Origin of the sequence: Pseudomonas sp. R84, from assembly GCF_009834515.1 — a bacterium.
Classification (GTDB): domain Bacteria; phylum Pseudomonadota; class Gammaproteobacteria; order Pseudomonadales; family Pseudomonadaceae; genus Aquipseudomonas.
This window is the reverse complement of sequence record NZ_CP019426.1, coordinates 2,285,681-2,398,974: the sequence shown is the minus strand read 5'-3', so window position 1 is coordinate 2,398,974 and position 113,294 is coordinate 2,285,681. Positions and strand designations below refer to the sequence as shown.

Annotated in this window: 105 protein-coding genes and 5 tRNA genes (2 of these 110 running past the window's edge); 29 read left to right on the top strand and 81 right to left on the bottom strand. The window is 59.7% G+C overall.

Going from position 1 to position 113,294, the window contains the following annotated elements; translation table 11 throughout:
* The 9 genes from PspR84_RS10720 to PspR84_RS10680 all read right to left on the bottom strand — a co-directional run.
* A protein-coding gene (locus PspR84_RS10720) for a GspE/PulE family protein (RefSeq protein WP_160057223.1) crosses the window boundary here: on the bottom strand, positions 1-1,457 show its 5' portion. The gene continues 250 nt to the left of window position 1, outside the view; only the first 1,457 of its 1,707 coding nucleotides appear in the window; the start codon lies at positions 1,455-1,457; its stop codon lies beyond the left edge, outside the window.
* 81 nt (positions 1,458-1,538) lie between these two features.
* Positions 1,539-2,069 (bottom strand): response regulator, encoded by a 531-nt coding sequence (locus tag PspR84_RS10715; protein WP_160057222.1) that lies wholly within the window; start codon positions 2,067-2,069, stop codon positions 1,539-1,541.
* 219 nt (positions 2,070-2,288) lie between these two features.
* Entirely contained in the window at positions 2,289-3,050 is a 762-nt protein-coding gene (locus tag PspR84_RS10710) for a SurA N-terminal domain-containing protein (protein ID WP_160057221.1), read from the bottom strand.
* 15 nt (positions 3,051-3,065) lie between these two features.
* The gene (locus PspR84_RS10705) at positions 3,066-4,616 is read right to left on the bottom strand and encodes an ABC transporter substrate-binding protein (protein ID WP_160057220.1); all 1,551 of its coding nucleotides are present in this window, start codon (positions 4,614-4,616) and stop codon (positions 3,066-3,068) included.
* Positions 4,617-4,625: 9 nt separating this feature from the next.
* Entirely contained in the window at positions 4,626-5,246 is a 621-nt protein-coding gene (locus PspR84_RS10700; protein WP_122597808.1) for an SCO family protein, read from the bottom strand.
* Complete coding sequence (locus tag PspR84_RS10695; protein WP_160057219.1) at positions 5,243-5,893, bottom strand: SCO family protein; 651 nt, start codon at positions 5,891-5,893, stop codon at positions 5,243-5,245. Before PspR84_RS10695 ends, PspR84_RS10700 begins: the two co-directional genes overlap by 4 nt.
* A gap of 14 nt (positions 5,894-5,907) precedes the next feature.
* Entirely contained in the window at positions 5,908-7,830 is a 1,923-nt protein-coding gene (locus PspR84_RS10690) for a cytochrome D1 domain-containing protein (protein WP_160057218.1), read from the bottom strand.
* 281 nt (positions 7,831-8,111) lie between these two features.
* A complete protein-coding gene (gene mnxG, locus PspR84_RS10685; protein ID WP_160057217.1) occupies positions 8,112-13,946 on the bottom strand; it encodes a manganese-oxidizing multicopper oxidase MnxG in 5,835 nt (1,944 codons plus the stop codon).
* 201 nt (positions 13,947-14,147) lie between these two features.
* Positions 14,148-14,756 (bottom strand): lytic transglycosylase domain-containing protein, encoded by a 609-nt coding sequence (locus PspR84_RS10680; protein ID WP_160057216.1) that lies wholly within the window; start codon positions 14,754-14,756, stop codon positions 14,148-14,150.
* A 205-nt stretch (positions 14,757-14,961) separates the two neighbouring features.
* On the opposite strand from PspR84_RS10680, the gene gspG (PspR84_RS10675) reads away from it, so the two are divergent.
* The 3 genes from gspG (PspR84_RS10675) to PspR84_RS10665 all read left to right on the top strand — a co-directional run bounded on the left by gspG (PspR84_RS10675) (position 14,962) and on the right by PspR84_RS10665 (position 17,104).
* Positions 14,962-15,390, top strand: coding sequence for a type II secretion system major pseudopilin GspG (gene gspG / locus PspR84_RS10675; protein WP_160057215.1), 429 nt, complete (start codon positions 14,962-14,964; stop codon positions 15,388-15,390).
* Between the two features lie 14 nt (positions 15,391-15,404).
* On the top strand, positions 15,405-16,592 hold the full coding sequence (locus PspR84_RS10670) for a type II secretion system F family protein (protein WP_160057214.1): 1,188 nt from the start codon (positions 15,405-15,407) through the stop codon (positions 16,590-16,592).
* Between the two features lie 74 nt (positions 16,593-16,666).
* Positions 16,667-17,104 (top strand): hypothetical protein, encoded by a 438-nt coding sequence (locus tag PspR84_RS10665; RefSeq protein ID WP_160057213.1) that lies wholly within the window; start codon positions 16,667-16,669, stop codon positions 17,102-17,104.
* Between the two features lie 170 nt (positions 17,105-17,274).
* On the opposite strand, the gene PspR84_RS10660 is transcribed toward PspR84_RS10665, so the two are convergent.
* Positions 17,275-18,174, bottom strand: a complete 900-nt coding sequence (locus PspR84_RS10660) for a LysR family transcriptional regulator (protein WP_160057212.1) — start codon at positions 18,172-18,174, stop codon at positions 17,275-17,277.
* 138 nt (positions 18,175-18,312) lie between these two features.
* On the opposite strand from PspR84_RS10660, the gene PspR84_RS10655 reads away from it, so the two are divergent.
* Together PspR84_RS10655 and PspR84_RS10650 are read left to right on the top strand one after the other, a co-directional pair.
* Complete coding sequence (locus PspR84_RS10655; RefSeq protein ID WP_160057211.1) at positions 18,313-19,332, top strand: alpha/beta hydrolase; 1,020 nt, start codon at positions 18,313-18,315, stop codon at positions 19,330-19,332.
* Between the two features lie 108 nt (positions 19,333-19,440).
* The gene (locus PspR84_RS10650; protein WP_160057210.1) at positions 19,441-20,868 is read left to right on the top strand and encodes a mechanosensitive ion channel family protein; all 1,428 of its coding nucleotides are present in this window, start codon (positions 19,441-19,443) and stop codon (positions 20,866-20,868) included.
* Positions 20,869-21,181: 313 nt separating this feature from the next.
* Here PspR84_RS10650 and ycaC read toward each other — a convergent pair whose 3' ends face one another.
* From ycaC to PspR84_RS10620, 6 genes are all read right to left on the bottom strand, one after another.
* On the bottom strand, positions 21,182-21,805 hold the full coding sequence (gene ycaC / locus PspR84_RS10645) for an isochorismate family cysteine hydrolase YcaC (protein ID WP_007913541.1): 624 nt from the start codon (positions 21,803-21,805) through the stop codon (positions 21,182-21,184).
* A gap of 70 nt (positions 21,806-21,875) precedes the next feature.
* Positions 21,876-23,714 (bottom strand): amidohydrolase, encoded by a 1,839-nt coding sequence (locus PspR84_RS10640; protein WP_160057209.1) that lies wholly within the window; start codon positions 23,712-23,714, stop codon positions 21,876-21,878.
* A 43-nt stretch (positions 23,715-23,757) separates the two neighbouring features.
* Entirely contained in the window at positions 23,758-24,384 is a 627-nt protein-coding gene (locus PspR84_RS10635) for an antibiotic biosynthesis monooxygenase (RefSeq protein ID WP_160057208.1), read from the bottom strand.
* Entirely contained in the window at positions 24,377-24,793 is a 417-nt protein-coding gene (locus PspR84_RS10630; RefSeq protein ID WP_160057207.1) for a DoxX family protein, read from the bottom strand. Before PspR84_RS10630 ends, PspR84_RS10635 begins: the two co-directional genes overlap by 8 nt.
* Before the next feature lie 97 nt (positions 24,794-24,890).
* Positions 24,891-26,639, bottom strand: a complete 1,749-nt coding sequence (locus PspR84_RS10625) for a hypothetical protein (RefSeq protein ID WP_160057206.1) — start codon at positions 26,637-26,639, stop codon at positions 24,891-24,893.
* Between the two features lie 111 nt (positions 26,640-26,750).
* Positions 26,751-27,674, bottom strand: coding sequence for a LysR family transcriptional regulator (locus PspR84_RS10620; protein ID WP_160057205.1), 924 nt, complete (start codon positions 27,672-27,674; stop codon positions 26,751-26,753).
* Positions 27,675-27,885: 211 nt separating this feature from the next.
* Between PspR84_RS10620 and PspR84_RS10615 the strand changes: the two genes are divergently transcribed.
* Positions 27,886-28,317 carry an AraC family transcriptional regulator gene (locus PspR84_RS10615; RefSeq protein ID WP_160057204.1) on the top strand — a complete coding sequence of 144 codons (432 nt, stop codon included), beginning with the start codon at positions 27,886-27,888 and terminating at the stop codon, positions 28,315-28,317.
* 125 nt (positions 28,318-28,442) lie between these two features.
* On the top strand, positions 28,443-31,331 hold the full coding sequence (locus PspR84_RS10610) for a winged helix-turn-helix domain-containing protein (protein ID WP_160057203.1): 2,889 nt from the start codon (positions 28,443-28,445) through the stop codon (positions 31,329-31,331).
* On the opposite strand, the gene PspR84_RS10605 is transcribed toward PspR84_RS10610, so the two are convergent.
* Together PspR84_RS10605 and PspR84_RS10600 are read right to left on the bottom strand one after the other, a co-directional pair.
* Entirely contained in the window at positions 31,308-32,765 is a 1,458-nt protein-coding gene (locus PspR84_RS10605; protein WP_160057202.1) for a winged helix-turn-helix domain-containing protein, read from the bottom strand. The two genes, PspR84_RS10610 and PspR84_RS10605, sit on opposite strands and share 24 nt — an antisense overlap.
* 90 nt (positions 32,766-32,855) lie before the next feature.
* The gene (locus PspR84_RS10600; protein ID WP_160057201.1) at positions 32,856-33,806 is read right to left on the bottom strand and encodes a GlxA family transcriptional regulator; all 951 of its coding nucleotides are present in this window, start codon (positions 33,804-33,806) and stop codon (positions 32,856-32,858) included.
* Between the two features lie 214 nt (positions 33,807-34,020).
* Between PspR84_RS10600 and PspR84_RS10595 the strand changes: the two genes are divergently transcribed.
* Positions 34,021-34,743 (top strand): pirin family protein, encoded by a 723-nt coding sequence (locus PspR84_RS10595; protein ID WP_160057200.1) that lies wholly within the window; start codon positions 34,021-34,023, stop codon positions 34,741-34,743.
* A gap of 49 nt (positions 34,744-34,792) precedes the next feature.
* On the opposite strand, the gene PspR84_RS10590 is transcribed toward PspR84_RS10595, so the two are convergent.
* Both PspR84_RS10590 and PspR84_RS10585 read right to left on the bottom strand, forming a co-directional pair.
* Positions 34,793-35,188, bottom strand: coding sequence for a hypothetical protein (locus PspR84_RS10590; RefSeq protein WP_160057199.1), 396 nt, complete (start codon positions 35,186-35,188; stop codon positions 34,793-34,795).
* Between the two features lie 249 nt (positions 35,189-35,437).
* Entirely contained in the window at positions 35,438-36,313 is an 876-nt protein-coding gene (locus PspR84_RS10585) for a LysR family transcriptional regulator (protein ID WP_160057198.1), read from the bottom strand.
* 111 nt (positions 36,314-36,424) lie between these two features.
* Between PspR84_RS10585 and PspR84_RS10580 the strand changes: the two genes are divergently transcribed.
* From PspR84_RS10580 to PspR84_RS10570, 3 genes are all read left to right on the top strand, one after another.
* Positions 36,425-37,624, top strand: a complete 1,200-nt coding sequence (locus PspR84_RS10580) for a YbfB/YjiJ family MFS transporter (protein WP_160057197.1) — start codon at positions 36,425-36,427, stop codon at positions 37,622-37,624.
* Positions 37,625-37,684: 60 nt separating this feature from the next.
* The gene (locus PspR84_RS10575; protein ID WP_160057196.1) at positions 37,685-38,683 is read left to right on the top strand and encodes an NAD(P)H-quinone oxidoreductase; all 999 of its coding nucleotides are present in this window, start codon (positions 37,685-37,687) and stop codon (positions 38,681-38,683) included.
* Between the two features lie 112 nt (positions 38,684-38,795).
* Complete coding sequence (locus tag PspR84_RS10570) at positions 38,796-39,740, top strand: alpha/beta fold hydrolase (RefSeq protein WP_160057195.1); 945 nt, start codon at positions 38,796-38,798, stop codon at positions 39,738-39,740.
* Here the strand turns inward: PspR84_RS10570 and PspR84_RS10565 are convergent.
* Positions 39,737-41,548, bottom strand: coding sequence for an ABC transporter ATP-binding protein (locus PspR84_RS10565; RefSeq protein ID WP_160057194.1), 1,812 nt, complete (start codon positions 41,546-41,548; stop codon positions 39,737-39,739). The two genes, PspR84_RS10570 and PspR84_RS10565, sit on opposite strands and share 4 nt — an antisense overlap.
* Positions 41,549-41,771: 223 nt before the next feature.
* Between PspR84_RS10565 and PspR84_RS10560 the strand changes: the two genes are divergently transcribed.
* Positions 41,772-42,185: a VOC family protein gene (locus PspR84_RS10560; RefSeq protein ID WP_160057193.1), complete on the top strand. Its 414-nt coding sequence runs from the start codon at positions 41,772-41,774 to the stop codon at positions 42,183-42,185.
* Positions 42,186-42,242: 57 nt separating this feature from the next.
* Here PspR84_RS10560 and PspR84_RS10555 read toward each other — a convergent pair whose 3' ends face one another.
* On the bottom strand, positions 42,243-42,572 hold the full coding sequence (locus tag PspR84_RS10555) for a hypothetical protein (RefSeq protein ID WP_160057192.1): 330 nt from the start codon (positions 42,570-42,572) through the stop codon (positions 42,243-42,245).
* Between the two features lie 378 nt (positions 42,573-42,950).
* Here PspR84_RS10555 and PspR84_RS10550 point away from each other — a divergent pair, with 378 nt between their 5' ends.
* Positions 42,951-43,229, top strand: coding sequence for a hypothetical protein (locus PspR84_RS10550; protein ID WP_160060068.1), 279 nt, complete (start codon positions 42,951-42,953; stop codon positions 43,227-43,229).
* Positions 43,230-43,237: 8 nt separating this feature from the next.
* Here PspR84_RS10550 and PspR84_RS10545 read toward each other — a convergent pair whose 3' ends face one another.
* The 9 genes from PspR84_RS10545 to PspR84_RS10505 form a co-directional block, all read right to left on the bottom strand.
* On the bottom strand, positions 43,238-45,055 hold the full coding sequence (locus PspR84_RS10545; RefSeq protein WP_160057191.1) for a glycoside hydrolase family 28 protein: 1,818 nt from the start codon (positions 45,053-45,055) through the stop codon (positions 43,238-43,240).
* Between the two features lie 13 nt (positions 45,056-45,068).
* Complete coding sequence (locus tag PspR84_RS10540; RefSeq protein WP_160057190.1) at positions 45,069-45,437, bottom strand: 5-carboxymethyl-2-hydroxymuconate Delta-isomerase; 369 nt, start codon at positions 45,435-45,437, stop codon at positions 45,069-45,071.
* Positions 45,438-45,460: 23 nt separating this feature from the next.
* Positions 45,461-46,237 carry an ABC transporter ATP-binding protein gene (locus PspR84_RS10535; RefSeq protein WP_160057189.1) on the bottom strand — a complete coding sequence of 259 codons (777 nt, stop codon included), beginning with the start codon at positions 46,235-46,237 and terminating at the stop codon, positions 45,461-45,463.
* Positions 46,238-46,247: 10 nt separating this feature from the next.
* Positions 46,248-47,087, bottom strand: coding sequence for an ABC transporter ATP-binding protein (locus tag PspR84_RS10530; RefSeq protein WP_026000816.1), 840 nt, complete (start codon positions 47,085-47,087; stop codon positions 46,248-46,250).
* A gap of 11 nt (positions 47,088-47,098) precedes the next feature.
* On the bottom strand, positions 47,099-48,016 hold the full coding sequence (locus PspR84_RS10525; RefSeq protein WP_034152645.1) for an ABC transporter permease: 918 nt from the start codon (positions 48,014-48,016) through the stop codon (positions 47,099-47,101).
* A 69-nt stretch (positions 48,017-48,085) separates the two neighbouring features.
* Positions 48,086-49,696, bottom strand: a complete 1,611-nt coding sequence (locus tag PspR84_RS10520) for an ABC transporter substrate-binding protein (protein ID WP_160057188.1) — start codon at positions 49,694-49,696, stop codon at positions 48,086-48,088.
* Between the two features lie 45 nt (positions 49,697-49,741).
* Complete coding sequence (locus PspR84_RS10515) at positions 49,742-50,779, bottom strand: ABC transporter permease (RefSeq protein ID WP_026000815.1); 1,038 nt, start codon at positions 50,777-50,779, stop codon at positions 49,742-49,744.
* 60 nt (positions 50,780-50,839) lie between these two features.
* Positions 50,840-52,450, bottom strand: coding sequence for an ABC transporter substrate-binding protein (locus PspR84_RS10510; RefSeq protein ID WP_158833048.1), 1,611 nt, complete (start codon positions 52,448-52,450; stop codon positions 50,840-50,842).
* A gap of 72 nt (positions 52,451-52,522) precedes the next feature.
* Positions 52,523-53,677, bottom strand: a complete 1,155-nt coding sequence (locus tag PspR84_RS10505; RefSeq protein WP_008079679.1) for a mandelate racemase family protein — start codon at positions 53,675-53,677, stop codon at positions 52,523-52,525.
* A gap of 360 nt (positions 53,678-54,037) precedes the next feature.
* Here PspR84_RS10505 and PspR84_RS10500 point away from each other — a divergent pair, with 360 nt between their 5' ends.
* The 3 genes from PspR84_RS10500 (at position 54,038) to PspR84_RS10490 (ending at position 56,590) form a co-directional block, all read left to right on the top strand.
* Positions 54,038-54,763 carry an oligogalacturonate-specific porin KdgM family protein gene (locus tag PspR84_RS10500; RefSeq protein WP_064120156.1) on the top strand — a complete coding sequence of 242 codons (726 nt, stop codon included), beginning with the start codon at positions 54,038-54,040 and terminating at the stop codon, positions 54,761-54,763.
* Positions 54,764-54,857: 94 nt separating this feature from the next.
* Positions 54,858-55,700 (top strand): NAD(P)-dependent oxidoreductase, encoded by an 843-nt coding sequence (locus PspR84_RS10495; RefSeq protein WP_160057187.1) that lies wholly within the window; start codon positions 54,858-54,860, stop codon positions 55,698-55,700.
* Positions 55,697-56,590, top strand: a complete 894-nt coding sequence (locus tag PspR84_RS10490) for an SMP-30/gluconolactonase/LRE family protein (RefSeq protein WP_160057186.1) — start codon at positions 55,697-55,699, stop codon at positions 56,588-56,590. The genes PspR84_RS10495 and PspR84_RS10490 overlap by 4 nt, the downstream gene beginning before the upstream one ends.
* Before the next feature lie 4 nt (positions 56,591-56,594).
* Here PspR84_RS10490 and PspR84_RS10485 read toward each other — a convergent pair whose 3' ends face one another.
* On the bottom strand, positions 56,595-57,350 hold the full coding sequence (locus PspR84_RS10485) for a FadR/GntR family transcriptional regulator (RefSeq protein WP_038364752.1): 756 nt from the start codon (positions 57,348-57,350) through the stop codon (positions 56,595-56,597).
* A gap of 198 nt (positions 57,351-57,548) precedes the next feature.
* Here PspR84_RS10485 and PspR84_RS10480 point away from each other — a divergent pair, with 198 nt between their 5' ends.
* On the top strand, positions 57,549-58,691 hold the full coding sequence (locus PspR84_RS10480; RefSeq protein ID WP_160057185.1) for a pectate lyase: 1,143 nt from the start codon (positions 57,549-57,551) through the stop codon (positions 58,689-58,691).
* 220 nt (positions 58,692-58,911) lie between these two features.
* On the opposite strand, the gene gspF is transcribed toward PspR84_RS10480, so the two are convergent.
* The 7 genes from gspF to gspG (PspR84_RS10445) are packed head-to-tail and all read right to left on the bottom strand — an operon-like array spanning position 58,912 to position 67,046.
* Complete coding sequence (gene gspF, locus PspR84_RS10475; RefSeq protein ID WP_160057184.1) at positions 58,912-60,123, bottom strand: type II secretion system inner membrane protein GspF; 1,212 nt, start codon at positions 60,121-60,123, stop codon at positions 58,912-58,914.
* Entirely contained in the window at positions 60,123-61,529 is a 1,407-nt protein-coding gene (gene gspE, locus PspR84_RS10470; protein ID WP_160057183.1) for a type II secretion system ATPase GspE, read from the bottom strand. The genes gspF and gspE overlap by 1 nt, the downstream gene beginning before the upstream one ends.
* Positions 61,526-63,895, bottom strand: coding sequence for a type II secretion system secretin GspD (gspD, locus tag PspR84_RS10465; RefSeq protein ID WP_160057182.1), 2,370 nt, complete (start codon positions 63,893-63,895; stop codon positions 61,526-61,528). Before gspD ends, gspE begins: the two co-directional genes overlap by 4 nt.
* Positions 63,892-64,434: a type II secretion system protein GspM gene (gene gspM, locus PspR84_RS10460; RefSeq protein ID WP_160057181.1), complete on the bottom strand. Its 543-nt coding sequence runs from the start codon at positions 64,432-64,434 to the stop codon at positions 63,892-63,894. The genes gspD and gspM overlap by 4 nt, the downstream gene beginning before the upstream one ends.
* On the bottom strand, positions 64,427-65,605 hold the full coding sequence (gene gspL, locus PspR84_RS10455; protein WP_160057180.1) for a type II secretion system protein GspL: 1,179 nt from the start codon (positions 65,603-65,605) through the stop codon (positions 64,427-64,429). The genes gspM and gspL overlap by 8 nt, the downstream gene beginning before the upstream one ends.
* Complete coding sequence (gene gspK / locus PspR84_RS10450) at positions 65,602-66,588, bottom strand: type II secretion system minor pseudopilin GspK (RefSeq protein WP_160057179.1); 987 nt, start codon at positions 66,586-66,588, stop codon at positions 65,602-65,604. Before gspK ends, gspL begins: the two co-directional genes overlap by 4 nt.
* 8 nt (positions 66,589-66,596) lie before the next feature.
* The gene (gene gspG, locus PspR84_RS10445; protein WP_160057178.1) at positions 66,597-67,046 is read right to left on the bottom strand and encodes a type II secretion system major pseudopilin GspG; all 450 of its coding nucleotides are present in this window, start codon (positions 67,044-67,046) and stop codon (positions 66,597-66,599) included.
* A gap of 146 nt (positions 67,047-67,192) precedes the next feature.
* On the opposite strand from gspG (PspR84_RS10445), the gene gspI reads away from it, so the two are divergent.
* Positions 67,193-67,579 (top strand): type II secretion system minor pseudopilin GspI, encoded by a 387-nt coding sequence (gene gspI / locus PspR84_RS10440; RefSeq protein ID WP_160057177.1) that lies wholly within the window; start codon positions 67,193-67,195, stop codon positions 67,577-67,579.
* 6 nt (positions 67,580-67,585) lie between these two features.
* Here the strand turns inward: gspI and PspR84_RS10435 are convergent, their stop codons facing one another.
* Positions 67,586-68,017: a general secretion pathway protein GspC gene (locus tag PspR84_RS10435; protein ID WP_160057176.1), complete on the bottom strand. Its 432-nt coding sequence runs from the start codon at positions 68,015-68,017 to the stop codon at positions 67,586-67,588.
* Positions 68,018-68,131: 114 nt separating this feature from the next.
* Here PspR84_RS10435 and PspR84_RS10430 point away from each other — a divergent pair, with 114 nt between their 5' ends.
* The 3 genes from PspR84_RS10430 (at position 68,132) to PspR84_RS10420 (ending at position 69,836) form a co-directional block, all read left to right on the top strand.
* Positions 68,132-68,593 (top strand): GspH/FimT family pseudopilin, encoded by a 462-nt coding sequence (locus PspR84_RS10430; protein ID WP_160057175.1) that lies wholly within the window; start codon positions 68,132-68,134, stop codon positions 68,591-68,593.
* Entirely contained in the window at positions 68,590-69,201 is a 612-nt protein-coding gene (locus PspR84_RS10425; protein ID WP_160057174.1) for a type II secretion system protein GspJ, read from the top strand. The genes PspR84_RS10430 and PspR84_RS10425 overlap by 4 nt, the downstream gene beginning before the upstream one ends.
* A gap of 77 nt (positions 69,202-69,278) precedes the next feature.
* Complete coding sequence (locus tag PspR84_RS10420) at positions 69,279-69,836, top strand: NADAR family protein (protein WP_160057173.1); 558 nt, start codon at positions 69,279-69,281, stop codon at positions 69,834-69,836.
* Between the two features lie 98 nt (positions 69,837-69,934).
* On the opposite strand, the gene PspR84_RS10415 is transcribed toward PspR84_RS10420, so the two are convergent.
* The 10 genes from PspR84_RS10415 to thrS form a co-directional block, all read right to left on the bottom strand.
* Entirely contained in the window at positions 69,935-70,174 is a 240-nt protein-coding gene (locus PspR84_RS10415) for a YceK/YidQ family lipoprotein (protein WP_160057172.1), read from the bottom strand.
* A gap of 568 nt (positions 70,175-70,742) precedes the next feature.
* A tRNA-Pro gene (locus PspR84_RS10410) sits at positions 70,743-70,819 on the bottom strand.
* Between the two features lie 88 nt (positions 70,820-70,907).
* Positions 70,908-71,264: a MerR family transcriptional regulator gene (locus PspR84_RS10405; RefSeq protein ID WP_003179985.1), complete on the bottom strand. Its 357-nt coding sequence runs from the start codon at positions 71,262-71,264 to the stop codon at positions 70,908-70,910.
* Positions 71,245-71,547: an integration host factor subunit alpha gene (ihfA, locus tag PspR84_RS10400; protein ID WP_002553164.1), complete on the bottom strand. Its 303-nt coding sequence runs from the start codon at positions 71,545-71,547 to the stop codon at positions 71,245-71,247. Before ihfA ends, PspR84_RS10405 begins: the two co-directional genes overlap by 20 nt.
* Positions 71,548-71,550: 3 nt before the next feature.
* On the bottom strand, positions 71,551-73,929 hold the full coding sequence (pheT, locus tag PspR84_RS10395; protein WP_160057171.1) for a phenylalanine--tRNA ligase subunit beta: 2,379 nt from the start codon (positions 73,927-73,929) through the stop codon (positions 71,551-71,553).
* A 26-nt stretch (positions 73,930-73,955) separates the two neighbouring features.
* Positions 73,956-74,972 carry a phenylalanine--tRNA ligase subunit alpha gene (gene pheS / locus PspR84_RS10390; protein WP_003226365.1) on the bottom strand — a complete coding sequence of 339 codons (1,017 nt, stop codon included), beginning with the start codon at positions 74,970-74,972 and terminating at the stop codon, positions 73,956-73,958.
* Between the two features lie 109 nt (positions 74,973-75,081).
* The gene (gene rplT / locus PspR84_RS10385) at positions 75,082-75,438 is read right to left on the bottom strand and encodes a 50S ribosomal protein L20 (RefSeq protein WP_007913489.1); all 357 of its coding nucleotides are present in this window, start codon (positions 75,436-75,438) and stop codon (positions 75,082-75,084) included.
* Positions 75,439-75,466: 28 nt separating this feature from the next.
* The gene (rpmI, locus tag PspR84_RS10380; protein WP_002553160.1) at positions 75,467-75,661 is read right to left on the bottom strand and encodes a 50S ribosomal protein L35; all 195 of its coding nucleotides are present in this window, start codon (positions 75,659-75,661) and stop codon (positions 75,467-75,469) included.
* 60 nt (positions 75,662-75,721) lie between these two features.
* Entirely contained in the window at positions 75,722-76,273 is a 552-nt protein-coding gene (gene infC / locus PspR84_RS10375) for a translation initiation factor IF-3 (RefSeq protein WP_170947229.1), read from the bottom strand.
* Positions 76,273-78,195, bottom strand: coding sequence for a threonine--tRNA ligase (gene thrS / locus PspR84_RS10370; RefSeq protein WP_160057170.1), 1,923 nt, complete (start codon positions 78,193-78,195; stop codon positions 76,273-76,275). Before thrS ends, infC begins: the two co-directional genes overlap by 1 nt.
* A 371-nt stretch (positions 78,196-78,566) precedes the next feature.
* Between thrS and PspR84_RS10365 the strand changes: the two genes are divergently transcribed.
* Positions 78,567-78,869 carry a hypothetical protein gene (locus tag PspR84_RS10365; protein WP_095047633.1) on the top strand — a complete coding sequence of 101 codons (303 nt, stop codon included), beginning with the start codon at positions 78,567-78,569 and terminating at the stop codon, positions 78,867-78,869.
* 288 nt (positions 78,870-79,157) lie between these two features.
* A complete protein-coding gene (locus tag PspR84_RS10360) occupies positions 79,158-79,370 on the top strand; it encodes a cold-shock protein (protein WP_003179963.1) in 213 nt (70 codons plus the stop codon).
* Between the two features lie 72 nt (positions 79,371-79,442).
* On the opposite strand, the gene PspR84_RS10355 is transcribed toward PspR84_RS10360, so the two are convergent.
* Positions 79,443-79,760, bottom strand: coding sequence for an I78 family peptidase inhibitor (locus PspR84_RS10355; protein ID WP_077571951.1), 318 nt, complete (start codon positions 79,758-79,760; stop codon positions 79,443-79,445).
* A gap of 169 nt (positions 79,761-79,929) precedes the next feature.
* Positions 79,930-80,235: a hypothetical protein gene (locus PspR84_RS10350; protein ID WP_007913485.1), complete on the bottom strand. Its 306-nt coding sequence runs from the start codon at positions 80,233-80,235 to the stop codon at positions 79,930-79,932.
* 131 nt (positions 80,236-80,366) lie between these two features.
* Between PspR84_RS10350 and PspR84_RS10345 the strand changes: the two genes are divergently transcribed.
* A complete protein-coding gene (locus PspR84_RS10345; RefSeq protein ID WP_160057169.1) occupies positions 80,367-80,573 on the top strand; it encodes a hypothetical protein in 207 nt (68 codons plus the stop codon).
* Between the two features lie 32 nt (positions 80,574-80,605).
* Here the strand turns inward: PspR84_RS10345 and PspR84_RS10340 are convergent, their stop codons facing one another.
* From PspR84_RS10340 to PspR84_RS10305, 8 genes are all read right to left on the bottom strand, one after another.
* Positions 80,606-81,634, bottom strand: coding sequence for a nucleoside hydrolase (locus PspR84_RS10340; RefSeq protein ID WP_160057168.1), 1,029 nt, complete (start codon positions 81,632-81,634; stop codon positions 80,606-80,608).
* A 31-nt stretch (positions 81,635-81,665) separates the two neighbouring features.
* Entirely contained in the window at positions 81,666-82,070 is a 405-nt protein-coding gene (gene rbsD / locus PspR84_RS10335; RefSeq protein ID WP_160057167.1) for a D-ribose pyranase, read from the bottom strand.
* Positions 82,067-82,984, bottom strand: coding sequence for a ribokinase (rbsK, locus tag PspR84_RS10330; RefSeq protein WP_160057166.1), 918 nt, complete (start codon positions 82,982-82,984; stop codon positions 82,067-82,069). Before rbsK ends, rbsD begins: the two co-directional genes overlap by 4 nt.
* Positions 82,985-83,008: 24 nt before the next feature.
* Positions 83,009-84,028 (bottom strand): LacI family DNA-binding transcriptional regulator, encoded by a 1,020-nt coding sequence (locus PspR84_RS10325; protein ID WP_160057165.1) that lies wholly within the window; start codon positions 84,026-84,028, stop codon positions 83,009-83,011.
* Positions 84,029-84,031: 3 nt separating this feature from the next.
* A complete protein-coding gene (locus tag PspR84_RS10320; protein ID WP_095123149.1) occupies positions 84,032-85,009 on the bottom strand; it encodes an ABC transporter permease in 978 nt (325 codons plus the stop codon).
* Entirely contained in the window at positions 85,006-86,559 is a 1,554-nt protein-coding gene (locus PspR84_RS10315) for a sugar ABC transporter ATP-binding protein (protein ID WP_160057164.1), read from the bottom strand. Before PspR84_RS10315 ends, PspR84_RS10320 begins: the two co-directional genes overlap by 4 nt.
* Positions 86,560-86,615: 56 nt before the next feature.
* A complete protein-coding gene (locus PspR84_RS10310) occupies positions 86,616-87,572 on the bottom strand; it encodes a sugar ABC transporter substrate-binding protein (protein WP_034152750.1) in 957 nt (318 codons plus the stop codon).
* 199 nt (positions 87,573-87,771) lie between these two features.
* Entirely contained in the window at positions 87,772-88,221 is a 450-nt protein-coding gene (locus tag PspR84_RS10305; RefSeq protein ID WP_160057163.1) for a hypothetical protein, read from the bottom strand.
* Positions 88,222-88,569: 348 nt separating this feature from the next.
* Between PspR84_RS10305 and PspR84_RS10300 the strand changes: the two genes are divergently transcribed.
* The 3 genes from PspR84_RS10300 to PspR84_RS10290 all read left to right on the top strand — a co-directional run bounded on the left by PspR84_RS10300 (position 88,570) and on the right by PspR84_RS10290 (position 90,818).
* Positions 88,570-89,658, top strand: coding sequence for an asparaginase (locus PspR84_RS10300; protein ID WP_160057162.1), 1,089 nt, complete (start codon positions 88,570-88,572; stop codon positions 89,656-89,658).
* A gap of 175 nt (positions 89,659-89,833) precedes the next feature.
* Entirely contained in the window at positions 89,834-90,124 is a 291-nt protein-coding gene (locus tag PspR84_RS10295; protein ID WP_034152753.1) for a DUF1654 domain-containing protein, read from the top strand.
* A 4-nt stretch (positions 90,125-90,128) separates the two neighbouring features.
* The gene (locus PspR84_RS10290; protein ID WP_160057161.1) at positions 90,129-90,818 is read left to right on the top strand and encodes an endonuclease I family protein; all 690 of its coding nucleotides are present in this window, start codon (positions 90,129-90,131) and stop codon (positions 90,816-90,818) included.
* A gap of 54 nt (positions 90,819-90,872) precedes the next feature.
* Here PspR84_RS10290 and PspR84_RS10285 read toward each other — a convergent pair whose 3' ends face one another.
* Together PspR84_RS10285 and PspR84_RS10280 are read right to left on the bottom strand one after the other, a co-directional pair.
* The gene (locus PspR84_RS10285) at positions 90,873-91,775 is read right to left on the bottom strand and encodes a siderophore-interacting protein (protein WP_160057160.1); all 903 of its coding nucleotides are present in this window, start codon (positions 91,773-91,775) and stop codon (positions 90,873-90,875) included.
* A gap of 87 nt (positions 91,776-91,862) precedes the next feature.
* Positions 91,863-92,231, bottom strand: coding sequence for an SPOR domain-containing protein (locus tag PspR84_RS10280; RefSeq protein ID WP_160057159.1), 369 nt, complete (start codon positions 92,229-92,231; stop codon positions 91,863-91,865).
* Positions 92,232-92,481: 250 nt separating this feature from the next.
* Here PspR84_RS10280 and csrA point away from each other — a divergent pair, with 250 nt between their 5' ends.
* Positions 92,482-92,676, top strand: a complete 195-nt coding sequence (gene csrA / locus PspR84_RS10275) for a carbon storage regulator CsrA (protein WP_003179932.1) — start codon at positions 92,482-92,484, stop codon at positions 92,674-92,676.
* Between the two features lie 218 nt (positions 92,677-92,894).
* Here csrA and PspR84_RS10270 read toward each other — a convergent pair whose 3' ends face one another.
* Both PspR84_RS10270 and PspR84_RS10265 read right to left on the bottom strand, forming a co-directional pair.
* Complete coding sequence (locus PspR84_RS10270) at positions 92,895-93,350, bottom strand: DUF2214 family protein (protein ID WP_160060067.1); 456 nt, start codon at positions 93,348-93,350, stop codon at positions 92,895-92,897.
* 673 nt (positions 93,351-94,023) lie between these two features.
* Positions 94,024-94,100 (bottom strand) — tRNA-Val (locus PspR84_RS10265).
* 183 nt (positions 94,101-94,283) lie between these two features.
* Between PspR84_RS10265 and PspR84_RS10260 the strand changes: the two genes are divergently transcribed.
* Positions 94,284-95,567, top strand: coding sequence for an FAD-binding oxidoreductase (locus tag PspR84_RS10260; protein ID WP_160057158.1), 1,284 nt, complete (start codon positions 94,284-94,286; stop codon positions 95,565-95,567).
* A 43-nt stretch (positions 95,568-95,610) separates the two neighbouring features.
* On the opposite strand, the gene PspR84_RS10255 is transcribed toward PspR84_RS10260, so the two are convergent.
* From PspR84_RS10255 to PspR84_RS10175, 17 genes are all read right to left on the bottom strand, one after another.
* Positions 95,611-96,582 (bottom strand): XdhC family protein, encoded by a 972-nt coding sequence (locus tag PspR84_RS10255; RefSeq protein ID WP_160057157.1) that lies wholly within the window; start codon positions 96,580-96,582, stop codon positions 95,611-95,613.
* A gap of 1 nt (position 96,583) precedes the next feature.
* Positions 96,584-97,819: a cytochrome c gene (locus PspR84_RS10250; protein ID WP_160057156.1), complete on the bottom strand. Its 1,236-nt coding sequence runs from the start codon at positions 97,817-97,819 to the stop codon at positions 96,584-96,586.
* Positions 97,820-97,821: 2 nt separating this feature from the next.
* Complete coding sequence (locus PspR84_RS10245; RefSeq protein ID WP_160057155.1) at positions 97,822-98,361, bottom strand: (2Fe-2S)-binding protein; 540 nt, start codon at positions 98,359-98,361, stop codon at positions 97,822-97,824.
* Positions 98,354-101,185, bottom strand: a complete 2,832-nt coding sequence (locus PspR84_RS10240) for a xanthine dehydrogenase family protein molybdopterin-binding subunit (RefSeq protein ID WP_160057154.1) — start codon at positions 101,183-101,185, stop codon at positions 98,354-98,356. The genes PspR84_RS10245 and PspR84_RS10240 overlap by 8 nt, the downstream gene beginning before the upstream one ends.
* Before the next feature lie 503 nt (positions 101,186-101,688).
* Positions 101,689-101,765: transfer RNA gene (locus PspR84_RS10235), tRNA-Asp, on the bottom strand.
* A gap of 93 nt (positions 101,766-101,858) precedes the next feature.
* A tRNA-Asp gene (locus PspR84_RS10230) sits at positions 101,859-101,935 on the bottom strand.
* 56 nt (positions 101,936-101,991) lie between these two features.
* A tRNA-Val gene (locus tag PspR84_RS10225) sits at positions 101,992-102,067 on the bottom strand.
* A gap of 216 nt (positions 102,068-102,283) precedes the next feature.
* The gene (locus PspR84_RS10220) at positions 102,284-103,060 is read right to left on the bottom strand and encodes an SDR family oxidoreductase (RefSeq protein ID WP_008083223.1); all 777 of its coding nucleotides are present in this window, start codon (positions 103,058-103,060) and stop codon (positions 102,284-102,286) included.
* Complete coding sequence (locus PspR84_RS10215) at positions 103,057-104,268, bottom strand: O-succinylhomoserine sulfhydrylase (RefSeq protein WP_160057153.1); 1,212 nt, start codon at positions 104,266-104,268, stop codon at positions 103,057-103,059. The genes PspR84_RS10220 and PspR84_RS10215 overlap by 4 nt, the downstream gene beginning before the upstream one ends.
* 73 nt (positions 104,269-104,341) lie before the next feature.
* Positions 104,342-105,847: an amidophosphoribosyltransferase gene (gene purF, locus PspR84_RS10210; protein ID WP_007913462.1), complete on the bottom strand. Its 1,506-nt coding sequence runs from the start codon at positions 105,845-105,847 to the stop codon at positions 104,342-104,344.
* Positions 105,848-105,888: 41 nt separating this feature from the next.
* Positions 105,889-106,449 carry a CvpA family protein gene (locus tag PspR84_RS10205; RefSeq protein ID WP_007913461.1) on the bottom strand — a complete coding sequence of 187 codons (561 nt, stop codon included), beginning with the start codon at positions 106,447-106,449 and terminating at the stop codon, positions 105,889-105,891.
* A gap of 98 nt (positions 106,450-106,547) precedes the next feature.
* A complete protein-coding gene (locus tag PspR84_RS10200) occupies positions 106,548-107,189 on the bottom strand; it encodes an SPOR domain-containing protein (RefSeq protein ID WP_160057152.1) in 642 nt (213 codons plus the stop codon).
* Positions 107,173-108,480: a bifunctional tetrahydrofolate synthase/dihydrofolate synthase gene (folC, locus tag PspR84_RS10195; RefSeq protein ID WP_160057151.1), complete on the bottom strand. Its 1,308-nt coding sequence runs from the start codon at positions 108,478-108,480 to the stop codon at positions 107,173-107,175. The genes PspR84_RS10200 and folC overlap by 17 nt, the downstream gene beginning before the upstream one ends.
* Positions 108,477-109,397: an acetyl-CoA carboxylase, carboxyltransferase subunit beta gene (gene accD / locus PspR84_RS10190; RefSeq protein WP_007913458.1), complete on the bottom strand. Its 921-nt coding sequence runs from the start codon at positions 109,395-109,397 to the stop codon at positions 108,477-108,479. The genes folC and accD overlap by 4 nt, the downstream gene beginning before the upstream one ends.
* A gap of 204 nt (positions 109,398-109,601) precedes the next feature.
* A complete protein-coding gene (locus tag PspR84_RS10185) occupies positions 109,602-110,228 on the bottom strand; it encodes a phosphoribosylanthranilate isomerase (protein WP_160057150.1) in 627 nt (208 codons plus the stop codon).
* A gap of 65 nt (positions 110,229-110,293) precedes the next feature.
* The gene (truA, locus tag PspR84_RS10180; RefSeq protein WP_174244500.1) at positions 110,294-111,118 is read right to left on the bottom strand and encodes a tRNA pseudouridine(38-40) synthase TruA; all 825 of its coding nucleotides are present in this window, start codon (positions 111,116-111,118) and stop codon (positions 110,294-110,296) included.
* 269 nt (positions 111,119-111,387) lie between these two features.
* On the bottom strand, positions 111,388-113,294 hold the 3' portion of the coding sequence (locus PspR84_RS10175) for a FimV/HubP family polar landmark protein (protein WP_160057148.1). The gene runs 736 nt beyond the window's last position; 1,907 of the gene's 2,643 nt are visible here — the last part of the coding sequence; its start codon lies off the right edge, out of view — the gene reads right to left on this strand; the stop codon is at positions 111,388-111,390.

Genomic DNA, 113,294 nt, shown 5'->3' with positions numbered 1-113,294 from the left:
TAATGGTCGACTTTCTGTGGATCGAGGCCTGAGGCGCGCAGCTCTTCATCGCTTGGATTGACCGGCGCGCTGCAACTGGCGCAGACCAGACGGATCAGGCGCTGGGCAAGAATCGCGTTGAGCGCCGAGACCAGGCTATAGGGGTCGATTTCCATTTGGGTGAAGCGGCCAATCACGTCAAAGACGTTGTTGGCGTGGATGGTGGTGAACACCAAGTGACCGGTGAGCGCCGATTGCACAGCGATCTGCGCGGTGTCCGGGTCACGGATCTCGCCGACCATGATCTTGTCCGGGTCGTGGCGCAGGATCGAGCGCAGGCCTCGGGCGAAGGTCAGGCCTTTTTTCTCGTTGACCGGGATTTGCAGTACCCCCGGCAATTGATATTCGACCGGGTCTTCGATGGTGATGATCTTGTCCACGCCGTGGTTGATCTCGGTGATCATCGCGTACAGCGTGGTGGTCTTGCCGCTGCCGGTCGGGCCGGTGACCAGGACCATGCCGTAGGGTTCAGCGGCGAGGCGGCGCAACTGGCGCAGGGTTTCGTCTTCAAAGCCCAGCGCCTGCAATTGCACGCCGCAGACCTTGTCGGCGAGATCCTGTTTGTCGAGTACACGCAGCACCGCGTCTTCGCCAAAAATGCTCGGCATGATCGACACGCGAAAGTCGATCTGACGGCCACTGATGCCGATCTTGAAGCGTCCGTCCTGCGGCACACGCTTCTCGCCGATGTCCAGTTCAGCCATGACCTTGACCCGCGAGATCACCTGTTCGGCGAACTCGTTGCCCTGGACTTTGCTGATGTTGTTGAGCACGCCGTCGATACGGTACTTGATTACCAGACCGTGGCCGGTGGTGCCGAGGTGAATGTCGCTGGCGTGCATTTTCAGCGCGTCGTAGAGGGTCGAGTTGACCAGTTTCACCACGCTGCTGGCGTCTTCGCTGATGCTGGTCAGCGACAGGCTTTGCAGGGTGTCGATTTCGCTGTGAGTGTCGCCCTGGGCGTTCAGCGATTCGACGGCGTGGAAGCTTTCTTCGTGGCGGGCCAGATAGGCCTTGAGGTCATCGGCGTGCACCAGATGCAGCGGCGCGCCATGCAGGCAATCGTCGATCCAGGCCAGCCGCGCCGGGTCGAAAGGGTCGGCGAACACGCCAATGACTTCGTCGTTGTGGCGCAGCAGGATGAATTCACGTTTAAGGCATTGTGCGAGGGTGACGCGGTCGAACACCGGCGTCGCTTGAAACAGGCTGTCGGTGTCGAGCACCGGGTAATGCAGGGTAGCGCCGAGGGTGTGAATGAACGGCATCGGCGCCAATTCACAGAGTACGCCAAGGGCTTCAAGCACGCGTTCGCCGGAGGTGGCGGCCCGCGCCCGGGCCTGAGCAAGCTGTTCACTGGAAAAGCGCGCGGGGGCGCTTTCGGCCAACAGCGGTTCGACGACAACGGACAGACGTTCCATAGCTTGCTCTCCAACCGGGGCTTAGAGCCCTGTCGGCGCGGCAAACCTTGGCGGCAAGTGCCGGAACGTCTGTTCGCGCCATTACTCCCCGGTGAGCATTTGATCGTCGTCCGGTGCCTTGGCGTGCAACTGTCGTCGCCGATCCGCCAACACCCAACTGCCATCGTACAACTGCAACGGGAAGCTCTCGGTCCTGCTCTGGCGTCGTTCGACGAAACCCTCGGAAGGGTTTGCACCGGGTTTCGCTTCGCGCTTGAACCCCAGAAGGTCGCAGACAGCTCGGGCCAGTTCCGCCAAAGGAAACGGTTTGAACAGGATGTGGCTGACCCCCAGTTGCCGCGCCCGCTCACAGACTTCAGCGGTCGGGTGACCCGTTATCAGCACAAAATGGCACGTCCTGTTCTGGCGGACCGCGTCGAGCACCTCAAAGCCTTCCATATCGGGCAAGCGGTAATCGAACACCAGCACGTCGGGGGCAAAGGTTTCGGCCAGGCCGATCGCCGTCGCTCCGTCATGTGCAATCCGGACGTCCAGCCCCTGCGCCGACAGATAATCCTGAAGGTTCTGTGCAAGCAGCTGTTCGTCTTCGACAACCAGTACTTTGTTAACCAAGGTCGACTCCTTGAAACAGCAGGTCCGATGACCCCGCCCTGAGAGTGCGCCTTACCATCGGTAACGCACACTTCATGCCAGGCTGAGTGCCGGTAATTTTACGTCTTCATGTCCTTGAATTTAATGACAATGCCCGCTCGTCCCGGTACCCCGTTCCCCAGAAACGGGGAAGCACCTGAACGGGCATCGAAGCCATTCCCCACTATTGGGGGGGAACCTTCAGTCGTCGTCAATTCGTTCGATCCTGTTCTGCACCCGTAATTGCGCGAGCACCTGACGACGAGCCTGGGTCTGTTGCTGTCGGGCGAGCTGTGCCCTGACTGTGTCCAGCCCCTGTAAATCTGGGACATCGGCGGCCTCCAGGTGGTTCGGCAAATAAATCACATGCCAGCCAAACGGTGAACGCACCGGATCGCTGGCGAACGTGGCCCCGCTTACAATCGAGGCGCGCATTTGCAACAAGCGTAGACGCGCTGCGGCGACTGTGGCTGTATCCGCTTGCGCGGGCACACGGATCAGCAGGTGGCGTGGTTGCAAGGTATTGGCGCGAATCAGTTCGGCGAACATCTGCTGCGCCGCCAGTTCGCGGCGGGTGTACTCGGTGAAGGATGCCTCATCGAAACCGGCGTCCTGCAAGCGCCGGACGAATTTATCCGCGCCGCCGATGGCCATGCGGGTTTGCTCGATTTGCTCGCGCACCACTTGATCGTCAATCTGCACACCGCGTTTTTGCGACTCCTGCCATAGCAGTTCTTTGTCGATCAACGTTTGCAGCGCTGCCTGACGCAGCTCTTTATAGGCCCTGGGGCTACGAATGCTCGCCACGGCGCGACCCTGATCTTCCAGGTATTCGGCGAAGAAGCGCTCAAAGCGAAACCCGGAAATCTCCTCGCCGTTGACTCGCGCCACGGCCGGTTCGTTATTGGCCCACGCCAGCGGCAGCCAACAGGTCAGCAGCATTATCAGCGTTGTGAGCTTCATGATCGGGCCCTCCATTCAGGGGCTGGCAACAATCGGTTTATAAGGCGCGACCAGATAGAAACGCTGATCGGGCAAATCCACGGTGACCACGTGGGCGCCGCTCAAGCCCAAGCGTCGGCCGGGGCCGAAACTCAGGCGCGGGGTCAGGCCGGTGTCGAAGTCGTGCAGGCCTTCCAGCGCCGTCACCAGTTTTTCGCGGCTGGCGTCGCGGCCAGCCTGTTTCATGCCTTCGCTGAGCAGCAACATCGAGGCGTAAGCGCCGACTTGCAGCACGGCGTGCTGGGCGCCAAGGCCCTGGCCTTCGCGCAGCAGTGTCAGGGCCATGCGTCCGGTCTGGGTCCAGTCGCTGGGCACGAACGGATAGGCGAGAAACACCCGCCGGGTGAAGCCGTCGGGCACTTGCAGCAGATCGCCGGCCACTTGGCTTGAAGCGGCGAACAGATACGGCACTTGCCCGGCGCTTTGCAGGCGCGTCGCCAGACGACTGAAACCGCCGCCATTGCCCAGATAAAACACTGATCGCGAGCCCAGCGGCAGTGCATCCGCTGCTGGGTCGTAGGCTTGCAGATGGACTTTTTGCCAGCCGTGATCCTGCAAGTACTGGCCGAGGTTTTGCGCGGCCAGCGTTTGTGCAGGGTCATCGGGATAGGCAATCAGCGTCGGCCCTTGCAGCACGCGCAAACTCACCGTGGCATAGTCGGCCAGGGCGATCAGTTGCTCGCGCAGGCCGGGCAACGGTTCGAAAATCTGTGGACTGGTCTGCAGGGTGCCGAGGATCGACATCGGCCCGATCAGCGGCATGCCGGCCTGTTCCAGACGCGGCCCGAGTTCGCCGTCGAGGGCCGGCGCCAGCGGCGCGATCAGGGCAAACACTTGTTCCTGCTCGATCAAACGCTGCAATGCCTGCTCGGCACTGGCGCGATCCGGACCGGGATCGATCACCGTCAACCGCAACTGGCGGCCGTGAATGCCACCGGCCTGATTGATCCGCGCGACACTGCCGTTGAGTACGGCTGCTACTGTCGCGCCCTCCTCGGCCAAAGGGCCTTGGCTGGGCAGCAAGGTGCCCAGGTGCAGGGTCTCGGCATCGAGGCCCGGGTCGCGCTCATCGGCCAGACGCTTGAGGTACGCGGTGAGATTGCGCTGATCCTTCATCGACAGCAGAAAGCGCGGCATGCTCGGGTCGAGGCGATTGTGGCCGGGGTCGCGGCCCTGCTCGATGACAGTCGCCAGACTGCTTTCGGTGTACGCCGGATAGCTGCGCCCGTTGACCTGTTGCTGACCGTAGGTGCTGGTCAGTCGCGCCCAGTTCAGGGGCGGCGGACGCACCCCGCCTTCCGGTCGCCCGAGGCCATCGGCGCCGTGGCAATTGGCGCACGGCAGGCTGGTTGCCGGCAGCAACATATCCGCCGCGCCAACCCGCGCCATGATCGCTTCGCCGCTAGCTGACAGGCCTTGGCGGTACAGGCGCTTGCCTGCCGCTTCCTCCGAAGTCAGCGGCGCAGCACTCGCGCCAAGGCTGACGCCAGCGAGCAGGATCAGGGCGAGTACATCGCTCAGGTTCATGGCGCGGACTCAGCGGCCAGCCACGGGCATTGTCAGCAACTGCAAGCGCTGGGCAATGGCGGCGGCCGGGGCGTCGGGGCGGATTTTGCTCCAGCGTTTATTGGCGACATCGCCGACGATCAACTGTGTGGAATGCTGTTCGGGAGTCGGCACGATCTGGCCGATGCGGCTCAATACCAGGTCCATCTGCGCCTTGTCGCCGGTAAGAAAAAGCCAATGAGGGTCATCGGAACCCTGCTTCAAGGTGTAAGCCTTGAGCACCGCCGGCGTATCGCGCAACGGGTCACTGGTAAGGGAAATAAAGGTGATGTCCTGCGCCTTGTCACCGAGCAACTCGCGCACTTCCTTGAGCTTTTGGGTGATCAGCGGACAGGCGTCGTTGCAACTGGTGAAGATCACGTTGAGCAGGACTATGCGGTTTTGCAGCGCATCGCTGTAGAAGCGCAGGGTCTCGCCATTCTGATCCTGCAACGGCGTGTCGGTGAACCAGGTTTTCGCATCGTGAGTGCCTTTGGCCGGGGCGGCAGCCACAGCGGCTGGCGGCTCAGAGACGTGGCCTTCGTGGGCGAGCGCGACGTTACCAAGAATCCAGAAGCACACGGTCAGGGAGATCCAGTCGAGCAGTCTCATGGCTGTTGCTCCATGGCGATGGCGGTGTGTTTGGCGTGGGTGCGCAGGCCGCTGAGTTTTTCCACTTCCTTGGCCAGCAGCGCCGGATCAGTGAAGCCGTAGTAGCGCATCCAGTGGCGGCTGTCGCCGTCGCCGACGAGGATCAGCGGTTGATGACTTTTCAGGTCGCCACTGAAACTGCCAAGGCCCTTGAGGGTTTCATTGATCGACTGTGGTGAACCGGTCAGCCAGCTCCAGCCCGGCCCGCGCTGGAAGGTACGGGCATAATCCTGCAGGCGTTTCGGGTCGTCGCGCTGCGGGTCGATGCTGATTGAGACCAACTGCACTTCTTCGCCGACCCGCGCGCCGAGCTGCTTCTGCACCTTGCCCATGATCGACGAAACCACCGGGCACACCGTGGTGCAACTGGTGTAGATAAAGCTCATGACGACGATTTTTCCCTTCACCAGGTCTTGTTCGAGGCGTACGGTTTTACCGTTCTGGTCGAGCAACGGCACATTGGCGAATTTCACCTGGGCATGTTCCTGGGTGTTGCTGGCCGGGGCTTTGTGACCGGCGTGTTCGTCGGCCGAATGAGCGTGGACTTGTTGAATGCCAAGGCTCAACAGGCACAGGGTCAGCAGGCCAGTGGATGCAAATCGGTTCATGTCGAAACTCCTCTTCAACGGGCCTGGCCGGGGGCGACCCGAACACTGGCAAAGGACTTGTCATCGAAACCGGCACCCAGCGATGCCGCACGCACATGCAGATACCAGGCGCCGCTGCGGTCGAGGGTGATTGGCGCTTCGTATACGCCATCGGCGACTTCCAGCGCCGCCACTTCGCGGGGGTGCGAGGTGGGCGCGAGGTAGTAGCGCAGTTGCACGTCTTTGACGCCGCTGCGCTGGGTTTTGTCTTTGCCTTGGACGATGCGGAAACGCACGACGTAAGGGTCGTTGAGTGCCACGGCAGTCTTGTCGAGGAGGAACTCGACTTTCGGCTGGCCGAGGTGTTTTTGCGGTTTGCCGTCAGGATCAATCTGCGCGGTAAAGCAGTGAATGATGTTCGGCTGGTTGAGCAGGAACGCCACGTCGAAGCGCCCTGCTGCCGGCAGTTTTACCCGGGCGCTGTAGAGCCCCGGCGAGACTTCGCGCAGGCTGCGATCGATAACCATGACGGCGCGGGCGATCTGGCCACGGTTGGGGTAACCGGACATCGGCGCGTTCATGCCTTCGGCGTAGAAATAGGTGGTGTTGTCGACCGGATTGACCACGAACACCGCGTTGTCGTCACGCGACACCGCGAGGCTTGAGGCCAGCGGCAAATCCCCGGCCAGGCGCGGCGCTTGCGGGCCGGCCTCGAAGCCTTGACTGATCGGTTGGCGGCCCTCTCCGAGGGAGGACAGGTTGATCATGGTGACTTTTGGTGAAGCGAGTCCGCGGATATAGGCGTAGGCCTGGGTAAACACCACTTGGTAGGGTTCGGCGCTGACGTCGAGGTCGTGGATCGCGCTGTTGGTGGAGGCGTCGATAACCGTGGCGCGGTTTTCCACGGTGTTGAGCACTACACCGAAGCGGCCGTCGGCGCTGAAGCCCATCGGGCCGAGGCCTTGTTGCAGTTTGATCACCCGGCGGATGGCGTGGGTGCTGGCGTCGATCACGCTCACGGTGCCGTCCTTGCCATCGGCCACGTAGACCGCGCCGGACAGCGGCGAATAGGCGACTGACAACGGATGGGAGCCGGTCTTGATCTGCTGGACGATGGTCAGGCTGGCGATGTCGATCACGCTGACGGTGCCGTCGTCGCGATTGCTGACGAAGGCGTAGCGGCTGTCTTTGCTGAAGCTGATTTCGTGGTGGCCGCGTCCGGTATTCAGATGTTTGAGGGCTTTTAGGCTTTGCGTGTCGATCACCGTCACGCCGGAGTCCTCGGCTTTGCTCGCGTTGTTGCCGACCCACAGTAGACGTTCATCGGGTTGCAGCGCCACGCGCACCGGTTGGCTGCCGGCCTTGATCGAATCGAGAACCTTGAATTGCTCGCTGTCGATAACGGCCACTTCGCCGGCGGTCGGCATCGAGACGAACACGCGTTTGTTGTCTTTGGGCGTGACCCAATCCATCGGCGGTTGTTTGAGTTCGATCCGTGCGAGGGTGCTGGTGATGCCGCCGACCGAGACCGACGGATCGACCACGGCGATGCTGGCGTCACGGTTCATCACCAGCAGGAAATAGCTGTTGAGGTCGAGTAACGGCCGCGCGCCGATGTTGGATTTGAGGAACACGCCGACCCGGGCTTTGCAGCTCTGGTCGCGGCCCTGGGCCTGATCGGCGGCGAGGGTCTGCGGATCGACCCAGGCGCCCGGCGCCACGCCGGACAGAGGCTGGCCGGAGGCGCTGTCAGTGACGCGGAACTGCACATCGGCGAATTCGCCTTCGCGCAGCTTGCCGTCGACGGCCAGTGGCTTGAGGTTGAAGTCCACCGCCACTCCGTCACGATTGAGCGTCTGATCGCCAGCGGTTTGCGCCAGCGCAATCTCACTCAGCGTCAGCACCGCCCCGGCCATGGCCAGCGAGCAAATACCAATGATGTTGATGATCCTGTTCATCTAACTCTCCCCTACCTCTTCACCTGGCAAAACACCGTCCCTCATGTGGGAGCGAGCCTGCTCGCGAAAGCGTCTTCAGCCTCACCCTCACAAACCGAGTTGCCCCCATTCGCGAGCAAGCTCGCTCCCACAAGGGATTTGCATTCCTACCGCATCCTCACTGCCCACCACCGGCCCCTGTAGGCCTTCGCCTGCCTGCGATGGCGTCATCCGCCTCACCATCCGAAACCGAGTTGCCCCAATCGCGAGCAGGCTCACTCCTACAAGGCTCTTCGTTGTGCCTACTGGCTTGGCGGCGCCGGCTCCGGTTCGTTGGTCACGCGCAGCAGTCCCCATAAACCGGAGGTGTTGCCGTAGGCGGCGTAGTCGCGGAACAGGTAATCCCCCGGGATCGCATTGCTGCCGCCAGCGCTCGGAATCATGAAGCTGAAGTGCGCAGCCGGCAGGATGCTTTCGTGGGCGCCGATGTACATCGACATCGGGTTGTAGCCGAAGCGCACCGAGCCTACGCCCGGCGACCCCATCGGATAACCACCGACATCGCTCTTCTCGGCCTGGAACGGGTTCACCGACCAGACATGCCCGTCGAGCTGGAACGTGGTGCCACGACTGCCACCGCTCGGCATCAGAATATGCGTGCGGAACGGTTGCCCCGGTTTGGCATACAGCACAGGCGTCTGCGGATCACCGCCGACCAGCGCATTGCTGTAAGCCATGTGCGCGTTGACCATGTCGCCGTAACCCGCGCCGTCGGCATGACCAAACGGTGCGTCCGGGGCGAGGCCGAAGCGATACCACAGCGGTTCGGTCTTGTAGTTGATCGCCATGCTCGAGTTGTCCTGCGGATCAGTCGGCACGCCGAAGCCTTCGGCGGCAATTCCTTCCACTGGCCGGCCATTGGCCCAACGGGTGTTCAACGCCTTGTGCCAGACCATCGCAAAATCGCGGTAGCTGGTTTGCCCAGGCGCCGTAACCGTGGCGTTGACCTTGCGTGCATCATCAACCCAGGTCGCGCCGATCGGCAGAATGCTCATCGCCCCACCGAGGCCTTTTTGCGGCTGCTTGATCACGTCCGCCGGGGTGATGTTCAAGCCGCCGAACTCCACCGCCGTGGCGTTGATGTTGTCGACGCTGCGGCCCAGTTGAGTCACCGGTTTGCCTTCACGCTCCAGATGCCCGGCGTAGTACTGATAGGTACGGGTCGGGTACGCGCCGCTGTTGCCAACACGCGGTGGCACGGTCTGGATCGGGTTGGCGCCGACGTTGGCACCGTCGGATTTGGTGATGTCGTAGGCCAGCAATTGCGCGTGCAGGCCGACGTGGCTGGACGGCCGCATCAGGTTGTTACTGAAGGTGGTCGAACCCAGACCGCTGTTGCGATCACGCTTGACCATGCCTTGCATCACCGCCGTCTGGGTCAGGTCAGGCATCACGCTCGGCAGACGGTTTTCCAGAGTGATATTGATGCAATCCCCTGCGGCTGCACGCAACACCAGCGGTTCGACCGGGATTCCGGGTTTGAGCTTGCCACTGACCGGATCGAGATCGGATTTACGCACATACAGAATCGCGGTCGGGTCATGCAACGGCCCGCTCTGCCCGCCGATGGTGATGGTTTCGCCATCCTCCGGGTCGGTCACTGTGACTTGTGGAATGCTCACCGTGCGCGAGTTCAGCACCAAGGTGCCACCCGCCGGATTCAGCGGCCCGCCGACATGCTGGCCGAGCCCTTCGGGATCGCCGATGGTCAGGCCCAGCGTATTGCCGAGGATGTCATTGGCCAGCGCCGCGACCACTTCATAGTTGCGCTGCACAGTGGGCCGGGTGCCAATGCCGTTAGGGTTGGCGCCATAGCGCGGGCAACTGCCCTCGAACGCTACGGTGTTGCGCATGCCCGCCGGGCTCGGGTTGTTCGGGATGGCGAACAGGTCGGCGCGTTTGGCGGTGTAGTTGCGCATCACGCCCCAGATACCGCTCCAGTAGCCTTCGATCGAAGCGTCCATCGAGTACAGATAATCGCCCGTGGTCGCCGCCGAACTGGAGAGCATCGACACCGGCGCAATGAAGCCCATCTGCTCGGAGATGCCGATCATCTGCGACGCGCGCCAGCCGGAGTTGGAGCTGTTACCGAAGCCGGAACCGCTCTGCAGCCACTTCACACCGTGCAGGGTGACGTTGTGCTCTTCTTCATGGCCGCCGGCATGCACCCGCAGCCGCACATTGTCGCCAGTATAGGTGCGCAGCATCGGCGTGAACGGGTCACCCGGTTCGGCGCCGCCCTTGTTGATGTGCGGCGGAAACAGCGTAGTGCCGCCGGTTGGGCCGGTCGCTGAGGTGAGCAGATTCGGCGCCAGGTTCATCGCCGGGATCGCCCGGTCGGTGCGGCTTTGCATGGCGAACGACAGATCGCCACCGAGGCCATCAGCCTGCATGCCGCGCTTGCCATCCGGACCGACCTTGTTCGGGTCGTACACGCGCAGCGCCAGTGGCTCGTTGCGATAGTTGACGACGAACATCCCAGGATCATCCACCGAAATCGCCTGCGGACATGGCCGGCTCGGGCAGCCAGGGACCTGACCGCCCTGCACTTCCAGTACGCCTTCAAGCAAGTTGCTGGCGTTGTTGCGCACCGGCGGGTTGATCGCGTAGCGGAAGCTGTCGGCGGTGGCCGGGAACGCCTGCGCATTCGGCACACCGTTAGGACCCGCTCCCACATAGACGCCAGCTTCATAGGCGTGCTGGAAGTCGCTGTATTCGAGGAAGAACTCGCGGAAGCTGTCGTTCTTGCCGTCGCCATCGAGGTCGCCGGTGTTGATCACTGCTTGCCACGAGGTCGGCCCACCGTCCTGACGCGCGCCGCTATAGAGAGGCTCGCCGGTTTCGGCGTGGAACCAGGTCGAACCGGCCGGCTCAGCAAGCACAGTCGCGTACAGACCAATCTGTTGGTGCGTCGATGGGCCTAAGTGGTCGTGGGTGAAGATCGTGCCGAGGCCGCGATCGACGCCTTTGGCATTGACCACCGGATCGACGAACCAGCGCTGCATCGCCGTGCGCGCACCGAGCCAATCGGCGCGGCCGTACTGGCCGAAGAACGGATGGTTCTTGGCTTTCGGGCAGGCCTGGGTGCCGTCGCGCGGGTCAGTACCGGCGCATTGATTGAACTCGCGGATCGCGTGAATGCGTTCCTGCACCGCGCCGGGCGAGAGCACACCGTCTTCATAATTCCAGCCGTTGGACGAGCCGTCCGCCGAGGTCAGATCCCATTTCGGCAAGTGGATGTGCTGGCCGATCACGTCGGTTGGCGTACGCACCTGATAGTCGTCCATCTCATAGGTGGCCGGCACCAGGTTGGTTTGCTGGTATTGCACGCAATCGAAGGTGTTCATGCGCATCACCAGCGGCTCTGGCGGACGTTGCTTGGTGATCACCGGCCAGGCGTCTTCCCACAGCGCCAGAATGCGCGCCTGCGGGAAGTGGTAACCGACCTTGTTGTACACCGCGTCGAACTGAATGTTGGCGGCTTTGTAGATGCGTGGGCGGTCGGCGGTGAAGCTCGAGGCGCCGACGAAGGACATGCCGTCGATGCGTTCACCGCTGGCGAATTCACCGCTACCGGCGCTGGCGGTCAGGCGTTTTTGCCGGTCATCCATGCACGGTTCGTAATACGGTGCGCCGGCCATCGGCAAGGCACCGTTGGTGCGAAACGCCTTGGCCACCACTTGATTGCCGGGCAGCAAGGCATAACTTGGATGGTCTTTTTTCGCGTGGAAGGCCATCGCCGCTTGTTCGACTTCGGTGCCTTCTTCCGGCAGGTAAATCGGTTTGGCGCGGGTGACTTCCTTGGAGAAATCCAGTGAAGTGGTGACGGTGTGCGCCTCGCCACCGGCCGCGACGCCGTCGAGTGCGTGCCGTTGCAAGCCGCCATCCCAACCGCCGGACTGCGCCGGGTCAAGGTTGGCCCACAGCGCTTTGCCGCTGGCCTTGAGCGCTTGCGCGGTGGCGGCGTCGAGCATGTCCAGTGGCGGAGTTGGCGGGCGCTGGCCGACCGAACTTTCCATGCCGCCGATCCAGAATGGGTAGCCAGGGTTTTTCAGACTGCCGTCGGCATTGCGGTTGGCTTCGCTGCGATCGACCAGCGCCAGCGAGCCGATGGCTTGACCGCCGGCGTTGCCGCCATGGTGCTCGCCGTCATCATCGCCCTCTTCTTCGTCATCGTCGTCATCATTGCCGGCGATCAGGGTTTCACCGATTTTCGGCACCACCACGACTTTGCCCGGCATTGGCGCCATGGCTTTGCCCGGCAGCGGCACGATGGCCGGAATTGGCGTACCGGCGACGATTTCGCCATCGGGCAAGGCCCGTGCGCCCGCCGCCGGTTTGCCACTGCGCAAGGCAAACGGTTCGCTGTGATAGCCATCGGCGCCCTGCTGCGAAACATCAAGTCGAGTGCCTTCTTCGAAGACATCGTGCACCCGCCACATGGCCCACATGCCCTGGGCGAAGTGCGGATAGAAATGGCAGTGATAGATCGCATCACCGGCAACGCGGTTGCGGTTGCCCGAACCACCGTTGGCGATTTCATAGGTATAACCGGCGCCCGGCCCGATGCCCTGGGCGTCGACGTAATCGGAGTTGTCGTCGTTGGGGTTGAACAACCACTGATGGCCGTGCAGGTGAAAGATGTGCTGCTCGTGGCCATTGTGGGTATTGCGGAATTTGACGAAGTCACCGATGTAGCTGTGGTTGACGTTCGACGGCTCCGACGGATACAGCGCCATGGTGGCTTTCACGCCGATCTGATCGGCGCGCGGTATCTGGCCGGGGGCGATGTTCTCAAGCCCGGTGTTGGCCGGCACATCCACCAGCATTGCCACATCACCAACCGTGTGCGAGCTGAGGAAGAATTCTTCATAGGCGCACGACAGGCAGTCGTGCATCGGCCCCACGCCCAAGCGGTTGGCGACCACTTCGGCCCCCATGCCGCCGGAGCCATAGTTAATCATGAACGAGTCGCGGGTCGGCTCCAGCACATGGGCCATCACCGGGTCGGCCCAATACGCCGGGAACGCTTGAGTGGCAGCGGTTTCATCCTGGAATTGCGAGGCGAAATCGCGGAACGCTTCGAGGCGGTTGGGGATTGCCGGGTTGCGTTTGCCCACCGACTCCAGCGGATAAGTGCTGGATGGGAAACTGCCGTCGGCGTTGCTGCCCATGACAATCGCATCGCTCTCGCTGGAAATGATTTCATTGCCGTCGACCATGCCGATGATCGGCGTACCAGCCTTGCCTTCGCGCAACCACGGTTCGCGTTGTGGGTAACGCGCCTGGTAATCAACGATCGGTTGGCCGGTGGGTGCGCGGCCAGTCGTGGCCAGACGCATTTCTTCTTCGGTGAGGGTATTGCGATAGGTGCGACCGCCCTTGGGCAGCACGACGACCTGGCCGAACAGACCGTTGGCAACGTTGCCGGCCGCGCCCTCGCCGCCAAACGTTGCGCCACGGCTGCTCACGGCAAACGCGCCTTCACGTTCGGCGTACAAGGTGTAAGAACGACTGGCGCCCGGTGGCACCAGCGTATTGGCGTTCCGCCCCGTGAACGAGGAAATGTCATCGATGCTGTTCACCGCTTGCAGGCCGTTGACCTGGAAACCGACGTGACGGTCGGCGACCTGCTCGTCGACTTTGAAGTCTTCGGCGCCGTTGGTGTTCTCGGCCCCCTCCTCTTCGCCCTCGTTTTCAAAGTGCTTGTTCGGGTTGGCCTGATAGTCGAGCAGGTTCTGCAGATTGATCGTCAGGCAATCGCCGGCAGCCACACGCAGCACCAGCGGCCGTGGACGCTTGTCCGGGCGCAGCGAAACTTTGCCTGGCACTGCGGCGCCGCCGTAAGCCAGTGACTGCTCATGTTCATCGACCACATCGCGGCGCAGGGCGAACATCATGCCGTTGATGTTCTGCGCGCCGAGGCGGTTGAACATCAGTGGCTGATCGAAGGCGACGACGTTGGCCACCAGGTTGCGCTCGCAACGTACGGCCGCGCCGGCCAGCTCGACGCTGAGCATCGAGGCCAGAATCAGCAGCCAGTTAATCAGGGACGGAGCGTGAGGAAAGCCAGCCATGATCAGTAACCTCGTAGTGGGTGCTCTTGGGAACACTTCTCGACAAATGCCTCGGAGCAATCCGCGTGCCACAAAAAATTGCATTAGCGTTCAATCAGTTACTGCGGCCACTTGAGAATCCGGGGGATATTCCCCACCCGTTTTCCCCACTTTTCGGGCCTCCACGGTTTACCCCGAAAGTGGGGAAAACCGGGTTGGGGGTCACAACGGCGCGTCCATCGCCAGGCCCTGCAAACGCCGGTACTGACGCAACACATTCGGTACATAACGCTGGGTTTCGGCGAACGGCGGAATCACCCGGCCACGGCTGAGCACCGCGTCTGGCCCGGCGTTGTAGGCCGCCACGGCGAGAGCAATGTCGTTGTCGAACAGGGTCATCAGGCGCTTGAGGTATCTGGCCCCACCCTGGATGTTGGCCTTGGGGTCGTAGACGTCAGTGACGCCCAGCTCCCGTGCGGTGTCGGGCATCAACTGCATCAGCCCGCCGGCGCCTTTGGCCGATGTCGCGCCGGGGTTGTAATGCGACTCGGCGTTAATCACTGCATGCAGCAACGCCTCGGGTAATTGATTGACCTTGGCTGCCGCTGAGACAAGTTCCGCGTAGGGCTGGTTGGCGATCATTTGTGGCTGTTGATCGAGGCTGGCCACAGGCATTTCAGCCTCGTGGATCACCCGTTCGTAAGTGCGTCCGGGCCGGTGAACGTTGGACAGTACATAGCTGCCCTTGGCGTCCACCGAGATGAACACATCGGCCTGCGCGGCGCCGCTGAGCAGCACACAACCGAGCAATCCGCTGGCGATAATTTTCATGTCGGGCCTCCCCGGATCGACCCCGATAAATTGGGGGAAATGCCCCAATGGCCGATCACGTTTGAGCCATACGCAAGCACTGTGCCGACTCTGGAGATGCCCGGATTACAAGGGTTTCAGCAAATCCAGTGATTTTCAGTTGGGCTGAGCATGGCAATTGCATAAGCCCTTCTGGCGACACGGCTGCCACTCACGGGAGGTCATCATGAAGCTGCAATTTCGTCCGCGTGACCAACGCGGTTTTACCCTGCTCGAATTGCTCGTGGTGCTGGTGGTGCTCGGCCTGTTGGCCGGGATCGTCGCGCCGAAATACTTCGCCCAACTCGGTCGCTCCGAAGTGAAAGTGGCCAAGGCGCAGATCGAAGGGCTGAGCAAGGCGCTGGATATCTATCGACTGGAGGTCGGCCATTACCCATCCACCGAACAGGGCTTGCAGGCCTTGGTCACCGCACCGAGCGACGAGGCGAAATGGACCGGCCCGTACTTGCAGAAAAAACTGCCGCAGGATCCGTGGGGACGTAATTACGCCTACCGCTATCCCGGCGAAAACAGCGAGTACGACTTGTTGTCGATGGGCAAGGACGGCCAGCCCGGCGGCGAAGGTGAAAACGCCGAAGTGACCAATTGGCAGTGAGCGGAGCGCGGCCCATGCGATTTCATGTGAAAGCGGTCGGCAAGGCTGGGGTGGTGTCCTTGAGCGTGGAGGCACCGGGCGACAGCGAGGCGCGGCGGATTGCCGAGGATCAGGGCTTGCGTGTGCTCAGCTCGCACGCCGACAAGCATTGGCGCTCGCTGAAACTGCGCCAGCGCGAGACCTTCAATCTGGTGTTGTTCAGCCAAGAACTGACCACGTTGCTCAACGCCGGTCTGCCGCTGATCGATGCGCTGGAAAGCCTCGCCGAAAAAGAAACTGCTCCCGCTGCCAGGAAAACCTTGAGTGAGCTGGTGCGCCTGCTGTACGAGGGCAAATCCTTTTCGCAGGCGTTGGGCCAGTTGTCGGCGGTGTTCCCGCCGTTGTACGTGGCGCTGGTGCAGTCCAGCGAGAAGACCGGCGCGGTCGGCGATGCACTGGGCCGTTACGTCAGTTATCGCCAGCGCATGGACGAGGTGCGGCAGAAGATCATCAGCGCGTCGATCTACCCGATGCTGTTGCTGATAGTCGGCGGTGGTGTGGTGCTGTTCTTGATGGGGTATGTGGTACCGCGCTTCAGTCTGGTCTTTGAAGGGTTGGGCAATAACCTGCCGTGGCTGTCGCAAGTCTTGATGAGCAGCGGCATGTTTCTACATGCGCATCAGGCCGAGTTTTTCGGTGGGCTGGCGGCGCTGGTCATCGCTCTCGCCGTACTGCAAAAACAACCGGCGTTTCGCCGTGGACTGGATCGGCTGGTGGAGAAACTGCCGGCCGTGCATCAACGGATTTTCATGTATGAACTAGCGCGGTTTTATCGCTCGCTGGGGATTCTGCTGCAAGGCGGGATTCCGCTGGTGACGGCCATGGCCATGGTGCGCGGTTTGCTCACCGTGGCTTCACGGGTGCGGCTGGATCAGGCCTGCGAGCGGGTGCGCGAGGGGCAGTCGTTGTCCACCGCGCTGGAACTCAATCACCTGGTGACCCCGGTGTCCCTGCGCCTGCTGCGCGCCGGCGAACAGTCCGGCAACCTCGGGCAGATGATGGAGCGCAGCGCCGATTTCTACGACGAGGAAATCAGCCGCTGGCTCGAATGGTTTGTGAAGCTGTTCGAGCCGCTGCTGATGACGTTTATCGGCCTGCTGATCGGGGTCATCGTGATCCTGATGTACATCCCGATTTTCGAACTGGCTTCGAGTATTCACTGACTCCGGGAACGGGTCCGATCCCTGCAACAACACACTTTTACGTTCCCAACAAAACCACAAAGACGGAGAACGATATGCACATTAAAAAGCTCGTGCTCGCAATGGCCATCGGCGCAGTTCTGTCGGCGTCTGCGGTACTCGTTCCAGATAGCTTGTCCGGGGTGTCCAGTGCTTATGCCAAGGATGGGGGGAGCGGTGGTGGAGGTGGCGGCGGTAGTGGTGGTGGAAGCGGAAGCGGCGGCGGCAGTCACGGCGGCGGAGGCAACAGCGGCAGTGGCGGAGGCGGTGGCAGCAACAGTGGCCACAGCGGCAGCGACCACGGCTCGGGACACTCGGGTGACAGCGCCTCATCCGGTCGCAACGGCACCCATGCTGAAGCGGGAGATGACCATGGCGTCCACCGCGCTGGTGAAGTCGGTGATGACCACGGGGTCCACCGCGCGGGCGAAGTCGGCGATGATCGTGGCGTACATGTCGGCGGAGAGCCGGGCGATGACAAGCGCGCCAACTGATTTTTAGAAGCACCACAAGAGTTTTGTGGCGTACGCAGATTACGCAGACGACCACCATCAATTGTAGGAGTGAGCCTGCTCGCGATAGCGGTCATTCAGACACTGAAGCTGTGACAGACAGAACGCTTTCGCGAGCAGGCTCACTCCTACAGTTTTGATCTGCGTAAGGCTCAGAGAGCGACGTGGCTCTGGTTCAGGCGCTCTCGCAAAAACTCAACCAGCGCCTGCACCGGTCTCGAGGCCTGGCGATGTTGCGGGTAAACGGCTGAAAGCGTCAACGGCTCCGGCCGCAGATCATCTAGCACCGGCACCAACCGGCCATCCTTCAATGCCGCGCCAACGATGAACGTCGGCAAATAGGTAATGCCCATCCCCTGCACTGCCGCGTCCCTGAGCAACTCGCCGTTGTTCACGCGCATGCGCCCGGTGACATTGACCAACACAGGCTTGCCCTGCTCCGCGTTGAAGCGCCACTGCACCGAACGACTATGCCCGTACGGCAAACAGTCATGGCTATGCAGATCTTCAGGCTTGAGTGGCGTGCCGCGCTCGGCGAGGTACGCCGGGCTGGCGCAATACACCCGTTCGATGGATGCAATGCGCCGGGCAATCAGCGTCGAGTCTTCCAGCACGCCAATGCGCAGTGCCAGATCGTAGCCCTCACCGAGCAAATCCACCGGCCGATCACTCAGATCAACCTCAACCGTGACTTCTCGATAGCGCTGCAAGAACAGCGGCAGCAGACACCCCAGATGCGCCACGGCAAACGACAGCGGCGCACTCACGCGAATCGTCCCTCGTGGCTCGGCAGTCTGCCCGGCGATGCCCTGCTCCACTTGCTCGACTTCACCCAACAGGCGCAACGCCGATTCGTAATAACTCTGCCCCAGCGGCGTGACGTCCAGGCGCCGCGTCGAGCGGTTCAACAACCGCACGCCGAGACGCTCCTCCAACTGCATCAACCGACGGCTGACGAACTGCTTGGACAACCCCAATTGATCAGCCGCGGCGGTGAAGCTGCCGGAGTCCATGACCTGGCAAAAAATACGCATGTCTTCGAACGGGTTCATTGTCACTCTCTGGTGGACAGTTAAACGCTTTATAGCCGCTTTTTCACTTCTCGGCACCCTATTAATCTGTGTCCACGGTGTTGAAACCACCCCCCCACAAACTCAACAAACTCAACAAACTCAAAAATGGAATTGAACATGAACATCAAGAAAACCCTGACCGCTTCCCTCCTCGCCCTGTCCATCGGCAACGCTTTCGCCGCTGAAAGCAGCGGTGTCGAACACAACACCCAAGCCTTCCTCAACGCCCTCGCCACCGGCGGTGGCAAACCGCTGGAGCAACTGAGCCCGAAAGACGCCCGTGCAGTGCTGACCGGTGCACAGGCTTCGGTGAAAGTGGATCTGTCGGGAGTTGAAGTCAGCGACAAGGCGATCAAAGCTGATGGCCAGACGATCAACCTGAAAGTCGTGCGTCCGGCCAAGGTCAAAGGCGAGTTGCCGGTGTTCATGTTCTTCCACGGTGGCGGCTGGGTGCTCGGTGATTACCCAACGCACCAGCGCTTGATTCGTGACTTGGTGGTGGGCTCTGGCGCCGTAGCGGTGTACGTCGATTACACGCCGTCCCCGGAAGCGCAGTACCCGACCGCGATCAATCAGGCTTACGCCGCGACCAAATGGGTAGCCGAGCACGGCAAAGATATCGGTGTCGACGGCAAGCGTCTGGCGGTGGCCGGCAACAGCGTCGGCGGCAACATGGCGGCGGTCGTGGCGTTGATGGCCAAGGAACAGAAAGCCCCGGCGCTGCGCTTCCAGTTGCTGATGTGGCCGGTGACCAACGCGCAGTTCGACGACGGTTCGTATCAGCAATTTGCCGAGGGCCACTTCCTCACCAAAGGCATGATGCAGTGGTTCTGGGACAACTACACCACCAACCCGGCCGAACGTGCGCAGATCCACGCCTCGCCGCTCAACGCCAGCGCCGAACAGCTCAAGGGCTTGCCTGCCGCATTGGTGCAGACCGCCGAATTCGACGTGCTGCGTGACGAAGGCGAAGGCTATGCACGGCACCTCGATGCAGCCGGCGTGGCGGTGACCTCGGTGCGTTACAACGGGATGATTCATGACTTTGGCCTGCTCAATCCGTTGAGCCAGATTCCTGAGGTGAAAGCGGCGGTGCGTCAGGCGGCGGCTGAGTTGAAAACCCATCTGAATCCATAACGGCAAAAGATCGCAGCCTTCGGCAGCTCCTACTTGGGAATGCAATTTTCTGTAGGAGCTGCCGCAGGCTGCGATCTTTTTATTGGCAGACATTGCGGAGCTTCGGTCATGACCCTTTTCTACACTCACCTGCTGTCCTGGAGCGCTGCCCTGCTGCTGCTCGACGCTGTGCTCTGGCACTTCTCGCCCTTCACCCATCGCGCCCCGAGAGTCGGTGTGCGGCTGGTGCTGTTTCTCGCGTTCACGGCGCTGGTGATCAACGCCGGCGTCAGTCCGTTGCAGGCACCACAGTTTGTCGATGACCGGGTGGCGCAATTGGGTGCGACGGCGCTGGGCATTCTCTGGTGGCTGTACGCCGCGCGGGTGCTGACCGAAGTTATCGGCCTGGCGCTGATGCGTCGCATCGGCCACAGCGGTCGTTTGCTGCAGGACGTGATCGGCGCCCTGGTGTTTCTGGTCGCAACGGTCGCCGCTGCCGGTTACGTGCTGGAGCTGCCGGTGAAAGGTTTGCTGGCGACCTCCGGCGTGGTCGCCATCGTTGTCGGTCTGGCGCTGCAAAGCACCCTGGCTGACGTGTTTTCCGGGATCGTGCTCAACACCACCAAGCCGTATCAGGTGGATGATTTCGTGGTGATCGACGGCGTCGAAGGCAAGGTCTTCGACATCGACTGGCGCGCTACGCACCTGCTGACCAGCGCCGGGACCATGGCGGTAGTGCCGAACTCGGTCGCGGCCAAGGCGAAGATCGTCAACCTCAGCCGTCCGAACAACATGCATGGCGTGTCGATCAGCATCAAAGTGCCGAATCACATCCGCCCACGTCGGGTACTCGATGCGCTTGATCGCACCTTGCAGGGCAGCAGTTCGCTGTTGCTGACGCCAGCGCCAAAAGCCGTACTGAAAGAGGCCGGCGAAACCATGTCGGAGTACGTCGCCAGCGGTTTCATCGCCGAGCTCGGCAAAAAAAGCGAAGTGCGCAATCAACTGTTCGACCTCGCCCACCGGCATCTTGAAGCAGCAGGCATTTCGCGCCATCCCGACGGCGTGATCGAGCCGTCGACCCGCGCCCGCGCATTGCTCGATGAAGTGAAAGTCTTCCGCTCGCTGAGCAGTGAGGAGCGTGATCGCCTCGCCGAATCGATGGTTGCGCAGCAGTACGCGGCGGGCCAGGTGGTGCTGGATCTGGACGAAGTGCCGGACAGTCTGTTTGTGATTGCTACCGGCGTCGTCAGTGCGACTGTGCCTGACGGTGACAGCAAGGTCGAGGCCGGGCGAATGGGACCGAGTGAGGTCATGGGTGAACAGAGCATTCTGGCCGATACACCGTCGCAGGCGACGTTCACGGCACTGACGTCGAGCATCATTTATCGACTCGACAAGAATCTGACCCGCGAGTGCATGGCGCAGCGCACGGAGGTCGGTCGGGCGTTGAACAAGTTGCAGGCGGTGCGTCAGCAGAACAGTCGCCTCGCGTTGATGGCCAAGCCGGTGGTGGTGAGGAAAGGTGGGTTTTTGGGTTGGTTGCAGAAGCGTTGAAGCGGCAGGATCAAGATCAAAAGCCTCCCCCTCACCCCAGCCCTCTCCCCCAGGGGGGCGAGGGGGAAGGGAGCCGATCTTCATGCGGTTCAAAACTGAAGTTCGGCTCGAAGTTTCAGGTCGGCGTATCTAGAAAACACCTCGGTCAGTGCCCTCTCCCCAAGACATCAAAGGGAAAGGGAGCAGACTGCATGCAATTCAGACCTGAGTTCGGCTCGGTATTGCAGGTCGGCGTACCTCGAAAGAGCCCCTCGGTCAGTCCCCTCTCCCTCCGGGAGAGGGTTAGGGTGAGGGGCTTTTCAGGATCAGCCGATTACTTGGCAGTGAACTTGGTATAGCTGTTGATCAAATTGCGGTAGTTAGGCAGACGCTCCGACAGCAGATGCGCCAGGCCTTCCATGTCGTTGCGCCAGTCACCCTGCAGCTCGCACGCCACCGAGAACCAGTTCAACAGATGAGCACCCGCTGCCGACATCCGCGCCCACGCCGCTTGTTGCACAGTGGTGTTGAAGGTGCCGGACGAGTCGGTCACGACAAACACTTCGTAGCCTTCAGCAATCGCCGACAGCGTCGGGAACGCTACGCAAACGTCCGTCACCACACCGGCGATGATCAGTTGCTTGCGACCGGTGGCCTTGATTGCCTTGACGAAGTCTTCGTTGTCCCAGGCATTGATCTGGCCCGGGCGCTGAATGAACGGCGCGTCCGGGAACTGCTCACGCAACTCAGGCACGATCGGGCCGTTGGGGCCTGCGTCAAAACTGGTGGTCAGGATGGTTGGCAGCTTGAAGAATTTGGCGATGTCGCCCAGCGCCAGCACGTTGTTCTTGAATTCGTTCGGGGTGAAATCCTGTACCAGCGAGATCAGGCCGGTCTGGTGATCGACCAGCAGTACAACCGCATCATCTTTGTTCAGACGTGTGTAAGGAACGCTCATGGGAAAACTCCTGATGGACGGATGGATGAAGCGTTGAGCGCCGACCGGATGGCCGGCGCTTCAGGGGAAATCAGAAAGCGAAGCAGGAACAGCCGAACGCACCCCAGAAACCGGCGAAGTCGCTGACCGGCGCGTTCGACATCCGCGCCTTTTCATGGCTGTGGGTATGCACCGCGCACGGGCCGCTGCACTGGTGGACCTGCGCCTGCAATGTCGAATTCGGCCGCCAGTGGCCTGGGACTTTCACCACCGGTGACCAGTCCGGCAGCACCGGAATCGAGCGTGGGCCGAGGTCTTCAAAGTCGCCGGCGGCGTAGACAATTTTGCCGCCAACCACGGTCATTACCGACTCGATCCACTTGATCGCCTCTTCCTCGACATGGAAGAAGTCCGCGCTCAGCGCCGCCAGATCCGCCAGTTGCCCGACCTTGATCTGGCCTTTCTTGCCCTGCTCCGAGGAGAACCAGGCGCTGCCGTGGGTGAACAGTTCCAGCGCCGTGGTGCGCGGCAGACCTTCTTCGTACAAGGCCAGACCGCCGACGGTGCGGCCGCTGACCATCCAGTACAGCGAGGTCCACGGGTTGTAGCTCGACACCCGCGTTGCATCGGTGCCCGCACCGACCGGCACACCTTCGGCGAGCATGCGCTTGATCGGCGGAGTCGCTTCGGCGGCTTGCTTGCCGTAGCGGTCGACAAAGTACTCGCCCTGGAACGCCATGCGATCCTGGATCGCAATGCCGCCGCCCAACGCTTTCACCCGCTCGATGTTCTGCGGGGTGATGGTTTCGGCGTGGTCGAAGAACCACGGCAGACCGTTGAACGGAATGTCACGGTTAACCTTCTCGAACACGTCGAGCATACGGCTGATCGATTCGTTGTAGGTCGCGTGCAAACGGAACGGCCAGCGCTGCTCGACCAGGTGGCGCACCACCGGCTCCAGCTCTTCTTCCATGGTTTGCGGCAGATCGGGGCGCGGTTCGAGGAAGTCTTCGAAGTCCGCTGCGGAGAACACCAGCATCTCGCCGGCGCCGTTGTGGCGCAGGAAGTCGTCGCCCTGGTGCAACTTGACGCTGCCGGTCCAGTTCTGGAAATCGCTCAGCTCTTCTTTTGGCTTCTGGGTGAACAGGTTGTAAGCGATGCGCACGGTCAACTGGTCGTCTTTGGCCAGTTGCTCGATCACCTGATAATCGTCGGGGTAGTTCTGGAAACCACCGCCGGCATCGATCGCGCTGGTCAGGCCGAGACGATTGAGTTCGCGCATGAACTGGCGAGTCGAGTTGACCTGATATTCCAGCGGCAGCTTCGGCCCCTTGGCCAGCGTCGAGTAGAGGATCATCGCGTTCGGCCGCGCGACCAGCATGCCAGTCGGGTTGCCATTGCTGTCACGGACGATCTCGCCACCCGGCGGGTTCGGCGTGTCACGGGTGTAACCGGCCACGCGCAGCGCGGCGCGGTTGAGCAGCGCGCGGTCATACAGGTGCAGGATAAACACCGGGGTGTCCGGCGCGGCCTGGTTGATCTCTTCGAGGGTCGGCATGCGTTTTTCGGCGAACTGGAATTCGTTCCAGCCACCGACCACGCGCACCCATTGCGGAGTCGGTGTGCGATCGGCCTGATCCTTGAGCATGCGCAGCGCATCGGCCAGCGACGGTACGCCTTCCCAGCGCAGTTCGAGGTTGTAGTTCAAACCGCCACGGATCAGGTGCAAGTGCGAGTCGTTGAGACCCGGAATAACGCAGCGACCATGCATATCGACCACTTGCGTGTTCGGCCCGCGCAGGGCCATCGCTTGATTGTCGTTGCCAACAACCACGAAGCGGCCATCGGTGATTGCCACGGCACTGGCCAGCGGTTTGGTGCGGTCAACGGTGTGAAATTGACCATTGAACAGAATCAGATCGGCGCTCATCGCAGTTCCTCAAGCAAAGTGAAAAGGAGCGAACCTCGCGCGCTCAGCGTGGCGAGGTTTCTTGGGAATCGAGGTGTTCATGGGCCTGGCTGGCTTCGAGCCACGGCGTAAACAAACGGGTGACCGGCGGCATCACCACGTACACCACCGACAGGACGATGGTCAGGGTGATCAGGAACGTGGCGACCACGTAATTGGAAAGCAGCGGATGCAACGCCAACAGCGGCCCCCAGATCAGCGGCACCAGCAAGGTGTGCGGCAGAATCACCAGCAGCGTGATGACGGCTTGTTTCCAGCGCGGCGGTGGCGTAGCGGCGTCGGCCAGCGGCGTAAACCAGAATTCCTTGATCGGCGCGACTTCGGTCTGATCGCCATCAGCCAGCATTGGCGCGGCTTCGGCGACCAGTGCCTGACGCTGCGGCGACTCCAGCCAGCCTTGCATCGCTTCGGTGGTGCTGAAGCGCAGCACGCAAGTGTAGAAATCGAGACGGCCGCGCTTGCCGCGCACCACGTCCACACCCAAATGCCCCTCACGCTGCCCCGCCACGCGGACGATATTGCGCAGCCAGGCCTCGTACGCCGACTCGAAACCGGCCTTGACCCGGTGCTTGATGATCAGCGTGACCGTCTCATCGGCCCCCGGTGTTTGTGGATTGAGGACTTCAGGCATAACGCAGCACTCCGGGCAAACGAACAGGAATCACCAGCCGTCCCGGCCCGGCGATCAACACAGTGGTAAACACGATCAACAGCAACCAGCCGAACTGCCCCTCGGCCACACTCCATTGCGGATGCACGACCAGCAACGCCACCAGCAGCACAAAGAGAATAGGCACGCACGCCAATCGTGCCAGTAACCCGGCGACGATCAGTAGTGGGCAGAGGACTTCGGCGAAGATCGCCAGGATCAAAGTGAGGTGAGATCCGAGATGGAACGGGTCTTCGATCAGTTGCAGTTGCGCGGTGAAATCCAGCAGCTTGGGCAAGCCGTGGACCCAGAGCAAAAACAACCCGCCGCTGACCCGCAGGAACAGCAAACCGATGTCGCGCGACCGTTCTTCTCGTTGCGAAGCGTTCATGACCCCACCCTTGTAATGTCATTGGCCTGAATCATGCCAATGATGGGTGGGGGGAAATTGCACGGATGTGCTCAGTTGCGATGGCGGTTACACGAGTTCAAGGCACCGCGCGAATAGTGTATTCACGTGTCTGAAAAACCGTCGCGGTATCCGGGTTCGCCACCTTGTCCAGATTGACACTGAAATAAATGAACAGCCTGCTGCCATCAATCAGCAACCTCAGGTAATTGGCAGAAACACTGGGGCTGTAAGCACTGTTCGTAATCCAACTTCGATGCACCGCGTGACTGGTGCCGATCCACATCTGGAGATCGTGCTGTCCCAAATCGCTTTGCCCTTCAAATCTGAGCCAGACCGGTTGATTCACAGAAATATGCGGCCAAAGACCAAACAACATCCTCCCGCCGGACTGGACATCTTTCAGATCGAGAATATCCGTGCCGTTGGCCTGAGTGATCACGGGGGCCAGGAGTCGATCCCTCGAAATCGGCAACACGTTGAGGCGCAAAGGTTCTGAGGTCACCTGAGCAGAAGCACCTCGGGTATAGGTAAAACTCACCTGCATTATTTTTCCAATGCTGAATGCCACCAGCCGTGGGGGCAAAGGAATCCTTATCGGCCTTGTGGTACCGGCCTCAACCGGCGTAGTTGTATGTGAACCTGCAGGAAGAGTGCCGTCAGCGGCTGTCACCGTCACTGAAACCATATCGGTGGGTTGCAGGTCGAGATACAACAACGCAGTCAGGGTCGTTATTGCTCTCAGCGGATCAAGGTTGATGTTACCGGGGGCCTCGACAATGGTCAGCACCGAGCTTTGCATCAAGACGTTGATTCGCCATGGATTTGAGACGCTCCCGCTACCATCGGCCAACCTCACCGTAAATTCATGCGATCCTGGTGTCAGGTCAGTCGCAACGTACTGCCAGTTACCATCAACAACATCGGCCGTGTCGAGCCTGGTCGCGCCATCGAACACAGCCACTGTGTCGCTAGCGCTGCCGCTCAGCGTGACAGTGGAGTATCGGGTGTCCGCGCCATTGAGTATCTCGCCTCCATCAGGATCGGTGACTGACGATATCCTCGGCCCGCTGGGGGCTCCTGTCAGTACGATGTAGTTTCGATGTGCAAATGGCTGTGAGAGGAGCGGATCCTGACTGCCTTGCAGCCCGGCCATGAAGCTCAGCGACAGCACGCTGCGATTCTGCAGACGTTGCAGTGGTGCAGCGGGGAAGTTCTGCTCGAAGAAACCGAAGCGGTTGAATTCGTCATCGACCACATTGTCCGGCGCTTGCCAGTACGTCGCCTCGAAATCACTGCCATCGGCATTTGTGCCTTTGAGCTTTAGCCAGAAGGGATTGCCGCGCCTGCCCAGTAGCCACGCATTTATACGCAAGGTGAACTCAGACAGGCTGCTGACATTCAGCTCACTTCCCTGACCGTCGTTGTCGGCCTGTCGGATAAATGGCCGAGGCAGATTCAACTGATTGATGCGTGTTATGTAAAGCGGCAAAGGCTGTGAAGTAACAGGCGGTTCTGAGCCACGATAAACCGTGTAAGTGACGATGACGGTTCGCTCGAAGTTGAAAACCACCAAGAGGTTATCAATATGGGTCTGGAAAGGTCGGGAAAATCCGCCGATCGGAATACGCGGTGAAGTGTAGGACCCAGGTCCTGGCGTACCCGCCCACGTGATCGTGAGACTGTCTCCTGCCTGCCAATCGAAGTCGATTTTTACCGTCAGGTTGTACCGAGCGGCTTCCGGGTCCAACAAACCGTCAGGGCGACTTTCTATGATTGAGAGCGGCGGAAGACTGCTGCTGTCCAGCGCGGGTGTCAGCGTGTCCATGTTCACGTCCTTTTTGGCTACCTTTCGACATCGGCCAATCAGACATCGGAACACGGTGATGCGCCACTGTCAGAACTAACAGGTCAAGCCCTGTTTCAGACGAATGGACACTCACGTCAGGGGAATATCCAGCGGCGCCGCCATGAACTGGCTGATTCGTGAGCGCAACCATTTCTCCGCCGGATCGTTGTCATGCACCCCGCTCCAGGCCATCGACAATTGCGCCGCATCAATCGGCAACGGTGGATCTTCGGCGCGCAACGCACACCCTTCCACCAGCGCGCAGGCGGCGTAATCGGGCACGGTGGCGATCATTTCGGTGCCGGCCAGCAAGGCGCGCAAGCCGCTGAATTGCGGCACGCCGAGGACGACCCGGCGGCTGCGTCCGACCTTGGCCAGGTCCATGTCGATGTTGCCGCTCAAGTCGCCGGAGAACGACACCATCGCATGCGGGCGCTCGCAGTATTCGTCGAGGGTCAGCGGCCCCGGACGGTCGTCGCCGCGCAGGACCTTGCAGGGAATGTCGCGCAGTTTTTTGCGCTTGGCGTTGGCCGGCAACTCAGTGGTGTAACTGACGCCGACGGAGATTTCTCCAGAGGCCAACAGTGCCGGCATCAGCAGGTAATTGGCGCGGCGCACCACCACGACAATCCCCGGCGCCTCTTGCTGAAGCTGGCGCAGCAACGGCGGAAACAGGCCAAACTCGGCATCGTCCGACAAACCGATGCGGAACACGTCGCAACTGCTCGCCGGTTCGAACTCCTTGGCCCGGCTGACCGCGCCGGAGATGACGTCCATCGCCGGTTGCAGCTCCTTGAGAATTGCCAGCGCTCGCGCGGTCGGCTCCATGCCGCGACCGTTGCGCAGCAGTAATGGATCGTCGAACAGATCGCGCAAACGCCCCAGCGCAGCGCTGACGGCCGGCTGGCCCATGAACAGTTTTTCGGCGACGCGGGTCAGGTTCTTTTCGAACATCAGCGCTTCGAAAATCACCAGCAGGTTCATGTCAACGCGACGCAGGTCGTTACGGTTCATGGGCACGGGTTCCTTATAGCCAGCCAGACGCAAGTGCTACGCACTTTACGCGATCAACGAGACTTTTAGCGCCGTTTCGCAGCGAAATTAACAACGATTAACTCGTCAGTCCCCCGCCCTCGCCCAACAATGAATCCCTCTGCGCAGCGTTGCTTTTTTGACCTGAGGGGATGCGCCGACCGTGCATTCCCCATCGACACGGACTTTGGCCATGGCTCATTTACAGCACAGCGTCGCCCTCGCCCCTGCCAACGAACCACGCAAGACCGGGATCGGCGGGCTCAGTCCGCAGCGCGAACGACAGGTCAAACAACTGATCCTCGAACGTCTGGGCGAAAGCCTTGAGGTCACCGAACTGGCCCGCGCCTGTTCGCTGTCGCGCAGCCATTTTTCCCGTGCCTTCAAATGCAGCACAGGGCTGTCGCCGCAGGACTGGATTCGCACCCAGCGCCTCGCGCGGGCCAAGCTGCTGATCCGCCACACCGACCTGAGCCTGACGCAAATCAGCCTGGAGTGCGGGTTCTGCGATCAGGCGCACTTCTGCCATATGTTTACCCGCAGCGAAGGCATCAATCCGTTTGCCTGGCGCTGCCAGATCACGAGAGAACCCAAAGCCCACCCTTCACAGCCCGCCGCGTTTTGATCGCGACGCCCGTTGCACTGAAGCTAAAACCTGAGGATTATGCCGGGACACCCCGGAATAGAAGGCCTGCGCACGCGCCCGGCACTACTCCGCCCTGTCCGCCGCAGCACCGCAGGAGTGAGCTGTTGAGTCTTTCCCCGAATCAGGCCCTCGGTTTTGGCCCCTATCGGATACATCCCGGACAACGGCGGGTGCTCGAAGGCGAGCAGCCGTTGCGCCTCGGTCGACGGGCGATGGACATCCTCCTGATTCTGCTGGCCCATGCCGGCGAAGTGGTGAGCAAGCAGCAATTGATGGCCGGGGTCTGGCCGGACAGCGTGGTCGAAGACATTAACCTGCGGGTGCACATGGCGGCGCTGCGCAAGGCGCTCGGTGACGGTCAGGCCGGCCAGCGCTACATCATCACCGTGGCGCAACGCGGTTACAGTTTTGTCGCACCGGTTTTACTGCAATCCATGGAGGAGCGTCCTGTGGGCGATGCTGGCGGTCGGCACAATCTGCCCTTGCGGCGCACGCGGATGATCGGCCGCCAACCGCTGGTCGACAGCTTGATGAGGCAGTTGCCGCGCCGACGCTGCATCACCCTGGTCGGCCCTGGCGGGATCGGCAAGACCACCGTGGCCCTGCGCGTGGCCGAGCAGTTGATCGGGCACTATCGCGATGGCATTCGTCTCGTGGATCTGGCACCTCTGAGCGATCCCCAACTGATCTGTTCACACCTGGCCGCCCTGCTTGATCTGGCGCTTCTCGAAGGCGACCCGCAGACAGCACTGGTCAAAGGCCTGCAACAGCGGCGGATGCTGTTGCTGCTCGACAACTGCGAGCATTTGATTGATGCCGTTGCGGCGCTCAGTGAACGCATTCTGCGCGGGGCGCCGCACGTGCATATCCTCGCCACCAGCCGCGAAAGTCTGCGGGCCGAAGGCGAATACGTGCAGCGTCTGGACTCCCTCGAATACCCGCCGATGACAGCGACGCTGGATCGTGAGCAAACGCTGAATTTCTCGGCGCTGCAGTTGTTCGTCGAACGAGCGACGGCCGCGCAGGAAAGCTTCGAACTGAGCGATGCACAGTTGCCGCAAGCGATCGAGATCTGCCACCGACTCGACGGTATTCCACTGGCGCTGGAACTGGCCGCAGCGCAGGTCGCCGAACTGGGTCTGGACGGTCTGTTGAGTCAGTTACAGGGCCGCTTGCCGCCGCTGGCAGCGGGCAATCAACACAGTCTTGAGCGCCATCTCACCCTGCGCGCCACGCTGGACTGGAGTTTCAATCTGCTCGACCGTTGCGAACAAACCTGCCTGCGCCGTTTGGGCGTGTTTCGAGGGGGTTTCACCTTGGAGTCCGCGGCGGCCGTTATCGTCGGCCAACATATCGACCCCAGCATGGTATTTGTATCGATCAGCCAACTGGTGGCGAAATCCCTGCTCAGCGTCGAGGTCGGTGACGAACAGGTGTTCTATCGCCTGCTCGACACGACGCGCCGCTACGCCCTGGAAAAACTCGATCACGCCACCGAATGCGAAGAAACCCGCGAACGCCATGCCGAACGCTGTCTGGCGTTGATGCAGCAGGCGCAGAACGATTGGGAAAATACCCCAACGCTGTTGTGGATCGATCGCTACGCCCGAGGACTGGAAGATCTGCGCGCGGCACTGGACTGGAGCCTGAACGGCGTCGGCCCCGCAGGTTTGGGGATTCGCCTGACGGCAGCCTCGGCGCCCCTGTGGCAAGAGTTGTCGCTACTCAAGGAATACGGCAGCTATGTACGCCGGGCGCTGGGCCTGCTTGATGAACTCGGCGAACCCTGTCTGCGCCTGAAAGTTGCGCTGAAACTGGCTCTTGGCAGCGCCTGCTACCACACATGGGGCGGCACTGCAGAAACCATCGAAGCCTTCGTCGATGCCCGCCGGTTGGCGCACGAAAACGATGATGTCGCCGGGCAGTTGCGCGCGGTGTCCGGGCACATGGCGGTCAACCTCAGTTGCGGACACTACCGCATGGCGCTGGCACAGAGCGAGCACTTCGACCGCCTCGGCCTGCACGGCGACCCGCTGTTGTCACTGAGTACCCACCGCTTGCGCGTATTGGCCCTGCATTATGCCGGCGATCAATTGCAGGCGCGCATTCACGCCGAACAGGTACTCCAGCGCATGGCGCACAGCGGCCATGTCAACCGCTTCACTCATGGCTTTGGCGTGCAATACGACCAGAGCGTCGCGTCGCTGACGGTGCTGGCGCGGGTCTTATGGATGCAAGGTCTGCCGGAACAAGCCTGGCGCACGGCGCGGCAGGCCCTGAACATTGCCGTACAGATCGACCATGGCACCTCGATTTGCTACACCCTCGCGCTGGCGAGTTGCCTGATCGCCCATTACAACGGCGATGAGCAAAACGCCCGGGCGCTGTTGCAGTTACTGCTCGAGCAGTCGCAGAAACATTCGGTGCTGCTGTTCAACACGTGGGCGCGGCACTACGCGCAGGTGCTCAATGCGCCCAACATCACGCCAGTGCCGAAGGACAGTAGCGGGCTGATTCGGGAAATCATGGTCACGCTGGATGGCCGTTTTGTGGATGACGCGCTGGTTGAGCGGGCGTTGAGTGGTGATGCGGGGTGGAGCACGGCGGAGATTCTACGGGTGCGGGCGGATGCCTTATTGAATGGAGAGATGGTTTGTCTGGGTGGCCCTCTTCGCGAGCAGGCTCGCTCCCACAGGGATTTTGGGTGTAGTCAGACCCCATGTGGGAGCAAGCCTGCTCGCGAAGGGGCCATTCAGGAAGCCGAAGCACTCCTGCAACAGTCCCTGACCATCGCTCGCACCCAAGGCGCGCTCGCCTGGGAACTGCGCAGCGCTACTTCATTGGCGCAACTCTGGCAGCGCCAAATGCGCTATCGCGAGGCGCTGGATTTGCTCAGTCCGATCTATCAACGCTTCACTGAGGGCTACGCGACCCCGGATCTGCGCAAGGTGCACTTGCTGATCGACGAATTACGCGAGTGCGTGCACTCCTGAGGCCAGACGAATCCGCTTGATGTAACGTGCATGCCGGCGTTCAAGATCAATTCCTTCACCGCTGCGCTCAAGTTGCTCGCGGGCATAGCATCGGATGGTATTGAACATCCGGTACCGGCCTGAAGTGCCGCCCCGCTCCACCGTCAACAATGACTTTTGCGCCAGGCCGTCGATGATCGCGGAAAGCCTCTGCGGAGCCAGTTGCGGGCAACTGATCACCGCCAGCGCCGCCTCCAGCGTAAACGCCAGTTTGAACACCGATACGCGTTGTAGCACACGTTGTTCCTGCTCACTCAAGCGCTGATAGCTCCAGTCGAGCGCCGCCTGCATGGATTGGTGCCGTGGCACAGCCGTGCGCCGCCCATGGCTGAGCACTTGCAGACCGATGGCCATTTGCGCCTGCAAGCCGACCAACGCCAGTGCATCGATCTGCGCCGCAGCCAATTCGATTGCCAGCGGCAAACCGTCGAGTTGCCGACAGATCTCGACCACGACTTTGACGTCCTGCTCGCGCAGGCTGAAATCATGCTGTCGCGCCCGAGCCCGGCTGACAAACAACTGCACCGCAGAATGGCCCATGGCTTCAGTGATGCAATCAGCCGCCGAGCGTTTCGGGATGGCCAGCGGTGGCACACACTGCTGGGTTTCCAGACTGACCTGCAAGGCTTCACGGCTGGAGGCGAGAATCGACAGCCGAGGCGCCACTTCAAGCAACGTTTCAACCGCTGCTCTGCAAGCGTCGCGGCGCTGGTCACAGTTATCCAGCAGCAACAAGGCATGGCGAGTCGAGAGCCCGGTCAAATCGCTGTCCAGGGTGCGCAGCACATGATCGAGCAGCGACGTCTCGCCATCGATCAAGCTCAGATCGATCTGCCACACGCCGTCCCTGTAGTACTGCAACAGCAGTTCCGCAACCCGCAGCGCCACCGTTGACTTACCGACGCCAGGCGCTCCCGTCACGGTCATCAGCCGATACAGCGGCATTTTCCGCACCAGCCCACCGACCAATGAGTCGCGTCCGGCAACCGGGGTCAGTCGCGCAGGCAAATTATGCTGGGGCGTTTGCAGACCCTCGAAGACCACTTGCGCGGCGCTGTCGCAACGCACCGGGGCAATAAAGCTGTATCCACATTGCGGCACGTTGACGATGTAGCGCTGACCGTTTTCGCCGTCACCCAAGGCCCGCCGGAGCGCAGCGATGTGCACGCGCAGGTTGATCTCCTCGACCACCGACGTCGGCCATACCAGAGCAATCAATTGCTCCTTCCTGACCACTCGACCGGCACGCTCGACCAGCACTTGCAGAATGTCCAGAGCGCGCCCGCCCATACGCAAGGGCCGATCTCCATCGAGTATCAGCCGTTGCCGCAGGTGGAACGCGTAAGGGCCGAAACGCAGCACCGACGCCGTGTTCAAATCATTGAGGCTATCCATGCCAACTATCTTGGCAGCCTCAGATGACGCGACAACCGCTAGACGAGGCGCAGCACGGACATCCGGGTGCGCCAGACGGACACAAGCGCTCTAGCTGAACTGTTCGCGGTACTGCGCAGGGGTCAGGCCGAGCTTTTCAGCGAACAATGAACGCATGTGCCGCACACTGCCGAAACCACTTTTGTAAGCCACGGTTTTAAGCGGCAGATCGCTGGTTTCGAGCAGATTTCGCGCGCAGTCGATGCGCGCACTTTGCAGAAACTCCATCGGCGTCATATTGATTTCGCGGGTGAACACGCGTGCAAAGTGCCGCGCACTCATGTTGGCAATGGCGGCCATGCGTTCGACCGTGAACGCTTCGTCGAGGTGCTCCAGCACGTAGCTTTGCGCGCGGGTGATCGGCGTTTCCTGCGGTGCCACAGCGGCCATCAGCGGACTGAACTGGGCCTGCCCGCCCTGCCGTTTCATCACCACCAGCAGGACTTTGGCGACATCCTGGGCGAGTTTCTTCCCGTGATCGCGGGCGATGACAGCGAGCGCCATATCGATTCCGGCCGTGACACCGCCCGAGGTGATCAGATTGCGATCTTCGACATAGATCTGATCCGTGGTGACATGGGCCTTCGGGAACCCCTTGATCAGACGTTCGGTGTAGTTCCAGTGGGTGGTCACCCGGTAGCCATCCAGCAACCCGGCATGCCCGAGCACGAAGGCGCCGGTGCAGATCGAACCGTAATGTTCGACGCGCTGAACAGCACCTTTGAGCCAGGCGAACAACGACGGAAATTGTTGGTTGTAGGCACCCGGACCGCCCGGCACCAACAGCAGATCATAATGTTCGGTGTTGTCGTCAATGGTCGCATCGGCATGCACCAACACGCCATTGGATGCCCGAAGTGGGCCACGCTCGGTGCCAAGCGTGACCAATTGATAATGCGCTTCGGCTTTCAGGTAGCGGTTGGCAACCGAAAAAACCTCCAATGGCCCGGCCATATCGAGCAGGAGAAAGTCGGGGAACAGCACCATTGCCACGGTTTTCATGGGCAGACATCACTTAAATCAGGGAGACATGAGACAGGCCAGACATTATGGCCAAGTGCGGCACTCCGGGCATAAAAGTTTGTGTGAACAGCATCGCACAACTGTCAACCTGATCAGGACAGTCTTTCAATTTTCATCTACTTATTGCGCCGAACAGTAACCAGTAACCTTCTCCTCACTCGGACGAATTCACGTCCTGCAAGGAGATTTCATCATGCTGACCCTTCGCAAAGCCTCCGATCGTGGCCTCGCCAATCATGGCTGGTTGAAGTCCTTTCACACATTTTCCTTCGCCAGCTATCGTGACCCACGTGAACAGGGTTTTTCCGACCTTCTGGTGATTAACGACGACCGCGTTGCCGCCGGTAAAGGCTTCGGCCAGCACCCGCATCGCGACATGGAGATCTTTTCCTACGTGCTGGAAGGTGCGCTGGAACACAAGGACACGCTGGGTACCGGCTCGGTCATCCGCCCGGGTGACGTGCAATTGATGAGCGCTGGCAGCGGCGTGGCGCACAGTGAGTTCAACCATTCGGCGAGCAAACCGGTGCACTTCCTGCAGATCTGGATTGTGCCGGAGGTTGCCGGCGCCAAACCGCGCTACCAACAGGAGCATTTCAGCGCCGAGAAAAAACGCGGTCGCCTCCAGTTGATCATTTCGCCGGACGGCAAGCACGGTTCGCTCAAGGTGCGTCAGGATGCACGGGTCTTCGCCGGGCTGTTCGACGGCAAGGAAAGCGCCACGCTGGAACTGGCGGCCAACCGCTATGCCTATGTGCATGTCGCACGTGGCAGCGTTGAACTCAACGGCCAGTCACTGCGCGAAGGTGACGGCGTGCGGATTCGCGAGGAACAGTTGCTGACTTTGAGCAACGGTGTCGATGCCGAAGTGCTGGTATTCGACCTGCGGCCGCAGGAATTGCCAGAGATGCCATAACGCGGTGTTTCAATGCTCACGAAAAACGGCCTTCTTTGAAGGCCGTTTTCTATTGTGCTGATTCGGGTGCTTGTTGCGAAGCAGGTCTTGGTGCGCCTATATCTTTACCTGCCTGGATCGCAGCGAGTGTCGTCTGCAAGGTGGTTAACACCGCTGCCTGATTGGCGAAGTGCGCCCCCACGACGACGGTGATCATTCCAAGGAAATGGACGGCTGTCGTCGCCCAGTAATGCGCCTTCACTGTCGAGGCTTGTTTGATGGCTTCTTTTGAGTCTTCGGCGATTTTTTGTACACCGTCCCACATCAGATCGTATCGTTTGTCCCTCTCCGCCTGAGTCAAAAGATAAGCATCGATTTTTGCCGACACACCCTCGAACCGAGCATCCATCCTCGTCTCAATGGTCTCGATCCTGGCATTGAACTCTTCACGGCTTATAGCGTTCATGGTTTGAGTATTCCGACCTTTACTCGATAGGTCACTGACTGGATTTTGACTGAATTCCGTGGTTCTCAATTCGGCACCTTCCTGGGTTTACCAATACCTTCCCTGGTATCAACATCAGTGCGAGTCCTGCGCCCCTCACCGACATGCCGAAACAATAGGCCCCATCCAACAGGCTCACAAGCCGGGAGATTCTGCCTCTGGTGTAGGCCGTTTCGTCAGAGGTTGTAGCCCTGCCAAAACAGCATCTACCTACTCATTCTCCGACGCGAACACGTCGACAATCTGCTCAATCACCGCCCTCACCCGCGCGGTATGGCGCAGGTCCGCGTGGGTTACCAGCCATACCTCATAGGGCAATGGCGTGGTGCGCTCCGGCCAAAGCCTGATCAGGCCATCGCGCTCGCCCATGTACACCGGGATTTCTCCTACACCCAACCCTACTGCAATCGAACGACGGACGAGCAAACTGGAACTGAGGCTGGCGACTATCCGGCCGCGGCTCAGCGGTTCCGATACCAGGGTCAGGTCCTTTTTGCTTTGCAGATACGGTTGATAGACCACCAGATCATGCCCTTCGAACGCCGTGCCCGGCGGCGGCACGCCATTGGCGTCTATATACGCTTGGGAAGCAAACAGCCCCACCGGCCATCGAGCAATTCGCCGAGCGATCAGATCCGGATTGTCCGGTCGGGTGTTGCGCACGGCGATATCCGCCTCGCGCTTGGCCAGGCTGAGGATTTGCGTGGACGCATCCAGTTGCACCCGCACTTCCGGGTGCTGCTCGTGCAAACGGGCGATCGCCGGAATCAGGAAATCGATGGCCAGCGAATCCGTGGTGCTGACGCGCACCGTGCCGGTCAGGCGATCGTCCAGGCCTTGAATCTGCCGCTCCAGCTCCAGTGCCGAATGCTCCATCTTCTCCACGCTTTTGAGCGCCGCTTCGCCGACGGCCGTCAACGCGTAGCCGTCGGAGGTGCGCAAAAACAACGTCGCACCCAGGGACTTTTCCAGCGCCGTGATCCGCCGCCCGACGGTTGCCTGATCTACCCCCAGAATCCGTGCGGCCCCGCGCAGCGTCGACTCGCGGCAAACGGCGAGAAATACCCGTGCGTCATCCCAATTCATGCTGCCTCCGTATGATGCAAATACGCATCAGCGTGCCGCTTAATCGCTGCATTAACGCAGCAAAGATAGCCGATATGCTGAACGCCATAAACCTTCCGCGAGATCGCTATCATGCGCACTTCAACCTCCACCGGTATCTGGCTGCCGATCTTCGCCGGCCTCTGCGCCAGCCTGGTCAGCATCGGACTGGCACGTTTCGCTTACACGCCGTTGATTCCTGCGCTGATTGAAGCGCAGTGGTTCAGCGCCGATGATGTGGTCTACCTCGGTGCGGCCAATCTGGTCGGCTATCTGATCGGCGCCCTGCTCGGCCGGCCGACAGCGCGCCAGTTCGGCAATAAAAATGCCTTGCGCTTGATGATGCTGATCGTCACCGCCGCATTTTTTGCCTGTGCATTTCCCTTGTCGGTGAGCTGGTTCTTCGGCTGGCGGCTGCTGTCGGGGATTGCCGGTGGCGCGATCATGGTGTTGGTTGCGGCGACGGTATTGCCGCATGTTCCAGCCGCACGCAAAGGGTTGGCCAGTGGTGCGATTTTTCTCGGCATCGGTCTCGGCATTGCCGGCTCCGGGACGCTGGTGCCGCCGCTGTTGAGCCTGGGTTTGCAGGCGACTTGGCTGGGCCTGGGCGCATTGGCCCTGTTGCTGACTGCGCTGAGCTGGTTCGGCTGGCCGTCCAATTTTGCGCACCCGGTGGCTGCGCACGAAACGGCGTCCGTTGAACCGACGCCGCGCGCGGTCTACGTGCTGTTCGCCCAATATGCCTTTATGGCCGCCGGTCTGGTGCCGGCGATGGTGTTTCTGGTGGATTACGTGGCGCGTGGACTCGGCGCCGGCGCGCATATCGGTGCGCTGGTATGGGTGATGTATGGCTTGGGTGCGATTGTCGGGCCAGTGACTTATGGCTTTCTCGCCGATCAGTTGGGTGCACGGTCGAGCATTCGTCTGGTGCTGGTAGTGCAGGCGATTACCCTCGGACTGCTGGCGATCTCCCACTCGTTTCTGGCGTTGGCGTTGCTGGCGGTGATTCTCGGTTCATTTCCGCCCGGCATCGTGCCGCTGGCGCTGGCCCGGGTGCATGAACTGGTGCCGGAGCACCATCGCCAGCAAATCGCCTGGAGCCGCGCCACGGTGTCGTTCGCCACGTTTCAGGCGTTGGCCGGATTTGCCTATTCGGCGCTGTTCAATGCCAGCGGCGGCCACCACGCGTTGTTGTTCGTTATTGCCGCTGGTGCGATCGTCGTGGCGTTGCTGCTGGAGCAGGCCATGAAATGGCTGCCCGCCCCGGTTGAGCCGCGCTGCTGCGCAAATTGAAGGGAATCATTGCCTGCCCGGCAGGCTCCCACCTACACAACTCAAGCCAAGAGAAACGATATGTCCCTGCCCAATGAAATGACCCGAATCGAAATTACCGAACCCGGAGGCCCCGAAGTCTTGCAACCGCGACGCGTGCCGCTGCCGGTCGCGGCACAAGGCGAAGTGCTGATCCGCGTACACGCCGCCGGGATCAACCGGCCGGACGCCTTGCAGCGTGCCGGTAAATACCCGATGAAACCCGGCATGAACCCGATCCCCGGGCTGGAGGTTGCCGGCGAAGTCGTTGCACTCGGGGCGGGTGTCAGTCAATTCGCCGTGGGCGACAAAGTCTGCGCGTTGACCAATGGCGGCGGTTATGCCGAATACTGCGCCGTACCGGCCGGCCAAACCCTGCCGATTCCTGATGGCGTGGACTGGGTCCAGGCGGCCGCGATCCCGGAAACGTTCTTCACCGTGTGGGCCAACCTGTTCGGCCTTGGCGGCGCCAGCCGTGGTCAACGCGCGCTGATTCACGGTGGCACCAGCGGTATAGGCACTACTGCGCTGATGCTTTGCCGCGAGTTCGGTATAGAAGCGTTTGCCACCGCCGGCAGCCCGGACAAATGCGCGGCAATTCGCGATCTGGGTGGCGAAGCGATCAATTACCGCGATGAGAAATTCGCACAGGTCATCGCCGATAAAACTGCTGGCCAAGGTGTGAATGTGATCCTCGACATCATGGGAGGCTCGTATCTCAACGATAACGTCAGCGCCCTGGCGATGGATGGCCGTCTGGTCATGCTCGGTTTCCTTGGCGGCGCACGGGCCAATGACTTTGATCTGCTGGCGATGATGGCCAAACGCGCGGTCATTACCGGATCTCTCCTTCGCGCCCGCACCGCTGCCGAAAAAGCCGCGATTGCCGATCAACTGCGTGAGCACGTATGGCCGGCACTGTCTGCCGGGCGCTGCCTGCCGATGATCGACAAGGTTTATTCACTCAACGACGCGGCTCAGGCCCACGCGCACATGGAGGCTGGCGACCATATCGGCAAGATCGTTCTGCAGGTCGTGTGAGTCCTTGCAGCATTTGGTAATCGTTGCGCCGGGGCGGTGGTCGAAAAATTCACGCGCAGGCCGAGCCATCTGGTAAAAAGCGTTCTTTGGCTGCGCCTTGGTGAAACGTTTAATGTTCCAGTCCTTCATGACGCGTCTACGACGCCGCCGTTTGGCGTTCGCCTGCATGGCCGCGCTGATTATCGGCGTGCCGGCGAGTTGTGGTGTGCTGCAACACACCGAGCGCAAATTGCTGTTTCGCATTGAGCCGGGCACCGCCGGCTGGTATCACGGCTTGCCCGGCAGCGTGCAGGAACTCGACCTGCAACCGAAGAGTTTCAAGGCCGGGCAGAACATTCATGCCTGGTGGTGGCCGGCGGAAAAGGCCAGTGCGCCGGCCATTCTTTATTTGCACGGCGTACGCTGGAACCTCACCGGGCAACTGTTCCGCATCGAACAATTGCGCGCGGCGGGTTATTCGGTGCTGGCCATCGACTACCGTGGTTTTGGCAAGAGCCACGGTGATCTGCCGTCGGAAAGCAGTGTTTACGAAGATGCGCGAGTAGCGTGGGAGCGCTTCAAGCTGCTGCAACCGGATCCGGCCAAACGCCTGATCTACGGGCACTCCCTGGGCGGCGCCGTGGCGATCGATCTGGCGGCGGAACTCGGGCAAACAGCCGCCCGCGATCATTCCGCACTGCCAGTGCGCGGACTGGTGATCGAGTCCACCTTCACCACGCTGGCGGATGTCGCCGCGTCCGTGGCCAACACTTCACTGCCGGTACGATGGCTGCTGTCGCAGAAATTCGATTCGATCGACAAGATCGCCGACATTCACATGCCGCTGCTGGTGGTGCACGGTCTGGCTGACGCTTTCGTGCCACCACGTTTCAGTGAGCAATTGTTCAACGCCGCGCAACAACCCAAACGCCTGTTGCTGGTGCCTGGCGCGACGCACAACAACAGCATGGCGCTCGGCGGGCAGAATTACCGCAAGGCGCTCGACAGCCTGATGCAGAGCAAGCCCGTCCCTAGGGTGGCCGGGCCGACAACCGTGCGCAGCGGACGGGACACTTAACGGTAGCCGCGCGCCTGCAAATCAAACAGTTGCGCGTAATGCCCGGCAGCGGCTATCAGTTGATCGTGGCCGCCCTGCTCGAGGATTTGGCCTTGTTGCAGCACGATGATGTGGTCGGCATTGCGCACGCTGGAAAAGCGATGGGAAATCAGCAAGGTCATGCGCCCTTCGCTGTGCTGGCTGAAATGCTCGAACACCGCGGCTTCAGCTGCCGGGTCGAGCGCCGAAGTCGGCTCATCAAGGATCAGAATGTCGGCCTCACGGCGCATGTACGCGCGGGACAAGGCAATCTTCTGCCACTGCCCGCCAGACAATTCCTGGCCACCGGCAAACCAGCGTCCCAACTGCGTGGCATAGCCCTTGTCCAGTCCTTCGATAAAGGGCGCCGCCATGCCTTGGGCAGCCGCCTCTTTCCATCGTTGCGAATCGTTGAACGCCAAGGTGTCGCCGACGCCGATGTTTTCGCCGACGCTGAACTGGTAGCGAATATAGTCCTGGAAAATTACGCCAATACGCCGACGCAATGCGGTCTCCTGCCAATCCTGCAAATCGCTGCCGTCGAGCAGAATGCGCCCTTGATCAGGGCGGTAGAGCCGGGTCAGTAACTTGATCAGCGTGGTCTTGCCAGAACCGTTCTCGCCGACCAGCGCCATGCTCTGGCCTGGCATCAGTTGCAGGTCAATGTTTTCCAGTGCTGGCCGACTGGCACCGGGATAACGGAAACCGACGTTTTCGAAACGCAAACCATCGCCCGGGCACGCTCCAACCGTCAGGTGGCCGGTATCCGCCTGCACCGGTTCGGCCAGGTATTCATAAAGACTGGTCAGATAGAGGCCGTCTTCGTACAGGCCACTGATCGCACTCAAACTGCTGCTCACCGCACTTTGGCCTTGCTTGAACAGCACCAGATACATGGTCATCTGGCCGAGGCTGATCTGGCCATGCACGGCATCGATCACCACCCAGGCATAGGCCACGTAAAATGCCGCAGTACCGAGCAGGCCGAGGCCGAAACCCCAGCCATCGCGCCGCAGTGTCAAACGCCGGTCTTCGGCATACAGCCTGGCGAACGTGTCGCGGTAGCGTTGCAGCAACAACGGTGCAAAGCCGAACAGCTTGACCTCTTTGATATAGGTTTCGTGGGACAGCAAGGTTTCGATGTAATTCTGCTGCCGACTCTCCGGCGCGCGGCGGGTGAACAACCGAAAGGCGTCACCGGAAAAATGCGCCTCGGCAAAGAACACCGGCAACGCACCGACCACCAGCAGCACCAGCGCCCAAGGGGAAAAGTGCACCAGCAGCACACCGAAGCTGATCAGCATGATCAGGTTCTGAATCAAGCCCAACGACTTCATGACCAGCGCCAGTGGCCGGGTCGACGCTTCGCGACGCACGCGCACGAGTTTGTCGTAGAACTCGGAGTTCTCGAACTGCACCAGTGACAGGGTCTGCGCTTTTTCCAGGATCAGCGTATTGACCTTCTGCCCCAGTTGCACCCGCAACAACGACTGCTGCACCGACAGTGCCCGTTGTGTACCGGACAACAGCGCCAACACCCCGGCCTCCAACAACACATAACGCAACACCGGCCACAGCGGCGCACTGCCGTGTTGCGCGTGCAACTGCATCGCCGCCACCACGGCATCGACAATCTGCTGCCCCAACCATGCCGCCAGTGCCGGCAGCAACCCGGCCACCAACGTTGCCAGCACCAGCCCCAGAAACAAGCCTCGCGAGGTCCCCCAAACCAGCCGCAAGGCTCGCAGCGCCTGATCGAAAAAAGAGGTGAAACGCGATAGATCAGGCATGGGGCATTGGACTCGGCAGGCGATGGCGGTGCGTTATGGTACTCCAGCGCTACGACTGAACTTCAAACGACGAGCGCGTTATTGTCGACGCGCTTTTCAGAACAAAAACATCTGGAAGACTCAGGCCTTTCCGGCGTCCAACGCTCTGCTATGTTTTAACCGCCCTACGCGGAACCCGGCGCCCCCCCGCCACGCTCCGCGCCTGACTGCCGGGAGCAGAGACATGAGAATCGACCCGTACCTGATCTTCAATGGTGACTGCCGTGAGGCCTTCACCTTTTACGAGCAAGCTTTGCAAGGGAAGCTTGAGGCGATGATGACGTTCGGCGAAACACCTGCCGCCGAACATGTGCCCAGAGAGCATCACTCTCTGATCATCCACACCTGTTTGAAAGTGGGTGATCAGATGATCATGGCCTCGGACACCACGCCCGACCGCCCGACTCAGGGCATGAGCGGCTGCTCGATTTCACTGAATGTCGACAGCATTGCTGAAGCCGAGCAGGTGTTTAACGCTCTGGCCAAGGACGGTCGCGTCGATATGCCGCTGGAAGCGACCTTCTGGGCGGTGCGCTTCGGCATGCTGGTGGATCGTTTTGGCGTATCGTGGATGGTCAATTGCGAGAGCGAAAAGTAACCCTGACATTTCCTCAGGCATGAAAAAGCCCAACCTGAAAAGATTGGGCTTTCTACGTTATCGCTGGGCCAGTTCGTGGCGTACGCATTGTTCGTAATACGTCTGTTTGACCGCCGCAGGCTTGAGCTTCGACGTGCTGTTGTAGGTTTGCTCGGTAATCCCCATCGCGGTCATGCGCATCCACGGTTGCTGGAACCGGCGCACCTGCAATTGTTTGCGTGCGCCGTACAGCGAGACGCCCGCCAACTTCGATTGCTGGGCACCGGCAGCAATGTCCGAGCCCCAGGTGCAGGCAAAGCGATGGCTTTTACTCAGCTCTTTCGCCTGCACTCCCACCGCGAAAACAGCCAGGGAAAGCGTTGCAACGGTGATGACAATCGTCCGCATAAGCCAACCTAACCTTCTGAAAAAAGGCGATTTTGCCGGGGAAGCAAAAATCCGGGGGCCAGCAATTTGCCGCCTTTCGCGATTTTTTACGGACGTAAAAAAGGCAGTGGGGTTTCCTGATGAAATCCCACCGCCCCTAGGCTGACTATCAATTGGCGCTGACCTCAACACGCAATCGACCCGCGCCCTCCACCCGACAATCGATGCGATCCGGCAAAAACACCTCGCTCACTCGGCCGGTTCGGGCTTGAGTGGAGCCAGATCGTCGACCTCGCGTGATGCGAACAGCAGCGACTGACCGCCCGTCCAGCAGCGGGCACCTTCGCTTGCCGGGCGCCTCCAATGATCACCATCCGCCTCGACCGGAAGACGACCATCATGAACAGCAAAATTGCAGCGATCACCTTGGCCAGCCTGCTCGCGGCCTGCCCGCTTTTCGCCTCGGCAGCCGCTAAGACGGCTGACGAGTCTGCCGCGCCGCCCACCGCGCTTCCCGGCGTGAATCAAGCCGGCAAAGCTCAATCCAACGCAGACAAGGCCGACAAGAAAGGTGAAGAGGCGTCGGGCTCGAACTCCGGCGCCGAGTCGCATGAAACGGCAAAAGATGCAGCCACTTCAAGCGACTCGGAAGACCTCGGTAAATCGCCGAAACCTTGATCAGGGTTCTACGGTGGTGGTGGCTGCACATCCTTGAACGTCAGCCCGACACTCCCGGTGACTTGCCACGGGTTGGCAGCACCGTACTCGCTGAACGACACATGGTCGAACAGCGAATCCTTCAACCCGTCGATCTGCGCCTGTGCCGGACCACTGAAGCGCACGCGCTCGAACACCAATCCCTGATGCCAGGCATTGTGCTGACTGTCGCCCTTGACCTCGATCGCTTTGCCCTGGGCATTTTCGATGCTCACGTCGGCGATGCGGATATCACGGAATTGCCCGGGAATGGTTGAGCGCTGGTAATCCAGCTTGGCATTCGGATCGTTGTAGTCGAGGGTAAAAATGAACGCCTGCTTGAGCGTATTGCGGATCGCCGAGTCGCGGAAGATCACGTTACGCGCGCCGCCGCCCATGAAGTTGGTGCTCTTCATGCGCAGGCCGGCATCGGTGCCATCGGAAACGTTGTCTTCGGCGAGGATGTTTTGAATCCACGCGCCGGTATGGCTGCCGGCAACCACCATGCCGTGACCCTTGCGAAAGTAGTTATTGAAGATCCAGGCATCTTCCTGCGGCTTTTGCTGCACGGCATCCGCCCCGGTACCCGCAGCAAAATTGACGCAGTCATCGCCGGTATCAAAGAAGTTGTTGAAGACCATTGCGCCCTTGCTGTTGGCGAATTCGATGCCGTCGCCGTTATTGGCGTCGTAGGTTTTATGCGTGGTGTTGGCCAGCACTACGTTTTCGGTTTCCAGGTTCATGATTCCGTGGAAGGCCGGGTTCACCACGGTGAAACCGCCGTAGAACACGTTTTTGACGTTGCGCAGGGTGATCAGCGACGAGCGCATCTGCCCGTAGGCGTCCTTGACGTTCATGCCGCGCGCCACCGCTTGCTCGACTTGCGCCTTGGCCAGAATGCCGTCCTGCTGGTAGCGGGTGTTGTCGCTGGGCAGGTAGAACGGCAATGGCTGACCGCGTTCGTCGACGACATCAGCGCGGCGTTTCCAGCCGTTGCCGTCAATCGTGCCTTTGCCGACGATACGGATGTTTTCGAACGACTGGTGCTGCCGCGGATCGCGCGGCAAGGCGTTGATCAGCGACGCCGGGCGCACGGTGCTCGAATACGGATACTGGATGTAGCCAGCCAACGGATAGTCTTCGGCACGCTCGGAACCCAACAGCGTTGCACCCTCGGCGATTTCCACGGTGATGTTGCTCTTCAGGTAAAGCGCCCCGCTTTTATAGGTGCCCTTGGGCAACCATACTTTGCAGCCGGGGGTGCAGGCGTCGATGGCGTTCTGTATCGCCAAAGTATCGAGGCTTTTGCCGTCACCCTTGGCCCCATATTTCCTCACATCGAACACGGCGGCGACCTTGCTCGTCCGTTGTACAACGGCCGGACTGTCGGCCGACTCTGTGCCATCGGTGCCCACCGAACGCACGGTGAATCGATAGGCCGTATCCGCTTTCAAGCCTTGCGCGGTGTAACTGTGAATGCCAATGCGATGATGAAAACCGGCAACATCCTGTTCGTAGAATCGATCAATGTAAGGTTTGGCCGGCGAGACGCGGTAATTGTTGGCGTTGCTGCCGCCCAGCAACACACCGTTGGCGTAGACCCGGTAGTCGCTGATATCGGCGTGATCGGCGGGCTTCTCCCAGACCAGGATGATCTGCTGATCATCGTAGGCCAGCGTCGGCACCTGCAGTTTTACCGGCGCCTCCAGCGCCCACGACGGCACACTGCAAACCAGCGTCAACGTGGCTGCCAGCGACAAGGCCAAAGGCTTTTTGCGCTGCGTCGGAACAACATATCGATAAGGCATGAGCACTCCTTGTTCAGGCCGACAATCCGGCTTCTTGCAAATATTGGCTGCGGTTGACGAACGTCTCGCGGGGCATTTCCACAACCTCCATCGACAGCGATTCGACGTCCGGCAGCAAAGCGACCAGCGCCGCCACGGTCGCCGAGGCCAGACGCCGGCGCTGTTCAGCACTGCGCCCGGACAACACCGACAGGACGACATGGACAAAATCGTCCGCGCCCGCACCGCAGCGGTAATGCTCGAACGTGTTGAGGCGCACCTTGATGTCCCCGGCCTTGAACAGGCCGAAGGCATCGAGGGCGTCATGCACGGCAGCGAGCAGGGTTTGCTCGCCGACACGCTGGGCCAGGCTTTGCGGGCAATCGATAAGACAATGCGGCATGTCGCGCTCCTTGATGGATCGGCTCAACCAGCGAGCTGGCGCGCCGATTCCTGGCTGAAATCACGACTGGCTTGTACCAGCATCCGCGTGTAGGCGTGGCTTGCCAGATCCTGGCTGAGCGCCTGACTGTCGAGCAGCTCCACGATCTTGCCCAGCTGCATCACCGCCACCCGATCACACAGATGCGTGACCACGCCCAGATCGTGAGTGACCATCAGGTAGGTGAGTTTCTCGCGCCGGCGCAAATCCGCCAGCAGATTGAGAATCTCCGCCTGCACCGAGACATCCAGCGCCGAAGTCGGCTCATCGAGCAGCAACACGCGCGGCTCGAGAATCAGCGCACGGGCAATCGCCACGCGCTGGCGCTGGCCACCGGACAACTGATGCGGATAGCGAAAACGGTAACTGTCGTTCAGACCGACCTTGAGCAGGATCTCGTTGATCCGGTCGTCCTTGTCGCGCACGCCGTGAATAATCAGCGGCTCACGCAGGGCCGTGTCGACGGTGTGGCGCGGATGCAGCGAGCCGTAAGGGTCCTGGAACACCATCTGCACCTGACGGAAATGTTCCTTGGGAATCTTGTGCTGCAGCGGCGCGCCGGCAATGCTCAACTCGCCGGTCCAGTGCCGGTACTGCCCGGCCAGGCAGCGCAATACCGTGGTCTTGCCGGAGCCGGACTCCCCTACCAGGCCGAAGGATTCGCCGTCGGCGACACTGAGGCTGACGTCGTGCAGCACCTGATTGAGGGCCGGGCCGGCGCCGAAACTCAGGTTCAGCGCGTGTGCTTGGATCATGGACATGGTCGATTCCTCAGCAAGTCAGCCACAGTGGATCGCGTTGCAACACCGGCAACCGTTCGCGACGGTTGTCCATGCTCGGCAACGCCGCCATCAGGCCGCGGGTATAGGGATGTTGCGCATGTTGCAGGTCACCGGCGGCGAGCGATTCGACCACCCTGCCGGCGTACATCACCAACACGCGGTCGCAGTAATTGCGCACAAGGTTGAGGTCGTGACTGACGAAAATCAGACCCATTTCCTGCTGTTCGACCAGTTCTTCCAGCACGTTGAGCACTTGCTGACGCACCGACACATCAAGGGCCGAGGTCGGCTCGTCGGCGATGATCACCTGTGGCCGGGTGATGACCATCATCGCGATCATGATGCGCTGACCCATACCACCGGAAACCTCATGCGGGTAAAGGTTGTAGACCCGTTGCGGATCACGGATATGCACCTTTTCGAGCATTTCCAGCACCCGCTCGCGGGCCTCGCTGCGGCTGGCCTTGTGGTGCGCCAGATACGCCTCGGCAATCTGATCGCCGACCTTGACCACCGGGTTCAGCGAGTATTTCGGGTCCTGCATGATCATCGAAATGCGCTGACCACGAATCTTCTGCATGACCTTTTCGCCGGCTGACAGCAGATCGACTTCACCGAACTGCATTGCCTTGGCGGTGATCCGCGCGCTGGCCGGGTGCAGCTTCAGCAAGCTGCGACCGACCGTCGATTTGCCCGAGCCCGACTCACCGACAATGGCGAGTTTTTCCCGCCCGAGGGTGAAGGACACGTCGCGCACGGCATGGGTTTCTTTCTGAGCATTGACGAAGCGCACATTGAGCCCTTCGACGTTCAATTTGATTGCAGACATACAGCCTCCGATTACTCGCTGCGCGGATCAAGAATGTCCCGCAGGCCGTCGCCCAACAGGTTGAAAGCCAGGCTGACCAACATGATTGCGGCCCCCGGAACAGCCACCAGCCACCAGCACTCGAGCATGTAGCGGCGCCCGGTGGAAATCATCGCGCCCCACTCCGGCGACGGCGCTTGCGCACCGAGGCCGAGAAAGCCCAAAGCCGCTGCGGTGAGGATGATCCCGGCCATGTTCATGGTCAGGCGGATGATCACCGACGACATGCACATCGGCACAATGTGCCGCAGGATGATTCGCGTGGACGAAGCCCCTTGCAGCTCGACCGCCACGACGAAGTCAGCCTTGCGCAACGACAGGGTTTCAGCCCGCGCCAGTCGCGCAATCGGCGGCCACGACGTCAGCGCAATCGCTACCACTGCGTGTTCCAGGCCCGGACCGAGCGCCGCGATAAATGCCAGCGCCAGCACCAGGCTGGGAAAGGAGATGAAGATGTCGGTCAGGCGCATGAACACCGTGTCGACAACACCACCGTAGTAGCCGGAGACGGTGCCGATAAACAGCCCGATCGGGCCGACGATCACGGTCACCAGGGTGATGATGTACAGCGTGATGCGCGAGCCGTAGACCAGCCGACTGAAGATATCCCGGCCGTATTCATCGGTGCCGAACCAGTGCGCGGCGCCCGGTGCCTGCAGGGCATTGGCGAGGTTTTGCGCCACCGGATCATGGGTAGCGATCCACGGCGCAAACAACGCCACCACCACCAGCACCAGCGCGACCAGCAATCCGGCCAGGGTCATCGGGTTGCGCAGCAGGTGCCGCAAGACTTTCAGGGCACTTTTGCAGAAGGCGTCGAAGCTGGATCCGGGGGTACGATCCGACCGCCGCTTGGCGCTCGAATCAGTAGAAGACATGTTGGCAATCATGGGCATGTTCTCGGATTGAATTGAGGATCACCCGGCGCGTACGCCGACGCACCGGGCAGCGTTCAGCGTTCAGCGTTGTTTGTAGACACCCAGATAACGCGTCGCCTCGGCATCATCACCGGCGAAACCCTTGACGTCGGCGGCGCTGACCACGGTGTCGGTCATCTGCGAAATCATCATGATCGGGCCGACCTGCTCGTCGTAGATTTTCTGTGCCTGGTGATACAGGTTCAGGCGCTGGCCGGCATCGCGTTCGACCCCGGCCTGATCTATCAGGCTATTAAGCTGCGGGCTGAAAAACGACGCACGCCAGCCCTGGAAATTCGGCAGGCCGGCGTCATCGCTGTTGTTGGGGTTGTAGGCAAACGTACGCAGGCTGAAATACGGATGCGGATAGCGCTCGGCCCCGCGCGCAACGATGATGTCGAAGCTGCGCGCGCGCATGGCGCCATACACCTGGTTGCCAGTGCCGTTGACGATGCTGGCCTTGATCCCGCCCTCGGCCAGCGTCGCTTGCAGACGCGCGGCGATGTCGATGAAGGGCGGCTCTGACAATGTGCGAATGGTCGTGCTGAAGCCGTCCGGATAACCCGCTTCGGCGAGGAGTTTTTTCGCCTTGGCGACGTCCATGTGATAACCCGGATCCGGCAGGCGCGCCGCCAGACCGAGTTGCATCGGCTGCTGATTCAGCTGGCCGTAATACGGCATCACCTGTTCGTCGAGGCCCTTGTAGTCGATCAGGTTGCGCACCGCTTCGCGCACTTTGGGGTTGGCAAATTCGGGCTGCTTCATGCTCAGCGCGACGTAGTACATGGTGCCGCGCGGCAGTGACTGCACGTGGATTTTTTCCGAACCGTCGATGGCGCGGATGTCCGGTGCGGCCATGCCATACGCCAGATCGAGGTCTCCGCGCTCCAGCATCAGGCGCAGCGACTGCGATTCGGTCATGTGCCGCACCACCACGCGCTTGAGCTTGGCAGCACCGCCCCAATAACCGTCGAAGCGGGTCAGCAACAGCGAGTCGTTCGCTGTCCATTTGCTCAGCACAAACGGTCCGCTGCCGGCCTCGTTGGTCACCAGCCAGTTAGCACCGAGGTCAGCGTTTTTCTCATGCGCCAAAGCCGTTTTGCGATCGATCACCACCGCGCTCGGCGAGATCGCCAGCGAGTCAATCAATAACAGTGGGTCCATGGTTTGCGGCAAGTCGATAACCAGCGTGTGGGCATCGCTGGCACGGATCAGTGACTGGATGTTGTCGACGTTATAACCGTAGGCTTTCCAGGTCGTGGCCAGGCCGAAATTCAGTTTCATCACCCGGTACAACGACCAGGCCACGTCTTCAGCGGTCAGCGGATTGCCGGAGTGAAACTTCACGTTCTGACGCAAATGAAAGGTTATCTGCTTGCCGTCGTCGCTGATCGTCCAGCGCTCGGCCAGTTGCGGCAGATGCTGTTCCGGATTGCCCTGATCACGCTTGACCAGGGTGTCGTAAAGATTGGCATTGACGCCGGAAGCGTCGAGGCCCGGCGCGTTGGCCGGATCGATGGAAAACAGGTTGACCATGCTCATGCCGACGATCAGTTGATCGGCCGGCGTCTTGGCGCTGGCCTGGGTCATCGGCACCAGCGCCAGGACCGCCGCCAACAGGCCAGCGTGCAGTTTGGTAAATGCAGTCGTCATTGAAAAATCCTTGTTTTTATAGTTTTGGTGCCGCAGCCAGGCGTGTTAACGGGTGCGCGGATCGAAGACCTTGTACAAGGCATCGCTGATCAGGTTGAGCGCGACAAAAATCAAACCGATTACCAGCACACAGCCCATCACCGCGTTCATGTCGCCGAGCATCAGGCTGCTGGTCAGGTACTGGCCGAAACCCGGCCAGGCAAAGACCGTTTCGATCAGCACCGCGCCTTCGAGCAGCGAGCCGTAAGCCAGCGCCACCACTGTGAGCAGTTGCACGAGGATGTTGCGAAAGGCGTGACCCCAGACCACCTGGCGACGCGACAAACCCTTGACCCGAGCGGTGATGATGTATTCCTGAGACAGTTGCTCGAGCATGAAGCTGCGGGTCATCCGACTGATGTAAGCCACCGAGTTCAGCCCAAGGATCAGCGCCGGCAAGACGATGTGGCGCAAGGCGCTGGCGAAGGCTTCCCAATCACCGGCCAGGCTCGAATCGATCAGCAATAGCCCGGTGACCTCGGGCACCATGCCGTCGTACGCCAGGTCGATGCGACCGGCGCCACCGGCCCAGCCGAGCCAGGCGTAAAACACCAGCAAGCCCATCATGCCCAGCCAGAAAATCGGCGTGGAATAGCCGAACAGGGTTATCACTCGCGCGACATGATCGCCCAGTCGCCCTTGATTACTCGCCGCGCAGACGCCCAGCGGCAAACCGATCAGCACACCGAAGAGGATGGCCAGAGTCGCCAGTTCGATGGTGGCAGGGAACACTCGGCGGATATCATCGAGCACCGGGTGCCCGGTCAACAGCGCGTTGCCGAAATTGCCGTGCAGCAAGTCATTGAGGTACAGGCCGAACTGGGTCCAGATCGGCTTGTCCAGCCCCATCGCCCGGTACACCTGATCGTAGGTCGAGCTGTCGGCGTCCGGCCCGACCACCGCCAGCACCGGATCGAGCGGCATCACCCGACCGATGATAAACGTCAGCGCCAACAGGCCCAGCAACGTCACCAGTACCGTGCTGGCACGCCGCGCGGTATTGGAGGCGCGGGCTCCCATGGCAGAGGCAGTCATAACAAACATAGTCAGCTCCTGATAAAACGGTCACCGGTGCACCCGGCACGCGAAGTTCATCCGTGCATTTCAGCGTTTTTTGTAGACGTCTTTGTAGCGCGTGGTCGCGGCCGTGTGCCCTTGAAAATCGGCAACATCGGCGTAGACCAGCACCGTATCGGTCATCTGCGAGACCGGCAGAATCGCGCCCACTTGCTGATCGAGTTGCTGCTGGATGTCCTGATACTGCGCCTGCTGTTTCTGCGCATCGGGCTCGACTTCGGCACTCTCGATCAACTGATTCAACTCGGGACTGTAGAACGAAGTGCGCCAGCCCTGAAAGTTGCTCAGCTTGGCCTCGTCACGGTTATCCGGGTTGTACACCAGCGTGCGCAGGCTCGAATGGGGATGACGTTCGGCGCCGCCACCGCCACGGCCGACGATGATGTCGAAACTGCGCTCACGCATGGCGCCGTAGATCTGGTTACCGGTGCCAGTGATGATGCTGGCTTCGATCCCGGCCTGCGCCAGCGTCGATTGCAGGTTGGAGGCAATGTTGATGAAGGGCGGCTCGGCCAGCACGCGGATGCTGGTCTTGAACCCGTTGGGGTAACCGGCGTCAGCGAGAAGTTTTTTTGCCTCATCGACATTCAGTCGATAACCGGGATCCGGCAGGCGCGCGGCCAGTCCCAACGGCATCGGCCGCTGATTGATCACGCCGTAGTGCGGCATGACGGTCTGGTTGATGCCTTGATAGTCGATCAACGAGCGCACGGCTTTGCGCACGCGCGCGTCGGCAAACATTGGCTGCTTCACGCTCAGCGCGACGTAATACAGCGTGCCGCGTTGCAGGGTTTGCGTGCGGACCTTGTCGCTGTTCTGCAAGGCCTGAATGTCCGGCGCCGACATGCCTTTGGCGATGTCGAGGTCACCGCGCTCGATCATCAGCCGCAACGACTGCGACTCGGTCATGTTGCGCATGACAATGCGCTTGAGCTTGGCCGGGCCGCCCCAGTAACCGTCGAAACGGCTCATCAGAATCACATCGTTGGCCCGCCAGTCATTGAGCACGAAGGCACCACTGCCGGCGGCGTGCGTCACCAGCCAGGCGGCGCCCAGGTCATTGTTCTTCTGGTGTTCGAGGACTTTTTTGCGGTCGAGAATGAAGGCACTTGGCGAGGTCGCCAGCGTGTTGAGCACCAACTGTGGATCGGTGGGGCGCGGCAATTCAATGACGAAGGTATTGGCATCAGTCGCGCGCATCGAACGCTCGACATTCTCGGCGGTAAAACCGTAAGCCTTCCAGGTCGACGCCAATGCGAGATTGAGTTTGAGCACGCGCTGCAACGACCAGGCGACGTCTTCGGCGCTCAACGGGTTGCCCGATTGAAATTGCACGCCCTGGCGCAGATTGAAGGTCAGGGTCTTGCGGTCGTCGCTGACTTGCCAGCGCTCGGCGAGTGCCGGCAACAGCTGATCCGGCGCAGCGACGTCCTGCACCAGCAACATGTCATAGAGATTGGCATTGATCTCCGACACGTCCAGGCCGGTGGCGGCCGCCGGGTCGAGGGACAGCAGATTGATCATGCTCATGCCGACGATCAATTGATCGGCCGGGGTTTTGGCATGCACGACAGGTAGCGCGGTCACCGTCAGGGTAGCCGCCAGAACCCGCGCCCACAGCGAAGGAAGAATGTTCATAGCGAGAGTGCCTTTCTTATATTTATAGGGCTCTCGGACAACCCGGCATGCACCGGGCAGCCCGCGTACACGTCAGAAGCTTTTAAGCGTGTTCATCTCGATGAAGTTGAAGTCGATGTCTTCGCCCAGACCCGGCAGGTCGGACAAATGCACAAAACCGTCGCTGTCCATCGGGTCGACCAGGCGCTTGAGGTACGCCGGCACCTCGTCGTAATCCAGGTACGGGTGCAGCAAACCGCGCTCGTACCAGGTGCAGTTCTTGATCGCGCCAACCACTGTCAGGTTGGCTGCGCCGTTGCCGTGAATTTCGCAATCCATGCCAAACGACTCGGCCATGTGCGCGACTTTCAGGCAAGGCCCGATCCCGCCGACCCCGGCGACGCCGGCACGCAGGATGTCGCAAACGTCGTGCTTGACCCAACTGGCCCGGCTCAGGTGTTTGCCGGACAGGGTCTCCGGGCCGAGCACCGGAATGTCCAGTTGCCCCGCCAGCCAGGCATAGGATTCGGCGGACTCTTCCATCATCGGTTCTTCGAACCAGGCGAAGTCGAGTTTTTCCAGTTCACGTCCGATGTACAGCGCTTCGGTGCGGCTGTACCAGTGATAACCGTCGAGCATCAAGGCGATGTCCGGGCCCACCGCTTCGCGCACCGCCGCGCAGGCTTTGACGTCAATGCGCGGGCTCGGTGCGAACGAGACCGGCGGCATCCAGGTGTGCAACTTGATCGCCTTGTAGCCGCGCTTGACCAGCGTTTCGGCAAAGCGTCCGTAATCTTCCGGCGTCGCCAGGCCCTCAGGCAATTCATCGCCGCACATGGTTGAGCCGTACGCCGGCACCTTGTCGCGAAAACCGCCGATCAACTTGTGCACCGGCACGCCGAGCTTGCGCCCCGCCCAATCCCACAACGCCTGCTCGACCAAAGCCAGCGCGCGATCAGTCAACTGGCTGGCGCTGCCACGCTGCCAGTGCGCCAGGTCATGCCAGATCTTTTCGCGATCAAAGGCGTTCTGCCCGACCAGCACCTTGCGCACAAAACCATCCAGCACATAAGGACGAATCAGTTCCGGCGCACCGAGGGCGTAACCCTCCTTGCCGTCTTCGGTCTGGATGCGCAGCAACGCCATTTGCGCCTGACTGACATCACCAGGATGAGCATGACCGGCGCTGTCGACTGCGCGGCGGGTGGGATAGGAAAAAACCTGGACGTTGACTGCTGTGATTCTCATGGACGTCTTGAGCCTTCTTATTGGATTTGTGACAGGAGTGTCGTCGGTTGCGACCGATCATAGGTCATCGTACAACACTTGAAAAGACCCAATAACACCTCTTCCAATCGAAGCCTTTGCGGCTAAACGTCCAGCAAAGCGCCATATTTAAAGATGACTACGGAATAACAGGACTTGCTTTAGAACCCTATTCATAGGGCATATATGTATCAATATGTTTCTAAACCAGCAAAATCACGTAGACGAGTCATCTTGTCGTACGATAACTTATATCTGCGCCTCAAATGAGAGCTATACGCAATATCGCGGTGCCTGTAGTACTCGTCAAACGACCCTAACAAAAACAAAAAAGAAGACCGTATGAACACCACCCTACGCACGCTCGTCACTGTCGCGGCCCTCGGCCTGCCCTTCTCTGCCCACGCTGACTCTGCCAGCCTCAACTACCGCCATCAGTACACCGAGGAGGACAGCGCCCACGCCGACCGAATCAAGCTCAATTACCGCCTGGACAGTGGACTGGGGTTTGAGGCGGAGATGAAATACCGCACGGCCGGTGACCGCAAAGATGTCGCCTACGACAACATGGTCAACAACGGCCATGAGTTCACGGTGAGCTACAACTACAAGCTCAGCGCACAGTCGACGCTGACCCCGGCGTTTCAGATGGACAGTTCCAAGGATGCGACCGCCTACAAGTTCGGCCTCAAGTACAACTACAAAATCGACGACGCCTTTTACGTTGCGACGCGCTATCGCCTGGACCTGCGCAAACTCGATCGCGATCAGGTCAACAAAGACATGCCCGATCACTACAAGGATGACCAGACCACCCACCGCTTCGAAGGCTGGCTCGGCTACACGCCGGCCAACAAGTGGGCCTACGAATATCAGTTCATCTATTTCAAGACCGACTACATCCGCTACGACAACAAGAAGAGCGACTACGAACAGAACCTGATCGTCAAATACAAGCTCACCAAACAATGGGCGCCCTTCATGGAAATCGGCGACATCAAAGTCGACTCCACCTCACCCGACCGCCAGGCTCGCTGGCGTCTGGGCGTGCAGTACAACTTCATGTAAGCCGCGCACTGGTTTTGCCTGGCGAGCGCGCATCGCTTGTCGGGCAGCCCCCCCGCCGCTCCCCTTTCTCCCCCGCGTAATGGAAGACCCGACCATGACCACACACGCTACGCAAGCCAAACCCTTCAACCGTATTCTGCTGACCGGCGCCGCCGGTGGGCTCGGCCAGATTCTGCGCGAAACCCTGCAGGTTCACGCCGACATCGTCCGCGCCTCGGACATCAGTGCGATGGCGCCGAGCCGCGGCACGCATGACGAAGTGATCAACTGCAATCTAAGCGACAAGGCCGCTGTCGCCGCGCTGGTCGAGGGCGTCGATGCCATCGTGCATTTGGGCGGGATCTCGGTGGAGCGATCCTTCGAAGAAATCCTCGAGGCGAATATTCGCGGCACCTTTCATGTTTATGAGGCCGCGCGTCTGCACGGAGTCAAGCGCATCGTCTTCGCCAGCTCCAACCACGTCACCGGTTTCTACTCGCAGGACGAACAGATCGACGCCCATTCGCCGCGTCGCCCGGACGGTTATTACGGCTTGTCGAAGGCTTACGGCGAGGACTTGGCAACGTTCTATTTCCACCGCTATGGCATTGAAACAGTGAGCCTGCGCATCGGCTCCTCATTTCCCGAACCGCGCAACCTGCGCATGCTGGCGACCTGGCTGAGCTATACCGATCTGGAGCATCTGATCGCCCGCGCACTATTGGCCAGCGATGTCGGGCACAGCGTGGTGTACGGGGTGTCCGCCAACCGTGATCAGTGGTGGAGCAACCGTTACGCCGCGCACCTGGGCTTTGCGCCGCAGGACAGTTCCGAAGCCTTTCGCGCAAAGGTCGAACAACAACCGGCACTCGCTGCCGACCACCCCGACCGCTTGTATCAGGGTGGCGCCTTTACCGCTGCAGGTCCGTTTGAAACGCCGGCGCAGACGCACTCATGAGTGCCGAACTGATTGTCGATGCGCGCAACGCCACCGGTGAAAGCCCGGTCTGGCAAGCCGACGAAAATGCCTTGTATTGGGTGGATATTCCGGCCGGCCGCTTGCATCGCTGGCAGCTCGACGGCCAGACCGACTGCTGGCAGGCGGACGAAATGCTCGCCTGTATCGCCCGCAGCGAAGCGGGACATTGGCTGGGCGCGCAGGAAAGTGGCCTGTTCAAACTGTGCCCGCAGGCTGACGGACGTCTGGCTGCCGAAAAGCTCATCGGCGTCGAGCACGCCCGCCCGCGCATGCGTTTCAATGATGGTCGCTGCGATCGTCAGGGACGCTTCTGGGTCAGCTCGATGCCAACCGCCATGGGTGCCGAGGCGGTCGGCGCGCTGTATCGCTACGACGCGCAAAACCCGAATGATGCATCGATGCTCGCGCCGCAACTGGAGGACCTCGTAGTGCCCAACGGCCTGGCGTTCAGTCCCGACGGGAGCATCCTGTATCTGTCCGATTCGCACCCGAGTCGTCAACTGATCTGGGCCTTCGATTACGACATCGACAGCGGCACGCCGCACAACCGCCGGTTGTTCGTCGACATGAACGACCACCCCGGTCGACCGGACGGTGCCGCCGTCGACTCACACGGCTGTTACTGGATCTGCGCGATTGATGCCGGCCTGGTGCTGCGCTTTACCCCGCAGGGGAAACTGGATCGCGCGCTGCCGGTACCGGTGAAGAAACCGACGATGTGTGCCTTTGGTGGCCCTCGGCTCGACACCCTGTTTGTCACCTCGATTCGCCCGCAAGGCATCGACCTCGCCGACCAGCCGTTGGCGGGCGGAGTGTTCGCCCTCAATCCGGGCGTTCAAGGCCTGCCTGAACCCAAGGCCCGCGCCTGAGGCTTCAGACGTTCAACGCCGCCGCGTCTGCGGCCTCGTAGGCACGGCGCAGACGCTCGCGGCTGTTGGACAGATGCAAGCGCATGGCTGCGCGTGCGGCGTCGGAATCACGCCGGACAATCGCAATGTAAATGTCTTCATGCTCACGACTGAGGCGCTCCAGATAGGGCTCCTTGCGGTCATTTTCCAGGCGTTTGGAATGCAGGCGTGTGCGCGGCAGAATGTTCGCGCCCAGGTGCAGCATGATGTCGGTGAAATAGCGGTTGCCGGTGGCCAGCGCAATTTGCTGGTGGAACTGGAAATCCGCCGACACGGCATAGTCGACGCTGACGGCGCGGGAGTTGATCGCGTCCAGCGAATCACGCATCAGTTGCAGCTGCTCATCGGTACGCCGCGCACACGCCAGGCCGGCGGCCTCGACCTCCAACGTGATGCGCAACTCAAGCACCGCCAAGACATCCTGAAGCGTGACGATGCTGTCCGGATCAATGCGAAAACCGCTTGGGCTGGGAATGTCCTGAACGAAGGTGCCGATACCGTGACGGGTTTCCACCAGGCCTGCTGCCTGCAGACGCGATATCGCCTCGCGCACGACCGTGCGACTGACGCCGTGCTCGGCCATGACCTGAGATTCAGTCGGCAGCTTCGTCGCGCGCGCGAGTTCACCACTGCAAATGCGTCGGGACAGCTCGGTGACCAGGTCCTCCGCCAGGCTGCGATGCCGGCGACGAACATTGGGTGTGGCGTTGGATCTGTCCATCAGCAACAAAAATCTCGAGTTTTCGAATAATTACGCATCATAGCCCATTCAGTTGTACGACAACGCACCAGTTCAATGATAGGATTTCTCATGCAGCGGACGTTCGATTCGCTGCAATGGCGATAAGGACGTCCGCTCGAGAAACACGTCGAGACATCGCGTGTAAAACACTCAAGTTAATCAAGGATCTGATTACTCATGACAAAACCAACAACCTTCACGGCCTGCAAACTGGCCAGCGCCATCGTCGGCAGCCTGCTGTTTTCCAGCCTGCCTGCACAAGCAGCCGATATCTGGCTGGATGTTGCAACGACTGGCTGGGCCACGCAAAACGGTGGCACCAAGGGTGGCTCCAGAGCGGCAGCCAACAACATCTACACCGTGAAGAACGCCGCCGAACTGAAGACCGCACTCAGCGCTTCGGTCGGCACCAACGGTCGCATCATCAAGATTACCGGGCCGATCGACATCAGCGAAGGCAAAGCTTATACGACGACCGCCGATATGAAAAAGCGCGGTCGTCTGGATATCCCGGGCAAGACGACCATCGTCGGTACGAGCAGCACGGCGGAGATCCGCGAGGGTTTCTTCTATGCCAAGGAAAACGATGTGATCATCCGCAACATCACCATCGAAAACCCGTGGGATCCCGAGCCGATCTGGGACGCCAATGACGGCAGCGCCGGCAACTGGAACTCCGAGTACGACGGGCTGACCATCGAAGGCGCCAACAATGTGTGGGTCGACCATGTCACCTTCACCGATGGCCGCCGCACCGATGACCAGAACGGCACTGCCAACGGTCGTCCAAAGCAACATCACGACGGCGCACTGGACGTGAAAAACGGTGCCAACTACGTGACCATTTCCTACTCGGCGTTCAAATCGCACGAGAAGAACAACCTGATCGGTTCCAGCGACAGCCGTACCACCGATGATGGCAAGCTCAAGGTCACGATCCACAACACCCTGTTCGAAAACATCTCCGCCCGCGCGCCACGCGTTCGCTTCGGCCAGGTGCATCTGTACAACAACTATCACGTGGGCAGCACCAGCCATAAGGTCTACCCGTTCAGCTACGCGCACGGTGTGGGCAAGAGCTCGAAGATTTTCTCCGAGAAAAACGCCTTCGAAATCTCCGGCATCAGCGGCTGCGACAAAATCGCCGGCGACTACGGTGGCAGCACCTACCTTGATCAGGGTTCTACGCTCAATGGCTCCTTGCTGACCTGCAAGTGGGGCACCAACATCGGCTGGACCCCGCCTTACAGCTACACCCCGCTGAACGCAGACAAAGTCGCGGCCGACGTTAAGGCCAAGGCTGGCGCTGGCAAGATCTGATTGGTCGATGTAACCGTGTTAATGAAAAGCCCTCGGTGACGAGGGCTTTTTCATGTCTGTTTGCAGACCGTGCGGGGGTAAAGTCCTGACAAAAATCTGGATTTTTTGTTGCCCGGACTGGCCCCTTCGCGAGCAGGCTCGCTCCCACATTTTGAAATGCATTCCCCTGTGGGAGCGAGCCTGCTCGCGAAGGGGCCCGATCAGACACCATCAAAACCGGCTACTGGACCAGTTGATTGATCTCAATGATCGGCAACAACACCGCCATCACAATCACCAGCACCACCCCGCCCATCACCACAATCATCAGCGGCTCCAGCAACGCGGTCATGCCCATCGCTCGCCGCTCGATATCGCGCGACAGGGTTTGTGCCGCACGCTCAAGCATCGGCGGCAGCGAGCCGGTTTTCTCGCCACTGGCGATCAGATGAATCAGCACTGGCGGGAATACGTTCTCCACGCGCAATGCAGCGGCGAGGTTGACCCCTTCGCGCACTTTGGCCGTTGCTTCAGTGACGCTCAAACTCAAGCGGTCGTTGGACAGGGTCTGCCGCGCCGCCTCCAATGCGCGCAGCAACGGCACCCCGGCGCCGCCGAGAATCGCCAACGTCGAGGCGAACCGTGCGGTGTTCAGGCCCAGAATGAAACGCCCGAACAGCGGCAACTTCAGCACGCGATGATGCCAACTCAAACGTGCCGCTGGATTGCGCAGGTACAAACGCCAGCTCCAGAAACTTGCGGCCATGATCCCAGCGCACAGCCAGCCCCAACTGCGGATGAAATCACTCGCGTTGAGCATCGCCAAGGTCAGCCCGGGCAAATCCTGCCGCGCCTGGGAAAACGCGCTGACCACCTGCGGCACCACGTAACTGAGCAGGAAAATCACGATGCCGATCGACACCAGACCGACCACGCCCGGATAGATAAACGCCGTGAGAATCTTGCCGCGCAGGTTGTTGCGTTCCTCGATATAATCCGCGAGGCGTTCCATGACCTGCGCCAAATCACCGGACTCCTCACCCGCCGCAATCAGCGCACGGTAGATCTCAGGAAAGTCTCGCGGTCGCGCGGCGAGGGATTCCGCCAGTCGCATGCCGCTGCGCACATCCGCACGAACAGCGCTGAGGGTGTGGGCGATGTGCTTTTTCTCGGCCTGCTCCACCGTGGCGCTCAACGCGGCCTCCAGCGGCAGACTGGCGCCGAGCAGACTCGCCAGCTGCCGCGTGGCCCAGGCCAGATCGTTATCGGAAAGTTTGGCGCGGAACAATCCACCGCCGCCGTGACTGGCGACGTTGCTTTCTTTGTGCACCGACAACGCGGTCAACCCGCGCGCGCGTAACGTTGTGAACGCGGCAGCCTGGCTGTCCGCCTCAAGGTGCCCGGATTCGATCTTGCCGGTCGCATCGGCAGCTTCAAAACGATAGCGATTCATCAGGCGTCCCGTGTCACACGGAGGATTTCTTCAGGGGCGGTGGCGCCGCTGCGGATCCATCGCTCACCGTCCTCGCGCAGGCTGAACATCCCGGCTTTCGCGGCTGATGCGCGCAAGGCCTGCTCCCCTGCCCCTTGGTGAATCAGGGTGCGAATGTCGTCGTCGATGCAGAACAACTCGTGGATGCCGGTGCGGCCGCTGTAGCCGGTCTGATTGCACGCCGGGCAGCCGACCGGTCGCCAAGTGCCCGGTGTCGCCGGGTCTTCCTGCTTGCACTGATTGCACAGCCGTCGCACCAGTCGTTGTGCGAGCACGCCGAGCATCGACGAGGCCAGCAGAAACGGTTCGACGCCCATGTCGATCAAGCGGTTGACCGCCGACACCGCGTCGTTGGTGTGCAATGTCGCCAGCACCAAGTGCCCGGTCAACGAAGCCTGCACGGCGATTTGTGCAGTTTCGAGATCGCGGATCTCGCCGATCATGATGATGTCCGGGTCTTGCCGCAGGATTGCTCGCAGCGCCAGGGCAAAAGTCATGTCGATCTTGGCATTGACCTGGATCTGGCTGATGCCCGGCAGGTCGTATTCCACCGGATCCTCGACGGTGAGAATGTTGCTGGTACTCGCATCCAGCCGTGCCAATGCGGCGTAGAGGCTGGTGGTTTTGCCGCTGCCGGTCGGCCCGGTGACCAAAACGATGCCGTGGGGCTGGCGGATCAGGTGATCGAGTTTGGCCAGCACCTGCGCGTCCATGCCCAGTGTTTCCAGATGCAGACGCCCGGCCTGTTTGTCGAGCAGACGCATCACCACCCTTTCGCCATGACCGGTGGGCACGGTTGAAACACGAATATCAATCGGCCGCCCGGCCACGCGCAAAGCGATGCGTCCATCTTGCGGCAGGCGTTTTTCGGCGATGTCGAGCTGGGCCATGATCTTGATCCGCGACACCAGCGCACCATGCAACGCCTTGCGCGGTGAGACCACATCGCGCAAGGTTCCGTCGACGCGATAGCGCACCACCGAATGGGTTTCGAACGGTTCGATGTGAATGTCGCTGGCCTCATCGCGCGCGGCCTGGGTGAGCAAGGCGTTGATCATGCGGATCACCGGCGCGCCGTCCTGGGTGTCGAGCAGGTCGGTGATTTCCGGCATGTCCTGCATCAGCCGATCCAGATCAACTTCGTTTTCCGCAGCCCCAACCACCGCCGCCGCACTGCCGGTGTCGGCATAGGCTGCGGCGAGCAAGCCGTCGAGTTCGTCATCGCGCACGCGTTGTATGGTGGTCGCACCGAACTGCCGCCGCGCCTCGCTGATCGACCAGCCCGGCGTTGACGGGCACACCGTCAACACGCCATCGCACAACAGAATGCGCTGCGCCTTGGCCCAGGCGTAAGGCAGCGAACTCATTGGATGGGCACCGCTTTGATCGTCGCGCGTGGGCCGGAACTCGGTAACACCGCCGGCACCCCTTGCGCCGCTGTCGGCAATTGCGGCGCCTGCATGTCCGGCATCGCCCAGCTGCGTTCCGGCTGCAAACCACCTTGCGCCCGGCGCATGAAGTCGTAGCGGTTGAGGGTAATGCTGCGCCCCGCTTCGCTGTCGCGGATGATGTACGGACGCAGGAACACCATCAGGTTGGTCTTGGTAATCGCCCGGCGTTCATTGCGAAACAGCGCGCCGATTCCCGGCAGACTGCCCAGCCAAGGCACCGCGTCATTGCTCTGGCTGTAACCGTCCTGCAGCAACCCGCCAAGGACCATGATCTGCCCGTCGTCGAGCAAAATACTGGTGTCGATTGCACGTTTGTTGGTGACGATGCCCGTCGATGTCGCGCTGTTGGAAGCGCGTTCGTCGATGCTGCTGACCTCCTGATAGATATCGAGCTTGACCGTACCGCCCTCGGAAATCTGCGGACGCACGTTGAGCTTCAAACCGACCTCTTCCCGGGTCACGGTTTGGAACGGGTTGTTGCTGGTGCCCCCGCCGCCCGTCACATAACTGCCGCTGACAAACGGGATGGTCTGGCCGACAAAAATGCTCGCCGCCTCGTTGTCGAGGGTCAGCAGATTCGGCGTCGACAGCACGTTGGTGCCACCCTTGCTTTTCAAGGCCCGGGCCAGCACTTTCAGGTCAAGAATCTTGCCGATCCCGGGGATATCGACGGTGCCGTTGACGTAGCCCAGATTCAACCCCTGAGGCAGCACATCGATGCTGGTTTTGCCGTTGGTGTTGAGCCCCGAACCACCGAGATTCGCGCCACCGATCACGCCATTGCCACCGAGATTGCCGGTCTGCCACTGCACACCGAACTCACTGGCATCGTCCTCGCCGACTTCGACGATCAGGCTCTCGATCACCACTTGCGCGCGGCGCTGGTCAAGCAGATCGATCACCTCGCGCAAGTTGCGATACAAAGGCTCCGGCGCGGAAATCAGCAAGGTGTTGGTGGTGGCGTCCGCCTGAATGGTCACGCCGCCGGCACTGAAAGCGACGTTCTGCTCGCTGCTTTGCGCGCCGCCGCTACCAGTTGTGCCGCCACTGCTGCCCTGGGCGTAACTGCCGCCCGTGCTGACGCTGCTATTAGTCGATGTAGTGCCGCTGCTTTGCGTACTACTTTGGCCATTTTGCCCAGCGCTACCGCCAGTACTTGCGCCCATGGCACTGAGCACCGAACGCGCACTGTCGCTGCTGCCGCTGTCACTTTCACCCGTGAGCAACCCGCGCAAGGCCTGCGCCAGTTTCGCCGCCTGCGCGTTACGCAGATAAACCACATGCAGATTGCTCGGATTGCTCTGCGCGTTATCCAGTTTGTAAATCAGATTACGCGCCAGCTCCGTACGCTCCGGGCTGCCGGCGCGAATGATGATGGTGTTGGAACGCGGATCACCAATCACCGCGATTTTCTGCGTCGGATCATTGCCCGGCGCATCCAGCAGATCCGCGACCATCGGCGCAATGTCGGCAGCGATGCCGTTCTGGATCTGCACCACATCGGTGTCGATCGCACTCGGCGAATCAATGCTCGCAATCAACTGCGCAACGCGGGTCAGGTTCTCAGAGTAATCAGTGATGACGATGGTGTTATTGCCCGGATAGGCGTTGATCGGATTGTTCGGCGAAACAATCGGCCGCAGCACCGGAATCAGGTTCACCGCGTTCTCGTATTGCAAACGAAACGTGCGCGTGAGCATGCCGTTGCCGGCCGGTTTGTCGGCACTGTAAATCGGCCCGCCGAGCAACTTCGCATCCGCCTCCGGCACCACCTGCGCCACACCGCCCACGTCAACCACACTGAAACCCTGCATACGCAACACCGCCAGCAACATGTCGTAAGCCTGCCGCGCTGGCACCTGACCTTCTGAAACCAGCGTCAACGTCCCCTTCACCCGAGGATCGACCAGAAACTGCTGCCCGGTCGAACGCGCCAACGCGCGCACCACCGCTTGAATATCCGCGTCGACAAAATTCAGCGTCACCGGTTGATCGCCCAAAGGATTACTCGGCAAGGCAATGCCCGACGCCGCCGCCCCACTGCGCGCACTCTTGCTGATGTTGTGCAATTGCTTCGGCACAGGTCGCGCTTGGGCCTGCGCACGTTCGCGGTCGAGCACCGCGTCGCCGCTGCGCTGGGTGTTGGCCAGCGGCCGCCCGAGTTCACTGTCGACCAGCAATGGCGGCTGGTTCTGTGGCGGAGTGGTGTTGCTGCATGCGCTCAGTGCCAACAACAGGAACGGCGCGGCCGTACGTACACAATTGGAACCTGACCACTTCATGAAGCTTCCTTAGCGCCCAGCGCCTGATCCATGCGAACGGTTCCCGACAGAGTGCCTGCCGTATCATCGACCTTGACCTCACTTGCACGCTGCAAACGAGCCTCGACCACTTCAAGTGAAAACCGCACGGGGTGGATTAACAGCCAACTGATGACGGCATCAGCGGGTGCATCCTCGAACGTCAACTGCCAAGCGGTGCCAACTGTCTGCAACTGGTAGTGACCAAGCAGCCCGCTGCCATCGAGAGATTGCTGCAATGACCGCTCGAAGTTTTGCCCAATGGGCGCTGTCGCCACCTCGCGCAACAACAGATCCAGCGCTTCGGCCTGGCCACGCAACTTCGGCGTTTCGGTCTGCCAATGCTCAATCTTTTTCAGCGGTGGCTGGACGAGCAGCAGCCAGATCAGCACAACCCCTAACATCAATGCGGTGCCCGCAACCAGGCGTTTTTCGCGTAAGGTCAGCGGCGCCCAATGCCGATGAATCTGTGCACGCAGCAGCAGCCAGCGAGCCCGATAGATCGCCAGTAGATTATTCATCGTCGCTGTCCATGTCGGCATCGTCCTCAACCGCTGCCGGCTCAATCTGCGGGCTGAAAATCCACACGTTGTCTTCGCGTCTGGCGACCAATCCTGCCTGCGTCAGCGCCCCCGGCAATGCGCCGTCGGCGGGTGCCTGCGCAGTGTCGGCGGCCAACTCCAACTGCAAACGTCCCTGCTCATAGGTCATACGCTGGACGCTGCCCGCCATAAACGGCAGCGCGCTCGCGGCGTTTTGCACCAGGTAGGCAAACCCGTGATTCGCCTCGGCCGCCACCCCATTGTGTCGAGCCGCCAGTTGCTGGCGAGCCTGCTGCAACGGATTGAGAATCACCGGTAACTCTGGAAAAGCCTGCTTCACCCGTTGGCTCATTTGCGCCTTGAGCTGCTCGCCCTGGGTCACTTCACGGGCCGCGTAAAGGTTCAGCCCTGACACCCAGATCGCAATCGCCAAGGCACAACAGAAGACGGCCTTGCCCCAACCGCGAGCGGGGCCGGCAGCCTTGCCGATGCCTGCATGCAACCCCCATCCCGGCGCAACGCCACACCAGCGCTGCTCCGCAGGTTGTGGTTCGAAGACTGTTGCAGGAGCATCCGCGCCGATCCACTGCAAGCCGCGACCACTGGTGACGAGTTCATCCAGACGCTCCTGCGCCAAGGGTTCTACCGAAGCCTGCGCACCGCTGAAGCGCAGCAGCAATTGCCCGTCCAGCACGCAGGCGCTGACCTGCCCCTGCGTGGGCACCGGCAGAGCATAAGGCGCCGGGTAAAGGCCTCGCAGCTTCAATCGGTGCTGAGCCAATAACAGCCCGAAACGATCCAGAGATGCCTGCGCGAGCCAGGCCAGCGACACTTGCCCCGAGACCTCACGAGCACTGTGTGCAACGTACATTTGTTCAGTGCCACCCAGAATCAGCGCCTGCGCGGCACACTTCACCGCCGCCTCGATCTTCACCGGAGCCAGCGGTGGCAACTGCAAACTGGTCAGTACACTGTCCGCCGGATGCAGAAAAAACTCGACGGGCTGTAACGGCCACTCCTGTTCAATCAGCAACAGCGTGCTGACACCGGTCTGACTGACCTGGTCATGCCGATCCAGGCGCGCAAATTCAACCTCAGAGTCTGAGGTCAAACCCGCCAGCGGCGGCAAGGCGACTCGCAGGCGAGTCATACGCCGAGCCTCGACCAGACCACTTTCGGCAGGTCGTCGGCGGGTCGATGCAGCAGCGCATCCAGGCTGACGCGGCGCTGGTCACGACGCGCGTGTCCGCGCAGCAGAAACCAATCGCTGCTGATGCCGACGTTCAGTCCGTCGACGGTCAGATGCGGCAAGTGCAGACGGTTGACGAAGTCCCCGCGATTGATGAACCACTGACCACGATCGCGCTCTCCCACCACAGCCCTGGCCTGCGCCAGCGATAAACCCGGTACCACCGCCACCAATACCTCGGCGCTGGCAGTATTACCGTTGACCCAGGTCTTGGCCGGAATCAGGCTGACATACTGATTCAAGCGCCCAAGCAGCTCCTCGTTCATGCCTTCGAGGCCACGTAAATCATCAAGGCTGCGCAACATCGGCTGAGTGGCCGGCAAGGGGCTTCGACGCGCACTCGGCGACGTCGCGCGGACGCCGTCGAAACCGGTCTGCGCCATACTCTGCCCGGCGGCTTGCAGGTCGGGCATTCTCGGGTAGGAGGCAATGACTCGCTGGCTGATGCGCTGGCTGAGGGCAGCATCGATTCCGATCATTTCGCAGAGGCGTTCGAAGCTGCGCAACTGTCCGCCATCGACGCGGTCATTGCTGAGTAAATTGCGCAAATTGAACTTGCCCTGCTGATCCTCGATGCGCCCCTCGAAACCGCCCCCCGGCGAACTCAACAAATGGCTTTTGACAGGCTGCGCCCAAGGTTGATCGAGCCGGGTCAGCGCGTCCTGTTGACGCGTGTCTCTGAGCAGTTGCCGACTGAGCTCCAGCCCCGCCAACAGCGCAGCAGCGCCCTGCACTCGCGACTGTTCCGCTTCAAGAGAACGGGTAAAGACGCTCTGACGGGTGAGCATGCCAGCGGCGATCACCGCAACCACGGCGGCAATCAGCAAGGCGCTGATAATGGCCATGCCGCGCTGTTTCTGCGCCTGTGGCGACGATGATTTCATGGCCGCTCTCAGAGCTGCCAGGAACCAATATCGGCATTGACGCCGTCGCCGTCGGGTTGGCCGTCTGCGCCGAGGGAGAAGATGTCGATCTCACCGTTCGCGCCAGGATTCAGATAGTTGTAAGGACGCCCCCACGGGTCGTTGGGCAAGCGTTCCAGATAAGAGCGCCAGTTGCTGTTTTTCGCATCCGCCGGACGCTCCACCAACACCTTCAGCCCCTGATTCAGCGTCGGGTAATTGCCGTGGTCGAGGCGGTAGAGTTTGAGCGCCTGCATCAGGCCGGCGATGTCTTGTTTCGCCGCAGTGGCTCGGGCCTGATCAGGTCGGTCGAGCACCTTGGGCACGACCATCGCCGCCAGAATGCCGAGGATGACTACCACCACCATGATCTCGATCAGGGTAAAACCCTGCTGACCTCGACGACCTGCGGACTGAGATTTGACGCGCGCGAAATCCATTTCAACCTTCCTTGGCATGATTACATTCGGCGCGCAGTGTAACAAAAGCCAGTCATCGTACAACAATCATTAACGCACTGTTTTTCTGCACATTAGCCAAAGGACGGGTGTTATTCTGCGGGCCGGTTTCAACCGCAGAGACAAGCATGGAAGCGTTGCGCAAGGAGCGAGGTTTCACCCTCATTGAGGTTCTGGTGGCCCTGGCAATCATCGCCGTGGCCATGTCTGCCGCCGTTCGCGTTGCGGGCCTGATGACCCAGAGCAATGGCCTGTTGCGCGATCGCTCGATCGCTTTGCTGGCGGCGCAGACCCGACTCGCCGAGTTGCGTCTGGAAGAAGACTTTGCCCCGGGACTGAAAACCTTCGAGTGTGATCAAGGTCGCCTGCAACTGCGCTGTGATCAACACGTGACGCCGAGCATCGATGGACGACTGATGCGCGTGACGCTGCTGGTTTCGGATCGCGAACGTCAGGCACCGCCCTTGGCGCGACTCGAAACCTTACTCGGCCGGCCGCAGGAAAAGCGCCAATGATCCCGCTCAGGGTCGAGTCAACCGAGGCAGCGACGGGGAGTCTGGCAGCGTGCTGACTTTTAATCGGCTCTTTTCTGCGCCACGCTCAATGACCACCGCATCCTGTTCAATAGCTATCACGTGCACACCCAGAGCCAAGCGATCACCCACCAGAAAACTGCGCGGCGGACCGTCGTTGAGACTTAGGATTGCTACTGCAGCGTGCGCCCCTGCCAGCACTCCGGAAACCTTGATATCCAACGGTGCCGGCTGGTTGGAAAACCACTGCAAAGCCGCTGTGTCGGCGCGCGCCGGCAGCACTTGGGGGTCCACCGCCGGAACGTGGGACTGTGCCGGCGTCAGCAACAGCGCAGACCAGAATAGTCCGCCTGCCAGCGCCGTGATCAGCGCCGCCGACTGCACAAGCTGCGTTGCGGATAAGCGAAAAGTAAATGCCAAGACCCAACCTCCCTGTTGTCTTGCGTCGCAGTCTACAGGACAACATTCGCTTTTCTATCGGGATTGATGGTTCGAATCCGCCAGGATGGATTCACAACGAAGGAACGTTGCGGTATGAACAAGGACAGACAAACAGGCTTCACCCTCATCGAATTGATGGTGGTGTTGATCATCATCGGTATTGCCAGCGCCGCCGTCAGCCTGAGTATCAAGCCTGACCCAGCGCAACTGCTGCGCAAGGACGCCAATCGCTTGATCCAGTTGCTGCAAATCGCCCATGCCGAAGCCCTGGCCGATGGACGCCCGATCACTTGGCTGGCGGACAAAAACGGCTTTCATTTCATTCGTCGCAATGAACAAGGCCCCGGCTTCGATCACTTTCTCGCCGATCCGCAACTGCGCCCTCGTCACTGGGAAACGCCATCGCTGAAGGTCCGAATGACACCCAGGCAGCCGCTGATACTGAATGCCGAGTGGTTCGATTCACCTGTGCAACTGCAACTCTCGGACGGCCAGAACACGCTCACCGTGCAGCGCACAGCCACGGGCAAATTGACCTTGGCCAACCAGCCATGAATAACCGGCAAGAGGGTTTTACCCTGATCGAAGTGATGGTCGCGATCATGCTCATGGCGATCGTCAGCCTGATTGCCTGGCGCGGTCTGGACAGCGTGAGCCGCGCCGACACGCACCTACAGGCGAGCACCGAACACACCGAAGCACTGCTGCGCACGCTGCATCAACTGGAACGAGATATCGCCTTGCGCGCCAGCATCGAACTGCGCGAACCACTGTTGAACGACAACGATGACGAACGATCCGGGCAGCCAGCGGCAATCAGCGTGCGCAGCGCCGACGACCAGCGCTTTCGTCTTGACGTGATCCGCAGTGCTGCCACCTCGCACAACGGCTTGCAGCGCGTGCGCTGGTGGTTGAAAGATCAAACCCTGTACCGCGCCGCCGCCACGCCACGTGATCACTACCCGCTGCCCGCGCCGAAACAGGCAGTGGCGGTGCTCGACAGCATCAGCGACCTGCAAGTACGCGTCTGGGAACCCGAGATGGGCTGGCGCCAGCTCAGCGGCAACCGCAAAGAAAACCCCCAAGGCCTGGAAATCCGCCTGACCCGGCAGACGCTTCAAGGCGAAGAACACTACCGCCAGGTCTTGGGCCCACTGGATTAGTCTCTGGGCAATATTGCGTATTGCCCTGACACGCACAGCGACTGTAACGTCGAACGTCAGTTACCGAGGAAATCTCATTGCACGACTCTAAACTTCTCGAAGATCTACGCGCTCGCTTCAACGCTGGAGAGCCTCTGGATTTCACTTTTTTCTGGGGACACCAGCGAAGCAAAGACGCCGTCACGGCTTCGTGCTTCAGCCAGTGGTATGAAGCCGAATTCGTTGTCGAGGGGCAACGCTACCCGACAGCCGAACACTTCATGATGGCCGAGAAGGCAGCCTTGTTCGACGATCAGGAAATTCGTGCACAAGTACTCCAGGCCCCGACCCCGAACGCCGCCAAAGCCCTCGGCCGCAAGGTGCACGGGTTCAACGACCAGCTCTGGCTGCAACACCGATACGACATCGTCGTCCGGGCAAACCAAGCCAAGTTCTCCCAAAACCCGGAGCTGGACGAATACCTGATGCGCACTGGATCTCGGGTCATCGTCGAAGCGAGCCCGGTTGATGACATTTGGGGAATTGGGCTCGCGCAGGATCACGCAGATGTGAACGATCCGAATCTGTGGAAAGGCCTGAATCTTCTGGGGTTTGCACTGATGCAGGTGCGGGACTGCAGGGTTGGATCGTCCTGAGTTTTATCCGCGGAGGCGTCAGCAACGAAAAAGCCTTGGCACATGCCAAGAGTTTTCTAAGGGAGTTTTACATTGCTTTGGGTTGCACTACCCGCCAGTCAGAAATTGCAGGTGTATTGATATTCGAAGGGGAAGAATACGGTATCGACCACCAATGAAAATGGCGCGTCGATCAGTAAAAAGGGAATCAACTTGCCTTTGGATGTACGGACCAACCACCAGTCGAGCCAAACACCGATGTAGGGACATCGGTGCTTGTCATAATCCATCCGCATGGCCGTTGCTGCACAGCCGCTTGAACTGGCGATCAACGCCAGTAATATCAGTTTGTGAAGCACTTAATATCCTTATTAGTTGTTGATACTGAGCTGTGTAAACGGGGGTTGCTGATGACTTTCCCTCTACGACGGGCCACCCCCGTGGGTGGAGTAGAGCCCTACGCCGACTACCGAGGCCGACCGTAAGGACAATGAGAAACTTCAACCAGACTGGAATTGGCAAGATGCGTGAAGCGTGCAGGCGAGGATGCAGATCTGATGGACTTTATTGATTTTCTGGGAAATCTTTGCAGCGCATTCAGTAACTATCAAGGCTATGAAAAGCCTCGCCGGGTGTTTACCTGAAGATTCGTTGCGTTCTGCGTATTTGTGGCTGTGTTTGAGCTGATTGCGCTGAACCTCTACTACGCATAGACGAGATGGAATCAGATGCTGAGGAAGGCATCAATTCTCGTGCGGAGGGGATGTCTGGTTTTTAATGGTGTTTTACGCTTGCTGAATGCCAGCAAAGATCGTCGGGACGGAGTGAATCCAGGCCTTCTCAACGAAATTACCGGGTAGTTTTGCGCAGGCACAAAAAAGCCGATCCATCTGATCGGCTTAACTGTCTGATTTTACTCAGGAATAATGGTCGGGACGGAGTGATTCGAACACTCGACCCCTAGCACCCCATGCTAGTGCGCTACCGGACTGCGCTACGCCCCGACTGGTTTTGCAACTGTTCTTCACCTCGAAGAACGCTCAAGAATATAGCGCAAGCGTTTGAAAACTGGAAGTATTCAAACGCTGCTTTTTATTTCTTGAGAACCACCAGTACGTCTTCCAGTTCGGCAATCATCTGCCGAATCATCTGCTTGTATTGGGTCGTGTCGTCTTTGGCTTCATCGCCGGACAAACGCAAGCGTGCGCCGCCGATGGTGAAACCCTGATCGTAAAGGAGCGCGCGGATCTGCCGGATCATCAGCACGTCTTGGCGCTGATAATACCGGCGGTTTCCGCGGCGTTTGACGGGGTTGAGCTGAGGAAACTCCTGCTCCCAGTAGCGCAGCACGTGTGGCTTTACGGCACACAGCTCGCTGACTTCACCGATGGTGAAGTAGCGTTTGCCCGGGATGACGGGTAGTTCGTCGTTATGACTTGGTTCCAGCATAAGCCTCAACTCGGGCCTTCAACTTCTGCCCTGGACGAAAGGTGACCACACGGCGAGCCGTGATCGGGATTTCTTCCCCCGTTTTCGGGTTGCGGCCAGGCCGCTGGCGTTTGTCCCGAAGGTCGAAATTGCCGAAACCGGACAATTTGACCTGCTCGTTGTCTTCAAGAGCGTGCCTGATTTCCTCGAAAAACAGTTCGACCAATTCCTTGGCTTCCCGCTTGTTCAGGCCCAGCTCTTCATACAGACGTTCCGCCATCTCAGCTTTCGTCAAAGCCCCCATACGTCACTTCCTTAACGTGGCGTTCAACCTTTGTTCGAGCGAGGTGAGGATATTTTGCGTCGTCGAATTCACCTCATCGTCATTAAGAGTGCGCGATGGATGCTGCCAGGTCAAGCCAACTGCAAGGCTTTTTCTATCAGGATCAATACCTTTACCCTGATACACGTCAAACAGCCTGAGATCTGTGAGCCATTCGCCTGCATTTTCACGGATTACGTCCAGTACGGCTGCGGACGCGACGTCTTTGTGCGCAATCAGTGCAAGGTCACGACGCACTTCAGGAAAGCGCGACAACTCGTGGAATTTCGGCATTTTACCGAGTGCCACTTCAGCCAGAACCAGCTCGAAAACGAAGACTGGACGATCCAGACCCAATGCTTTCGACAATTCCGGGTGAATAGCACCGATGAAGCCGACTTCACGCCCTTCCCGCTCGATGCGCGCGGTTTGACCCGGGTGCAGCGCCGGGTGTTTGCCCGGAGCGAAAGTGAACGAATCCAGTGCGCCGGCGAAGCCCAGCACCGCTTCCACGTCAGCTTTGACGTCGAAGAAGTCGACGGTGTCGCGACCTTGTGCCCAGCCTTCCGGCAGACGGCTACCGCAAACCACACCGGACAGCATCGGCTCTTGCTTCAGGCCTTCGAGCTGACCGACGAAACGCAGACCGCTTTCGAACAGACGCACGCGATCCTGCTGACGGTTGAGGTTGTGCTGCAGCGCTTTGACCAGACCCGGCCACAGCGACGAACGCATGGCAGCCATGTCATTGGAGATCGGATTGGCCAGCAACAACGGCTCGACGCCCGGGCTGAACAGTTCGAACTGACGCGGATCGATGAAGCTGTAAGTGATCGCTTCCTGATAACCACGCGCCACCAGCAGACGACGCAGCTCCGGCAGATCGCTACGCGCTTCAGCTTTGGCTTGCGGCGCCAGACGCGCTTGCGGATAACGAACCGGCAGACGGTTGTAGCCGTACAGACGAGCCAGCTCTTCGATCAGATCGACTTCCAGGCTGATGTCGAAGCGATGGCTTGGCACTTCTACGCGCCACTGGCCTTCACCGTCGGCAGTAATGCCAAGACCCAGACCGCCGAGCAAACGCTCGACCTGTGCCGAATCCATTTCCATACCGAGCATCTGGGTGATGCGCTGGGAACGCAGGGTGATCGGTGCGATCGACGGCAGATGCTGCTCGCTGACGGTCTCGATGATCGGGCCTGCTTCGCCGCCAGTGATATCCAGCAGCAGGCCGGTGGCGCGCTCCATGGCTTCACGGGCCAGTTGCCAGTCGACGCCACGCTCGTAGCGGTGCGATGCGTCGGTGTGCAGGCCGTAGGAACGAGCCTTGCCCGCCACAGCGATCTGGTCGAAGAACGCACTTTCCAGGAATACATCGCGAGTGGTCGCGGAGACACCACTGTGCTCACCACCCATGACACCGGCAATCGCCAGCGCGCGGGTGTGGTCGGCAATCACCAGCGTATCGCTACGCAGGCTGACTTCCTGACCGTCGAGCAGTACCAGCTTCTCGCCCTCTTCCGCCATGCGCACACGGATGCCGCCATTGATTTCGGCGAGATCGAAGGCATGCAGCGGCTGACCCAGTTCGAGCATCACATAGTTGGTGATGTCGACGGCAGCGTCGATGCTGCGCACGTCGGCGCGGCGCAGACGTTCAACCATCCACAGCGGCGTTGGCTTGGACAGATCGACGTTACGGATAACGCGACCCAGGTAACGCGGGCATGCTGCTGGCGCCAGCACTTCTACCGAACGCACTTCATCGTGCACGGCAGGAATGCTCATGACCACTGGACGGGTCACCGGCGCGTCGTACAGCGCGCCGACTTCACGGGCCAGACCGGCCAGGGACAAGCAGTCACCACGGTTCGGGGTCAGGTCGACCTCGATGCTCGCGTCTTCCAGATCCAGATACACACGGAAATCTTCGCCCACCGGCGCATCGGCCGGCAGTTCCATCAGACCGTCATTGCCTTCACCGACCTGCAGTTCGGCTTGCGAGCAGAGCATGCCGTTGGACTCAACGCCGCGCAGCTTGGCTTTCTTGATCTTGAAGTCGCCCGGCAGCTCAGCACCGATCATGGCGAACGGAATCTTCAGGCCCGGACGCACGTTTGGCGCACCGCACACGACCTGGAAGGTTTCCGCACCATTGCTGACTTGGCACACGCGCAACTTGTCGGCATCAGGGTGTTGCTCGGTGCTCAGCATCTCGCCCACCACAACACCACTGAAAACACCGGCGGCCGGGGTCACGCTATCGACCTCAAGGCCAGCCATCGACAGACGAGCAACCAGCTCGTCGCGATTTACCTGCGGGCTAACCCAGCCACGCAGCCATTGTTCACTGAATTTCATCCTGCTCTCCTAAGAATTCGTTACGACTAGCGAAATTGCGCGAGGAACCGCAAGTCGTTGTCGAAGAACAGACGCAAGTCGTTCACGCCGTAACGGAGCATGGCCAGACGCTCGACGCCCATGCCGAAGGCAAAACCGGAGAACTCTTCCGGATCGATGCCGGACATACGCAGCACGTTCGGGTGAACCATGCCGCAGCCCATCACTTCCAGCCAGCCAGTCTGCTTGCAGACGCGGCAGCCTTTACCGCTGCACATCACGCATTCCATGTCGACTTCAGCGGATGGCTCGGTGAACGGGAAGTACGAAGGACGGAACCGTACGGCCAGTTCTTTCTCGAAGAACACCCGCAGGAATTCTTCGATGGTGCCTTTGAGATCGGCAAAATTGATGTCGCGATCAACCAGCAGGCCTTCGACCTGGTGGAACATCGGCGAGTGGGTGATATCGGAGTCACTGCGATACACGCGGCCTGGGCAGACGATGCGGATCGGCGGCTGCTTCGATTCCATGGTGCGGACCTGTACCGGCGAGGTATGGGTGCGCAACAGCATGTTGGCGTTGAAATAGAAGGTGTCATGCATCGACCGGGCCGGGTGATGGCCTGGGATGTTGAGCGCTTCGAAGTTGTGATAGTCGTCTTCGACCTCAGGGCCTTCGGCAATGCCGTAGCCGATGCGGGTGAAGAACTGCTCGACACGTTCCAGAGTCCGGGTCACCGGATGCAGACCACCGGAGGTCTGGCCACGGCCCGGCAATGTCACGTCAATGGATTCGGCAGACAGTTTGGCAGCCAGTTCGGCTTCTTCAAACAGAGCCATGCGCGCATTGAGAACGCCTGTAACACGCTCCTTGGCAACGTTGATCAGCGCACCGACTTGCGGACGCTCTTCTGCCGGCAAATTCCCCAGGGTCTTCATCACCTGAGTCAATTCACCCTTTTTGCCAAGGTATTGAACCCGGATTTGCTCCAGGGCATTGATATCTTCAGCGCTTTGCACAGCCTCTAGTGCTTGAGAGACCAGCGCATCCAGGTTTTCCATGTACAGACTCCAGATACAAAATAGGGGAAGAGCTTGAAGGCTCTTCCCCTATTTAAGACGTTTACCACCTGGCCCCACGGAAGTGAGGCCGGGTGATTGTCGGGGGTACTTAAGCCAAGGTGGCTTTAGCTTTCTCGACAATCGCAGCAAACACCGCTTTTTCGTTCACTGCCAGATCAGCCAGAACCTTACGGTCGATCTCGATGGACGCTTTTTTCAGGCCAGCGATGAAACGGCTGTAGGACAGACCGTTAACACGAGCACCAGCGTTGATACGAGCGATCCACAGAGCGCGGAACTGACGTTTTTTCTGACGACGGTCACGGTAGGCGTATTGGCCTGCCTTGATTACCGCTTGCTTGGCAACACGGAATACGCGGGAGCGTGCGCCGTAGTAGCCTTTAGCAAGTTTCAGAATTTTTTTGTGACGCTTACGGGCAATGACGCCACGCTTTACACGAGCCATGAGTTACTTCCTCTATTCTTGACTAAAATTAACGAAGGCGCAGCATGCGCTCGACTTTTGCCACGTCAGACGGATGCAGCAAGCTGCTACCGCGCAGTTGACGCTTACGCTTGGTCGACATTTTAGTCAGGATGTGGCTCTTGAAAGCGTGCTTGTGCTTGATACCGTTAGCAGTTTTCAGAAACCGCTTAGCAGCACCACTTTTGGTTTTCATTTTTGGCATGTTCGGATACTCCGCATTCAGTTGATAAACATAATCAGAAGGCCTGCCGTGCCCTGTTGATTACTTCTTCTTTTTCGGGGCGATGACCATGATCAGCTGGCGTCCTTCCATCTTAGGATGCTGTTCGACCGAACCGTACTCGAGCAGGTCAGCTTCAACCCGCTTGAGGAGTTCCATCCCCAGCTCCTGGTGGGCCATCTCACGGCCGCGGAATCGCAAGGATACCTTGGCCCTGTCCCCATCACTCAGGAAACGTACCAGGTTGCGCAGTTTTACCTGGTAATCCCCTTCCTCCGTCCCTGGACGAAACTTGATTTCTTTAACCTGAATCTGCTTCTGGTTTTTCTTGGCTGCGGCAACCTGTTTCTTCTTCTCGAAGATCGATTTGCCGTAGTCCATCAGTTTGCAAACAGGGGGTACTGCATCGGCGGAAATTTCCACCAAATCCAGTTTGGCCTCTTCAGCCTTAAGAAGCGCGTCTTCAATTGACACAATCCCAAGCTGTTCACCTTCAGCCCCAATTAACCGAACCTCGCGTGCCGAGATATTCTCGTTGATCGGGGCTTTCGGTGCAGCTCGTTTATCTTGTCTCATTTCACGCTTAATAATAATTACTCCGAATCTGGGCGACCACGCCGGGAAACCGCTTGCGCGAGAAACTCAGCGAACTGGGCGACGGGCATCGAGCCCAGGTCAGCACCTTCACGAGTACGCACAGCGACAGTCTGCATCTCGACTTCCTTATCTCCGATTACCAAGAGATAGGGAACCTTGAGCAAAGTATGCTCGCGGATTTTAAAGCCGATCTTTTCATTTCTCAAGTCGGACTTGGCACGAAATCCGCTTTCGTTGAGAGTTTTTTCTACTTCTGCAACAAAATCTGCCTGTTTATCAGTGATATTCATGATCACCGCCTGCGTTGGCGCGAGCCAGGCAGGGAACGCACCTTCATAGTGCTCGATCAGAATCCCGACGAAACGCTCGAAGGAACCGAGGATCGCGCGGTGCAACATCACTGGGTGTTTGCGGCTGTTGTCTTCGGAGACGTATTCAGCACCCAAACGGACAGGCAGGTTAAAATCGAGCTGCAGAGTACCACATTGCCAGACCCGACCAAGGCAGTCTTTCAGCGAGAACTCGATCTTCGGACCGTAGAACGCACCCTCACCCGGCTGCAGATCGTACGGCAGGCCCGCAGAATCAAGGGCTGCAGCCAATGCAGCTTCAGCGCGATCCCACAGTTCGTCGGAACCGACGCGTTTTTCCGGACGAGTGGACAGTTTCATCTCGACATCGGTAAAGCCGAAGTCGCGGTAAACGTCCATGGTCAACTTGATGAACGCAGCGGACTCAGCCTGCATCTGCTCTTCGGTGCAGAAGATGTGGGCGTCGTCCTGAGTGAACGCACGTACGCGCATGATGCCGTGCAGCGCACCCGACGGCTCGTTACGGTGGCAAGCACCGAACTCGGCCAGACGCATCGGCAGTTCGCGGTAGCTCTTCAGGCCCTGATTGAACACCTGCACGTGGCATGGGCAGTTCATCGGCTTAATGGCGTAGTCGCGGTTTTCCGACTGCGTGGTGAACATGTTGTCGGCGTAGTTGGCCCAGTGCCCGGATTTCTCCCACAGGCTGCGGTCAACGACTTGAGGGGTTTTGATCTCAAGGTAGCCGTTGTCGCGCTGGATCTTGCGCATGTACTGCTCGAGCACCTGGTACAGAGTCCAGCCGTTCGGGTGCCAGAACACCATACCCGGGGATTCTTCCTGGGTATGGAACAGGCCCAGACGCTTGCCGATCTTGCGGTGATCGCGCTTTTCAGCTTCTTCGATGCGCTGGATGTAAGCGGCCAGCTGCTTTTTGTCTGCCCAAGCGGTGCCGTAAACGCGCTGCAGTTGCTCGTTCTTGGCGTCGCCGCGCCAGTAGGCACCGGACAGCTTGGTCAGCTTGAAGGATTTCAGGAAGCGTGTGTTCGGCACGTGCGGACCGCGGCACATGTCGACGTATTCTTCGTGATAGTACAGCCCCATGGCCTGCTCGTTCGGCATGTCCTCGACCAGGCGCAACTTGTAGTCTTCGCCACGGGCCTTGAACACTTCGATCACTTCGGCGCGCGGAGTGACTTTCTTGATCACGTCGTAATCTTTTTCGATCAGCTGCTGCATGCGCTGTTCGATAGCGGCCATGTCGTCCGGAGTAAAAGGACGTTCGAAGGCGATGTCGTAATAGAAGCCTTCGTCGATGACCGGCCCGATCACCATTTTCGCGGTCGGATACAGCTGCTTGACCGCATGACCCACCAAGTGAGCGCAAGAGTGGCGAATGATCTCCAACCCCTCTTCATCCTTTGGCGTGATGATTTGCAGGGTCGAGTCGCTGCTGATGATGTCGCTGGCGTCGACCAGTTGGCCATTGACCTTGCCGGCCAGAGTGGCTTTGGCCAGACCGGCACCAATGGATGCGGCGACCTCGGCTACGGAAACCGGGTGATCGAATGAACGTTGACTGCCGTCGGGAAGAGTAATAGTTGGCATGGCGCCTCCTCTCCTAGTGGTGACCCCTACCAAAGGTCACGTGGGTTGGGATGAGCCAGTACAAGATCCGATCCAGGCCATTCAATGACGAACGCCTGCCTTACAGCGGCAGGAGCCTTGCGGCCAACCGGAAAACCGAACCAGAGTGACTGGGATTCAAATCGAATTATTCGCACGTCGACCGCTGCCGGGACTGTGGGTCATCCGGAGCCTGAGAACGCTTGAGCCCGGCATGCTAGCACAGATGAGCGGTCACTTATGCCTCTGTTTGATCACAAGGCAAATCGTCTGTTTTTATGCCAGAGTGCTGAACTTGATGGCCCCTTCAGCCCTCAGATAACAAGACATTGACCCACAAGGAGCATCCTCGCATGCGTCTGAATACCCTGTTCGCCGTCGTCGCCCCTATTGTTATGTTGCTGCCGCTGAGTGCCCACGCCGACTGGCCGAAGGGCGAGCGCGAGAAGTACATGGCCCAGTGCACCCAGGCGGCGACCCAACAAATCGGTGCTGCAGCTGCCAAATCCCATTGTGCTTGCGGCGCTGACGCCATCAAGTCTTATCCAGCGAGCGACATTCAGGCGCTGATGGACAACAAAGCCACTCCTGAATTGCAGCAGAAAGCACTGGGCCAAATCGCCAAATGCAAGGCAAATACCCCGGCGAAAAAGTGATCAAAAAAGTCTTCTGAGTCGGCTCAGCGCCGCTAAAAAGGGCTGAATTTGAGCCTTTTCGGACGATTTATGCAGGTTTTACAGGTTTTTTTATTGTCTTTACGTTCCGCGCAAAGCCTTGTAAACCGGGGCTTTCAGCCGAAACAGACAGTAAAGAAAACACGACTGATTGGCAAACAGCACGTCCGGGGGGCTACCAAAGCGAACATTTCGACTATGATATCCCGGTGTGCCCAGTTGGCCTGAGCAGCACAGTACTGAAAAATATATGTTTCTTGGAGATACACCATGTCTAATCGCCAAACCGGCACCGTTAAGTGGTTCAACGATGAAAAAGGCTTCGGCTTCATCACTCCTCAAGGTGGCGGTGACGACCTGTTCGTACACTTCAAAGCTATCGAATCCGACGGTTTCAAAAGCCTGAAAGAAGGCCAGACCGTCTCCTTCGTGGCTGAGAAAGGCCAAAAGGGTATGCAAGCTGCACAGGTTCGCCCAGAGTAATTTCTGCGCGCACTAAAAAAACCCCGTCCATGTGACGGGGTTTTTTATGTCTGCAACAAAAGCCTTCGCTGATCAGCCGCAGTTGACGCGTGTGATCACCAGGTTGTTGTCGGTGTTCAGATTCAAGCGATCGGAGCGGTACTCAAGCGTGATCATGTCGTTCGGCTTGAGAAAGCGGGCATTTTGCGCCCCGGCTTTATTGCGTGCTTGCTCCAGCAACTCTGGCGAAGCTTTCTTGCCGATGGCGAATTCCGCCGCCGTTGCTTCACAGCGGCTGTGACCGGCTTCGGTCGCCGCAGTTTCCTTTGCCGACTCGCTGGAGGTCGTGCTGCAACCGGCCAACATGGCAGCGGCCATAAGTGCACCCAGTGTCGCGAACTTCAAAGGCATGAAGCCTCCTTGTTTTCAAAATGGTTAAGCTGAGATCGTGCGACCGCCATTCCGGCGTTTGGTTTCACAGCCAAGGCCATCACCCTGCCCCACGACCGGAAAAACGCCGAGTGTGCCTGAGCGGCACGTACCACTTCATCAATCAATCGTGACTGAATATTAATGGCGCTCAGTAGACGTCGATGTAGTCATACGGCGGATTGGGCCAGTTGTCCTTCAACGCGTTGAAAATCTGCATCACCCACACCTCATCACTGGCCGCGACGTTGCCCACGTAGCCCGAGCCCTTGGCCCAGGTTTCCAGGCGAAACAGCAAACCGTCGATATCCTGCCCACCGGTAACGCCGGAAGAAATGTAAGCGATACCGCCCTTGGTCACGCGCAGCTGCGTGTGTTCGTCATCACTGGCCGAAGCGAGCAACTGGCGCACTGCGTCGAGCGTGAGGCCGTCAGGGGTGTTCAAATCGATCTGCACAGCACGATCCTTGGAAAGCCCTAAAAGACCAAGTGTCGCATAGCGCTCCGCTCATGCCTAAGTCGCAGTGCCAAATGCCCGACAAAATGGTTAACTCGAAACTCAGACTTTCCGACTTCTCGAGCGCTCCCATGACCACCATCAGCATCGACGCCGCCATTAATGCCAAATGGGCAGACGGACACAGCTCTTACAGCCCGGGAACCACCGAGGAGCTCGCGTTGATTGGTATCGATTTATTGGTCAAGGAGCTGGGCACGGAGGCGGCCAAGCAATTCATCAAGCAGATTTTCGAGCGCTACCCGACCGAACAGAACGAACACACTGAGAGGGTGTAAAACCCGCAGGCTGGCACCTGCGGGCGAATGATTTACTTCAGGCGTTTCAGACGCTCGGTCAGCAAGTCAAAGAAGCCTTGCGCGTCACCATTTTCAACCCAGAAGGCGTTCTTCGGCGCTTTCAGGCCATCGTACCAATCGACGATGGTCTGACCGAAAGTCGGCCCTTCACGGCTATCCACCACGACATTCACCGAGCGACCGGTGAACAGTTCCGGCTTGAGCAGATAGGCCACAACAGTAGCGTCATGCACCGGGCCACCCGGAATACCGTAATGCTCCATGTCGCCTTTGATGTACTCGTTGAGGATGTCGCCGACGATCTTGCTTGCGTTGTTGTTCAGCGCCGCGATCTGCTTCAGGCGCGCGTCACTGGTGAGAATCTTGTGAGTCACGTCCAGTGGCAGGTAGGTGAGTTTTACGCCGCTTTTCAAGACTACTTCGGCCGCTTGCGGGTCAGCGAACAGGTTGAATTCAGCCACCGGGGTGATGTTGCCGCCATTGAAGTGCGCACCACCCATGATCACCACTTCCTTGATGCCCTGAACAATTTCAGGCTCCTGGATCAGCGCCAATGCCAGGTTGGTCTGCGGACCAAGCATGGCGATCGTGATGCTGTGCGGCTTGGCTTTTTTCAGCGTATCGATCAGGTAATTGACCGCATTGCCTTCAGCCAGACCCTGTTTCGGTTCGTGCACGGTGACACCCGACAGGCCTTCCTTGCCATGGATGTTCTCGGCGTAGATCGGCGTGCGCATCAGCGGCTTTGGCGCACCGGCATAAACCGGTACGTCTTCGCGCCCTGCCCACTCGCGCGCCAGTCGGGCGTTACGCGAAGTCTTGTCGAGGCGCACGTTGCCGGCGACGGTGGTCAGCGCGCGAATATTCAGCTCGTCCGGCGAGGCCAGAGCGAACAGCAAGGCGACTACATCGTCAGCACCTGGGTCGGTGTCGATGATCAGGTCGATTTTCTCCGCCGCCTGAGCGCCGGTGGCAGTTATCACGGACAAAAGCAGTAGGCTCCGGATGAATTGATGCAGTTTCTGAGCATAGCGTTGCATGGCGCATTCCTTGTGCTTGTGAAATCAAAAGTTAAAAGGTGACTCCAGCGACCAGCACGATGTTGCAGTACGGCTGACATTCACCTGTACGAACAATCGCCCGAGCCTGTCGGCTGAGAACCTTGAATTGCTCATGACTGAGCAGATCGCGACGACCCAGGGCCCCCTCTTCATTCAACTCATCCAGCGTATTAAGCGCGGTCGGTTGTTTGTCGAAGATTTCTTTGGCCAGCGCATGGCTTTCCACCTGCATCTCGCTGAGCACGACTTTCAGAGTGCTGATGAAATCCGGGACGCCGTGGGTCAGCGCCAAGTCAATCAGCTCGACACCCGGCGGCACTGGCAACCCGGCATCACCAATAACCACCATGTCGCCATGGCCCAAGGACGCGATCAGCCGCGACAAGGCGACGTTAAGCAAAGGAGTCTTTTTCATACGGGTTCAAAGGCCTGTACGTCGGATTGGGTTGGAATGGACGGCTGCGCGCCGGCACGAGTTACCGACAGCGCAGCGGCAATCTGTCCGTAGCGAATAGCCTCGGCCTCGGACTTGCCATTGGCCAGCGCAGCGGCAAAACCACCGACGAAGGTGTCACCTGCCGCTGTAGTGTCGACGGCCTTCACTTTCGGCGCAGGGAAATGCTCGAAGCCCTTGCCATTGGCGAACAGCGAGCCTTGAGCCCCCAGAGTAATGATGACTTTGCCCGCCCCCATGGCGATCAACTGGCTGGCAGCAGCTTCTGCGGCTTCCAGCGAATCCACCGGCAATCCGCTCAATGCGCTCGCTTCGCTCTCGTTGGGAATCAGGTAGTCGATCGCGGCAAACCAGTCTGCCGGCAACGGACGACTGGCCGGTGCCGGATTGAGAATGACGATTTTGCCGAGGGCGCGGGCACGCTTGAGCGCATGCCCCACCGTGGCATCCGGAATTTCCAGCTGGCAGATGATCACGTCGGCGTCTTTCAGCACCGCATCAAACCGATCGATCACTGCGGGTGTCATGGCACCGTTGGCACCGGCGACAATGACAATGGCGTTCTGACTGTTGTCATCGACCACAATCAACGCCACACCGCTGGAATCCTCGACCGTGCTCACGGCCTGACAATCGATCTGCTCAGCCAGCAGAGCGTCACGCAATTGCACGCCATAGTCGTCATTGCCAACGCAGCCGACCATTGCCACCTGTGCGCCCAAACGCGCTGCGGCCACCGCCTGATTGGCGCCCTTGCCACCGGAAACCGTGGCAAACGAATGACCGATCAGCGTTTCACCACCTACGGGCAACCGTGGCGCCCGGGTCACCAGGTCCATGTTCAGGCTGCCTATTACCACTACATTTGCTGGCATACATCATTACTCGTCAATTCGGTTTCAGCGGTATTCGGTGAACACGCCGGACAACGGTGCGGTCGATTCGCGCAAGACAATACTCGGGGTCACGATCCGCTGATCGGTACCCAGAGTCGGCGTAGCAATCCTTCGCAACAGCACTTCGGCCGCCATCTCGCCCAACTGCAGGATCGATTGCCCCACAGTGGTGAGTGCCGGATATACGTAACGGCTCATCTGGATATCGTCGAAACCGATCACCGACAACTCGCTCGGCACGCGGACATTACGTTCCGCCGCCGCACGCAGCACACCGATGCCGATCATGTCGTTACCGGCAAAGATCGCGCTCGGTGGATTGCTCTCAAGAAGAATCGCCGCCGCGTTGTATCCACCCGTACTGGTGAAGTCGCTTTCCAGCATGCGCTCCTGGCGGACGTCGATGCCCGCCTCTTTCAGCGCCCGGCAATAACCGGCCTGACGCATCTGCGCCACACTGGTACTGGCCGGGCCGCCGATGGTGGCAATGTCGCGGTGACCCAATTCCAGCAAATGACGGGTCGCCAGGTATGCACCGTATTCGTGGTCGATGCGCACCAGATCGGCATCGACACCGTCTAGACCACGGTCGACGATGACCATCGGCGTTTTCACCCCGGCCAGTCCCTGCGCGAGACCGCTGTCACCGCCAGCGGAGGCGACGATCAAACCGTCGATGCGCTTCTCCAGCAACACACGCAAATAGCTGCGCTGCTTGTCAGGATTGTCATCGGAGTTGCAGAGGATCACGCAGTAGCCGTTACGCTCGCAGTAATCCTCGATGCCCCGCGCCAACTCCGCGAAGTACGGGTTGAGACTGTTCGGCACCAGCAGGCCAATGGTTGCAGTGGTCTTGGCCTTTAACGAGCGCGCCACTGCACTTGGCACATAGTCGAGGCTCTTGATCGCTGCCTCGACTTTCAGCCGCACTTCCTGACTGACCGGCCGCGTGTTGTTCACCACATGCGACACCGTCGTGTAGGAAATTCCCGCGAGGGCTGCCACGTCCTTGATCGTTGCCATTTCTTAGCCCCGGCGACTGGCGCGCTGACTGCGATAAGTATCGAGTACCACCGCTATCACGATGACCGCGCCAGTGATGATTCGTTTGGTCGGTTCGGTCGCCCCGATCTGCGCCAGACCCGCCGCCAGCACGGAGATGATCAACACGCCGAAGAACGTGCTGATCACCGAACCGCGCCCGCCCATCAGGCTGGTGCCGCCGATCACCACAGCGGCGATCACCTGCAACTCCAGACCAGAACCGGCATTCGGGTCAGCGGCTTCCAGACGGGAAATCTGAAACAGCGCGGCGATACCGGCCAGCAGGCCCATCAGGCTGAAAACCAGAATCTTGTAGGGTTTCGGATTGATCCCCGCCAGACGCACCGCCTCTTCGTTGGTGCCGATGCCGATCAGGTAGCGACCGAACACGGTGCGGGTCAAAACCGCTTGAGCAATGATGATCACCAGCAGGGCAATGATGAACGACGGCGAGATGCCGAACGCGATCGGATTCGACAGCCAAGCGAACGAGTCACCGATGTACGCGGTGCGCGATCCGGTCATCTGATAGGCCAGTCCCCGAGCCATTTCCAGCACACCCAGGGAAACGATGAACGATGGAATGCGCCACGCCACTGTGATCGAACCAGTGACCGTACCGGCCAGTGCCGCCACTGCCATGCCGAGCAATGCTGACGGCAACACGCCCCAGCCCCAGCCAAGAATGGCGACGCTGACCGTCGAAGCGGCGAGCGCCAGAACCGAACCCACCGAAAGGTCGATGCCACCGATGATCAACACGAAGGTCATGCCGACCGCTAGCACCATCAGATCGGGAATCTGGTTGGCCAAGGTACTGAAGGTGTTATAGGACAGAAAGTGGCTGCTCAAGACCGAGAACAGCGCAATCATCGCCAGCAAGGCACCGGCCAGGCCCAGATAAGTGCCCAGGCCATAGAAGTTGCCACCACGTTTGCCGGCAGGAGAAGCAGTTTTCATGGGAGATCCCTAGGCGCCGCTTCATTGAGCAGCGCATCACGTTTTTGGTAGCCGGCGAACGCGGCGGCAAGCAAGTCATCCTGGGTCCAGCTATCCCGCTCGAAGGTGTCGATCAAGCGCCCTGCCGATAGCACGCCGATCCGGTCGCAGATCAGCATCAGTTCACGCAGATCACTGGACACCACCACCAGTGCTTTGCCTTGGCGCGTCAGTTCGCCGAGCAGGGCATAAATGTCGAACTTGGCACCAACGTCGATGCCTCGGGTCGGCTCATCGAACAGCAGCACCGAACAGTCACGCTCCAGCCAGCGGCCGATCACGACCTTCTGCTGGTTGCCGCCAGACAACTCTGAGACCAGTTGTGTCGGACTTGAACTGCGGATGCGCATGGCGTCGATCTGACGCTGCGCCAGAGCGATCTCTTCGCCGTTGTTGACGACCCCACCAGTGGAAATTTCCGGCATGTTGCCGAGGGCGATGTTGGCGCTGATCGACTGACTGAGCAGCAGGCCTTCACCTTTGCGATCTTCAGTAATCAACGCGATGCCATTACGCACCGCATCAACCGGCGAACGTACGCTGACGACCTTGGCTGGCGAACCGAGGGCGATGGTGCCGCTGTCGGCGGTGTCTGCACCGAAGATCAGGCGCAGCAATTCTGTGCGCCCTGCCCCGATCAATCCGGAAATCCCGAAGATCTCGCCGGCACGGACTTCGAACGAGACATCGCGAACTTTGTCGGAGCGCGTCAGTCCTTTGATCGTCAGCGCCGGGGCACCAATCTTGCGCGGGCCCATGTCGATATGCTCACCCAACTCGCGACCGACCATCAGCGTTACCAGTTGCTCGCTGTTGTAATTGGCCATCGGCTCGACGCAGACCAGATTGCCGTCACGCAGCACGGCAATGCGCTGTGCGACTCGGGCCAGCTCTTCGAGACGGTGGGAAATGTAGATGATCGAAACGCCGCGCGCCTGCAAGCGGGTGATCTGCTCAAAGAGCATTTCAACTTCGCGCGCGGTGAGCATCGCGGTCGGTTCGTCGAGAATCAGCACATGGCAGTCGCCAATCAGGTTGCGGGCGATTTCGACCATCTGCTGATGGCCGATACCCAACTCGCCAACCAGCGTATCCGGATCAATGGCGTCGAGACCGACTTGCGCCATGGCTTCGATCGCCGCTTTGCGCAGTTGCTTGCGGCTGATCCAGCCGCCATTGCTTGGCAGATTGTCGAGAAACAGGTTTTCCGCGACCGACAAGGTCGGCAGCAGATTGAGTTCTTGCATGACCATACGCACGCCGAGATCTTCAGCCTGGGTACGACTGCCCGGACGGTAGTCCTTGCCTTGGAATTGCATCTGGCCGGTGGTCGGGGTGACCAGTCCGCCGATGATTTTCGACAGGGTACTTTTACCGGCACCATTCTCGCCGGTCAGCGCCAGCACTTCACCGCGCATCAGCGTCAGATCGATGCCGCTGAGCACCGGCTGCGCATAGGTCTTACCGATACCGCTGACCGAGAGGACAGCGTTCGGGGCGGAAACTGACATAAAAACTCTCCATGCGCTCGCCCGGACGGACGAGCGCCGTTGTGTCGCCAGAAGACTTACTTGGTGACCAGCTCGACCGGTGTTTCGATCACGCCGTTGGCGCCGCTGTCAACTTTCTCACCCTTGATGATTTTCAGCGCGGTTTCGATGCCGAACACCGCTTGTCGGGCAGCGAACTGGTCAGCCGTGGCCAACACGCGACCGTCTTTCAGCATTGGCTTGATCGCGTTGATGTTGTCGTAACCGACGACCTGAACCTGACCAGCCTTGCCGGCGGCACGTACGGCGGAAACAGCACCGACGGCCATGCTGTCGTTACCGGCCAGCAGTGCTTTGACGTCTGGGTATTCGCTGAGGATAGAGGCGGCAACCTTGTTACCCTTGTCAATCTCCCAGTCACCGGACTGCAGGGAAACGATCTTGATTTGCGCCGCATCCATCGCATCCTTGAAGCCAGCAGTGCGCTGCTGGGCATTGGTCGTGGTGGACACGCCTTCAATGATGCCGACTTCGTCACCGGCCTTCAGCTGCTTGGCCAGGTACTCACCGACCAGACGCGCACCTTTGCGGTTGTCCGGACCTACGAAAGGCACGCTGATGTTTTTGCTTTTGACGATTGCCGGATCGAGTTGGTTATCGATGTTGATCACGGTGATGCCAGCGTCGACGGCTTTCTTGATCACCGGCACCATGGCCTTGGAATCGGAAGGCGCAATGACCAGTGCATTGACCTTGGCCAGAATCATTTGCTCGACGATGCGGGTCTGGCCAGCAGTGTCGGTTTCATCCTTGATGCCGTTGGAGATCAGGTCGAAATCGGCGGAGTGTTCTTTCTGGTAGGCCTTGGCACCATCTTCCATGGTCAAAAAGAATTCGTTGGCCAGAGACTTCATGACCAGCGCGACTTTAGGTTTTTCGGCGGATTCGGCGAATGCCGAAGAGACAGGTAGTGCGGCGGCTGTGGCAGCCAGCATAGCGACAGCAAGAAGACGTCCAGCGAATGGCAGCTTCATGGGTTCACTCCGATCTTATGATTATTGTGAGCAACGCTTGCGCTGGCGTAAGCTACTTGGCTATCTGCGGGCCATATAGCGCCGGGAGAGCCGCGCAAACGTTTGCGTAGACCGAACTATGCGAATCCCGCCGACATTTGTCAACAATCAGAAATCGTCATTTTTTTTAGGGCGAATCGTCCGACTCGCCCTCCGCTGCTTATGCCGTGGTGCTGACAAGATTACCGCTGGTGGAACTCTTCGTCATTTCCTTGACCAGTGCACCGGCCACTTCTGCCATCGCAGCGCTGGTTTGCGCGATTTGCCCCTGAATGGACATCACCGCCTGCGATTTGGCCTCAGGCGTCGGATAGCTCTTGGCCTGTGCGGCCGCCAGTTGTTGTTGCTGCTCCTGAAGTTGCTTCTGCAATTCCTGCATGCGCTTGAGCAACATCTTGACCGTGACGCTCAGGTTGTCGCCGCTTTCAGCCTTGCTGTCTTCTGGCGCAGCAGCACCACCGGTCCGGACCTGATTGTTCGATTCTTTCTCAGTGCCCAGCGCCTCGGTGGAAGCCTCAGCTCCCGCCTCACTCAATGCATTGATTGTCGCTGCGGTTTTGCCGCCGATGGTGACTGCAGCAGGACTAGATAAACCGACCGTCAGTGACATGTGAACTCCCTAGATTCTGTTTACTTGAACAACCATCGGCCCCCGCGAAGGTTTCTTTAGCACAAAAGCCGAAACCGGCCACTGGAATCACTCGACAAAAGCAGTAGTCCTTTTCGGAGAGCCGAACGAGAAAGCGCCCATTGTTCGGAAACCCGGATAAACGATTCGTCCCGCGATTTGCCAACTAATAAAATCTTGATGTAAATCATCGAGTTAAACATTTCTCTGACGCAAAGTACGGCTGGTACAGATCCTGCTCCCTTCACCGCACCCCGGGCATCCAGATCGGCTCGGAGTGCATCTAGATGAACCTGCATCAGCACCGTCTCACTACTAGAGAGAAAAATAATGAAATCTGCTTTCAACACTTTGGTTCCGGGCGCTTTGGCCCTCCTCCTGCTCCTGCCCACCGCCCTTCAGGCGAAAGAAGTCGAAACCCAGACCAAGCTCGCTAACGTCGTAGTACTAGCCACCGGCGGCACCATCGCCGGCGCTGGCGCGAGCGCCGCCAACAGCGCCACCTACCAGGCGGCGAAGGTTGGCGTCGAACAATTGATCGCCGGCATTCCCGAACTGAGCAAACTGGCGAACGTGCGTGGCGAACAAGTCATGCAGATTGCCTCGGAAAGCATCACCAACGAAAACCTGCTGCAATTGGGTCGTCGTGTAGCCGAACTGGCCGACAGCAAAGACGTCGACGGCATCGTCATCACCCACGGCACCGACACCCTGGAAGAAACCGCCTACTTCCTCAACCTCGTGGAAAAAACCGACAAGCCGATCATCGTGGTTGGCTCGATGCGTCCGGGCACCGCAATGTCTGCAGACGGCATGCTCAACCTGTACAACGCCGTGGCCGTAGCCAGCAGCAAAGAAGCGCACGGCAAAGGCGTACTGGTGACCATGAATGATGAAATCCAGTCCGGTCGCGACGTCAGCAAGATGATCAACATCAAGACCGAAGCCTTCAAAAGTGCCTGGGGCCCACTGGGCATGGTGGTAGAAGGCAAATCCTACTGGTTCCGCTTGCCAGCCAAGCGTCACACCATGGATTCTGAATTCGACATCAAAAACATCAAGAGCCTTCCTGACGTAGAAATCGCTTATTCCTACGGCAACGTCAGCGATACTGCCTACAAGGCCCTCGCACAATCCGGTGCCAAGGCAATCATCCACGCCGGTACCGGCAACGGCTCGGTGTCCTCTCGCGTAGTTCCGAGCCTGCAAGCACTGCGCAAGGATGGCGTGCAAATCATTCGTTCCTCCCACGTCAACGCTGGCGGCTTCGTCCTGCGTAACGCCGAACAGCCAGATGATAAGTACGACTGGGTTGTGGCTCACGACCTGAACCCGCAAAAAGCCCGCATCCTGGCAATGGTCGCCCTGACCAAAACCAACGACAGCAAAGAGCTGCAACGGATGTTCTGGGAATATTGATGGGCCTTCGCCCAATCAATTCTTGATTGGGCACCCTGCACCATTCGCCTGTCGGGCGGGTGGTGCATCGCTCACAACGCTCTCGCACTTTTCCCACAAAAAATTCGACACGACCTACACCAAAATCGGAAAAGCGCTGTCAGAGGATTTTCTTGAATTTTAAGCAGTTGCGAAAATGCTTACAGTTAAATACTGTATGCACGTACAGCTTAATAAGGATAACCTCGTGGCCACCTCCCCTGATGCTCCTGACGCTTACGAACGCATGGGCATGCGCGTTCAGAAAATCATCAATTCCCCCACCGCACAGAAAGCCAAAGCGGCACTGATCTTCCGTCTGCCGGACGAGCCGATGGACGAGTGGGAGCGCCTGCTCGAGGAAATCGACGAGAACGACAACGTTACCCTTGCCTATCGCGACGACGGTGGCGTGCAGATTTTTTGGGTTGTGCCGAAGGAAGATTGATTCAATGAGTGTCCGCTGTTTTGCTCTGCTGTTGCTGTTCATCGCCATGGGTGCCCAGGCTGGCGCCCCCCGCACATTTACCGAAGCCAAGAAGGTTGCCTGGAAGCTTTATGCACCGCAGTCCACAGAGTTTTATTGCGGGTGCAAGTACACCGGCAACAAGGTTGACCTGAAGGCTTGCGGTTACGTACCGCGCAAGAATGCCAAACGTGCGTCACGTATTGAATGGGAACACATCGTGCCGGCCTGGCAGTTCGGCCATCAGCGTCAGTGTTGGCAGGAAGGCGGCCGCAAGAACTGCACCCGATACGACCCAAGCTATCAAAAGGCTGAAGCCGATCTGCATAACCTGGTGCCGAGCATTGGCGAGGTCAATGGCGATCGCAGCAATTTCAGCTACGGCTGGCTGCCAGTGCAATCCGGGCAATACGGTTCGTGCCTGACCCAGGTCGACTTCAAGGCGAAGAAGGTCATGCCTCGCCCGTCGATTCGCGGCATGATTGCCCGCACATACTTCTACATGAGCAAGCAGTACGGCTTGCGCCTGTCGAAGCAGGATCGGCAATTGTATGAGGCATGGGACAAGACTTACCCGGTGCAAGACTGGGAGCGCCAGCGCAATCAGAGCATGGCGTGCGTGATGGGGCGCGGCAATGAATTTGTCGGTCCGGTGAATATGAAAGCCTGCGGTTGATCGACCACTTAAACGAAAAGGCCTCGAACGTCATGTCCGAGGCCTTTTTTGTGGCTAGCTGCCCGCCTTGTTGTAGCGCCAGTAACCCATCAGGTTGAGCGACTCCCTCGGGATCCCGCACTCTTTGATCAGGTATCTGCGCAGGCTCATCACTGCAGCGCTTTCTCCAGCGATCCAGCCATAGAAACCCTCACTGGCTGTCTCGGCTATTTCCCAAAGAATCTCTTTATCGATATCGACCTCGGCCAACTCGACAGCCTTGCCGATGGATGAGGCATGAATGGCTGGAACGACTTTCTGTACCGCCGCCGCCATCAACGTACCGGCGCTGGCCTGGTCCCGGATCAGCCACTGCACCGTCAGCCCGGCCCAATCGGGAACTGCCAGCATATCCTCGACACTGTCGACTTCGAAAAACACTTGAGTCAGAGGTGGCTCGGCCATAGCGGCCAACTCATCGAGAATGCCCATGGCCGCAGGTAGCGCGGTGCTGTCGGCGACCAGCAAAACCTGCTTGAGGGTCTGCGGCGGCTTCCATTCGAATCCTCCGGCGTCCCGTGCTGAAAACCGGCGATCCGGAGCGAGAACCTGCATCGAATCACCGGGCTGCGCCCGAAGCGCCCAACGCGAAGCAGGTCCGGTTTCGCCATGCAGGACGAAATCAATATCCACTTCGCCTTGTTCTGCACGCAAATGGCGAATGGTGTAAGTGCGCATGGCCGGACGTCGATCGGCAATCATTGCCTTGAACCGGGCGTACCAACCCTCTCCCTGAGCAAGCCTGGCAGGCGAACCATCAGCCGCAGGAAAAAACAGCTTCACCCTTTGATCAGGCGCCCAAGTGGCCATTTCTTTAACAGCAGGACTGGCCAGCGTGATCCGCATCATGTGCGGGCTGAGTAAGGTTTTGCGATGCAGGATGACGTCGAACAGCTTGTAAGGATTGGCGGAGGCCATGCGGAGCTCCTTCGGAAAATCGTGACTGACTCGTATAAGACGAGCCACATCCAAGGTCCTTTAGGTCGCTCCGCTGAAACGCAGCGTTTACGGCGTGATCGGGTGCTCGATCACTACCGATTCAATATTCTGCTTCTTGGCTTTCACCAGAGCAGCATCCACTTGTACTTTTCGGGCCTCAGCGTCGGCTTGCGAGTTGAAAGGACCAATCAGAATTCGCGCTTTGCCACTGCTGTCCTTGATCACCGTAGGTACGAAGGCGTGCTCGATCAACCAGCCACTCAGGTCGCTGATAGCCTGTGGCGTTTCACCGCGCACTTCGAGATCCCATTGTGGTGCAGCGGCCGCCGCCGGCGCCGTCACTGCTGCCGACTGTGGTTTTGGTGCGTCTGCATTCTTGCCTTCACCACACCCTGCCAATACCAGTGCCGCGACTACCCAAACCAATTTGCGCACAACGCTTTCCTCGAAATTCTCAAAGCCGCGATCTTATCATTCATAAATACTTCGCGAGCCCCGCAAAATGGGCACAAAACAACGAGATTGATGCCTGCAGCCTCTGTATAGTTACGCCCTGGGAATTAATGCCGCATCTGCGCGTCAGAAAGAGGCACCCAAACCGTGAGACTTCGCACTAATCTATACGTACCACCGACCTCTGCACTGTCTGAATCAGGTGCCCTACAAAGCAATCAAGGAGAAGACCATGCTGATACTCACCCGCAAAGTCGGTGAAAGCATAAACATCGGTGATGACATCACTATCACCATTCTGGGCGTAAGCGGCCAACAGGTCCGCATTGGTATCAACGCTCCGAAAAACGTTGCCGTGCACAGAGAAGAGATTTACCAGCGCATTCAGGCTGGCCTGACCGCCCCGGACAAACCACAAACTCCCTGAGCCGCCTCGCAGTCAGTAGCCAGTCCGTTTACCTTGTGGAATGACTGGCTAGAGCTTCATGCGCCGTTTTGCCATCCGCTCCCCACTCTGCTGGGTACGGCGCCTGACACGATAAGCCGATTCTACTTCCCCCCTCTATTCCCTTGCCGCACGATACTACCTGCCCTCCCCCTGGCTGGCTGTCGGACGTTTCCGATAGACCGCAGAGAATTTGCCCTCTAACCGAATGTCACGCCACGCGCCATCCCCGTCGCCGCAACCACCATCAGCACCAGCAACAATGCCTCGACATGACTGATTCGGGCGTACAGCCTCGCGCGCCCGGTATCGAGTACCGCGCCGCGCGCAGATGCGATCCGCCACTTGATCAACGTGATCATCGGGGCGAGCTCTACAATCAAAATCAGCACAAACAGGGTCATCTTCAGATGAAACAGTGACTGGTGAAGATAATAGTCAGTGCCTTTTTCAAAGCCGCCAAAAGCCCGCATCCCGCCTGTCACCAGCAGAATCAACGCAGAAATGCCCCACAGGTTATCGGCCAGTAAAACGCGCTTGGCCTCGCCTGAACCGGCAGCCAGGCGACTAAATGCCGCCCCGCGAGTCAGAACCGCCCAAAAGCCCAAAGCAAAAGCCAGCAGATGAACAGCTGCGAGAAACCAGTGAACCAGCATCGACACACTTCCATCAGAAAGAGTTGAAAATCGGCCAGTCAGTAGTAGTCGAAAAAGCAGGGATTTGCTTGCGACGGAATCGTCGGGCGCGATGAGGCATTGCGAGGAGAATTTGAAACAGCAGATGCCAAATCGCAGGCAAAAAAAATCCCAAGCAGCTGATGGAAGCTTGGGATTTAAAAATGCATAAACCGTGGTGGTGAACGCGGGGCGAATGTTACTTAATTCCACGAACAGTAACAACATTTTTTTGATAACTGGCTGGTTAGTAACAATCGTAACCTATTCAATATCCACACTTTTTCAAAGGACGCTGGCGACGAACGGCGATTCCTCAATCTTCCGCCACCCGACCTGCTCAGGGAAGTTTGGCGTAGAAAACATCGTAAAGAGAAAAGGCTTCGTAGAAATTGAATCCTGCACCATGGGAATTCAACACATCAGCTCAACTACACCGAACAGAGAACCTGCCTTGGAGCAGGAACCGTGGGCGAAGATATAAAAACCATGAAGGTCTACTCATGGAATTTGGAATGCCCGGAGATCGATTAAGCGCGGAGTCGAACTGGCACTCTACGGAGGGTTTTGCAAAAGTTTTGCAAATCGCAGACAACAAAAAAGGGCCCACCTTTCGGTGAGCCCTTCCAGACCGCCCAGCAGAGCGGATTTTGTTTGGTAGGCGCGATTGGACTCGAACCAACGACCCCCACCATGTCAAGGTGGTGCTCTAACCAACTGAGCTACGTGCCTGCTGTGAGGCGGCATTCTACGGAATTCCGGAGGGGTGTCAACACCTTTTTTTCACCTAACCCTATGAATATGCAAAATATTTAATTTCGGGTCGTTGGCGAAGATTTTCCGGTGGCTAGCGGAGGTTTTTCAACTCGGGTAGGATCGACGCACTCGTAAAATATATTAAACAGAGGCTGCAGGATGGCGAACACCCTTTACCCAGAGTCCTATTACGCTGCGTCGGCCAATGCCGTACCGCCCCGCCCTGCCTTGCAGGATGATGTGGAGACGGACGTCTGTGTGATCGGCGCCGGGTATACCGGATTGTCGTCTGCCCTGTTTCTGCTGGAAAACGGTTTTCGCGTCACCGTGCTGGAAGCGGCCAAGATCGGTTTCGGCGCTTCCGGGCGTAATGGCGGGCAGATCGTCAACAGTTATAGCCGTGACATCGATGTGATCGAACGCAGTGTCGGCCCGAATCAGGCGCAACTACTCGGACATATGGCGTTCGAGGGCGGCCGGATCATTCGCGAGCGTGTGGCCAAGTACAACATCCAGTGCGACCTGAAGGACGGCGGCGTGTTCGCCGCGCTGACGGCCAAGCAGATGGGCCACCTGGAATCGCAGAAGCGCCTCTGGGAGCGCTTCGGCCATACACAACTGGAATTGCTCGATCAACGCCGCATCCGCGAAGTGGTTGCCTGCGATCAGTACGTCGGCGGCATGCTTGATATGAGCGGCGGGCACATCCATCCACTGAACCTCGCGCTTGGCGAAGCGGCGGCGATTGAATCCCTCGGCGGCACTATCTATGAACAATCGCCTGCCGTGCGCATCGAGCGCGGCGCCAACCCGGTGGTGCATACACCGCAAGGCAAGGTCAGGGCGAAATTCATCATCGTCGCGGGCAACGCCTACCTCGGCAATCTGGTGCCGGAACTGGCGGCCAAATCGATGCCATGCGGCACGCAAGTGATCACCACCGAACCGCTAGGTGATGAACTGGCGAAAGCGCTGCTGCCGCAGGATTACTGTGTCGAGGACTGTAACTACCTGCTCGACTACTACCGACTGACCGGCGACAAGCGCCTGATCTTCGGCGGCGGCGTGGTGTATGGCGCGCGTGATCCGGCGAACATCGAAGCGATCATTCGCCCGAAGATGCTCAAGGCTTTCCCGCAACTCAAGGATGTGAAGATTGATTACGCTTGGACAGGAAATTTTCTGCTGACCCTGTCGCGTTTGCCGCAAGTCGGCCGTTTGGGCGACAACATCTATTACTCGCAGGGTTGCAGCGGCCATGGTGTGACTTACACGCATCTGGCAGGCAAGGTGCTGGCTGAGGCGCTGCGCGGTCAGGCTGAGCGCTTCGATGCGTTTGCCGACTTGCCACACTACCCGTTCCCCGGCGGGCAACTGTTGCGCACGCCGTTTGCCGCACTGGGTGCGTGGTATTACGGGCTACGCGATAAATTCGGGATGTAAAAAAAGGGCCGCTGGTCGCGGCCCTTTTTATTAAATACAGCACTCAGAGCTGATCCCGAGCAATCCCGCTGCGGATGCGCAGGATATCGGCCAGCACCGCCAAAGCAATTTCCGCCGGGGTCTTGCTGCCGAGGTTCAGACCGATCGGCGCATGAATCCGCGCCAGCTCCGCCTCGCCCAAGCCACCAATACGACGCAACCGCTCGAAGCGCTTCTGCGACGTCTGCTGCGACCCCATCACGCCGATGTAGAACGCTTCGGTGCGCACTGCTTCCATCATCGCCAGGTCGTCGATACGCGGATCATGCGTCAGCGCCACCACCGCCGTATCACGATGACAGCCACCATCAGCAATAAACACCGACGGCAATTGCCGACGAATTTCCACGCCATCCAGCACCACGCCTTCAAGCACCTCGTCACGCGGATCGCAGAGAATCACCTCAAAACCCAATCCAACGGCAAACTCGGCACACGCCTGCGCCACGCTGGAGTAGCCGGCGAGCAACAGACGCTGTGCCGCGCCGACACGGATGCGCACCCGATCAATCTCACGCTCGATCCGCGCACCCTGCTCGCGATCAGCGAACAAACTGCGCGCACCGCTGACCAGATCGACCTCGCGAATCAAGCGACGCTGACCGAGCAGCGCCGATTCCAATTCACGCAGATGCGCCTGCACCTCGCAGTCAGCGTCAAATTTCTCAACCAGCACGTCGAGAATGCCGCCACAAGGCAGGCTGACTCGCGAACGCGGATCGTCGCCTTCCCCGTAACGCACGACGTTGACCGCATCGAGAAACGCACCTTCGGCGACGCGCTCCAAGAAATCTTCCTCGACGCAACCGCCGGACAGCGAGCCGATCCACTGTCCGCCATCGTTCACCGCCAGCAGCGAACCCGGCGCACGCGGTGCCGAACCGTAAGTGGTGAGCACGGTGCAGAGCCAGATGCGCTGCCCCGCCACCGACCACTCCAGCGCTCGCCGCACCACTTGTAGATCGAGATGCTGCATGTCAGTGCGCCTTGTGCTCGATGGACGGTGCGTCGGCTTGCAGCTTCTGCACCTCACTCACCGCCAACTCAGCGGACTGACCACCCCAACCTTGACGCAGATAGTTGAGCAGATCCGTCAGCTGTTCAGGACTGAGCTTGTCGGCGAAACCCGGCATCGGTTGCATATGCTCGAAGCCGGAGAACTTCTGTTCGCCAATACCATCTTCGATCACCCGCAACAGGTTACGTGGGTCTTCCAGGCGCAGCGTAGTGTTGCCGCGCATGGCCACCGCGATGTGCGGCTTGCCTTCGCCACCAACCGCATGGCAACCGGCGCAAACGTTGAGGTATTCCTGACGACCGCGCTGGGCACTGGCGCTGAGCTTCTCGACTGGCACTTCAACCAGCGTTTTGGCTGCAGGAGGTTGGTCGCCGAGCAGGAACGTCGCCATCGCTGCCAGATCCGCATCGCTCAGGCCCTGGGTGCTGTTGTGGAACACCGGGAACATCTCATTGAACATCGTCCCCTGCGCACTCATGCCGTGCTTGAGGAACGTGCTCAGATCCTGCTCATTCCAGCCGCGCGCAGCCAGATCAGTGGCCAGCAGACTCGGCGCCAGATAACCATTGAGGATGCCGCCGGTCAGGCGTTTATCCAACTGCATCGCGCCCGGCAGGCCGCGTGGCGTGTGGCATTCGCCGCAGTGGCCGAGCACCTCGACCATGTACTGGCCGCGCGTCCAGGCCTCACTTTTACCTTCGGCTGGCTCCAGTTTCAGGGCTTTGCCGTACATCATGTTCCAGCCCATCAGGCCCAGACGCACGTTGAACGGAAAGCTCAGGCTGGTAACCGGCGCTGCGCGCTCGATTGGCTCGATGGTTTTCAGGTACGCATGAATCGCATCCGAATCTGCACGCGGCATCAAGTGATACGAGGTGTACGGCATCGCCGGATACAGGTTCGCGCCATCGCGGCGTTTGCCTTCGGTCAGCGCAGCGAAGAACTCGTCATCGTTGTACAGACCGATGCCGTGCTCCTTGCTCGGGGTGATGTTGGTGCCATAGATCGTTCCGAATGGCGAGACGATCGGCAGGCCGCCGGCAAACGGCGCGCCACCCGCTGCGGTGTGGCAAGCCATGCAGTCAGCGGCGCGAGCGAGGTATTCGCCGCGTTTGACCTGATCATCGGCGTGGGCAAACAACACCGGCGCGGCGAGGCCGACCGCCAGGGTCAGGCGGGTCAGAAAAAGCTTCATGCTTAACCCTCCTTGACCAGGCCGAGATCGGTCAGCACGTTGCGGGTCGCGTTGTAATAACGCACGTACCCGGTGCAACGGCAGACGTGATGCCCGAGGCTGTCCTCGATGACTTGTTCGAGCTTGCTTTGCACGGTCGGCTGACGCTGCAGCTTTTCAACCAGCACGGTCGCAGCGTTGACGAAGCCCGGCGCGCAGTAACTGCACTGGAAGGCGAACTCATCAACGAAGCGCTGCTGGATCGGGTTCAGTTCGGTGACCTGGCCCGCCTCATCACGCTTGGCGTGAGCTTCGATGGTGCGGACTTTCTTGCCTTCGAAGTAATGCGCGCCGGTGATGCAGGTGCGCACTTCTTCGCTGGTGCCGTCCGGGTTGTCGACGATCACCACACAGGCGTGGCAGATGCCCTGGCCGCAGCCCAGACGCGAGCCGGTGAGGTTTTTGTATTCGTGCAGGTAGTCGATCATCGGCAGGTCATCAGGGATGTCCACCGGGCCGACGGATTGACCATTGAGGGTCAGTTGAAGCGGACGGTTAGCCATTGAGGGCCTCCTTGATGCGCGCAGCAGTGATTGGCAGATCGCGAACACGTTTACCGATGGCGTGGGCCACGGCGTTACCGATGGCACCGACAATCGGGATCATCACCACTTCGGCGATGCCTTTGGACGGATCACTTGGCGACAGCGCCGGCAGAATCTCCGACGTCTGTTTCCACACGGCAACGTGACGTGCCATCGGCAGACGGTAACGGTTGAAGTTCCAGTCACCCTCCCCCGGCCCGCCTTCATACAGCGGCATCTCTTCCATCAAAGCGTGGCCGATGCCCATGGCAATACCGCCTTCGAGCTGGCCCTTGACCAATTCTTCCACCAACACACGACCGCACTCGACCCACGAATGGTGGTTGAGCACTTCGACTTCAGCAGAACCCTTGTTGACCTTCAGCTCGACCAGCGTGGCGACCGGGCTGTAGTAAGTCACGGCAGCGTTGTTCAGCTGAACAACCGGATAATTGATGTTCTGGCGGTCCAACAGATGGAAACCAGACGTGGTCATCAACGCTTTCTTCGCCTTCGGCGCACCATCGCCATACTTCACTGCCAGACCATCCAGCGGCAGACGCTCGCGCACGCCGTCGATGCTGTATTCAGCTTCTGCCCAGCTCCAGCGGTTGAATGCGTGAACGGTGGCGCCGGTCACCAGACCACGCTCGTGAGCGTGTTTGGCCAGCTCTTCGAAGGTCAACGGCTGCATGCCGTTGGCCGTGAGTTTGCCGTTGACCCAATGCGCATCTTCGCGACGCACGACGTAGGGGTTGGCTTGACCGCCGTAAGGACCCTGACGCCAGATCTCCATTGCCGCCGGCCACAAACCGTTGTTGAACAGCACGCGCGCTGCTTCACGGGTAGCGTGACTGAAGTAGTAAGCCGAGTTGGTCGCCGACGAGGCCGAAGCCAGTTTGCCGACCCAACGCGGGTTGCGCAGCAGGTTGTCCTGCTCGGCCTGACTCATGATGTAAGGATTGCCGCTGGTGATCAGCTGCATTTCCTTCCACTCGGTTTCGCCGGTTTTCACTTCGTGCGCCGGGCTGCCGAGGAAGTCGGCCACGACCAAGGCTTGCGAGGTGGACATGCCGGTGCCGATCTCAATGCCGATATGGCGCAGAGTAATGCGACCGTCAGCGGTGAATTCGATGCTGGCCATCGGCGCTTCGGAACCGGTGCCGAAGTCTTTCTGGCAAATGGCAAAACCAACGCCGTACCAGTTGTCCGGGTCGGCAGCTTCGCGCTGTTTCTTGATCGCGTCGCGGTTTTTCCAGACCTCGTGCACCGAGGCCTTGTCGAGAATTTCATGCAGGCGCAAAGCACCGGCGGGGATCGCGCCCTGGGTGTTTTTCATGCCCGAACGCAGGGCGTTCTTGCGACGCAGGTCGATGGCATCGACACCGAGGCGATTGGCGATTTCGTCGACCATCATTTCGGTCGCCGCCATGCTCTGCAGGGTGCCGTAACCACGCATCGAACCGGCCTCGACACCACGCGAGTGGTAGGCGGTGACCTGCAGGTCATTCTGCGGCATGTAGTAGATCGACTGCGCCGCCGTGGCACCAACCGCCGCTACCGATGGGCTGTAGTTGACCCGGCCGCCACCGTCGACGCTCATGTCAGCGCGGAAAATCTTGAAGCTGTAGTCGTTCTTGTCCACGGCCAATTGGTAGCGGATGTCGAACGGGTGACGCTTGATGCCGCTCTGGAACTGCTCATAGCGGTCGTTAGCCAAGCGCACAGGCACACCGGTGCCGTACAACGCGGCGAGGGCTGCGTAGTAAACGAAGATGTTGTGGTCTTTGGAACCGTAACCCACGGTGTAACCCGGGTGCATGTTCAGGTTGTCGAGGCCGAAGCGCGACGGCGCGATCATTTTCGCGGTCTCGGTCGCAGCTTCCAATGGGCACTGGGTGGCCACGACGAAGTGCAGGGTTTTGGTTTTCGGGTCGTACCAGCCATTGCCGTTGTCCGGCTCCATCGCGGCCGGTTCGATCGACGGGGTTTTGTAGCGCTCGTCGAACACCAGCCAGTTGTCCGGCGGGGTGTCGATCTCTTTCTTCATGCGGTCGGCGTAGAACAGGCCGCGCTCGGTCAGGTTGCCATGCAGATTGGGCTGAGAATTCCACACTGGACGACGGTTTTTCAGCATCGGAAAGAGGATCGAGTCCTTGAGGCTGGCGAATTCATCTTCGTCGGCCGAGGTCGCGCCGCCCACACGTACGTAGCGGAAGCTGCCATAAGGGTCGCCTTCGTAGAACGGCACTTTCGCACCGTAACGAATCGCTTTGTCATTGAATTTGAGTTTGTTCTTGGCCTGACGGAAACGCTCGAAATCGTTCCAGATCAGGATCGCTACCGGGTGACCGATGAACATCGGCACCTTGCCTTCCGGCAGCAACGGATCCGGGGCGTGCTCCTCCGGGAAGACGATGCCGTCCTTGTCCAGGTCAGCCGCGGTGACGATGCGGTCCGGCTGCAAATCGGCGCCGAGCCACGACAGGTCGTAACCGGCGTAGATGCGGTCAGCCTTGATGGTTTTCAGCAGCATGGCGTGGCCTTGCTGTTCAGGCCAGCCCGGCATGTCCTTGGAGCGGATGTCGCGGGCGAAGACCTTGCTGCCGCAGACTTTGGACAGTGCATCGTTACGCTGACGCGCCTTGCCGTTATTGCCGAGCCATTTTTCGGACGGCACGGTGACAGTGTTTTCCATCAAGGCAGCCAGCGCCTGGGTGCTGAGCGGCGTGAGCGTGACGCTCACACCCGCCACCAGCCCGCCCTGGAGGAACGAGCGCCGGGATATATCACGGTTGGACATGGATCATCCTCTGGGCGGTTATGTGTCCGCCCTTCTGGTTATCTACTGGGGAATCTCGAGTCTTGCAGAAGCCCTTTCTGGCGAAACAAAGGGCGTGTTGACAGTGCAAAGCTGACCGAAAGGTTAACTTTAAAGGTTTCTGCGCTCGCAGCAAACAACCAGTTACAAAAATTTGACTAAAGAATCAAAAAATCAATGCGACGTGGCACCGCATCTAGACCGCAGAGATAACTGGGCATGCCCATGTGGGAGCGAGCTTGCTCGCGAAAGCGTTGTGCCAGCCGATGCAAATTTTGAATATGCCGAAGCCTTCGCGAGCAAGCTCGCTCCCACAGGGATTTGTGTAGGGCACAGGATGGAGGGGATAGAAGGAAAAAGAGGAAAAGCCAAATTTCAGACACAAAAAACCCCGGTCTTTCGACCAGGGTCTTTGCTATCGATTCCGAATCAACCAAGGGTTGCTTTCGGTGCTTCAAGGCGTTCAGTGGTCCTTGAAGCAGATATGGCGCAGCGGACGGGACTCGAACCCGCGACCCCCGGCGTGACAGGCCGGTATTCTAACCGACTGAACTACCGCTGCGTATCGCTTTGAGCTTGCGCTCAAGTAACTCGTTTTGACTGCAAGCTTCGGTGCTTTGCAATCGCGAACCAGACAAGCCTGATTCGTAAAATATGGCGCAGCGGACGGGACTCGAACCCGCGACCCCCGGCGTGACAGGCCGGTATTCTAACCGACTGAACTACCGCTGCGCGTCGGTGCAGGCACTTTCAGCCTACGCTCTTGCTTACGCAAGTTTCTCGGGGAGTGGTGGGTGATGACGGGATCGAACCGCCGACATTCTGCTTGTAAGGCAGACGCTCTCCCAGCTGAGCTAATCACCCGTTTGCATCTCCGAGGCCGCGAAATTTACGCAGGTAGCGAACCTAAGTCAATAGCAGGATTGAAGTTTTTCTTAAAAAGACGAAATTGTTTCCATCCTGCAAGACCGCCTTCGCGAGCAAGCTCGCTCCCACAGGGGGTATGCATTCCAAATGTGGGAGCGAGCCTGCTCGCGAAGGCGTCAGTTCATCCAACGCAAATTCAGAGAAAAAGGCGATCTACTCGCTATAGATCATCTTTTTCGTCATACCGCCATCGACGACGAATTCCTGCCCAGTGACAAACCCGGCATTCCTCGACAGCAACCAGGCGACCATGGCCGCCACATCTTCAACCGTCCCTACCCTGCCCGCCGGATGCTGAGCATGATCGGCATCGGCCAAAGGCTCGGCCCGACGCGCAGAGGGATCCCGCGCATCGATCCAGCCCGGGCTGACTGCGTTGACGCGAATCTCCGGCCCGAGGCTGATGGCCAGCGCATGCGTCAGCGCCAACAAGCCGCCCTTACTCGCCGCATACGCCTCGGAGTCCGCCTCCGACTGCCGCGCACGGGTCGAGGCCAGGTTGACGATCGAACCGTTGTGCGCGCGCAGATACGGCGCACAGTGCTTAGCCAGTAACATCGGCCCGCTGAGATTCACCGCCAACACACGATTCCAGTACGCCAGATCGAGGCTTTCCAGGGTGATGTTGTGCGGATCGGCGACCGCCGCGTTGCACACCAGCGCATCGAGGCGACCAAACTGCCCCAGCACTTCGGCAACGCCGAGCGCGACCTGGCCCTCATCGGCGACGTCCATGGCGATGAACCAGGCGTTTTCGCCCAGCACCTTCGCCACTTTCGAACCGCGCGCACGATCCAGATCAGTCAGCACCACTTGCCAGCCTTCGCTGATCAGCCATGCCGCGATCCCCAGACCGATACCGCGCGCGGCTCCCGTGACCAGCGCAACGCGGCCATGGGTACCCGCTGTCGGCGTAGACAACTCGATCACAACGCTGCCAGACCGCGCGCCAGATCGGCCTGCAGGTCCGCCACATCTTCCAGACCGACCGCAATGCGGATCAGGCTGTCACGGATGCCTGCCGCTTCACGCTCCTGCGGCGCCAGACGGCCGTGGGAGGTGGTGCTCGGGTGCGTGATGGTGGTTTTGCTGTCACCGAGGTTGGCAGTGATCGAAATCAACCGGGTGGCATCGATAAAGCGCCACGCGCCCTCTTTGCCGCCCTTGACCTCGAAACTCACTACCGCACCGAAGCCCTTCTGCTGACGCTGGGCCAGTTCGTGCTGCGGATGGCTCTTGAGACCGGCGTAATGCACCTTCTCGATGCCGTCCTGCTGCTCCAGCCATTCGGCCAGCTCCTGCGCGTTGGCGCAGTGCGCCTTCATCCGCAGGTTCAGGGTTTCCAGACCTTTGAGGAAGATCCACGCATTGAACGGGCTCAAGGTCGGCCCGGCGGTGCGCAGGAAGCCGACGATCTCTTTCATCTGCTCACTGCGACCGGCAACCACGCCGCCCATGCAACGGCCCTGACCGTCGATAAACTTGGTCGCCGAGTGCACAACGATATCTGCGCCCATTTTCAGCGGCTGCTGCAACGCTGGCGTGCAGAAGCAGTTATCGACCACCAGCATCGCGCCTTTGGCGTGAGCGATTTCCGCCAGTGCGGCAATGTCGACCAGTTCAGCCAGAGGGTTGGATGGCGATTCGACGAAAAGCAGCTTGGTGTTCGACTTGATCGCTGCATCCCAGGCCGACAGATCAGCCAACGGGACGTAATCGACTTCAACGCCAAAACGCTTGAAGTACTTCTCGAACAGGCTGATGGTCGAACCGAATACGCTGCGCGAAACCAGTACGTGATCACCGGCACTGCACAGGCTCATCACCACTGCCATGATCGCGGCCATGCCGGTTGCGGTGGCAACGGCCTGCTCGGCGCTTTCCAGCGCGGCAATGCGCTCTTCGAACGCGCGCACGGTCGGGTTGGTGTAACGCGAGTAAACGTTGCCCGGCACTTCGCCGGCAAACCGCGCGGCTGCGTCGGCAGCGGTGCGGAACACGTAGCTGGAGGTGAAGAACATCGGATCACCGTGCTCGCCTTCCGGCGTACGGTGCTGACCGGCACGTACGGCCAGGGTGTCGAACGCTACGCCTTCGAGGTCGCTATCCAGCCGACCGGCATCCCATTCCTGACTCATGCTGTCACTCCTTGCCCTGTTCGCGAAAATTGAAAGTCAGATACAAAACCGGCCCCTCAGGGCCGGTGATAACTCAGTTGTTGTACAGATCGATGATCGCACTGACCGCTTGGGTCTTGATCTTCGAGGAGTCGTTACGCGCCTGTTCGATCTTGTTCAGGTACGCCTCGTCGACGTCGCCGGTGACGTACTTGCCGTCGAACACCGCGCAATCGAAGTTCTCGATCTTGATCTTGCCGCCACCGACCGCCTCGATCAAGTCAGGCAGGTCCTGATAGATCAGCCAATCAGCGCCGATCAGATCCGCCACGTCCTGAGTCGAACGATTGTGCGCGATCAGTTCGTGGGCGCTTGGCATGTCGATGCCATACACGTTCGGGAAGCGTACCGCTGGGGCTGCCGAGCAGAAGTAGACGTTTTTCGCGCCGGCTTCGCGGGCCATCTGGATGATCTGCTTGCAGGTGGTGCCGCGCACGATCGAGTCATCGACCAGCATCACGTTCTTGCCGCGGAATTCCAGCTCGATGGCGTTGAGTTTCTGGCGCACCGACTTCTTGCGAGCTGCTTGGCCCGGCATGATGAAGGTGCGACCGATGTAACGGTTCTTGACGAAACCTTCGCGGAATTTCACACCCAAGTGGTTGGCCAGCTCCAGTGCCGCAGTGCGGCTGGTGTCCGGAATCGGGATAACCACGTCGATGTCGTGCTCTGGACGCTCGCGCAGGATCTTCTCGGCGAGCTTCTCGCCCATGCGCAGACGGGCCTTATAGACCGACACGCCGTCGATGATCGAATCCGGACGCGCCAGGTAGACGTGCTCGAAGATGCACGGTGTCAGGGACGGGTTGGTCGCGCACTGACGGGTGTGCAGCTTGCCGTCTTCAGTGATATAGACCGCTTCGCCCGGGGCCAGGTCGCGAATCAGGGTAAAACCGAGCACGTCCAGCGAAACGCTTTCCGAGGCGATCATGTACTCGACGCCTTCGTCGGTATGACGCTGGCCAAACACGATCGGGCGGATGCCGTGCGGGTCACGGAAACCGACGATGCCGTAACCGGTCACCATCGCCACAACGGCGTAACCACCAACACAACGGTTGTGCACGTCGGTCACGGCGGCAAACACGTCTTCTTCAGTCGGTTGCAGCTTGCCGCGCTGGGCCAGTTCGTGAGCGAACACGTTAAGCAGCACTTCCGAGTCGGAACTGGTGTTGACGTGACGCAGATCGGATTCGTAGATCTCTTTGGCCAACTGTTCAACGTTGGTCAGGTTACCGTTGTGCGCCAGCGTAATGCCGTAAGGCGAGTTGACGTAAAACGGTTGGGCTTCGGCCGAAGTCGAGCTGCCCGCGGTCGGGTAACGAACGTGGCCGATACCCATGTGGCCGACCAGACGCTGCATGTGACGCTGCTGAAACACGTCACGCACCAGGCCATTGTCCTTGCGCAGGAACAACCGGCCATCATGGCTGGTCACGATACCGGCAGCGTCCTGGCCGCGGTGCTGGAGCACGGTTAGCGCGTCATACAGCGCCTGATTGACGTTCGACTTACCGACGATACCGACGATGCCACACATGCGACGCAACCCCTACTTAATGGATCTGAACTGAACAACACTCACTGGGGCGTTTTCGCCGACGGCAAGAGTTGCTCCTTGAACGGAATATCAGCGGGTACGCTGATTCCGCTGGCAAGCCACTGACTGCTCCACCCGAGAATCAGGTTTTTGGACCAATCAGCGACCAATAGAAATTTTGGTACGAGCTGTGATTCTTTCCACCACCCGTCTTGCTGTACCGGCCCCAGACTCAACAGCCCGACCGCCACGACCACCAGCAACACGCCACGCGCTGCGCCGAAGGCCATGCCGAGGAATCGATCGGTCCCGGACAACCCGGTGACGCGAACCAACTCGCCGATAAGATAATTGATCATTGCGCCCACGATCAGCGTGGCGACAAACATGATGGCACAGCCCGCGATCACGCGAGCCGATGGGGTTTCGATGTATCCGGCGAGGTACTCGGACAATGAGCCACCGAACATCCAGGCGACGACTCCTGCGATGATCCAGGTCACCAGCGATAATGCTTCCTTGACGAAGCCGCGGCTCAAACTGATCAAAGCGGAGATGGCGATGATTGCAACGATCGCCCAGTCAACCCAGGTAAATGGCACAGTGCAGCCTACAGACGGATAAGGCGGCGCATTTTAGCAGAGCGCATGCCTCTCGGTAAGCTGCGATTGTCAGTGCATTTCAATCGGCGCGATAGTTTTTAGCCGCGCTCAGGCTGGAAGCGCACGACAAACCCTTTGAGGTTCTGCTGACGACCCAACAGATCACGTAGACGATCAGCCTCGGCACGCTCGATCAGCGGACCGACAAACACCCGATTCTTGCCATCGGCGGAGCGGATGTAAGCGTTATAGCCCTGACTGCGCAGGGTCTTCTGCAGGCTTTCGGCGCTGGCACGACTCGACAGACTGGCCAGTTGCACCGACCAGCTCACCGACAGACCGTTGGCATCGACGCGGCTTTGCGTCGTGTCAGGCTTACTCGATGCAGAGGTAATCGGCTGGGCAGGCGCAGGAATCGGCTTGGCCACCGCCGGCGGCGCAACAGGCTTGGTAATCATAATGGGAGCCGCCGGCGCAGGCGCAACAGGTGCAGTATCTTCTGCGACTTCTTCATCCGTCGGCACCGGTTCTTGCGGCAAGGCTTGCGGCTCGGGAACAGCCACGGTTTCCATTTGCACTTGCGGCACGACAGGTACTTGTGGTGCGGCGGGCGATTCGACAGTTACCTGACGCTGCTCGTCCTGACGGGAAAACAGCATTGGCAGGAAGATCACCGCCAGCGCGACCAGCACCAAAGCGCCAACCATGCGCTGCTTGTACGCTTTATCCAGCAAAGCCATTTGCCGCTTCCTCCGTGGAGCGCCGGGCCAGCCATTCAAGGGCCTCGGCGACACAATAAAATGATCCGAACAACAGAATCTCGTCGTCACTGGTTGCCACGGCGCACTGCCCTTCCAGCGCGGACGCGACACTGTCGTAAGACGTGACCGCAGCGCCAAGGTTCTGCAATGCAGCGCTTAATTCAGCCACTGGACGTGTGCGCGGTGAATCCAGCGGTGCAACGGCCCAATGCTCGACACTAGCATTCAATTCGCTGACAACACCATCCAGATCCTTGTCGGCCAACAGGCCGAATACCGCCAAGCGCTTGCCGACCGGTGACTGCGAGGCCAGACGACGGGCCAGATACTCGGCAGCATGCGGGTTGTGACCAACATCGAGCAACAGATTCAGGCGCTTGCCGTTCCACTCGAACGCGCGGCGATCCAGTCGCCCGACCACGCGAGTGGCCCGCAACGCAGCGACGATCTGCTGGGCATTCCATGGCAAACCGAGCAGCAAATACGCCTGCAACGCCAGCGCGGCGTTTTCCATCGGCAGATCGAGCAGCGGCAAGTCGCGCAACTCGACAACCTGACCTTGCGCATCAGTGCCGCGCCATTGCCAGTGCTGATCAGTGATACCGAGGTCGAAATCACGCCCACGCAGGAAGAACGGACATGCCAGTTCACGCGCCTTGTCGAGCAGTGGTTGCGGTGGATTGAGGTCTCCACACAGAGCAGGCTTGCCCTGGCGGAAGATCCCGGCCTTTTCGAAGGCCACAGATTCGCGGGTGTCGCCCAGATAATCGGCGTGATCGACGCCAATGCTGGTGACCAGTGCGATATCGGCATCGACCACGTTGACCGTGTCCAGACGCCCGCCCAGCCCGACTTCCAGCACCACCGCATCCAGCCCGGCCTGCTGAAACAGCCAGAACGCCGCGAGGGTGCCCATTTCGAAGTAAGTCAGGGAAGTGTCGCCGCGCCCGGCCTCGACTGCTGAAAAGGCTTCGCACAGTTGCGCGTCAGTGGCTTCGACGCCATTGAGCTGCACCCGCTCGTTGTAACGCAGCAGGTGCGGAGAATTGTAGACACCAACGCTCAGGCCCTGCGCCCGCAGCAATGAAGCCACGAAAGCGCAGGTGGAACCCTTGCCGTTGGTGCCGGTGACCGTGATCACCCGAGGCGCCGGCTGGCCCAGCCCCATACGGGACGCTACCTGTTGTGAACGTTCCAGACCCATGTCGATGGCCGACGGATGCAACTGCTCAAGGTAGGCGAGCCATTCGCCAAGGGTGCGCTCGGTCATAGGCCAGCAGGTACCGGTGGAACCACGATCGGCTCGATTGGCGCGGCGACGAATTTCGGCGTCGGCTTGCCAGTCATTTGTGCCAGCAGGTTACCCAGACGCGGGCGCAGTTCCTGACGGTGGATGATCATGTCGATCGCGCCGTGCTCCAGCAGGAACTCGCTGCGCTGGAAGCCTTCCGGCAGTTTTTCACGCACGGTTTGTTCGATAACGCGCGGACCGGCGAAGCCGATCAGGGCTTTCGGCTCACCGACGATGACGTCGCCGAGCATCGCCAGACTCGCCGAAACACCGCCGTAGACCGGGTCGGTCAGTACGGAGATGAACGGAATGCCTTCTTCACGCAGACGCGCCAGCACAGCCGAAGTCTTGGCCATCTGCATCAGCGAGATCAGCGCTTCCTGCATGCGCGCACCACCGGAGGCGGCGAAGCAGATCATCGGGCAGCGGTTTTCCAGCGCGTAGTTGGCGGCGCGCACGAAGCGCTCACCGACGATGGCACCCATGGAACCGCCCATGAAGGCGAATTCAAAAGCCGAGACCACCACTGGCATGCCCAGCAAGGTGCCGCTGACGGAGATCAGCGCATCTTTTTCGCCGGTCTGCTTCTGTGCGGCGGTCAGACGATCCTTGTACTTCTTGCCGTCGCGGAATTTCAGACGGTCAACCGGTTCCAGATCGGCGCCCAGTTCGTTGCGACCTTCGGCATCGAGGAAGATGTCGATTCGCGCACGTGCGCCGATGCGCATGTGGTGGTTGCATTTAGGGCAAACGTCCAGGGTCTTTTCCAGCTCTGGACGATACAACACCGCCTCGCAAGACGGGCATTTGTGCCACAGACCTTCAGGGACCGAGCTCTTCTTGACCTCGGAACGCATGATCGAAGGGATCAGTTTGTCTACTAACCAGTTGCTCATGCTTTCTTTCTCCAGTACCGGCGGCCCGAACGCTCTGGTTCGCAGCCCCGCGTATGCCCTTCAGCTAAATTCATGTGTGTGGCGATGGTTGGTGGACAGCCACGGTCAGCGCGAAACATGACCTGCGTGCGATCCAGAAACCCTCAGCCGCGCCTGCTTTGTGCAAGTGCATTGATGGACGGCGGCAGACTGCCAGCCGTCACATCAATATGGCGCTTTGCGTACCGCGTTGATGAACGCCCGAACCTTTGCGTGATCCTTGATGCCTTTGCTCGCCTCTACCCCGCCGCTGACATCCACCGCGTAGGGTTTTACCCGAGCCACGGCCTCTGCGACGTTCTCTGGGGTTAAACCACCCGCCAGAATCAATGGCTTGCTCAACCCCTGCGGAATCAAAGACCAGTCGAACGCCTCACCGGTTCCGCCGGGCACGCCTTCAACGTAGGTATCGAGCAGAACACCGCTGGCGCCGGGATAAGCGTCAACGGCAGCCGCTATGTCATCACCGGCCTTGACCCGCAACGCCTTGATATACGGACGATGCCAGCCTTCACAATCTTCAGCGGCTTCATCGCCATGGAACTGCAACAGATCCAGCGGCACGGCATCGAGGATTTCCCCCAACTCGCAGCGACTGGCGTTGACGAACAGGCCAACGGTGGTCACGAACGGCGGCAATGCCTGAATAATCGCCCGCGCCTGCTGCACGGTGACCGCACGCGGACTCTTGGCATAGAACACGAACCCGATCGCATCTGCCCCGGCCTCAACGGCGGCCAGCGCATCTTCTATGCGGGTAATCCCGCAGATCTTGCTGCGAACGGCTGACATATCGAGAAAAACTCCGAGGCAAAATCCGGGAAAGTCCCGGATGGTAACAAAAGCGTTCGAGGGCGTCAGCCGTCAAGTTCGGAGAAACCCGTAAGGAAATGTGGCCCGATAAAACGCTCGGGCAACGGGAATTCGTCGTGGTACTCGACCTGCACCAGATACAGACCGTACGGATGCGCCGTAACGCCACCGGAACGGCGCTCGCGGCTTTCCAGCACTTCCTTCATCCACTCCACCGGGCGCTCACCGGCACCAATGGTCATCAGCACGCCGGCGATATTGCGCACCATGTGATGCAGGAACGCGTTGGCGCGTATATCGAGCACGATCATCTTGCCGTGACGGGTCACGCGCAGGTGATGCATTTTTTTGATCGGCGACTTGGCTTGGCACTGGCCGGCGCGGAACGCACTGAAATCGTGGGTGCCAATCAGGTACTGCGCGGCCTCGGCCATGCGCTCGACGTCCAGCGGACGGTGGTTCCAGGTGATTTCTTCGTTGAGATGCGCCGGGCGAATCTGATCGTTGTAGATCACATAGCGATAACGCCGCGCGATAGCTTTGAACCGCGCGTGAAAATGCGCCGGCATCACCCGCGCCCAACTGACGCTGATGTCATGGGGCAGATTGATATTGGCGCCCATGACCCAGGCTTTCAGTGAACGATCGACCGTCGTATCGAAATGCACCACTTGTCCGCAAGCATGCACGCCCGCGTCGGTGCGACCAGCGCACTGTAGCGAAACCGGCGAATTGGCGACTTTCGACAGGGCTTTTTCGAGTTCTTCCTGCACCGTCGCCACACCCGCCAATTGACGCTGCCAGCCGCTGTAGCGCGAGCCTTTGTACTCAACGCCCAGCGCGACGCGGTAAAAGCCGTCGGGGGCCATTTCGGCGACCGGGTTATCTATGTTTGCCAAGGTGGGACAGCCTGCTGTTTGTGCAAAGGCGGGCATTATAAGGCGGCGGTTCAGGGATACCAGAGTTCTCTATCAGCAGTGCCGCCCTCTTCGCGAGCAGGCTCGCTCCCACAGGGGAATGCATTTCAAAGGTGGGAGCGAGCCTGCTCGCGAAGACGGCAAATCAGACAACCCATAATCCAACCGAAACAAAAACGGCAGCCTCACCGGGCTGCCGTTTTCGTTTACCGCTGGACTTACTACAGGCTCGAGAGCATGTCCTTGGCCTCGCCACGCTGCTTCTCGTCACCCTCGGTCAACACTTCGTTGAGGATGTCGCGCGCACCGTCGCTGTCGCCCATGTCGATGTAGGCCTGAGCCAGATCGAGCTTGGTCGCCGCTTCATCGGTGCCAGCGAGGAAGTCGAAATCATCCTCGCCAAGATCATCACCCTTCATTGCATCGGCTTCAGTGAAGGTCGGCTCTGCAATGCTTTGCGACAGACGATCCAGCTCGGCGTTGACGTCGTCCAGTTCAGCAGCGAACGCATCAGGCTCGGCCGCTGGGTTGCTGTCCATTTCATCGGCCAGCGACAGATCGAAATCGGCCGGCAGCTCCAGATCATCCTGCGGCACATCGGCCACCACCGGCGCCTCGACCGGCGGCAGATCCTTCACGCCTTCGTCCAGATCCAGCAGGAAGTCATCGTCCGCCAGATCAACCGCAGGAGCCGCCGGCTCGGCACCGAGGTCCAGATCGAGGTCGAAGTCCGACAGATCATCCAGGTTCTCTTTGATATCGGTCTGCTGTTGCAGCACCGACTCAAAGCTCAGGTCGTCGTCCGCCGGAAATTCGTCCAGCTCGACCGGTGCTTCAGGCTCAACCACCGGCGCAGGCTCTACCGGCGTGATGTTGTCGAGATCGTCCAGGCTCAGATCAAACGCGCTGTCGAGGTCGTCTTCCACTGGCGCTGGCGCAGGTGCTTCTGGCTCATCCAGCAGCAGATCCTTGACGTATTGCGCGTCCAGTTCGGCAGCCACGGCGGCAGCGGCCAGACCACTGGCAGCAACGACGGCCATGGCCGGGAAGCGGCTTTTCAGCTCTTCGACCTTGGCGAAGTTGTCGCCATTGGCCACCAGTTGACGCTCCTGACCGACGAAGGCATCGCGGTCGCCCTGCTGACCGTAAACTTCCATCAGCTTCAGACGCAGGTCACTGCGCTGCGGCTCCAGGCTGACGCCCTCTTCGAGCAGCGCGGCTGCCTGATTCAGGCGACCGGCGTTGATGTGCGATTGCGCCTTGTCGAGCACGTCGTCCGAACGTTCGGCGGCCGGCGCCACCAGTGGCGCAGCAATCGGTTCGGCCATCACTATCGGGGCGACTACCGGAGCCACTACGGGGGCCGGAGCAGGTGCCGGAGTGTTGAGCTTGACGCTCGCCGCAGGAGTTTCCAGACCTTCGAAGCTGCTTTCCGGCAGATCCTGCTCGGCGGAGAACTCTTGCTCTTCCGACAAGGCACGGGCCATGCGCAGATGTTTCTCGGCTTCCTGCTGAGCTTTGCGGCGACGCGCCAGCAGCAACAGCAGGAGCAGCAGAACGACTGCGCCACCACCGATCAGCCCCAGCAGAATCGGGTTGGTCAGCAGATCGTTGAAGGTTTTCTCTTCATCGACAGGCGGCTTCGGTGCGACCACTGGCTCAACTGGCGTTTCAGCCGGTGGTGCAATCGCGGACTCTGGCGTCGGCGCCGCTTCTGCCGGGGTGGCCGGCGGGGTGGCAGCCAGTTCAGCCGTGATTGCAGGCACCGTCGGTGCAGCAGCGTTTGCGGCTGGCGCAGCGCCCGCCCCTTCGGCCTGCAGTTTCGCCAGCTGATTGTTTTTCAGCTCGATCAGTTTTTGCAGCTTGTCCATCTGGCTTTGCAGATCGGACACGCGGCTTTTCAGTTCCTCATTGTCACGACGGGTCGTGTCGAGGCTTTCCTGAGTGACCGCGAGCTTGTTGCTCAGCGCCTTGGCGTCACCCGCCGGGCCCTTGCCGCGCGCCTTGGCGCTTTCAGCGGAGACCAGACTCAGATTGTCTTGGGCATTCTGTGCACCAGCGGTATTGCCGCGACCACGGTTGGTCGCATCGAGCTGCTGCTGACCAGTGCCCGGTTTGGCCACATAAC

What these genes read in the sequence shown, in the direction of transcription:
- PspR84_RS10635 (WP_160057208.1), bottom strand. Translation starts at nt 24,384, where the DNA reads ATGCCTGAAGTCCTCAATCCACAAACACCGGGGGCCGATGAGACGGTC.
- gspI (WP_160057177.1), top strand. Translation starts at nt 67,193, where the DNA reads ATGGAAGCGTTGCGCAAGGAGCGAGGTTTCACCCTCATTGAGGTTCTG.
- PspR84_RS10575 (WP_160057196.1), top strand. Translation starts at nt 37,685, where the DNA reads ATGTCCCTGCCCAATGAAATGACCCGAATCGAAATTACCGAACCCGGA.
- PspR84_RS10430 (WP_160057175.1), top strand. Translation starts at nt 68,132, where the DNA reads ATGAACAAGGACAGACAAACAGGCTTCACCCTCATCGAATTGATGGTG.
- PspR84_RS10240 (WP_160057154.1), bottom strand. Translation starts at nt 101,185, where the DNA reads ATGTCCAACCGTGATATATCCCGGCGCTCGTTCCTCCAGGGCGGGCTG.
- PspR84_RS10555 (WP_160057192.1), bottom strand. Translation starts at nt 42,572, where the DNA reads ATGCGGACGATTGTCATCACCGTTGCAACGCTTTCCCTGGCTGTTTTC.
- PspR84_RS10660 (WP_160057212.1), bottom strand. Translation starts at nt 18,174, where the DNA reads ATGAACCCGTTCGAAGACATGCGTATTTTTTGCCAGGTCATGGACTCC.
- PspR84_RS10630 (WP_160057207.1), bottom strand. Translation starts at nt 24,793, where the DNA reads ATGAACGCTTCGCAACGAGAAGAACGGTCGCGCGACATCGGTTTGCTG.
- PspR84_RS10505 (WP_008079679.1), bottom strand. Translation starts at nt 53,677, where the DNA reads ATGAGAATCACAGCAGTCAACGTCCAGGTTTTTTCCTATCCCACCCGC.
- PspR84_RS10260 (WP_160057158.1), top strand. Translation starts at nt 94,284, where the DNA reads ATGGCGAACACCCTTTACCCAGAGTCCTATTACGCTGCGTCGGCCAAT.
- gspK (WP_160057179.1), bottom strand. Translation starts at nt 66,588, where the DNA reads ATGAAATCATCGTCGCCACAGGCGCAGAAACAGCGCGGCATGGCCATT.
- PspR84_RS10565 (WP_160057194.1), bottom strand. Translation starts at nt 41,548, where the DNA reads ATGCCTGATCTATCGCGTTTCACCTCTTTTTTCGATCAGGCGCTGCGA.
- folC (WP_160057151.1), bottom strand. Translation starts at nt 108,480, where the DNA reads ATGACCGAGCGCACCCTTGGCGAATGGCTCGCCTACCTTGAGCAGTTG.
- PspR84_RS10355 (WP_077571951.1), bottom strand. Translation starts at nt 79,760, where the DNA reads ATGCCTTTGAAGTTCGCGACACTGGGTGCACTTATGGCCGCTGCCATG.
- PspR84_RS10595 (WP_160057200.1), top strand. Translation starts at nt 34,021, where the DNA reads ATGCTGACCCTTCGCAAAGCCTCCGATCGTGGCCTCGCCAATCATGGC.
- PspR84_RS10590 (WP_160057199.1), bottom strand. Translation starts at nt 35,188, where the DNA reads ATGAACGCTATAAGCCGTGAAGAGTTCAATGCCAGGATCGAGACCATT.
- truA (WP_174244500.1), bottom strand. Translation starts at nt 111,118, where the DNA reads ATGGCCCCCGACGGCTTTTACCGCGTCGCGCTGGGCGTTGAGTACAAA.
- PspR84_RS10690 (WP_160057218.1), bottom strand. Translation starts at nt 7,830, where the DNA reads ATGAACAGGATCATCAACATCATTGGTATTTGCTCGCTGGCCATGGCC.
- PspR84_RS10360 (WP_003179963.1), top strand. Translation starts at nt 79,158, where the DNA reads ATGTCTAATCGCCAAACCGGCACCGTTAAGTGGTTCAACGATGAAAAA.
- rbsK (WP_160057166.1), bottom strand. Translation starts at nt 82,984, where the DNA reads ATGCCAGCAAATGTAGTGGTAATAGGCAGCCTGAACATGGACCTGGTG.
- mnxG (WP_160057217.1), bottom strand. Translation starts at nt 13,946, where the DNA reads ATGGCTGGCTTTCCTCACGCTCCGTCCCTGATTAACTGGCTGCTGATT.
- purF (WP_007913462.1), bottom strand. Translation starts at nt 105,847, where the DNA reads ATGTGTGGCATCGTCGGTATCGTCGGTAAGTCGAACGTCAATCAGGCG.
- rpmI (WP_002553160.1), bottom strand. Translation starts at nt 75,661, where the DNA reads ATGCCAAAAATGAAAACCAAAAGTGGTGCTGCTAAGCGGTTTCTGAAA.
- PspR84_RS10200 (WP_160057152.1), bottom strand. Translation starts at nt 107,189, where the DNA reads ATGGCTTTGCTGGATAAAGCGTACAAGCAGCGCATGGTTGGCGCTTTG.
- PspR84_RS10345 (WP_160057169.1), top strand. Translation starts at nt 80,367, where the DNA reads ATGACCACCATCAGCATCGACGCCGCCATTAATGCCAAATGGGCAGAC.
- PspR84_RS10600 (WP_160057201.1), bottom strand. Translation starts at nt 33,806, where the DNA reads ATGAAAACCGTGGCAATGGTGCTGTTCCCCGACTTTCTCCTGCTCGAT.
- PspR84_RS10580 (WP_160057197.1), top strand. Translation starts at nt 36,425, where the DNA reads ATGCGCACTTCAACCTCCACCGGTATCTGGCTGCCGATCTTCGCCGGC.
- PspR84_RS10320 (WP_095123149.1), bottom strand. Translation starts at nt 85,009, where the DNA reads ATGAAAACTGCTTCTCCTGCCGGCAAACGTGGTGGCAACTTCTATGGC.
- gspM (WP_160057181.1), bottom strand. Translation starts at nt 64,434, where the DNA reads ATGAATAATCTACTGGCGATCTATCGGGCTCGCTGGCTGCTGCTGCGT.
- PspR84_RS10255 (WP_160057157.1), bottom strand. Translation starts at nt 96,582, where the DNA reads ATGCAGCATCTCGATCTACAAGTGGTGCGGCGAGCGCTGGAGTGGTCG.
- gspF (WP_160057184.1), bottom strand. Translation starts at nt 60,123, where the DNA reads ATGAATCGCTATCGTTTTGAAGCTGCCGATGCGACCGGCAAGATCGAA.
- PspR84_RS10405 (WP_003179985.1), bottom strand. Translation starts at nt 71,264, where the DNA reads ATGCTGGAACCAAGTCATAACGACGAACTACCCGTCATCCCGGGCAAA.
- PspR84_RS10185 (WP_160057150.1), bottom strand. Translation starts at nt 110,228, where the DNA reads ATGTCAGCCGTTCGCAGCAAGATCTGCGGGATTACCCGCATAGAAGAT.
- PspR84_RS10245 (WP_160057155.1), bottom strand. Translation starts at nt 98,361, where the DNA reads ATGGCTAACCGTCCGCTTCAACTGACCCTCAATGGTCAATCCGTCGGC.
- PspR84_RS10525 (WP_034152645.1), bottom strand. Translation starts at nt 48,016, where the DNA reads ATGATTGCCAACATGTCTTCTACTGATTCGAGCGCCAAGCGGCGGTCG.
- PspR84_RS10585 (WP_160057198.1), bottom strand. Translation starts at nt 36,313, where the DNA reads ATGAATTGGGATGACGCACGGGTATTTCTCGCCGTTTGCCGCGAGTCG.
- PspR84_RS10710 (WP_160057221.1), bottom strand. Translation starts at nt 3,050, where the DNA reads ATGAAGCTCACAACGCTGATAATGCTGCTGACCTGTTGGCTGCCGCTG.
- PspR84_RS10515 (WP_026000815.1), bottom strand. Translation starts at nt 50,779, where the DNA reads ATGTTTGTTATGACTGCCTCTGCCATGGGAGCCCGCGCCTCCAATACC.
- PspR84_RS10700 (WP_122597808.1), bottom strand. Translation starts at nt 5,246, where the DNA reads ATGAGACTGCTCGACTGGATCTCCCTGACCGTGTGCTTCTGGATTCTT.
- ihfA (WP_002553164.1), bottom strand. Translation starts at nt 71,547, where the DNA reads ATGGGGGCTTTGACGAAAGCTGAGATGGCGGAACGTCTGTATGAAGAG.
- gspD (WP_160057182.1), bottom strand. Translation starts at nt 63,895, where the DNA reads ATGAAGTGGTCAGGTTCCAATTGTGTACGTACGGCCGCGCCGTTCCTG.
- PspR84_RS10425 (WP_160057174.1), top strand. Translation starts at nt 68,590, where the DNA reads ATGAATAACCGGCAAGAGGGTTTTACCCTGATCGAAGTGATGGTCGCG.
- rplT (WP_007913489.1), bottom strand. Translation starts at nt 75,438, where the DNA reads ATGGCTCGTGTAAAGCGTGGCGTCATTGCCCGTAAGCGTCACAAAAAA.
- PspR84_RS10695 (WP_160057219.1), bottom strand. Translation starts at nt 5,893, where the DNA reads ATGAACCGATTTGCATCCACTGGCCTGCTGACCCTGTGCCTGTTGAGC.
- PspR84_RS10500 (WP_064120156.1), top strand. Translation starts at nt 54,038, where the DNA reads ATGAACACCACCCTACGCACGCTCGTCACTGTCGCGGCCCTCGGCCTG.
- PspR84_RS10545 (WP_160057191.1), bottom strand. Translation starts at nt 45,055, where the DNA reads ATGCCTTATCGATATGTTGTTCCGACGCAGCGCAAAAAGCCTTTGGCC.
- gspG (WP_160057178.1), bottom strand. Translation starts at nt 67,046, where the DNA reads ATGGATTTCGCGCGCGTCAAATCTCAGTCCGCAGGTCGTCGAGGTCAG.
- PspR84_RS10615 (WP_160057204.1), top strand. Translation starts at nt 27,886, where the DNA reads ATGGCTCATTTACAGCACAGCGTCGCCCTCGCCCCTGCCAACGAACCA.
- PspR84_RS10305 (WP_160057163.1), bottom strand. Translation starts at nt 88,221, where the DNA reads ATGTCACTGACGGTCGGTTTATCTAGTCCTGCTGCAGTCACCATCGGC.
- PspR84_RS10300 (WP_160057162.1), top strand. Translation starts at nt 88,570, where the DNA reads ATGAAATCTGCTTTCAACACTTTGGTTCCGGGCGCTTTGGCCCTCCTC.
- PspR84_RS10520 (WP_160057188.1), bottom strand. Translation starts at nt 49,696, where the DNA reads ATGACGACTGCATTTACCAAACTGCACGCTGGCCTGTTGGCGGCGGTC.
- PspR84_RS10485 (WP_038364752.1), bottom strand. Translation starts at nt 57,350, where the DNA reads ATGGACAGATCCAACGCCACACCCAATGTTCGTCGCCGGCATCGCAGC.
- PspR84_RS10490 (WP_160057186.1), top strand. Translation starts at nt 55,697, where the DNA reads ATGAGTGCCGAACTGATTGTCGATGCGCGCAACGCCACCGGTGAAAGC.
- PspR84_RS10295 (WP_034152753.1), top strand. Translation starts at nt 89,834, where the DNA reads ATGCTTACAGTTAAATACTGTATGCACGTACAGCTTAATAAGGATAAC.
- PspR84_RS10560 (WP_160057193.1), top strand. Translation starts at nt 41,772, where the DNA reads ATGAGAATCGACCCGTACCTGATCTTCAATGGTGACTGCCGTGAGGCC.
- gspE (WP_160057183.1), bottom strand. Translation starts at nt 61,529, where the DNA reads ATGAGTTCGCTGCCTTACGCCTGGGCCAAGGCGCAGCGCATTCTGTTG.
- PspR84_RS10550 (WP_160060068.1), top strand. Translation starts at nt 42,951, where the DNA reads ATGAACAGCAAAATTGCAGCGATCACCTTGGCCAGCCTGCTCGCGGCC.
- PspR84_RS10680 (WP_160057216.1), bottom strand. Translation starts at nt 14,756, where the DNA reads ATGAAAATTATCGCCAGCGGATTGCTCGGTTGTGTGCTGCTCAGCGGC.
- PspR84_RS10535 (WP_160057189.1), bottom strand. Translation starts at nt 46,237, where the DNA reads ATGTCCATGATCCAAGCACACGCGCTGAACCTGAGTTTCGGCGCCGGC.
- PspR84_RS10605 (WP_160057202.1), bottom strand. Translation starts at nt 32,765, where the DNA reads ATGGATAGCCTCAATGATTTGAACACGGCGTCGGTGCTGCGTTTCGGC.
- PspR84_RS10640 (WP_160057209.1), bottom strand. Translation starts at nt 23,714, where the DNA reads ATGAGCGCCGATCTGATTCTGTTCAATGGTCAATTTCACACCGTTGAC.
- PspR84_RS10215 (WP_160057153.1), bottom strand. Translation starts at nt 104,268, where the DNA reads ATGAGTCAGGAATGGGATGCCGGTCGGCTGGATAGCGACCTCGAAGGC.
- PspR84_RS10270 (WP_160060067.1), bottom strand. Translation starts at nt 93,350, where the DNA reads ATGCTGGTTCACTGGTTTCTCGCAGCTGTTCATCTGCTGGCTTTTGCT.
- PspR84_RS10620 (WP_160057205.1), bottom strand. Translation starts at nt 27,674, where the DNA reads ATGAACCGTAACGACCTGCGTCGCGTTGACATGAACCTGCTGGTGATT.
- PspR84_RS10570 (WP_160057195.1), top strand. Translation starts at nt 38,796, where the DNA reads ATGTTCCAGTCCTTCATGACGCGTCTACGACGCCGCCGTTTGGCGTTC.
- PspR84_RS10540 (WP_160057190.1), bottom strand. Translation starts at nt 45,437, where the DNA reads ATGCCGCATTGTCTTATCGATTGCCCGCAAAGCCTGGCCCAGCGTGTC.
- PspR84_RS10655 (WP_160057211.1), top strand. Translation starts at nt 18,313, where the DNA reads ATGAACATCAAGAAAACCCTGACCGCTTCCCTCCTCGCCCTGTCCATC.
- gspL (WP_160057180.1), bottom strand. Translation starts at nt 65,605, where the DNA reads ATGACTCGCCTGCGAGTCGCCTTGCCGCCGCTGGCGGGTTTGACCTCA.
- PspR84_RS10325 (WP_160057165.1), bottom strand. Translation starts at nt 84,028, where the DNA reads ATGGCAACGATCAAGGACGTGGCAGCCCTCGCGGGAATTTCCTACACG.
- PspR84_RS10705 (WP_160057220.1), bottom strand. Translation starts at nt 4,616, where the DNA reads ATGAACCTGAGCGATGTACTCGCCCTGATCCTGCTCGCTGGCGTCAGC.
- accD (WP_007913458.1), bottom strand. Translation starts at nt 109,397, where the DNA reads ATGAGCAACTGGTTAGTAGACAAACTGATCCCTTCGATCATGCGTTCC.
- PspR84_RS10670 (WP_160057214.1), top strand. Translation starts at nt 15,405, where the DNA reads ATGCGATTTCATGTGAAAGCGGTCGGCAAGGCTGGGGTGGTGTCCTTG.
- PspR84_RS10480 (WP_160057185.1), top strand. Translation starts at nt 57,549, where the DNA reads ATGACAAAACCAACAACCTTCACGGCCTGCAAACTGGCCAGCGCCATC.
- PspR84_RS10340 (WP_160057168.1), bottom strand. Translation starts at nt 81,634, where the DNA reads ATGCAACGCTATGCTCAGAAACTGCATCAATTCATCCGGAGCCTACTG.
- rbsD (WP_160057167.1), bottom strand. Translation starts at nt 82,070, where the DNA reads ATGAAAAAGACTCCTTTGCTTAACGTCGCCTTGTCGCGGCTGATCGCG.
- PspR84_RS10495 (WP_160057187.1), top strand. Translation starts at nt 54,858, where the DNA reads ATGACCACACACGCTACGCAAGCCAAACCCTTCAACCGTATTCTGCTG.
- PspR84_RS10310 (WP_034152750.1), bottom strand. Translation starts at nt 87,572, where the DNA reads ATGAAGCTGCCATTCGCTGGACGTCTTCTTGCTGTCGCTATGCTGGCT.
- PspR84_RS10250 (WP_160057156.1), bottom strand. Translation starts at nt 97,819, where the DNA reads ATGAAGCTTTTTCTGACCCGCCTGACCCTGGCGGTCGGCCTCGCCGCG.
- pheT (WP_160057171.1), bottom strand. Translation starts at nt 73,929, where the DNA reads ATGAAATTCAGTGAACAATGGCTGCGTGGCTGGGTTAGCCCGCAGGTA.
- gspG (WP_160057215.1), top strand. Translation starts at nt 14,962, where the DNA reads ATGAAGCTGCAATTTCGTCCGCGTGACCAACGCGGTTTTACCCTGCTC.
- PspR84_RS10315 (WP_160057164.1), bottom strand. Translation starts at nt 86,559, where the DNA reads ATGTCAGTTTCCGCCCCGAACGCTGTCCTCTCGGTCAGCGGTATCGGT.
- pheS (WP_003226365.1), bottom strand. Translation starts at nt 74,972, where the DNA reads ATGGAAAACCTGGATGCGCTGGTCTCTCAAGCACTAGAGGCTGTGCAA.
- PspR84_RS10530 (WP_026000816.1), bottom strand. Translation starts at nt 47,087, where the DNA reads ATGTCTGCAATCAAATTGAACGTCGAAGGGCTCAATGTGCGCTTCGTC.
- thrS (WP_160057170.1), bottom strand. Translation starts at nt 78,195, where the DNA reads ATGCCAACTATTACTCTTCCCGACGGCAGTCAACGTTCATTCGATCAC.
- PspR84_RS10285 (WP_160057160.1), bottom strand. Translation starts at nt 91,775, where the DNA reads ATGGCCTCCGCCAATCCTTACAAGCTGTTCGACGTCATCCTGCATCGC.
- PspR84_RS10665 (WP_160057213.1), top strand. Translation starts at nt 16,667, where the DNA reads ATGCACATTAAAAAGCTCGTGCTCGCAATGGCCATCGGCGCAGTTCTG.
- ycaC (WP_007913541.1), bottom strand. Translation starts at nt 21,805, where the DNA reads ATGAGCGTTCCTTACACACGTCTGAACAAAGATGATGCGGTTGTACTG.
- PspR84_RS10650 (WP_160057210.1), top strand. Translation starts at nt 19,441, where the DNA reads ATGACCCTTTTCTACACTCACCTGCTGTCCTGGAGCGCTGCCCTGCTG.
- PspR84_RS10510 (WP_158833048.1), bottom strand. Translation starts at nt 52,450, where the DNA reads ATGAACATTCTTCCTTCGCTGTGGGCGCGGGTTCTGGCGGCTACCCTG.
- csrA (WP_003179932.1), top strand. Translation starts at nt 92,482, where the DNA reads ATGCTGATACTCACCCGCAAAGTCGGTGAAAGCATAAACATCGGTGAT.
- PspR84_RS10365 (WP_095047633.1), top strand. Translation starts at nt 78,567, where the DNA reads ATGCGTCTGAATACCCTGTTCGCCGTCGTCGCCCCTATTGTTATGTTG.
- PspR84_RS10290 (WP_160057161.1), top strand. Translation starts at nt 90,129, where the DNA reads ATGAGTGTCCGCTGTTTTGCTCTGCTGTTGCTGTTCATCGCCATGGGT.
- PspR84_RS10625 (WP_160057206.1), bottom strand. Translation starts at nt 26,639, where the DNA reads ATGGACACGCTGACACCCGCGCTGGACAGCAGCAGTCTTCCGCCGCTC.